The organism is Aeromonas ichthyocola (assembly GCF_046087985.1).
Classification (GTDB): Bacteria; Pseudomonadota; Gammaproteobacteria; order Enterobacterales; family Aeromonadaceae; genus Aeromonas; species Aeromonas rivipollensis.
In genome coordinates this window covers 57,672-169,277 of record NZ_JBJSWH010000007.1, presented here as the reverse complement: position 1 = coordinate 169,277, position 111,606 = coordinate 57,672, and the positions used below count along the sequence as shown (strand labels likewise).

Here is a 111,606-nt window from a genome sequence, read left to right as displayed (position 1 = left end):
CTGGCGGTGACCGACTGCGTCACCGAACTCCACAAAGAGAGCCCCATCTGATCAGGCCTGCCCGCTGAGGCTACTCCCGGGATACCGGCCTCCCCGAGGCCGCCTCTACCGGGTGTCAATTTGCCCTCCTTCCCCGCTACACTACTCCCAACCCCATCACCCACCCGAGGTTGGCATGATTGCACTCTCTCTCGCCGGGATCGCCCTGATCTCCCTGCTCGCCCAGTGGCTCGCCTGGTCACTGCGGGTCCCCGCCATCCTGTTCCTGCTGCTGAGCGGCCTCTTGCTTGGCCCGGTGACAGGCGTGCTCGACCCGGATCAACTGCTGGGGGAGCTGCTGTTTCCGCTGGTGTCGCTCTCGGTCGCCATCATCTTGTTTGAAGGGGCCCTGACCCTGCACCTGACCGAGCTCAAGGGGATAGGCAAGGTGGTGCGCAACCTCTGCTCCACCGGCATGCTGGTCAGCTTCGCCGTCATAGGCGCCGCCAGCTACTGGCTGCTGGGGCTGGACTGGCGGGTCGCCATGGTGCTCGGCGCCGTGCTGGTGGTGACAGGGCCGACCGTGGTCGCTCCCATGCTCAGCGTCATTCGGCCGGTGCGGGAGGTGGACAAGATCCTTCGCTGGGAGGGGATAGTCATCGACCCCATCGGCGCCCTGTTTGCGGTATTGGTGTTCGAGGCGGTGCGCCTCGGCAGCCAGGGGGATCTCATCGATCACACCCTGCTGGCCCTGGCCAAGACGGTGGGAGTGGGTTCGCTGATCGGGGTAGCGGCCGGCTGGATCACCACACTGATCATGCGCAAGGACTGGTTGCCGGTCAGCCTGCACAAGTTCGGGGTGCTGGCCCTGGTGCTGGTCACCTTCACCCTGTCGGACTGGCTCAGCCACGAGTCCGGGCTGCTGGCGGTGACGGTGTTCGGCATCTGGCTCGCCAATCAGGAGGGACTGGATCTGGAGGAGGTGCTGGCATTCAAGGAGGATTTGGCGGTCATCCTCATCTCTTCCCTCTTCATACTGCTGGCGGCCCGCCTCGATCTGGCCCAGCTCTGGCAGCTCGGCCCCATGGTGCTGGTACTGCTGTGCGTGGTTCAGTTCGTGGCCCGCCCGCTCTGCATCCTGGTCTCGACCCTGGGATCGGATCTCCCCTGGCGCGCCCGGGCCCTGCTCGCCTGGATAGCCCCCCGCGGCATAGTGGCGGCGGCGGTCAGCGCCTCTTTTGCCATCAGCATGCACGAAGCCGGCATTGAAGATGCCGACAAGCTGGTGCCCCTGGTGTTTGCCGTCATCATCTTCACAGTGGTGTTGCAGAGCCTGACGGCGACCCCATTGGCCAGGCTGCTCGGCATGCGCCAGCCCGCTCCCGACACCTGGCTGCTGATCGGCGCCAATTCGGTGGCCCGCGCCATAGGCCGGGCGCTGGCGGATCAGGGCATAGCGGTCCATCTCTCCGATCCGGCCTGGGAACATTGCAAGCTGGCCCGCATGAGCGGCCTGCCCTGCTACTTCGGCAATCCACAATCGGAACACGCCGAGCTGCACCTGCCTCTCACCAGCATACATACGGTGCTGGCCCTTTCCCCCAACCGTCACAACAACGCCCTGGGGGTGCTGCACTTTGCCCACCTGTACGGGGAAGAAAAGGTCCACTCCCTGCGCTCCAGCGAGCAGCACGGCAAGGCGAACCGGGAGAGCGCCACCTTCCGTGCACGCCAGGATCTGTTCGGGCCCGAGATGAATTTCGCCCGCCTGAGCGGCCTGCTGAGCCGGGGCGGCCAGATCAAGGCGACCCGCCTGAGCGAGGCCTTCGACTGGACCCAATATCAGGATGCCAATCCCGGCGCCATTCCCCTGTTCATCGTCGATGCCAGGGGAAAACCCCGGGTCGTCACAGGCCCGGTGGCGCCGCTGGCCGGGGAGCTGCTGATCGCCCTGCAGCCACCACGGGAGCCCCAGGCGGCCTGATGCGCCGCCATCTCCGGCGACCCGGGCCTGCGACCGCCGCGGGCGACTAGACTTGAGGGTAGCGCCATGAGTCACAGGAGGATGTCATGACAGTCAGCGAATTGCGTGCGCTTCACCAGCAGCACAGATTCAGGGAGGCGGAGATCATGCATGACATCATCTCCCCCGGCTGGGTAGTGGAGTTTCGGGGTCAGGACGGCCATCTCTACATGATGACGGACACCCTGGGTTGCCCGATGAGTTTCTCCTCGACCGAAGAGGCTCGCGACCATATCCACCTGGTAGCCGATTGCCCCATCCAGGTCGAGCACCTCTATCGCTTCTTCGAGCGTTGAGGCAGACACCAGCAAAAAAGGCTCCACAAGGAGCCTTTTCTCATTCCGGCTGCAGTGGCTCGGCTTCCTTGCCCTCCAGCCGCCTGACCGGCTTTTGCAGGATCAGGTTGGCCGGGTAGGTCACCAGATCGCCGTTGTCATCCCTCACCCGCAGGTAGAACAGGCCTATCTCGGTGATGACGCCGGTGACTGAGTCATCCTTGTCGAGGATGCGGATCCGGTCGCCGATCTTGTAGGGGAAGGCGAAGAAGATGGTGATGCTGGCGGTGATGTTGGAGAGGATCGACCATTGCGCCACCATGGCGACGCCGAGCACGGCAAAGAAGGAGGAGGCGAGTACCACCAGCCGGGAGAAGTCGAGCCCCCACACCCCTGCCAGGATCAGCAGGGTGGCGCAGCCGAGCAGGAAGTGGAACACATGCTCCACATAGAGCACCCGGTTTTCGCTCACCTGTCGGCTCTGTCCTAGCGCCATCAGGCTCTTGTGAATGAGGCCGCGGATCAGGGTGTGTCCCAGCAACAGCAGCAGGGTCACACCAAAGGATTCCCATGTCGTCATGCGCGCTCCTTACCACCAGCGTCGATATTTGAGCCAGACCGCCAGCCCGGTCGCCAGCCCCACCAGAGATCCGCAGAAGATCCAGAAGGCGGTCGGGCTCTCGGCCCCGGGGATGCCACCCAGGTTGATGCCAAACAGGCCGGTCAGGAAGCTGGCGGGCAGGAACATCAGCGCCATCACCGACATCTGGTAGGCACGGCGGTTGGTGGCCTCCGCCGTCAGGTTGTTGATCTCGTCCGCCAGCACGGCGGAGCGAGCCACCCCGGCGTCCAGATCGTCCAGCCAGCGGCGCAGTCGATCGGCGATGTCGAGCAGGCGCCGACGGTCATCCTCATCCAGCCAGGTGAGCTTCTCGTTGGCGAGGCGCGCCACCAGATCCCGCTGGGGAGAGAGGTAACGGCGGATCATGATGAGCTGCTTGCGGATCCGCGCCAGTCTGCCGTTGGCGGGCAGTTCACGCATCAGCACTATCTCTTCCAGCTCAAGGATCTGATCGTGCAGCTCCTCGACAAACTCCCCCGCCCTGTCGGTCAGGGCATCGCAGATCTCCACCAGCCAGTCGGCGGTAGAGATGGCGCCCCCCCCCAGCGCCAACTGCTGGAAGACATCTTTTTCCGACAGCAGGGAGCGACGGCGACTGCTGAGGATGAAATCCGGGGTGATGTAGATGCGCAGCGCCACCATCTCCTCGGGCCTGTGATCCTTGTTGTGATTGATGCCACGCAGGATCAGCAGCACAGTCTCCCCCATCCGCACCAGCTTGGGCCTGTTGCTCTGGCCGAGCAGGGATTCGCGCGCGGCGTCATTGAGCAAGGGGGTCTGCAACAGCCAGCGGGCCGCCTCCGGATTGCCGTAATCCAGATGCACCCAGCTGGGCTGGGCTGCCGGGATCTCGCTGCCTGTGGCAAGCGGGGTCATGCCCCCCTTGCCATCCAGGGTCAGACCATAAATTACGTCACTGGGCACCCGATCCATCTCGTCTCCTTCTCATTCATGCTCAGGCCCCAGCTTACACGAAAGCGGGAGCCGACTCAGCCCCGCACCGGGAAGGGTGCGCCTGTGCTACCATGCCCGCTCTCGTTTCATGCCCGTTTCAACTACAGGAAACCATGCCATGCCCATCTGGGTCGATGCCGATGCCTGCCCCATTCCGGTCAAGGAGATCCTCTACCGCGCCGCCCACCGCGCCCAGGTCGTCACCACGCTGGTGGCCAATCAGGGGCTGCGGGTTCCCCCCTCCCCCTTCATCAAGACCCAACAGGTGGAGAAGGGATTCGATGTGGCGGATCATGTCATTGCCCAGCAGGTTCAGCCCGGCGATCTGGTGATCACCGGCGACATACCTCTCGCCTCCTGGGTGATCGATGCTGGCGGCGAGGCGCTCAATCCCCGTGGCGAGATCTACACCCGCGAGACCATCCAGGCCCGGCTCGGCATGCGCAATTTCATGGAGGAGCTGCGCTCGGCCGGGGTTCAGACCGGCGGCCCGGCCCCCTTCAACGCCGCCGACAAGCAGAGCTTCGCCAATGCCCTCGACAAATGGCTGCTCAAAGGCAAGCTGACCTGAGTCATAACAACAGGGGCAAGGCTCATGACCTGGCTGATGATGAGCCCCCTGCCCCCAGATGGCTGATAGCTCACCGCTTGCCGGCCCATCTTTCCCCATCACCTGGCGCTATTCTTGACCCGCAGACGGCGCCCACCCACTCCCCGTGCCAGCCCCGCCCATAAGATCCATTCCGGATATAACTTTTTGTGTCGATTTCGTCAAAAAACCATATTTTTAATTCTATCACTATAGATTGAATTATCAGCGTCGCTATCCTAGACATATTAAAACATCACAAATAATATCTTTGTCATTATGAATGATGCCAATTAATCCATGTCTAAAAGGATGCTTTAAATAACTACCAAATATTGAATATGCCTGATCGATAAAAATAAAACCCAATCATAACAACACCTTTTGTGATTTCATTATCCATTAAACATTGAGGCGGCCATAGCTGCAGGATTCGCTGTTCCCATACAGAAGTACCGGGATGATCTTCACTTCATATTAAGCACAGGGATTGAAGGGGAATATCAATGAGCAAGCCAATGAATGTATTTCTTTCACTGTTTTTCACTCTTTTCTTATTTAGTTGCGGTGGGGGAGGTGGCGGAGGAGAGGATAACCCAACCAATCCGGCGCCCGTCACCAAGTCACTGACCCGAATCGACATATCAGCCGACACCGCGGGTAACAAGGCGCGGGCCGAAGCCAACCCCAGCACCCCGCTCGGAATCAGCACCCAATACCTGGCCATCGCGACCTACAGCGACAACAGCACGGTCGACATCACGGAGCAGGCAAGCTGGAGCAGCTCGGACACCAGTGTCGCGACCGTAGATGACAAGGGCCTGGTCACGCCCCTCAGGATGAGCGCCACGAAGATCACGGCAAGCTATCAGGGGATCACCAGCAACAGGTCTGAATTGACCATTACAGACGCCATCGCGACCAAGGTCACCATTATTCCCCCCACCGCCAGACTGGCCAAGGGACTGTCACTGCAACTGCAAGCCATCGCCACCTTATCCGATGATACGACCAGGGATGTCTCGACCCAGGCTACCTGGCTGACCAACGCCAGCGGCCTGATAAGATGCGCCGCCCTTTCTCCACACAGTAACCATCATGACCGCCCAAGGGCACCTGCTCTTCTCTGTTACCTGCGCCCTGCTCGCCCACAAACTCCAGCTCACCCCGGCACTGGCCGATGCCAGCCTGTGGCAGCCATCAAGACCATTCCTGCCGCCTTGGCCAGCGCGCTGCTGCCCGACCTCGATCATCCCAAATCGGTGCTGGGACAACGACTGCCGTGGATACTCGAAACCCCTGTCGCGACTGTGTGGCCATCGCGGCTTCACCCACAGTCTGCTAGCCACAGTGCCATCGCCATCTGGGGACTAAATGAGCGAGGCCGACGCCCAGCTCTGTGCCTGTCGGGGTCAAAGATGCGCTGATCGTCGGCTACCTCAGTCATCTGCTGGGACTGGCCTGAAGAAAGTGAAGGAAGAGATCGACGAATAGCGCCGTGACGGGCCGCGCTGGCGGCCCCTCCCATGGAGTCTTGCCATGACAACCTCATCTGAAGTGAAAGTGTGGGATCCCCTCATCCGGCTGTTTCACTGGGCTACCGTCACCCTCTGCCTGCTCAACTTCTTCGTGCTGGAAGAGGGGAGCAAGCCCCACCGCTATGTCGGCTCACCCTGGCCTTCCCTGCTGCTGGACTGAGCAGTCAGCTCAGCCAGCGGAGCCTACAGCTGGTACCAGGCGTCACGGCCAGTAGTGGAGCAGCAGTGATCCCGCCATCGCCACCGTCAGCCTGACCGGTCTGGTCACCGCTGTCGCCCCCGGCAGCGCCACCATCAACGGCATCCTGGACGGCCAGAGTGCAACCATCCAGGTCACCGTCACCAACGCCACCCTCAATGCCGGTGGACTCACCATCACGGTACCGCCCATGACACTGGCTGCCGGCCTCACCGGCCAGCTTGCCGCCAACGGGGCCTTCAGCGACGGCACGACAATCCATGTCACCGCCAGCGTCCAATGGAGCAGCGATAACCCTGCCGTTGCGAATGTCAGCCAGAGCGGGCTGGTTACCGCCGTCGCCCCGGGCATAGCCATCATCACGGGCACCCTGGATGGTCAGAGTGCAACCCTGCAGGTCACAGTTACCGATGCCACGCTCAACACCGGCAGCCTGACCATCACTGTGCCTCCATTGACTCTGGCTGCGGGCCTGACGGGTCAGTTGACCGCCAGCGGGACCTACAGCGACGGCACCACCAGAAACGTCACTGCCGATGTCAGCTGGGTGAGCGTTACCCCCTCCGTTGCCACCGTGGGTCTGCACACCGGACTGGTCACCGCCGTCATCTCGGGCACAGCCACCATCACCGGCACCCTGGACGGTCAGAGTGCGACCATCCTGGTCACCGTCACCAACGCCACCCTCAATACTGGCGGGCTCACCATCACAGTCCCCCCCATGACCCTGGCCGCCGGCTTGACGGGGCAACTGGCCGCCAGTGGCAGCTATAGCGATGGCAGCACCACTGATGTCACCACCGCTGTCAGTTGGTCCAGCAGTGACACCGCCGTTGCCACCGTAGGCCTGCATACCGGTCTGGTCACCGCCGTTGCTCCGGGCACCGCCATTCTCACCGGTATCCTGGACTCAGGATCACTGTTCCGCCACTGACTCTGGCTGCAGGCCTGACCGGACAGCTAGGCGCCAGCGGCAGTTACAGCGATGGCAGCACCCTCGATGTCACCACAGATGTCAGCTGGTCCAGCAGTGACACCGCCATTGCCACCGTAGGTCTGCATACGGGTCTGGTCACCGCCGTTGCCCCAGGCACTGCTATCCTCACCGGCACCCTGGACGGCCAAAGTGCCACCCTGCTGGTCACCGTCACCCAAGCCGTGCTCAACCCGAATGGCCTCACCATTACGGTGCCACCGCTGACCCTGGCCGCCGGTCTGACCGGCCAACTCGCCGCCACTGGCAGTTACAGTGATGGCACCAGCGTGGATGTCACGGCAGATGTCACTTGGACCAGCAACAATCCGATTGTCGCCGCCGTTGGCCTCAACACAGGCTTGGTGAACGCAGTACTACCGGGGACGGCCATCATCACTGCGACCCTGAATGGCCAAAGCACTACGCTGGTCGTGACTGTGTCCAATGCTGTTGTCACCAGCGTGATGATTGAACCCATCAGCTCGCTGGCAGCTGGCACGACGGCACAATTCAAGGCCACGGCGACACTCAGCAACCTGGCGACGCTGGATGTGACGGCTCAAGCCAACTGGCAGAGCAGTGACCCAGGGATCATCACAGTCACGTCGGCTGGCATGGCTACTGGGGTCGCACCAGGGAGTGCCACCGTCAGCGTCGACGTCCAGGGCTTTGTCGCCAGCCAGTCGGTGACCGTCAACAATGCGGTGTTGACCAGCCTGGTGGTCAGCTCCACCAGCGACCTTAATGTGCTGAACCTGGCAAGAACCATCACCTTCACTGCCACGGGGCACTATTCGGATGGCAGCACCCAGAATGTGACCAACAGCGTGATATGGCGCATGAACGGCGGTCTGCTGACACTGGGACTGGGCAACACCTACGTGCTGGTTGCGCTCATCGGCGACACCAACTTCCAGGCAGAATTGAATGGCGTCTCCAGCAACATCCTGATTTACCCAGGCCTGTTGTGACGAGACTGAATCTCTGGCAAACAAAAAGGGTCCCTCGGGACCCTTTTTACTGCCATATGGGTAATGGCTAGATCATCACACCGGCGATCACGGCGGAGAGCAGGCTCACCAAGGTGGAGCCGTACACCAGCTTCAGGCCGAAGCGGGAGACCATGTTGCCCTTCTCTTCGTTCAGTGCCTTCACCGCACCGGCGATGATGCCGATGGAGCTGAAGTTGGCGAACGACACCATGAAGATGGAGAGGATGCCGACGGTGCGGGGCGAGAGATCGGCGGCAATCTTGCCCAGATCCATCATGGCCACGAACTCGTTGGTCACCAGCTTGGTCGCCATGATGGAGCCGGCTTGCAGCGCCTCACCACCCGGGATGCCGAGGATCCAGGCGATCGGATAGAAGAGGTAGCCCATGACGTACTGGAAGTTGACGCCAAACGCCATCTCGAACAGGTAGTTGATCAGGGCGATCAGGGCGATGAAGCCCACCAGCATGGCGGCCACTATCACGGCAACGGAGAAACCGGCCATGATGTACTCCCCCAGCATCTCGAAGAAGTTCTCTTTCTTCGGGGTGTGGTGCTCGTCACCCTCGGCGATGGCCTTCAGGTCGGTGACCGAGTTGTCCGGCTCGTACGGGTTGATGAGCGACAGCACGATGAAGGTACTGAACATGTTCAGCACCAGCGCAGCCACCACGTAACGCGGTTCGATCAGCTGCATGTAGGCACCGACGATGGACATGGAGACGGTGGACATGGCCGTCGCCGCCAGGGTGTACATCTGCTTCTCGTTCAGATGCGGCAGGGTGTTTTTGAGCGCGATGAAGTTCTCGGACTGGCCGACGATCATGGAGCTGATGGCGTTGAAGGACTCCAGCTTGCCCATGCCGTTGATCTTGGCCAGCACTGTGCCTATGCCACGAATGACGATGGGCAGCAGACGGATGTACTGCAGTATGCCGATCAGCACAGAGATGAAAACGATGGGCATCAGCACCATCAGGAAGAAGGAGAAGGCCCCTTCGTTGACCAGGCCACCGAACACGAAGTCGGTCCCCTGCTTGGCAAACTCCATCAGCTTGGTGAAGCCGGCGGCGAAGCCACCCACGACTGCCAGGCCCACTTCGGAGTTCAGCATGAACCAGGCCAGCGCCAGTTCCACCACCAGCAGCTGCCCGATATAGCGCAGCTTGATCTGTTTCCAGTTGCGGCGGTTTGCCAGCAACGCCAACGCGAGGACCATCACGAGTCCAAGCACAAAGTGAACGTATTCCATACCTGTAGCACCTGAATGAATTGTTATTTTTGACCGGCGCCATCATAAAGAATCGTATATTTAAAAATCAGATAGCCATCACAATCTGGCTCAATAATATGTATGCGAGATAATACAAACGTTTTTAAATTAATTAACCATTAACGGTATATTAATCGCGCAACATCAAGTTGAAATCACCTTATAAAACATGTCGATAGGAATATTCTGATTGCGCGGACAACGCTAATGGATATTCCAGTATCATTTTCGCAACACTCCTTCCCATGCACGGTACCTATTTCAGCCTGGAAATTTAATCAACCAGAATAGAAAACGTTTACCCCTGATAAATAATTAGCGAACCACTGCAAACATTCACCAGGTGCCACCCCGGTTGCACCCCTCTGTCGCCATGGGAACAGATGAACCCGCCCTGAGGTTGCACCGGCTTAAGCGTTCAAAAATCCGCCACATCCGGTGCCACATTCTGGTATGATGCGCGGCCTTAGCGCTCGCGCATCCCCGTTTTCTCCGAAATAGAGTCCTTTTGTGAACAACAGCGAATTTAGCAGCCTCAATCTCTCCCCCGCCCTGCAAGAGAACCTCACCAGCCTGGGTTACCTGCAGATGACCCCGATCCAGGCCCAGAGCCTGCCCCTGGTACTCGAAGGCAAAGACCTGATCGCCAAGGCCAAAACCGGCAGCGGCAAGACTGCCGCCTTCGCCTTGGGCCTGCTCTCCCGCCTCAACGTCAACCGTGTCGACGTACAGGCCCTGGTGCTCTGTCCGACCCGCGAGCTGGCGGATCAGGTGGCTCAGGAGATCCGTCGTCTGGCCCGCGCCCTGCCGAACGTCAAGCTGGTGACCCTGTGTGGCGGCACCCCGACCGCGCCGCAATCAGCCACCCTGAGCTTCGGCGCCCACATCGCCGTCGGCACCCCGGGTCGTATTCTCAAGCACCTGGAGCAGGGTACCCTGGAGCTCTCCAGCCTGGAGACCCTGGTGCTCGATGAAGCGGATCGCATGCTGGACATGGGCTTTGGCGAAGACATCAACCGCGTCATCAGCTATGCCCCCGAGCGCCGCCAGACCCTGCTGTTCTCCGCCACTTATCCGGAGGGGATAGCCCAGATGAGCCGCGGCGTGCAGCGCAATCCGGTCGAGGTGAGTGTGGAGTCCCTGCACGAAGGCAGCGCCATCGAACAGAAGCTGTATGAAGTGCCGGCCGGTCAGCGCCTCGACGCCCTCACCTGGCTGCTCAGCCACTATCAACCGAGCTCCTGCGTGGTGTTCTGCAACACCAAGCGCGCCTGCAACGACGTGGCCGATCACCTGGCCGCCAAGGGCTTCTCGGCCCTGGCGCTGAACGGCGATCTGGAACAGCGGGAGCGGGATCAGGTGCTGGTCCGCTTTGCCAACGGCAGCGCCACCATACTGGTCGCGACCGACGTAGCGGCCCGGGGCCTCGACATCAAGGAGCTGGGCGCCGTCATCAACTTTGATCTGACCTATGACCCTGAAGTGCATGTGCACCGCATCGGTCGTACCGGTCGTGCCGGCCAGCAGGGCCTGGCCCTGAGCCTCTATCAGCCCAACGAAGCCCAGCGCGTCAACCTGATCGAGGAGTACCAGCAGGCGCCGATGCCGCTGGGGGATCTCGACACCATAGGCCGCGACATCAAGCCGATAGCACCGCAGATGGTGACCCTCTCCATCGATGCGGGTCGCAAGACCAAGGTGCGGGCCGGTGACATCCTGGGCGCCCTGACCGGCGAAGGTGGCATTGCTGGCGCCGATGTGGGCAAGATCCAGATCTCCGAGCAGTACTCCTACGTGGCGGTCAAGCGTCAGGTGGCAAGCGCCGCCCTCAAGCGGCTGCAGGAAGGCAAGATCAAGGGGCGCACCTACCGCGCCCGCAAACTGGGCTAAGGTTCTTCACAAGCCCTTAGCCAGACCACAGGCGCCTGACAGGCGCCTGTTTCATATATTTCGATGCCGCCATGCGGCAAGACAGGCACCATGACCCAAGCAATCCAAACCGACGTGAGCTGCCAGAACTGCGAAGCCTGCTGCTGCCGCCTCGAAGTGATGCTCTTTACCGATACCGGCGTGCCGGATCGCTATGTGCTCGATCGGGAAGGGGAAATCCCCGTGATGCGCCGGCTGGAAGATGGCTGGTGCGCGGCCCTGGACCGCAACACCATGATGTGCCGCATCTACGAGGTGCGGCCGCTGATCTGCCGCGAGTTCGAGATGGGTGAGCCCGACTGCGTCGACGAGCGGGACAAGTGGTTTATCAAGCTGAGTTGACCAAGGGGTAGCAAGCCGCGCTGGGCTGCCCTATCAACGATGTGCAACTTCTATGAGGTGCGGCCGCTGATCTGCCGTGAATTCGAGATGGGTGAGCCCGACTGCGTCGACGAGCGGGACAAGTGGTTTATCAAGCTGGAATGAGACGGGCAGACAAGACGGCCCCGGACTGCCGGGTCAACTCACCGATGTGACGTCGCCGCCGAGCTGCTCCCCCAACCAATGGATGGCCGCCGCCTCCTGCTCGAAGTAACCCACGGCCCTGAACGGCAGATCGCTGAAGACCTGATCCGCCAGATAGCGTTTGAACCCGCCCACCACCACGACAGCGAGAAAGGCGCAGCCATTGGCGGCGCACCAGCCAAACTGCCGACGAAAGCGCGCCAGCACCTCGGGACCGGCGGCCTCGAACTCGGTCGCCACCTCGACGATCCCCCAGGGTGCATCGCGCAATCCTGCGATCTGCTGGCTGAAGGCAGCCTCATAGGCCATGGCGCCCGCCAGATTGAAGGGGCCGCTCGGGCGGCAAATCAGCACCTGCCCCTGTCGCTGCATCTCGAAATGGCCGTGTGGTTGCAAATGCACGTCCCCCTCCTCCCCTGAATTTTTCGCCGCGCCGACGCCGCCTGATGTTGCAACAAGGTAAGGATTTATATGCAAAAAGTCCATCGAGCCCAGGCCATCACCGACAGACATCGACGCCAAATGGCACAGTTTCTGTGCGCAACGAAGTGAAGGCGGAGCCAGCATGTTCTGTTGCAGTTAATAAAACGTTGCTGCTATCATCCGCGCCAACCAAACATTCCACCAACTGAAACCTTTAGCCTGGGCGCAAGGATCAAAGATGAAGAATCAAGACGCAAGTTATTACCAAAGGATCTGGCGCTGGCATTTCTATGCCGGTCTCTTCGTCGCCCCCTTTCTGATCCTGCTTTCTCTCACCGGCATCCTGTACCTGTACAAGCCCCAGCTCGACAACCTGCTCTACCCCGAGTTGATGAAGGTGACCCCCGCCACCCAGGCCCTGAGCGCCGATCAACTGCTGGCCAAGGCGAAGATCGCCATGCCAGATGCCAGCCTGCGCAAATACCTGCCCCCCGTGGCCACCGACGCGAGCGCCCAGCTCATCGTCAACCAAGGTGAGCGCGAGCTGACCCTCTTCATGGATCCCGCCAGCGGCGCCCTGCTCGGTACCATGGACAACAAGTGGAACCTGCAGGCGGTGGCCCGTGCCCTGCATGCGGAGCTGCTGCTCGGCACCACAGGGGATCGGCTGATCGAACTGGCCGCCGGCTGGGGCATAGTGCTGCTCGTCAGCGGACTCTACCTGTGGTGGCCGCGCAAGGGACCCGGCGTAGGGGGCATCCTCTGGCCCAGAATGAACCAGCGCGGACGCCTCTGGTGGCGCGATCTGCACGCCGTGGTCGGCTTCTGGGGGGCGGGTTTCCTGCTGCTGCTGCTCTTGAGCGGCATGACCTGGACCGGCTTCTGGGGCGATCAGTTCACCAACGTCTGGAACCGTTTCCCGGCCGCCATGTGGAACGAGGTGCCCAAATCCGCCCCTCTCGCCCGCACCCTCAACCATGCCCATGAACAGACTGTGCCCTGGGCCGTCGAGAACACCCCCATGCCGAGCTCGCAGCCGGCGCCGGAAAGCCATGATCACAGCGCCATGAACCATGGCGGGGAACACGACGGCATGGTCATGGCCAGCCACCGCATCCCCCTGCAACGGGTAGTGGAGATCGCCACCGAGCGCGGGGTTCACCCGGGTTACAGCATCACGCCGCCGGTCGGTGACACAGGCGTCTATACCATAGCCCTGTTCGCCGACGACCCGCGCAACGACGCCACCCTGCACATAGATCAATACAGCGGCAAGGTGCTGGCCGACGTGCGCTGGCAGGATTACGGTCCGGTCGCCAAGACGGTGGAAACCGGCGTCATGCTGCACATGGGCAAGATCTACGGCTGGCCCCACCAGCTCGTCATGCTGATCATCTGCCTGATGGTGCTGGCAAGCTCGGTGAGCGGGCTCTGGATGTGGTGGAGCCGCCGCCCCAAGGGCCGGCTCGCCGCCCCGCCCCTGCCCGCCAAGTTGCCCCCCATGGGCGGCGCCATCGCAGTGCTGGTGCTGCTCGGGATCTGCTTCCCCCTGGTGGGCGCCTCCATGCTGGTCATCTGGCTGCTGGACTGCCTCTTCTTCTCCCGCCGGACCGCAGTGGCGCCAGCCAACTAAGGCCATTCGGCGTCGATAGCTGCAAACCATAAACAAGAAGGGCTCCTCATCAGGAGCCCTTCTTGTTTCATCCCGCCCTATTTCATGGCCTCGACCAGCGCGATGATCTTGCGCGCCTTCTCGAAGTGGTCGAGTTTCTGGGTCTGGATCCACCAGGTCGCCGCCTCCATCAGCAGCTCGGGATCGTCGTTCCTGTTGGCGAAAAAGGCATAGAAGGAGACGCCCACCCCCTCCCCCTTCTGGCCGATCTTCTGGTGGCAGACCCGGATGATCTTCTCTCTCAGAGATTCACGCATCTGTCGTTTTCCCTCCGGCCTGCGTCCGGGCAAAGCCCTCCCGCAGCGCCTCCAGGGGCAGGTAGCGACCGATCACCACCAGCCGCGAGCAGGGCACCTCGTCACCCCAGGGAGAGCCGTAATCGAACCCCGCCACCCTGTGCACCCCCTGCACTATCAGCCGGCGCGGCTCCCCGGCGATGGCCAGCACCCCCTTGTAGCGCAACATGTCGTTGCCATGCTGCTCTATGCACTGCTCCATGAAGGCCCCTATCTTCTTCAAGTCCAGCTCGCCCCCCTCGAACAGGTGGGCCGAGATGACATCCTGCCAGGAGCGGGGCCGAGCCGAGAGGGGCGCAAACGCCTCGACGCCCTGACCGCCCCCACGCACTATCTTGATGCCTTGGCTCAGGCTCAGCTCGTCGCTGAGGGCGAAGGCATCCAGATCGAGCCAGAGCCCGGCCGGGCACTCCCCCCGCACTATGTCGATGATCTGCGCCTTGGGGTTGATGCCCTGGACTCGCGCTATGGCCGCCTCCCGGGTCGCTCCGTCCACCCTATCCGTCTTGGTGAGCAGTATGCGGTCGGCAAAGCCGAGCTGGGCCGCCGCTACCGGATGCTCATCCAGTTGACGACCTATGTGTTCACAGTCGGCCAGGGTGATGACGGCATCGAGGCGCAGGGCATCCCGCAGCGTTTCTTCAACAAAGAAGGTCTGGATGATGGGGGCGGGATCGGCGAGCCCCGTGGTCTCGACGATCAGCCGCTCGAACTGCAACTCCCCCGCCGTCCGCCGGGCCAGCAGATCACTCAGGGCGGCCCGAAATTCACCCCGCACGCTGCAGCAGACGCAGCCGTTGCTGAGCTCCACCACGCTGACCCCCGAGCCTCCCTCCAGCAGGGCACCGTCGATATTGGCGGCGCCGAACTCGTTCTCGAGGATGGCCACGGAGGCATCGGCGTGGTGGCGCAGGAAGTGGTTGAGCAAGGTGGTCTTGCCGGCGCCGAGAAAACCGGTCAGCAGGGTGACCGCTACAGCCTGGGTCATGATGAAAGTCCTGTGGTGAGGGGATATATCTAGCCAGAGCCGAGAAAACCATTCAAGCAAGGGTGACCACTACCGCTTGCGTCATGATGGGCTCCGGTGATGGATGTATGAGGGGCCGTTGAGGTTTCATCGCGACAGCGCCGAAACCTCAACGTCTCCTAACAGCAGCGCCCGCCATTCTTGCCGCCGTAGCGGGCATCCTGGCGTTCGCGAAAGAACTCGTCGTGGCTCATGGGGGTCTGCTCCGGGTGGGTCAGCCGCATGTGCTGCACATAGTTGTCGTAGTCGGGTACGCCCACCATCAGCCTGGCGGTCTGCCCCAGATACTTGCCCGCCTTGGCCAGGGTATCAAACATGCTTGCTCCTTGTTCGCCGTCAGTGAGGAGCCGGCACCCTGGGGTGCCGGCCTGCTGACTTACTTGAGGCTGGGGGCCAGATCGCTGTCGTCGTCAGTATCGTCATCAGACTGGGGTCGGGTGGCACCCTGTTGCGCCGGCATCGGCTGATAGGGGGTCTCGTTGGCGGTCGGCTGCGGGTTCTGCAGCGCCTTGAGGGCCGTCTTCAGGGAGAAGCCGGCGAGCACCACCACCACCCCCATGAAGAAGATGGTCAGCCCCGCATCGAGGCGGTTGTTGAACACCAGCTGGGCCAGCTGGAACTCGGTGTACTGGGCCGGGATGGTGCCGCTGTCGATCATCCCCTGGAACTTGTTGGCTATGGCCAGGAAGCCGAGCTTGGGATTGTCGCTGAAGGTCTTCTCCCAACCCGCCGACAGGGTGCAGATGAGCAGCCAGCTGGTGGGCAGCAGGGCCACCCAGGCATAGGCCTGACGCTTCATCTTGAACAGCACCACGGCGCACAGCATCAGCGCCATGCCCGCCAGCATCTGGTTGGCGATACCGAACAGCGGCCACAGGGTGTTGATGCCGCCGAGCGGGTCCACCACCCCCTGATGGAGGAAGTAACCCCAGGCCAGCACGCACAAGGCGGTCGCCAGCAGGTTGGCAGGCAGGGAGTCGGTGCGTTTCAGGGAGGGGGAGATGACCCCCATCAGATCCTGCAGCATGAAGCGCGCGGCCCGGGTGCCGGCATCCACGGCGGTGAGGATGAAGAGCGCCTCGAACAGGATGGCGAAGTGGTACCAGAAGGCGACGTTCATCAGGCCGCCGAGGGCGCCGTGCAGTATGTAGGCCATGCCGACCGCCAGGGTCGGGGCACCGCCGGCACGGGAGATGATGCTCTGCTCACCCACCTCGCTGGCGATGCGGGTCAGGGTCTCCGGGGTGATCTGGAAGCCCCAGCTGCTCACCACGGCGGCGGCGGAGACCACCACGTCGGCGGTGCCCGCCGGTGCCAGCACCGCCAGGGGGCTGTTCATGGCGAAGTAGACGCCCGGATCGATGACGCAGGCGGAGACCAGCGCCATGATGGCGACGAAGGACTCCATCAACATGCCGCCATAACCGATGAAGCAGGCCTGGTTCTCGTTGGCCAGCATCTTGGGGGTGGTGCCGGAGGAGATGAGCGCATGGAAGCCGGAGACGGCGCCGCAGGCAATGGTGATAAACAGGAAGGGGAACAGATCCCCGGCCCAGACCGGGCCTGTCCCGTCCACGAACTGGGTCAGCGCCGGCATCTGCAGGGTCGGCTGGGTCACCAGTATGCCGATGGCCAGGCCTATGATGGTGCCTATCTTGAGGAAGGTGGAGAGGTAGTCACGGGGCGCCAGCAGCAGCCAGACCGGCAGCACAGAGGCGACGAAGCCATAGCCCACCAGCATCCAGGTCAGCTGCACCCCGTCGAAGTCGAAGTAGGGAGCCCAGGTCTGGCTCTCGGCCACCCAGCCACCGGAGACGATGGCGAAGATGAGGCACACCAGCCCTATGATGGAGACCTCACCGATGCGCCCCGGCCTCAGGTAGCGGGTGTAGATCCCCATGAAGATGGCGAGCGGTATGGTGAAGGCCACAGTGTAGGTGCCCCAGGGGCTGTGGGTGAGCGCCTTGACCACTATCATCGCCAGCACCGCCAGTATGATCACCATGATCATGAAGGTGGCGACCAGGGCGATGACCCCGGCGACCGGGCCCATCTCCGACTTGATCAGCTCGCCGAGGGAGCGACCATCGCGACGGGTGGAGACGAACAGCACCATGAAGTCCTGCACAGCCCCCGCCAGCACCACCCCGGCCAGCAGCCAGAGCATGCCGGGCAGGTAGCCCATCTGGGCCGCCAGCACGGGGCCGACCAGGGGACCGGCGCCGGCGATGGCGGCGAAGTGGTGGCCAAACAGCACCTTCTTGTCGGTCGGCACATAGTCCAGACCGTCGTTGTGGCGCACCGCCGGCGTCATGCGGCTGCTGTCGACCGCCAGCACCCGCTTGGCGATGAAGAGCCCGTAGTAGCGGTAGGCGATAAGATAAACGCACACAGCCGCGACCACTATCCAGAGCGCGTTGATCTGCTCGCCCCTGTTGAGGGCGATGTAACCGAGGGAGCTGGCGCCCAGCAGTGCCAGCAACCCCCATCCAAGATGTTTCCCTAACCTGTCCATAAGCCTGTCCCTGCCATTGGTTTTTTACATATGAAGCCCCATACGCTTACATCTCTATAGCAATCGACGCCGTGCCACAATCGAGGCCCGTCACAAGTCGGCGACCCGCTCCGAGAATTTCTCAATATTGCCAGCCGGATCACGGCCATCAGGCCTGTAGCAGGAGGGAAAAGCGCTGAAATGCTTGAAGAAAATGGCAAGGCACACCAACAGTAAGGGCCCCTTCAACGGGGCCCTTCTTGGTCTGACACATTACAAACAGCGCCAGTTCATGGCGGCACAGCGCTCAGGAGAGCGCCAGCCCGACCGAGAGCAGCAGGCTGAACAGGAAGGCGCTGATGGCGGTCTTCTTGAGGGCGCCGGTCAACACCTCGCCATCGAAGCTCTCGCGCAGGGTGCGGGCGGCATCGGTGAGGGGCTTGATGGCGGGCAGGAAGATCCAGGGCCAGACACTCGCGGGCTGGGTCAGCAGGAAGGCGATGGTGGCCAGCAGCGCCGCCCCCAGCAGCCCCCAGTGATAGGCGATGGCGCGGTTGCGGCCGAGCCGCACCGCCAGGGTGATCTTGCCGCTGGCGGCATCGCTCTCTATGTCCCGCACATTGTTGATGTTGAGCACGGCGGTGGCCAACAGGCCGCAGGCGGTGGCGGGCAGCAGCAGATCCCATTCCAGGGTATGGGTGAACAGGTAGTAGGAGCCGAGCACCCCCAGCAGGCCGAAGAACAGGAATACCGAGATGTCCCCGAAACCGCGATAGCCGTAAGGGGTCTTGCCCACCGTGTAGGTGATGGCCGCGACTATGGCCGCCCCCCCCAGCAGGATGAACGTCAGGATCTGCTGCCACTGCTCCCCGAAGGCGCAGACCAGCAGGGAGAGGCCACTCACCACGGCCGCCAGCGCGGTCAACCCCATGGCGATGCACATCTGATGGCGGGTGATGAGACCGGATACCACGGCACGCTGGGGCCCGATCCGCTCGCCGTTGTCGGCCCCGGAGACCGCATCACCATAGTCATTGGCCAGGTTGGAGAGGATCTGCAGCAGTATGGCGGTCAACAGGGAGAGGCCCATGATGGCGCCGTCGAAGGCCCCCCGGCTGGCTGCGAGCCCCGAGCCCAGCAAAATGGAGGAGCACGCCAGGGGCAGTGTTCGCAAACGCGCCGCCAGCAACCAAACAGAGAAGGTATTTGTCATATTGTGATGGCCAAACAATCAGATATTGATCGTGTTAAGGGTTATCGAACCGGATTTAGGTATACTTGGCTCCGTGGGGGCTGGGCTCCCTCGGGCAATTTACATGGAAGAATGGGCAGATAATATATAGGAAATCATCGCCCTTTGGCATCAACCTGCGCCATCCTCCCCCAGAGCGATTGCGACTATCCGGCTCAGACAAGACATCCATGTTGGCTCAGACCCATCTCAAGCAACAACTGGACGCCCTGCGTCACAGCAATGTCAGCGGCTTCGTGCGGTTGCGCGTGGCGGCCAACGTCGACCTCTTCCCGGGATGGCTGGCGGCGCAGACCCTGTATCCCCGCATCTATTGGCAGGCCCGTGGCCCCAGGAGCCCCGAGTACGTGGCCCTCGGCGCCATCCACGAGCTGACCCGGCCAGCGGATATCCAGCGGGTCTGCGATCTCGCCAACTCAAACAGTGAAGACAGCCCACGTTACTACGGCGGCCTGGCGTTCGATCCGGCCCAGCCCGGCTGGCAGGGATTCGGCCCCTGCCGCTTCGTGCTGCCGCGCATCGAGCTGGTGCGCCGGGGAGAGTGTGTCAGCCTCTGCCTCAACCTCTGGCTGACCGACGGCAATCTGGATGCCGAACTGCAGGCAGCCGAGGCCGCCCTCGACGCCCTGAAACCGGAAGCCCCCCTGCCCCCACTGCAAAAACGCCCCTGGCAGCGCCAGGATGTCCCGGGTCAGGCCCAGTGGCAAACCCTGGTAGAGCGGGTAACGGCGCCCGCCTTTCAGGCACACACCCCTAAGGTGGTACTTTCCCGGGAGAGCGTGCTGACCCGCCAGCATGGGGATGCCCCCCTCTGCCCCTGGTCCCTGCTCACCCAGTGGGCAAGTCACGCTCAGGAGTGCTTCCACTTCGGCTTCCAGTTCTCCCCCGAGCAGAGCTTCATCTCCTGCTCCCCCGAGCGGCTCTATCGCCGGGAGAGCGGCCACCTCTTCACCGAGGCGCTGGCAGGCACCATACGCCGCTCCGGTGACGAGGCGGCCGATGCGGCCCTGGCCGCCGAGCTGCTGGCCGACAGCAAGAACCGGCTGGAGAACCGGCTGGTGCACGCCGACATCCTGAGCCGCCTGGCCCCGCTCACCACGGACGCCACCCTGACCGAGCCGCGCATCCTCAAGCTGCGGCTGCTGCAACACCTCAAGTGCGACATAGAGGCCGAGCTCAAGCCCGGTGTGTGCGACTGGCAGTTGCTGGCTGCCCTGCACCCGACACCGGCGGTGGGCGGTGCCCCCCGCGAGGCGGCGCTGGCCTTTATCCGCGAGTTCGAGCCCCATGAACGCGGCTGGTACGCCGGTGCCTGCGGCATGCTGAGCCGGGAGACCTCTGAGTTCTCGGTCGCCATCCGCAGCGCCCGCATCACGACCCGGGGCATCAGCCTGTTTGCCGGTGCCGGCATAGTGGCCGGGTCAGAGCCTGCCGCCGAGTGGGCCGAGCTCGACAACAAGATCGCCAACGTGCTCTCCCTGCTGGGATAGCGTTTTTCATCGACCCACAGCGAGAGCCTTATGCCCGCCAGCCAATTGCCTGAGCACCGAGCGTTTGCCAGCCAGCATGCCACCTTCAACCACGTCTGGTCTTCCCTCTTGCTGGAAGAGCTCTATCGCCTCGGGGTGCGGGACATAGCGCTGGCCTCGGGCTCCCGCTCGGCGCCGCTCACCATGGCCGCCGCCGCCCATCCAGGCTTTCGCCGCCACCTCCACTTCGATGAGCGGGGTCTGGGCTTCATGGCGCTGGGGCTGGCCAAGGGGAGCGGCCGACCGGTGGCGGTGATCATGACCTCGGGCACTGCGGTGGCCAACCTCTGGCCCGCGGTGGCCGAGGCCCAGCTCACCGGGGTGCCCCTCATCATCCTCTCCGCCGACCGTCCCCCGGAGCTCATCGACAACGGCGCCAACCAGGCCATCGACCAGCAGGGGATCTTCGGTCGCTACCCCGTCTATCAGCAGAACCTGCCGAGCCCCACCCCCAGCATCCCGGCCGCCTTCGTGCTGAGTTCGGTGGATCAGGCCCTGGCCAAGCAGGCACTGACCCCGGGGCCTGTCCACTTCAACTGCATGTATCCCGAGCCCCTCTATCCCGGCGAGGCGTACCTGGACTTTTCCGACTACCTGGCCCCGCTCGGTGACTGGCTCCATTCAAACGAGCCCTGGAGCCCCTGGCAGCAGGGCGAGCAGCACTGCCCCCGCCAGCCCGACTGGGTCGCCTTGCAGGGCAAACGCGGCGTCATAGTCGCGGGCCGCATTCAGGATCCGGCCGAGGCGCAGAGGGTGGCCCAGCTGGCCGAGCGCCTCGGCTGGCCGCTGCTGGCGGACTTGCAGAGCCAGATCCGCTTCGACAGCCGCAACCTCATCCACATGGATCTCGCCCTGCAAAACAGCTGCTTCGTGACCGAGCTGGCCCGGGCCGAGGTGCTGCTGCAGTTCGGTGCCCGCCTCATCTCCAAGCGGCTCGGCCAGTTCATCAAGCAGCACCCCTGGCAGGATTACTGGCTGGTGGACCCGCAACCGGCCAGGCTGGATCCGGACTACCGGCTGCGTCGCCGCCTGGTGTGTACGCCCGGCGCCTTCGCCGCGGCCCATCCGGTGGACCACCGCCATCTGCCCTGGCACCGGCTGGCCGAGCTGCAGCAGGCCAGCCAGCAGATCGCCGCCGCCTGCGATCGCTTCTCAGAACTCGGGGTCTGCCACCGTCTGACCCAGCTCATCCAGGGCCAGCTGTTCGTCGGCAACAGCATGCCGGCCCGGTTGATGGACATGCTCGGCGAAACCGGCAAGGGCCCCAGTCGGCTGATGACCAACCGCGGCGCCTCCGGCATCGACGGCCTGATCGCCACGGCCTTCGGTTTCTCCCAATCGGTACAACCTGGGCAGCGATGAGCCCACCACCCTGCTGCTCGGCGATCTCAGCGCCCTGCACGATCTCAACAGCCTGGCCCTGCTCGGCAAGGGGAGCCGCCCCCTGGTGGTGATCCTGCTCAACAACGACGGTGGCAGCATCTTTCGCATGCTGCCGGTACCGACTAAAGATGCGTTGCTGGAGACCTACTACCGGCTGCCCCACGGCCTCACTTTTGAACATGCCGCCGCCATGTTTGGCCTCGCCTATCGCGCGCCGACCACCCTGGCCGAGTTCGAACGCAAGATTACCGCGCCGCCCTCCAACATGGCGTTACCTTGATTGAAATCAAGGTACCGAGCAGCAGGTGGCCGATGATCTCAAGGCGCTGGGGGCCGCCATCCGTGGCAAATAAAGATGCCCGAATGTGCCGCTGGTGCTGCTGCACGGCCTGCTGGCGATGCCAACGACTGGCAGCCGGTGATCGACCGGCTGCCTGGAATAGATTGCCACGCGCTGGACTTGCCGGGCCACGGCAGCAACAAGGGGCTGAGGGTGAGCGGCTTTGACGAGGCCCACGAGTGGCTCTGCGGCGAGCTGGCCGCGCGGGGTATAACGCGCTACCAACTGGCGGGCTACTCCCTGGGGGGGCGGCTCGCCCTCTATCACGCCAGCCAGTCCCCCGCCGGCTTGCAGGCGCTCTTGCTGGAGAACTGCCATCCGGGCCTGCCGGTGACCGAACGCGCCGCCCGCCTCGAACACGACGAGGGCTGGGCTCGGCGCTTCGAGCGCGAACCCCTGGCCCTAGTGCTGGCGGACTGGTACCGGCAGGGGGTGTTCGCCGATCTGGACGAGGAGGCCCGTGGCCGCCAAATGGCTAAACGCCTTGGCAACGAGGGCAGAGCCGTGGCGACCATGCTGCGCGCCACCTCCCTTGGCAAGCAGCCGGATCTCGCCCCCTGGCTAGGCATAACCCGGTTGCCGGTGCGCTGGATCTCCGGCAGCCGGGATCACAAATTCCATCGCCTGGCTTGCCAGCTGGTCAAGCAAGGCTGCAATATCAATCACTTGGCTCTGGATGGCGGGCACAACCTGCACGCTAGCCAGCCCGACACCTTTGCCCGGCTCCTGCGGGACTGGGTCAAGCAACCAGAAGAGAAGAGTCATGACTGACGCAATGACGGAAGCGCAACCCTATGCCCCCGTCGCCCCTGACAGGGTTGCCCGGCTGACCTCTACCACACCAGAAGGAAAACACCATGATTGAGGCAATGACGGAAGCGGAACTGTACGCTCCCATTGAGTGGCAGGATTGCTCCGCCGGTTACGAGGACATCCTCTATCACAAGTCCCAGGATGGCATTGCCAAGATCACCATCAACCGTCCCCAGGTGCGCAACGCCTTCCGCCCCCGCACCGTCAAAGAGATGCTGCAGGCCCTGGCCGATGCCCGTTACGACGACAAGGTGGGCACCATCATACTGACCGGCTTTGGCGAGAAGGCCTTCTGCGCCGGCGGTGACCAGAAGATCCGTGGCGACTACGGTGGATACCAGGACGACGAGGGGACCCATCACCTCAACGTACTAGACTTCCAGCGCGACATCCGCACCTGCCCCAAACCCGTGGTCGCCATGGTGGCCGGTTATGCGGTCGGTGGCGGCCATGTGCTGCACATGATGTGCGATCTGACCATAGCCGCCGACAACGCCCAGTTCGGCCAGACAGGTCCGAAAGTCGGCTCCTTCGACGGCGGCTGGGGCGCCTCCTACATGGCCCGCATCGTCGGCCAGAAGAAGGCCCGCGAGATCTGGTTCCTCTGCCGCATGTACGATGCGAGCCAAGCCCTCGACATGGGGCTGGTCAACACTGTGGTGCCCCTGGCCGAGCTGGAGCGGGAAACCGTGCGCTGGTGCCGGGAGATGCTGCAAAACAGCCCCATGGCGCTGCGCTGCCTGAAGGCCGCACTGAACGCCGACTGCGACGGCCAGGCCGGTTTGCAGGAGCTGGCGGGCAATGCCACCATGCTCTTCTACATGACCGAAGAGGGTCAGGAAGGGCGCAACGCCTTCAACGAGAAGCGCCGCCCCGACTTCTCCAAATACAAGCGGAACCCCTGATGACACTCGCCCTCTATCGCTACCAACTGCCCTTTACCCAACCCCTGACCTTTCACGGCAAGGTGGAGGTGGCGCGAGAGGGCCTCTTGGTGCGCATCAACGACGGCTGGGGGGAGATAGCCCCCCTGCCCGGTTTCTCCAGGGAGAGCCTGGCCGAGGCGCAAGCCGAGAGCCTGGCCTGCCTGGCGCAGCTGGCCCGGGGGCAGACCATAGCCCCCCGGCTACCCTCGGTGCAGTTCGGGCTCGACTGTGCCCGCCGTCACTGGCCACAGCAGAGCACCAGCCTGCCCGAACCCTATCCCCTCATTCAGGGCTCCCCTCAGGAGCTGCTCAAGAACTGGAAGCAGTGGCTGCACGAGACCCCCCTCAAGGCCAAGCTGAAGGTGGCCCGCTATCCCATGCGGGACGAGCTGGCGCTGATCCGCCTGTTGCTCGATCGGCGCCCCAATCTCAAGCTGGTGCTGGATGCCAACCAGGGCTGGACCCGCGAGGAGGCCTGGGCCTTCTGCGGTCACCTGGATCCGAACCGGATCGAATACCTGGAAGATCTCTGTGCCGACTTTGCCGACATCGCCTTCGTCGCCAACCGCACCGGCATGCCGGTGGCGCTGGATGAATTGCTGGCCCAGGGCAAACCCTGGGAACCCATACCCCAGTTGAAGGCCCTGGTGCTCAAGCCGACCCTGCTCGGTTCCCTGGCCAACAGCGAGGCCCTGGTGGCCCGCGCCCGCGAGCTTAAGCTGAAAGTCATCGTCTCCTCCTGTTTCGAGTCCGGTGTCGGTCTCGGTCAGCTCGCCCGCCTCGCGGGAGAGTGGGCGCCGGATCAGGCCCCAGGCCTCGACACCAGGCGCTGGCTGGCCAGGGATCTGCTGGACAAGCAGGGCCAACCCGACCCAAGCCTGATGACCCCTCTTTTTCACCGTGACTGAAGGGGCTCCCATGCCGCCCGTCCGTGCAGCTGACGCCTCACTGGAGGCCTGCCCGGTGCACCACTGGGCAAGAACGGCGCCCGAGCGCACCGCCATCCACGGTAACGGCTCCCTCAGCTACCGACAGCTGGATGCACGGCTCAACGGCCTGTGCCGCCAGCTGGCACAGGCGGGGCTGACTCCCGGGGACCGGCTGGTCGCCGTGGTGCGCGGCGCCCTGGAGGACGTGCTGCTGGCCTGGGCCTGCGTGCGCAGCGGCCTCGTCTTCTGCCCGCTCAATCCCGCCTTCCCCCTCCCCAGGCAAGCCGAACTGGCCGCACAGCTGGATGCCTGCGCCTTCTGGTCAGCGGGGGAGATTCCGGTGGGGAGCGGGTTGCCGTTGCGGCTCGACTTCAGGGGTGAACTGCCGGCAAGTGAAGAAGCCTGGCCACTTGAACCGGCCCAGCTCAACAACATGATCCTCACCTCGGGCTCCAGCGGCACACCCAAGGCCGTGGTACACCGCCTCGCCAACCACCTCGCCTCGGCCCGGGGCTCGGCCAGCCTGATCCCGCTCGATGCCGACTGCGGCTGGCTGCTCTCCCTGCCGCTGTTTCACGTGGGCGGCTACGCCATCCTGTTCCGGGTCTTCCTGGCGGGGGCCAGCCTGGTGCTGGACGATCGCACCCAGCCCCTCAAGGGGCGGCTGGAGGATCAGCCCATCACCCACCTCTCGCTGGTACCGACCCAGCTCTGGCGCCTGCTGGCGCAAGGCTTCGACCCTGCCCACACCCGCTTGCGCGAGCTGCTGCTCGGGGGGGCCGCCATCCCTGAGCCCCTGGTCAATCACCTCAAGGCCCTGGGGTTCACCCCCAAGTCGAGCTATGGCCTCTCCGAGATGGGCAGCCAGGTCTGCACCGGCCTGCCTGCCGGTGCCGGGGTGGTGGGCAGACCTCTACCCGGGCGGGAGGTCTGCATACGCCAGGGGGAGATCTGCGTGCGCGGCGACACCCTGTTTGCCGGCTATTTCCAGGCCGGGGAGCTGGTGTTGCCGCTGGATGAGGAGGGCTGGTTCCACACCCGGGACAAGGGTCATTTCACCCCGGACGGCGAGCTGGTGGTGGAGGGGCGGCTCGACAACCTCTTCATCTCGGGAGGGGAGAACATCCAGCCCGAGACCATAGAGCAGCGGCTGGTGGATCACCCCGCCGTGGCCCAGGCCCTGGTGGTCCCCATCCCCAGCGCGCAGTGGGGTCAGCGCCCCGCCGCCTTCATCGACTGGCTGGCAGAGCCAGTGCCCCACGCCGAGCTGGCCGCCTGGATCAGGCAGGCGTTGCCTGGCTTTATGGTGCCGGACCGCTGGCTGCCCTGGCCGGATCTCGGCGGCAGCCTGAAACCCTCCCGCACCCTGCTCGCCCGGAGCCTGCAAGCCTCGGACTGAGAGCGCCCCCCATATGAGACGCAGTCCTTGCTATCAATACAGCCCCTTTTGGGGCTGTTTTTATGTTACTTCCTCCCGAATAGATGATTCCTCGGCGCCATCTGGCGCGTTGATATTCTTTTGGAGCCTAATACCCTGTCTGGTCCCCACGCCACTCCATCCACCAAAGGGATCATGATGAATCACCTCTCTACCCGGCTGCTGCTCCTGGCAGCCCCCGGCCTGCTCGCCACCTCGGCGCTGGCCGCCTACTCCCCCGACTGGCAAGAGTACCAGCTCAAGGACCAATCGAGCCGCCAGCTGGGGGATAGCCTCACCGAAGTGACCTATGAGCTGAGCGCCCGCAATGGCGATGCCCCCTATCAGCAACTGCGGGTCTATCGCCGTTTCGACTGGCGCGGTGCCAATCTGGCGGCCCTGGCCGAGCAGCAGTGCGGCGAGCCGCAGCTCAAGGTCGAGCAGGGCTGGCAGATCCGCTACCTCAGTTGTGAAGAGGTGGTGCCGGCCAGCAAGGCCATCCCGGCCAGCAGTTATGACTATGGCTACGGCCTGAAACAGGGCCGCTGGGAGCCGCTGGCAGGCACCCCGACCGCACCGCGCCAGGATGCCCTGCCGCTCCCCGAGCGCATCGTCCTGGGTCACAGCGAGCAGGAGCTGGATCGCTGCGAGCTCAACGCCCAGGGGCGCTGCGCCGAGCAGCTTTGGCAGTACCAGCCCCAAGACTGGCAACAGCTTAGCGTGCTGGAGGAGACCCCCAACGAGCGGGACGGCCGCCTCGAGCAGATCTTCTTCCGCCTGCAACCCGTGCCAGGCAGTCAGGCCGCCAGCCAGGTCCGCGAGCTGCACGTCTGGCGCCAGTACAGCTGGCAGCTGGACGAGAGCAAGGCCCAGCAGGAGTGCGATGAACCCCAGACCCGTCAGGAAGGGGACAAGACCATCAGCTACCGGGTGTGCCGTCAGACCCTGCCCGCCGGCAGCGAGGTGCAGGTGATGCTGAAAGACAGCGGCTATCAATACCCGGTCGGTGGCAGCGAATGGCAGACCCTGCCGGAAACAACCGAGTGGCAGGAGAGCCGGGTGCTCAATCGTCCCATAGTGCTGGCCAGCAAGGAGGAGCAGCTCGACTGCCGCCGCGCCGATGGTCGCGCCTGCTCCGAGCCGGAGCAACCGGGCACCGAACTGCTGGATGCCGACGCCGCCAGGATAGTGCAGGACGCCAGCGGTCAGCCCGCTCCCGTCTGGCAGGAGAACTATGGCCACGATGACACCAAGCTGCTGGCGGTGTCACGGGGCATCCAGAGTCTGCTGGCGGCCAATCAGCCCGCCCATCCGGCCATGAAGCTGCTGCTGGAATACGTGCGCGCCCACAACTATCACAACTACGGCAAGCACAAGGAAGATGGCCCGGCCGCCGCCGAGGCGCTGGCCGAGGCCTTGACCGCGCTCGGCGCCCATCCGCTGCTCTATCCGGAGCAGGCCAGCGATGAGGTGGGAGCCGTCATGGGAGCCTGGAGCATCGCCCTGCACGGCCAGTTCAAGAGCCCGGCGGTACAGAGCCGTTTTGGCACCCTGCTCGGCCAGTTCAACCAGATGCTGGCCTACAGCACCCGCCACGCCAGCGAGATCAATGGTCAGCATACCTGGGCAACGGGCCTGTTCGATCTGCTCAACTTCCTCGACTTCGCCAGCGACCATAGCGATGCCTTCGCCGCCGATTTCCGCCAGCAGGATGGCGAGCTGCGCAAACAGCTGCACGCCCTCGGCATGAGCGAGCTGTCGCTGTGGCAAGGACGGGATGGCAAGGATCTGTTCCTGCTCAACAACGTGCTGGATGCCTATACCCGCCTCTACCGGATCGCCCGTTATACCCGCCCGGACGAGAGCGAAGGCTATCGCACCCTGCTGGACGATTCAGTCATCGACCTCATCCGTCATCACGGCCTGATCCCGGGTGGCCAGCAGAGCCAGGATCTGTTGGAAGAGATGTCACTGACCCTCTCCACCTACTACCTGACCTACACGGATCGCACCGGCGAGGCCTGCATCAGCGGTGACTTTGCCGGTCTCTGCACCCCGATCCGGCTGGAAGACGTGCTGCCGTTCGAGCACACCTGCTCGCCGACCCTACGCCTGCGGGCCCAGGAGCTGAGCCAGGATCAGGCCGACGGCATCTGCCGCGAGCTAGGGGCCGAGGAGCAGCAGTTCCATCAGCAGATGGAAACCGGCTGGCAGCCGGTGGCGGACGATCTCAACGAGGCACTGGAGCTGGTGATCTTCGACTCCTCCGCCGACTGGAAACGCTACGGCAGCGCCCTGTTTGGTGGCGTCTCCACCGACAACGGCGGCATCTACATCGAAGGGGATCCGGCCCGCCCCGGCAATCAGGCCCGCTTCTTCGCCTATGAGGCCGAGTGGAAGCGCCCAGCCTTCCAGGTGTGGAACCTGCGCCACGAGTACGTTCACTACCTGGATGGTCGCTTCAACCAGTACGGCAGCTTCGGCCACTACCCGCTCAATCGCACCACCTGGTGGTCGGAAGGGCTGGCGGAGTTCATCGCCCACGGTCAGTGCTTCGCCCGTGGCCTTGACAACGTGGCCGGTCGCCCGGCGGCCGAGCGACCAGCCCTGGCCGACATACTGCACCTGGATTACGACAAGGGTGGCGAGATGGTCTACTCCTGGTCCTATACGGTGCATCGCTTCCTCAGCGAGACAGGGCGCGGCGCCAGCTGGCTGGCCATGGCCCAGGCCCTGCGCAACCCGGACCAACAGCAGGCGATGAGCGACTTCGAGGCCGAGCTGGACGCGCTTATCGCAAGCGACAGCGAGGCCTACCAGAGCTGGCTGAGCCGCGATCTGCTGCCCTGGTGGGACGCCAACAAGGAGTCTGACGAGTGCAAGGCGAACGACTCAGCCCACTGAGAGTGAGGCGTGAATGAGACGGGGCGGCCATGGCCGCCCTTGTTTATGGCGCCCCTTGATGGACTCAATATAGCGCCACGCTCTGCGACAGCCTGTGCCCGAGTGACGCCATGGCGGCGCATCAAACCTGACGCGCCAGGGCAAGTTGTAATAGAATGGCCCCCTGTCATCTCTTACTTCAGACCCGAACCGCACCGCGCATGAAGAAGTTTGCCAAGATCCTGCTCGCCTGCCTCTGCCTGTTGCTGGCCTCAGTCGCCGCGCTGCTGGGCTACAGCGAGTGGACCGTCTCCGACGCCCGTCACTACACCTACGACGACGTCGATGCGGTGCCCTACAACAGGGTCGCCCTGGTGCTCGGCACCTCCAAGTACCTGATCGGGGGCAGCCCGAACCACTACTTCAAGTACAGGATCAAGGCCGCCGCCGAGCTCTACAACAACGGCAAGGTGGACTACATCCTGGTCTCCGGTGACAACGCCACCGTCCAGTACAACGAGCCGCGCCAGATGCGGCGGGCCCTGATCCAGGCGGGCATCCCCGCCAGCGCCATCTACAGCGACTACGCGGGCTTTCGCACTCTGGACTCCATAGTGCGGGCCAAGGAGGTGTTCGGGCAGGCCCGCTTCACCGTGGTCTCCCAGGCCTTCCACAACGAGCGCGCCATCTTCATCGCCCGCCACTTCGGCATCGAAGCCGTCGGCTTCAACGCCCTGGATCCCAGCGCCTATCAGGGCATCAAGACCCGGGTACGCGAGGTGTTCGCCCGCCTGATGGGGCTGCTCGATCTCTACGTGCTGGACAAGGGGCCCAAGTTCCTCGGCGAGCCCATCGTCATCGGCGGCCCTGTCCCCTGCCAGGCCCTGAGCACCATAGGGGCCAGCCAGCCCTGCCTGCCCATGGCACCAGCCACCAGGCCAACACCAGCCCCTGCCGTCAGTGCGGCCAAGGCGACCAGTGCAGCCGTCTCGACCACGCCAGCACAGGTACCGAGTGATGCCGTCAGCGCATCGGCATCGACCAGTGCAGCCGTCTCGACCACGCCAGCACAGGCACCGAGTGGTGCCGCCAGTACATCGGCATCGACCAGCGCGGCCGCGCCCTGAGCAGAGCATAAAAAGAGACCCGCCTGATGGCGGGTCTCTTTTTATGAGGGAAGAAAAGGAGAGGGCTCAGGCCAGCGCCTGCCGGTAGCGGCGGGCTACCTCGGCCCAGTCGATCACCTGGTAAAACGCGGCTATGTAGTCGGGACGCTTGTTCTGGTACTTGAGGTAGTAGGCGTGCTCCCACACGTCCAGCCCCAGGACAGGCACCAGCCCCTCCATCAGGGGACTGTCCTGGTTGGCGCTGCTCACCACCTGCAGGCGGCCCGCCTTGTCCACCACCAGCCAGGCCCAGCCGCTGCCAAACCGGCTCAGCGCCGCCTGGGTGAAAGCCTGCTTGAAGGCATCCAGCCCCCCCAGATCCCGGACAATCGCCTCGGCCAGCTCACCGGTCGGCTCACCGCCCCCTTGCGGGCTCATCACCTGCCAGAACAGGCTGTGGTTGGCATGACCGCCGCCATGGTTGCGCACCGCCCCCTGCACCTTGGCCGGCAGGCTGTCGAAACGGGCGAGCAGCTCGTCCACCGGCAGGGCCGCCAACTCGGGGAGCTCGGCCAGGGCGGCGTTGAGGTTGGTGATGTAGGTCTGGTGGTGGCGGCTGTGGTGGATCTCCATGGTCAGCGCGTCTATGTGGGGCTCCAGCGCGTCATAGGCATAGGCGAGGGCAGGCAAGGTATGGCTCATGGTCGTTCTCTCTCTTGTTGGGCTCAATGCAATTGATGGGCGGGCTCGGTCTGGCACTGACATTGACCGAGGCAGCGCAAGATGCCGTCGTGATGACCGTGCTTGCGCACGAAGGCGAGCAGCTCGGTGTGGGTGCCACGGCTATGGCGCAGGGCCGCCGCCCGCAGGGGATCCGGGCTTGCGGGAGACTGGCTGGTGGCGAGCAGGCAGTCGTGGACATGGCACAACATGTCGGCGGCCCTGTCCGGCAGCGTCATGGCCACCAGCAGATCCGCCAGGTTGTGGTGGGCCACCACCAGGGCTGCCACGGCTTCGTCCGCATCCGGCCAGCAGGGGAACTGCTGACGGGCCAGCCACAGGGCCTGCTGGTAATAGTCGAGCGCCCTGGCGTGCTCACCCGCGTCGAAGTGGCGATTGCCACTCAGGGTCTGCGCCTTCCAGTGCGCCATGCTGCTGTCCCCGTCGGTGGCACCGACCCATCCCTTAACCCAGGTTACCGTCATGACTCAGACACTCAAATGATAATAATTATCATTTAACTTATTTGATGGGCGGACACAAGGAATAGTTGGCGCGGCCCCTTTTTGCCCATATGGGTAGGGTTTTTCTGCAATCCCCGGTTTAGTGATCCCATCCACAGATACATTTGAGTTCAGCTACCATGCTGCTGCTACTGGCATGAGGCCGGTGGCTGCCGGAGCGCAGCCGGTTTTCACAAGGATGGTGAAGATGAAAAGATGGCTATTGGTGCTCTTGTGCGCCCTGCCCATGCTGGGTCAGGGGGCCGGCTATACCCAGACCCGCTACCCCATAGTGCTGGTGCACGGACTGTTCGGCTTCGACAGGTTGCTCGGGGTCGACTATTTCTACGGCATTCCCCAGGCCCTGACCCGGGACGGCGCCCGCGTCTACGTGGCGCAGGTCTCCGCCACCCAGAGTTCGGAGCTGCGCGGCGAGCAGTTGCTCAAACAGGTACAGCAGGTGCTCGCCATCACGGGGGCCGACAAGGTGAACCTCATAGGTCACTCCCACGGCGGCCCCACCATCCGCTATGTGGCCTCGGTTGCCCCCGAGCTGGTCGCCTCCGCCACCAGCGTGGGGGGCGTCAACCAGGGCTCCGAGATCGCCGATCTGGTGCGCGCCAGGGTGGCGCCGGGCTCGGTGGCCGAGCAGTTGGCGGTGGCCGCCGCCTCGGCGCTCTCCGGGGTCATCTCGCTGCTCTCCGGCGGCAGTGACCTGCCCCAGGATCCCCTCGCCTCCCTCGATGCCTTGACCCGCGCCGGGGCCCAACGCTTCAACCAGCGCTATCCGGAAGGGCTGCCCAGCCAGCACTGTGGCGAGGGGTCGCTGCTGGCCGACAATGGCGTCTACTACTTCTCCTGGAGCGGGCGCGGCAACATGACCAACATACTGGATCCCGTGGATCCGGCGCTGGCCCTGACCGGCAGCTTCTTTCACGAGCCCAATGACGGCCTGGTCGGGGTCTGCAGCAGCCACCTCGGCAAGGTGATAGGCACGGCTTACCGGATGAACCACCTGGACGAGGTGAACCAGTCGTTCGGCATCCACCATCTGTTCGACACGGATCCCGTCACCCTCTATCGTCAGCACGCCAACCGCTTGCAGAGGCTGGGGCTATGAGGACGGATCCTGCTGATCGCCCTCTCCCTGGGTGCGGCCCTGCTGGGGGCACTCCTGCTCTGGCCCGAGCCAACCCCTGATCTGGCGGCAGCCCCGGAGCGGGGAGCCCTGCGCCACCAGCTGGCCCAGCGGCTGGAGCAGGGCGAGACGGACGAAGAGGACGCCATGCTGGCCCGCTACCGCCAGTTTCTGCGGGCGGAAGGGAGCCTGACGGTGCCGACGGATCCGGGCCTGGCCAGCCTGCAACTGCTGTTTGACGAGCGTGAGCGGCTGCGCCGGCAACACTTCAGCCCCGCCGAGCAGGCGTCGCTCTTTGCCGAAGAGAGGCTGATGGAGCAGTGGACCCTGAGGCGCAAGGCGCTGGCAGAGGCCGACGCCGCCGACAGGGTGATGCTGGGGGAGGAGCTGGCGCTCTGGCTGGCGGAGCAGCCTCAGTGGTTCAGGGAGGCGGAGGCCAACGGCCGTCTGCTCGGCGATCTGCAGCGCCTGGAGCGAGTCTCTCCCGCCGAGCGGGACGCCGTCCTGCTGGAGCAGCTGGGACCTGAGGCGGTGGATCGGCTACGCCAGCTGGCGCAGAGCCAGCAAGGGTTCGATCAGCAGCTGGCGGGCTATCTGGCGGAGCTCGAGCCCCTGCTCCCCCTGGAGCGGGCCGAGCAGCAGCAGGCGATCCTGGCGCGCTGGTTCGAGCCCGGACAGTGGCGGCGGGTGGAGGCGCTGACCCGGCTGAGGCTCGGGGAGCGGCCATAAGTAGCGAGGGGGCCCTGCGATGGCCCCCTCGTCGATGCTCTTATTGCGGCTTGTTGGCTCCTGGCAATGGCTGCCAGGTGAGGCGGGTCACCTGGGTGCCCTGTACCTCGCAGGTGAGGCAGAGATCCTGCCACCCCTTCTCCTGACGCAGGGAGACCTCCCCCTTCATGCCCTCTGGGCTGGTCTTGAGCTTCGCCTGCTCGAAGGTCACCTTGTCGCCCTTGGCGAGCGCCATCAGCTTGCCGTTGCAGAGCCACCGGGTCAGCTCGACCCCCTTCAGCTTGACGCCGCCTTCGCCGGCCTGCTGCTCCGCCTGACTCGGCACGAACAGCGCGCTCAGCTCAGCCGCCCGCCGGGTGAGCCAGGCCTCCCGCTGCTGCATGCTCATCTTGCTGACGAACTCTGCCGGCTGCCCCTTCTCGTCCAGCCACTGGGTCAGCTTGCCCTTGTCATCGAAGGCGAACTGGGCGGCGGGCTCCTTCACCCCGAACAGCTTGCCCCCCTTGAAGTAGTAGCGGCTCTCCCCCTCCTGCTTGCCCTGCTCGTTCAGTATGGGCACGGCTATGATGACGGGAACCCCGTCGATCCAGGCCTTGATGTCCACACCGTCATGGCTGAACAGCCGGGTGTCGAGGCCATAGTCGGCCCCCTTCTCCATCAGGGTGAACTGCTCGGCCAGGGTGGTGGCCAGAGAAGGCAGGGAGCAGAGTCCCAGTCCCAAGCCGAGGCTCAGGGCGATCGCTGTCTTGCGCATAAGTGTCCTGTGATGGCCAAAAGGCCAGGTTAACTCTCTACCAGCCAGGCCCTCAGCCCCTCCCGGTGCGCGTCACTCAGGGGGATGGACTGACGGGTCTGGTAGTCAAAATGGATCAGGGTCGTCTCGGCGGTCACCGCCAGCTCGCCCCCCTGCCAGGCCTCCTGCCAGAGGGTGAAGGAGCTGGTGCCGATGCGCCGCACCCCCGTCTTGATCAATACCTGCTGGCCATAGAACAGCTCCCGTTTGAACTGCACCGTATAGCCCGCGATGATCAGATGCCAGTTGTGCACATCCAGCTCGGGAGAGAAGAGGCGGAACAGGGGATCACGGGCCGATTCAAACCAGACCGCCGGCACCGTATTGTTGATGTGGCCGAGGGCGTCCGTCTCTTGAAAACGGGGTTGGATCTGCATTTCCAGCATAGGTTTAGACTCCTTGTCGTGGGACCGCGCACAGGCTAGCGCGCCAACCCTTATGACTCAAGCGTCCCGGCATCCGGGTGGGAGCCGCCTCCGCTTTCCGGCGCCGCCATCCCCTGTTCGGGTTTGAGCCAGGCGCTGCGAAAATCGAACCAGCCGAGTGCCGTCATCCGCACCCCATGCACGCCGACCCGGCTCTCCAGCTCCAGCCAGTGGTGAAACAGGGGCACGAACCAGCCCTGGCGCTGCACCTCGGCCAGCAAGGCGCGCGGGCCAGGCTCGGCGCCGCTGGCGCGCCACTGCGTCAATCCCTGCCACAGGGCCTGCTGACCCCCCCATACCCGGCGCAGCAAGGGGGTGCCCTGCAACCAGGCGTAGGGGGCAAAGGCGTGTTCATGCTCCAGGTTCAGGGTGCCGAGCCAGAGATCCACGTCTTCATCGGCGCCGCTCACCCAGCGGCCGTAATCCAGGGTGCGCACCTCGAGCCGGATCCCCTGCTCTGCCAGCAGGCTGGCCATGGCATTGGCGCACTCGTTGAACTCCAGGTGCTGGTTGAAACAGGCCAGCACCAGCCGGGTCGGCAGCAGCGCCGGTTTAGGCTCCTCGGCGGGCAAGGCCTCACGCCAGTGGGGCAGCAGGCCGAGGGCACTGGTCCAGCCCCGCTGCAACTCGGGGGCGACCCGCCCCATCAGGGCTATTGGGTTGAGCAGCCGGGTCAGCCACTGGCGCAAGGCGGGATCCTGCAGCAGGGGAGATCTGTCGTCCTGCAGCAGGAAGTAGCAGCCGGATTCGAGCTCGGACTCGCCGCGCATGGTGCCGAGCTCGGGACTGTCGCGCCCCAGCTGCAGGTGGCTCTCCAGCCGCTCCGCCAGCTCCGGCAGCATCCAGATGTCGATCTCGTCGAGCAGGGCCCGCAGGCCGAAGTAGTCGTCGAAGGCCTCGAGGCACAGCTGCAGGGGATCGTTGGCGGTGACTCTGTAGGGGCCTGTGCCCACGGGTTGCAGAGCAAAGCCCGCCTCCCCCTTGAGCTCGCGGGGCAAGATGGCCGCCACCGGCTCCGCCAGCAGGTGCAGCAGCAGGGGATCCGGGCTGTCGAGGTGCAGATCCAGGGTGCGCGGCCAGCAGCTCTCCAGCCGGGCGAGGTGAGCAAACAGCGGACGATCCCGCAAGGCCAGCAGGCTCTCCATCACATCCTCCACTGTCAGCTCGCGGCCGTGGTGAAAGCGCACCGCCGGGCGCAGATAGAAGCGCCAGTGGCAGGGGCCCAGACACTCCCAGTGGTGGGCCAAGTCCCCCTCGATTTCCCCATTTTCCTCATTTCGCCGGGTGAGGCCGTTGAAGATCTGGCGGCTCAGGTGAATTTCGGAGCGGCGCAGGGGATCCGTGGGCAGCAGGCGGGGCAGCGGCCGGTAATAGGGCACCCGCAGGATCTGGCGCCCCTCCCGGGTGGCCTGACCGAGCTGCTCGATGAGCAGCGGGGTGAGCAAGTCCAGCCGCCCCTCCGCCAGCCGCACCGCCTGGGCGAGCTGCCCCTGGCTCAGCAGATCCCGCAGCCGGCGGCGAGTCAGGCTCTCCTGGTTGTCCAGCAGTATGAGCCGGGAGCGTCGCCCCCGTCCCGCCTCGGCCGACCAGCTGAGCCAGCCCTGATCCTGCATGCGGCGCAGCAGCAGGCGGGCGTTGCGCGGGGTGCAGCAGAGCAAGTCCGCCACCTCGGCGAGGCTGGCCTCCCGCTCATCGCAGCCAAGCTGCTGGGCGAGCCGTTGAAATTGCTGGTAGAGGCGGCGGCTGGGCATAAAAGAGGAAATCCTTGTCAGTCAAGTCGTCAGTTTTTACTTCCTCATTTTAGCTCAATACTGTTGGCGAACGTGAGCACCACAGCACAGGAGCACCATCATGAGCCAGACCAACCCCCATGCACCGAACCGGATCCAGCAAGGAATGCGCCGCTACTTCCGCCGGATCCTGCCCCGCCCGCTGACCCTGATCGAGGATCCCATGCATCAGCTCAACCGTCTGATGCAGTGGGACATGCACCAGATAGACGACAGGGAGTATCGCCGTCGCCTCTGATTGGGTCAGGACTCCGGGCAGGGAAGGGCGCCGCAGGATCACTGCAAGCCTCTATGCTTTGCCGGATTGGGTGGTTTACATCGGCGCAGGGCCTGCTAGATTGGACGTCTATCCATCCATAATGGCGACGACGTCCAACAAGGAGTGTGTGATGAAAGATGCGACCCTGGCCCTGCACCACGGCTTTTCCCACGATCCCGCCACCAAGGCGGTGGCCGTGCCCATCTACCAGACGGTGGCCTACGAGTTCGACAGCGCCCAGCACGGGGCGGATCTGTTCAACCTGGCGGTGCCTGGCAACATCTACACCCGCATCATGAACCCCACCAACGACGTGCTGGAACAGCGGATGGCTGCCCTCGAGGGGGGCATAGCCGGTCTGGTGGTCTCGGCGGGGTCCGCCGCCATCACCTACGCCATCCAGGCGCTGACCGCCGCCGGCGACAACATTGTCTCCACCCCACAGCTCTACGGCGGCACCTACACCCTGTTCGCCCACATGCTGCCGAGTTTCGGGGTCGAGGTGCGCTTCGCCAAAGATGACAGCGCCGAGGCCATCGCCGCCCTCATCGACGACAAGACCAAGGCGGTCTACTGCGAGAGCATAGGCAACCCGGCGGGCAACATAGTCGATCTGGCGGCGTTTGCCAGGGTGGCCCACGCCCGCGGCGTGCCGCTCATCGTCGACAACACTGTCGCCACCCCTGTGCTGTGCAAACCCATAGAACACGGCGCCGACATAGTGGTGCACAGCCTCACCAAGTACGTGGGTGGCCACGGCAACTCGCTGGGGGGTGTCATCGTCGACTCGGGCAAGTTCCCCTGGGCGGATAACGCCGAACGCTTCCCCCAGCTCACCCAGCCGGAGCCCTCCTACCACGGGGTTGTCTATACCGACGCCTTCGGGCCTGCGGCCTTCATAGGCCGGGTACGCACAGTGCCCCTGCGCAACACGGGCGCGGCCCTGGCCCCCATGAACGCCTTCCTGCTGCTGCAGGGGCTGGAGACCCTGAGCCTGCGCATGGAGCGCCACGTGGACAACGCCCTGCGGGTCGCCCACCACCTCAAGCATCACCCCAAGGTGGCCTGGGTCAGCTACGCCGGTCTGCCGGGTCACCCCCACTATCCGTTGGCGGAGAAGTACATGGGCGGCCGCCCCTCGGCCATCCTCTCCTTCGGCCTGAAGGAAGGGTATGAGGCGGGCGTGCGCTTCTACGATGCGCTCAAGATCTTCAAGCGGCTGGTCAACATAGGGGATGCCAAGTCCCTGGCCTGCCACCCCGCCTCCACCACCCATCGCCAGCTGAGTGACGCCGAGCAGGCCAGGGCAGGGGTCAAGCCGGAGATGATCCGGCTGTCGGTGGGGATCGAGGCGATCGAAGACATTCTGGCGGATCTGGATCAGGCGCTGGAGGCCTGAGTCAGCACAGAGCGGGCATCTGCCCGCTCTTTTTTGTCTGCCGGTGAACCAGTCACCACGCCAGCGCGTATCAGCCGCTTCCGCCACCCATCGAGGTTCCCATGATAGTCCTGCACCACCTGAACAAGTCCCGCTCCCAACGCATCATCTGGCTGCTCGAAGAGCTGGGCCTGCCCTACCAGATCAAGGCCTACCAGCGCGATGCCACCAGCTTCCTGGCGCCCCCCGAGCTCAAGGCCATCCACCCCCTCGGCAAGTCACCCGTCATCGAGTTCGACGGCCGCGTATTGGCCGAATCCGGCGCCATCACCGAGTACCTGATAGCCCGTCACGCCCCGGAGCGACTGGCGCCAGCCACCGACAGCCCCGACTACCCCGAGTACCTGCAATGGATCCACTTCGCCGAGAGCTCCGGCATCTTGCCGCTGCTGCTGGACATGTTCGTGCGCAAGGACGGCAGCCCAATGCGCTTCCTGCCGGGCTACGCCCAGGCGGAGTGCGCCAAGGTGCTGGGCTATCTCAACGAGGTGCTGGCCAGCCGCCACTATCTGGTGGGGGATCGCCTCTCCGGCGCCGACATCATGAACTCCTTCCTGGTGGATCTGCTGGCACAAAGCGGCCAGCTGGCCCAGTTCCCGCACCTTAAGAGCTACTGGGAACGCCTCAATACCCATCCGGCCCGCCAGAAGGCGGCAGCCCTGGAGCGCGAGCTGGATCTGGGGGCCTGATCGACTGCCCCTGCCCTGGAATACAAAACGCCCCGACAATCGGGGCGTTTTCTTTTCAGCTCGGGAAGGATCAGAGGGCGTGGGAAAGGATCCGCGCCACCTTGTCCGGATCTATGTCCTGCTGCTCCCCCAGCGCGGTCAGGCCGAAGCGCTTGAGGTTAGAGCAGATGGCGGGGATGCAGCTCTCGTTCAGGCCGTAGTCGGCAAGGCGGGTGCCCACCCCCATCTGCTGGAAGAACTGCTCGGTGCGGATGATGGCCTCCTCGATGCGCAGCGCCTTGTCCTCCCTGCGAGAATGCCAGACCCGCTCGGCGAACTGGGCCAGCTTCTCCTGCTTCTGGGCCGCCTGCTCCCGCAGCAGGGAGGGCAGCACCACCGCCAGGCTCTGGGCATGATCCAGCCCGTGCAGGGCGGTAAGCTGGTGACCTATGGCATGGGTGGACCAGTCCTGGGGCACGCCGCGCCCGATGAGGCCGTTGAGGGCCAGGCTGGCGGCCCACATCAGGTTGGCCCGCACCTGGTAGTTGGTGGGCTCCGTCAGCGCCCGCGGGCCGTTGTCCACCAGCACCTGCAGCAGGCCCTCCGCCAGCCGGTCCTGCACATCCCCTCCCACCGGGAAGGTGAGGTACTGCTCCAGGATATGGACGAAGGCATCCACCACGCCGTTGCCCACCTGGCGCACCGGCAGGCTGTAGGTGGTGGTGGGATCCAGCACCGCAAAGCGGGGCAGCACCAGCGGATTGTAGAAGGAGAGCTTGGCCTCCCCCCGGCTCACCACGGCGGCGGGATTGCTCTCAGAGCCGGTGGCAGGCAGGGTCAGCACGCAGCCCAGCGGCAACGCTGCTTTGATGGGCGCCTTGTCCAGCAAGATGTCCCAGGGATCCTCCCCCTCGAAGCAGGCCGCGGCGGCCACGAACTTGGTACCATCCACCACGGATCCGCCGCCGACCGCCAGCAGGAAGTCGATGCTCTCGCGCTTGACCAGATCCACCGCCTCCATCAGCTGATCGTACTGGGGGTTGGCGCCTATGCCGGGAAACTCCAGCCACTCCCTGCCCGCCAGCGCCTGGGTCAACTGCTCATAGACGCCGTTCTGCTTGATGCTGCCGCCGCCGTAGAGCACCAGCAGGCGGCTGCCCGCCGGTATCAGCTCCGGCAGCGTGGCTATCTGGCCCTCCCCGAAACAGACGCGGGTGGAATTGGCATATTGGAAGTTGTACACGGCAGAGCCCTCGGTTGAATGCATGCAGGGGGATTGTGCGCCAGCCATCCCATCAGGTCAAAAAACGGGAGCGAGCCATCAAAATGGCGATCTCCCCTTTGGCATCATGGTACTCAGGCATGACTTTTCCATGGTGTCACTGGAGCAGTCCCCTGCTCCCTCATGGCGCCGCGCCATGCCGTCATCCCATTGGGTCAAAAACGGGAGCGAGCCATCAAAATGGTGATGCGCTCTCTTTGACATGATGGTACTCAGGTGTGACTTTGCTATGGTGTCACTGGAGCAGGGGGAACACTCCCCGCTCCGTCATGGCGCCGCGCCATGTCGTCATCCTGACGCCTCTCGCGGGGTTCTGTTTTCCAGTCATAGGGTCTCAATCATGAAACTGAAGCACGCATGGATCGCAGGAGTGCTCACTCTCTGTGTCAATCCCCTGATACAGGCCGCCGAAGTGACCGCCAATGTGGCCGTCACCCCGGGCCAGGCCAGCCTGGCAGAAGAGGTGAAAGCCGAGGCGACCGTCACCGCCATCGATCTCGCGACCCGCAAGATCAGCCTGAAGAATGCCGAAGGCCAGACCTTCGATCTGGTCGCCGGGGAAGAGGTGACCAACCTCCAGAACCTCAAGGTGGGGGACGTGGTGGCGCTGCGCTACCTGCAACTGCTGGATCTCGAGCTGCTCAAGGGCACAGCCGGCGTGAGAAAACGGGTGGTGGAGGTCGAAGGGAGCAAGGCGGCCGCCGGCGAGCAGCCGGGCGCCGGGGCTGGCATGCAGGTCACCATCTATGCCGACGTCATCGACGTCGACAAGGCGCAGCAGACCATCAGGGTCAAGGGTGTGGACGATACCCTCACCCTCAAGGTGAAGGATCCTGCCCAGTTCGCCCTGATCGCCAAGGGTGATCAGATCAAGGCCGTCCAGACCACGGCCATCGCCATAGGGATAGTGCCCAAACAGCCCTGAGGCACACCGTCTGCGGCAGGGAGGGCGCTGGCGCTCCCTGCTTCATCCTTCGCATCCGGGGCAAAATCTTGCCCAGTTGACACCAAAGATTGCCGTTCGAGTCGTTGGTATCAGGCCTGGGCGCTCTGCCCGCTCGACGACTTGCCGGTAAGCCTGTCCATGGCCGCCTTGAGCATGGCATCACGCTGCTCGGTCAGGGCCCGGGTCTGGGTCTCACGCTCTTCGGCCGAGAGCGCCTTGTTGTCGGCCACCCCCTCGATCTGGCTCTCGAGATCGTCAAATTTTTTGCGATCGAAGCCGAGTGCCTTGTCCACCAGCTGCTGTACCACCGTATTGTTGGCGCTCCCGGCCAGGGAGGCGCTCTTGCCGCTTCTGGCCAGATGCTCGTAAGTCAGTACCTGTTGCGCCTTGCCGGTCAGCACCTGGCTGGAGAGGCTGACCTGCTGATCCCAGCTCCCCTGCTGGCTGTCATCGCCACTGAGGGTGGCCAGGGCACGGCTGTGGGACGCACTCTGGGCGAGTTGCTGACCATAAGGTTTGATGTCCATGAAGGCTCCAAGCTGCTGCCGGCCAGGCCGGCGTCCGGGGGAGAGACTCCCCGCCAATAACCATGACCAGCAAGTTGCAGGCCAACTTGACCACTGGGTGGCAGCGACCTGGGATAGCGGGTGAATGACGCCAGATGACGCGGCGGGCAGGCGGGAAAAACGACAGGGCAGCAGCGAGAAGAGGCCCCCAGGGGTGCCTCTTCTCATCCCGGCGAGACGGGGTTCAGCGACGGCTGATCTGCAGCGGGCCGAAAGTCTGGGCCACCGGCATGATCTCTATGCTGTTGATGTTGACGTGGGCGGGCTGCTGGCTGACCCAGAGCACCGTATTGGCGATGTCCTCCGGCTGGATGGCCTGCACCCCCTGATAGACGGTCGCCGCCTTGGCGTCGTCACCGTGGAAGCGCACGTTGGAGAACTCGGTCCCGCCGCACAGGCCAGGCTCCAGGTTGGTGACGCGGATGGCGGTGCCCGCCAGATCGGCCCGCAGGTTCAGGCTGAACTGCTTCACGAACGCCTTGGTGGCGCCGTAGACGTTGCCGCCCGGATAGGGGTAGGTGCCTGCGATGGAGCCGATGTTGACCACGTGGCCGCGATTGCGCGCCACCATGCCCGGCAGCAGCAGGCGGGTGAGCAGGGTCAGGCCGCTGATGTTGGTGGCTATCATCTGCTCCCAGTCTTCCAGATCCGCCTTGTGGGCGGGCTCAAGCCCGAGCGCCAGCCCGGCGTTGTTGACCAGCAGATCCACCTCCTGCCAGGCGGCCGGCAGCCCCTCGATGGCGGCGCGGGTGGCCGCCTTGTCCTGCACGTCGAACGCCAGCGGCAGGAACTGCTCGCCCAGCTCGCCGGCCAGGGCAGCCAGCCGATCGGCGCGGCGACCGGTGCCTATCACCCTGTAACCAGCCTGCACCAGCTGACGGCTGATGGCCTCACCAAACCCGGACGAGGCGCCCGTTACCATTGCGATCATCTGAACCTCCATTGTTATTTATCTGGTTGAAACAAAAAGAATTCACTCATTATCCAGCTCGCGCCCCGTCACCTTGCGCCAGAGGAAGACCGACAGGTGCAGCAGCAGCAGGCCGCAGCCCCCCAGGGCAAACAGCAGGCCGGTGAGGGCATTGACCGAGGTGTCGGCGCCACACCACCACCAGACCAGCCAGCCCACGGCCCCGATGACGAGGGTCTGGATGGCGCAAACCGGGCAACGCCCGAGTTTGGCCTTGATGGCCGTTGCCAGGCAGTCGTCACAGCCCATGACTGCCCCTCGATGTCGAGACAGCACGGCTCATGCCGCTCCCTGCTCATCGGATCGCAGTGGCAGCACCAGCCGGTGCGCATGCTGACCCGGCCCGTAGTAGTCCGGCAGCCTGAGCCTTGGGCGAAACCCCAGCCTGTGGTAGAGGGTCTGGGCCTCGGGGTTGGCGTCGGCCACCTCGAGCCGGATGGCACCCCAGCCCGCCTCCCGGCCCTCCCGGATCACCTGCTCCAGCAGGCGCCGGGCCCAGCCCTGGCGGCGCACCGTCCAGCGAATGGCGAGGGTCTGGATGATGAGCCTGTCCCAGCCCCTGTGCTCCAGCACGCTGAGGTAGCCCATCAACTGCGCCTTCTCATCTTGCAGCAGCAGGGTGCGCCCCTTGGCATGGCTGAGCAGGTAGTGCCAGCGGCTGCGGCCGAAGGCAACTTCGGGGGGGAAACAGTAGCGTTCCAGCTTCACGATGGCGCCCAAATCATCGGTTCGGGCCGCGCGCACGGTCAACACGGGGAGTCCTTGTTCGGTTATTTATCCTCAGCACCAGAAATGCGACTTGTATCACAAGTTACCAAGGCAGAATATTAGGCACTGTAACCTCTTGTTTCCCCTCGCGCCATTGCCGTGCTTGTCGGTGCATCGAAGCCCACTGGGGATCCTGCCTTTTCGGGCAGTCCTTTCTGTGGAGCCGAAAATATGAGTACCTATGTCATCGTCGAGGAGCTGGGCGACTGGCCCTGCCATGCCGATTATCTGCTGACCGCCCGCACCTATCTGCAACACGGCGTGCCGACCACGGGCGGCCGCCCCCGCATCATCAACCTCTGTCGCAGCCTGGAACACCTGAGCGCGGGCTACTACTGCTCACTGCTGGCCCAGGCCCGCAGTCACCACTGCCTGCCGGGACTGCAGGCCATCAGCCGGCTGCAACCCCAGCAGCCACCGGCCAAGCTGTGGCGCAAGCTGCAGGGCTGGCTGACCCGCCAAAGCGAGGACAGGATCCGGGTGCGCGCCATCTTCGGCCAGTGCGAGCAGAGCGAGCTAGGGGGGCTGGCCCGCTACTACTACGGCCTGAGCCAGCTGCCGTTGCAGGAGCTGACCCTCAAGCGAGGTCGTCACGGCTGGTCGGTGCGCCAGCAGCAGAGCCTCTCCCCCCTGGAGTTAAGCCAGAGCGAGCGAGAGCTGATGCTGCAACACGCCCAGGCCCTGGTCGGCACCGGGGGCGAGGAGCAGACGGCGCCGCTCTATCAGCTCGCCATCCTGATGGATCAGAGCGATGGCCGCGCCAGCAGCGATGCCCTTGCGATAGAGCGCTTCATTCAGGCCGCCGCCGCCCAAGGGATCCAGGCCGAGATATTGGCGCCCTCCGCCATAGAGCGGCTGCCGGAGTTCGACACCCTCTGGCTGCGGGCCGAGACCGCGGTCGGCCACTACACCTTCGAGTTCGCCCGCCGCGCCGAGCAGCTCAAGATGCCGGTGATCGACAGCTCCCGCGCCATCCTCGCCTGCAGCAACAAGCTCTACCTCTACGAGCTGATGGTGCGCAGCGGCGTGCCCATGCCGCCGACCATGGTGGTGACCCGCCGCGGCCGCCACCAGGTGGACGAGCTGGTGCAGCGGCTCGGCCTGCCGCTGATGGTGAAGGTGCCCGACGGTGCCCAGGGCCGGGATCTGGCCATGGCGAGCGACGAGACCCAGCTCGCCCGCCTGATGGACGAGGGGCTGGGCCGCTCCGCCCTGCTGCTGGTGCAGAGCCGGATCCCCGCCGAATTCGACTGGCGCATCGGCTTTCTCGACGGCTCGCCGCTGTTCGCCTGTCGCCGCTACCGGCCCGAGCCGGGCAATCGCATCCGCCGCCGCAAGCACCCCCTCGACCTGAGCCGGATCGAGGCGCTGCCGCTGACCGAGGTGCCGGAGCGGGTGTTGCAGACCGCCCGCCGCGCCGTGCACCAGCTCGGCAACGGCCTGTTCGGGGTGGATCTGCGCCAGCAGGGCCAGGGCTGCGTGCTGCTGGAAATCATCGACAATCCCTGGATACGTGGCGATATTGAAGACAGAGAGGCCAAAGATCTCTACGAGCGCCTGGCCAGGGCCTTCCGACAACGGCTGGAGAACCGGGGGCAGAGCGCGGCAGGATAACAAGCAGGATCGGCAGAGGTGGGTATGATGACAACGCAGTGGTGGGACATAGCGCCCCTTGGCTGGAACAACATTCTGGCCTGTCTGGTGTGCGGCGGTCTGGTCGGGCTGGAGCGTCAGTTGCACGGCAAGCCGGTCGGCATTCGCACCTCCTCCCTCATAGTGCTCGGCACTTACTGCTTTCTCGCCATCGGCGCCGCCGTCAGCCCGCAGTCTGCGGATCAGGCGCGGGTGCTGGGCCAGCTCATCACCGGCATCGGCTTCCTCGGCGCCGGGGTCATGATGACCCGGGATGGACAGGTGCTGGGGGTGACCTCGGCCGCCACCATCTGGATGCTGGCCGCCCTCGGCGCCCTGATCGGCATGGGAATGCTGCACCAGGCCGTGCTGCTCACCGGCGTGACCCTGGGGATCCTGGTGGGGGTTCACTACCTTGAGACCAGCTTCAAGAGCCTGCGCCGCGGGGTGCACAACCGGCTCGAGCACTGGCGCAGCGGCAACGAGCGCGGCGCGCCGGCCAGCCCCCGTCAGGAGGAGCTCGGCAGCGGCCTCGAGAAGTGACCCTGTCGCCAGCTGGCAACAAAAAGGGCTCCCCGCGGGAGCCCTTTTGCTGTCTGCCGTCTTATTGCAGCAGCAGGAAGCGGCCACTGAGGGGCGGCAGATCCACCGTCAGGCTGCTGCCACCCAGCGCCAGGCTCTCGCCGCTCTGCAGGTCCACCAGGGCACTGCCACTGCGCAGTTTGCCGACCGGCAGGGCATAGCTTTGAGGCGTGGTGGAGAGGTTGAGCAGGTAGACAATCTGCTCGGCCGCCGTCTGCTTGATGTCGCCATAGACGCTGCCATCGGCCACCAGCTTGACTCGCTCCCCCTGATAGAGAGCGGGATGGGCTGCGCGCAGGGCCAACAGCTGGCTGAGCCACTGCTTGAGCTCGGCCTGCTCGCCGCTCGGGGTGAAGCCGGTGACACCGGGCACCTTGCCGTCGCTGCGGGCCACGTGATCGTCGCACAGCCCCTGCGCGGCACAGTCGCCGCTCACCTGCTTGGCAAAACCCGGCACCTCGTCGCCAAACTCCTCGCCGTAATAGAGGGTGATGGGGCCGGAGCGGGCAGCCAGGAAGCTGAAGGCTGCCTTGTGGCGCTGCCAGTAGTCCGCATGATTGAAGTTGCCACGCTCCAGCAGATCGCCGAAGCGCACCAGATCGTGGTTGCCCAGCATCAGGTTCGGCATGGCGTGATTGGGGTAGTTCTCTACCTTGTTCCAGCTGGCATCGAGCACGCTGGCACCCTGCCCGCCCTTGCCGGACTCCTCCACCGCCAGCGCCTGCACCAGGCCGTAGCGCAGCGGGAAGTCGAACGCCGAGGAGAGCGCCGGGTTGTCGCTGCTGCCATAAGCCTGGGCCCGGATCTCGTCAGCTCCCTTCCACACCTCCCCGACCAGGTAGCCGAGCGTGCCCCACTGCTGGCCGGCAGCCTTGCGCGCCGCGCTGGCCTGCTCCACCTCGGTGCGAATGGCGCGCCAGTCATCCAGCCCCAGCTGATAGGCCTGATCGAGGCGCCAGCCGTCGATGCCGTACTGCTGGACCCAGTAGCGGGCCACCTCCTTGAAGTAGGCGAGGCTCTCGGGCTGGCCGTAATCCACCAGCTGGCCCGGATAACCGGCGCCGCCGCTGGTGAGGGCAGGCAGACGGCCCTCGGGGGAGGGCTTGCTCACCCCCACCTTGTTGACATGGCCGAAGACGCCGTCGAGGAAGACATAGAGGCCGCGCTGGTGGGCCGCATCCACCAGTTTTTTCAACTGGGCGTTGCTGCCGAAATTGGGGTCCACGTTGAAGAAGTCGCAGGCGAAATAGCCGGTGGCATCCAGCCTGTCGTCCCCGGCCTGACCGGCGCAGGAGTCGAACACAGGGGTGAGCCAGATGGCGTTGACGTTGAGGCTCTTGATGTGGTCCAGGCTGTCGATGATCCCTTGCAGATCGCCGTTGTGCCTGGAGGGGCCGTAGCCGACGCCGTAATTGGCACTGCCGTCGCCATCGACGAAGGACTCCACCATCACCTGATAGGTTCTCAGGTTGCAGGCGGGCTGATCATCGCCATGGCAGGCGCGACTGTCCGAGGTGGGGGGCGGATTGACCACGGGGGGCTGGGTCTCGCCGCTGGATCCCCCGCCGCCGCTGCCGCACGCTGTCAGTAACAAGGCGGCCCCGATCAGGCCGCCATGGCGCAACCTTCCTTGTTTCATTGTTATCTTCCCGCTGTGGTGGTGCTGGCGCAAAATGCGCCACCCTGAGGCCATGATAACGGCCTCGCCAGAGCGGGTCTGTGACTGAAAACGTTACCTGGCTCAACGAGTTAGCCCGTCACTCTCAGCCCGGATTGCGATCCGGGAAGGCCTCGCGCTCGTCGATGGGGGCAATCAGGTGATAGACCTCCTGGGCCGACAGGGTGCAGCCCGAGGGCCACTCCAGCTGGTGGCGGCGATTGATGAAGACCCGGGCGCAGCGCCGCTCCGAGTCCAGCACCGCGAACAGGGGCTGGCTGCGCCAGGGGGTCAGGTCCAGCACCCCGGTGGTGCCGTCAGAAAGCACCACGAACAGGCACCAGCCGTGCACATACTCCACATCGATAAAGACCGGCATCCCTTCGGCTCCGATTGAGAAAATCCGGCGCCATTATAGGCAAGCCCCTCGCCGCACTTTGCAGTGGGGATCACACAACGCCCAGTCATTTATGCTGTCTTTTGGCTCCTCCGGGAGCCCTCATTAAAAAATCAATGTTATCAATAGCGTCCAATCTCTCCCTGCGCCGCAACCTTTCCCCGCCCCCATGGTCATATCCCTGCAATATAAAAAAAGCTGTCCTCGGATGGGCATCAAAAAACAGGCTTTATCAGGAAAAACAATGACAAAAATAAGACATTGGCTGGGTCCATTTTGGCCCATCGCCATTTTTTCGGTGATCGCGCTCATCGCCCTCTCCGCCAGCCGGGGCAGGCCTGGGGCTCTGGCAACAGGAGCGGGTCGACGCCGTCGCCAGTTGGTCAGAAATGCTGCTGCAGGGATTGCGCGTCGACTTCGCCACCCTCTGCTGGCTGTGGGGCGTGCCCGCCGTCTTCACCCTGCTGCTGGCCGGCCCCCATGCCCTGGGCCGCGCCTGGTTGCCACTCATCCGGGTCTGGCTGACTCTGGGGCTCTGGCTGATGCTCTTCCTCGAGATCTCCACCCCCGCCTTCGTCACCGAATACGGGGTTCGTCCCAACCGCCTCTATATCGAATACCTCATCTACCCGAAGGAGGTGCTCGCCATGCTGTGGGCGGGCCGCAAGGGCGAACTGCTGCTGGCCCTGGTGTTCAGCCTGCTGACCCTGGGGGGCGGCTGGTGGCTGAGCGGGCGCCTGATGCGGCACCTGAGCTTCCCGCGCTGGCATCTGCGCCCGGCCTTCGCCCTGCTGATCCTGGCCATCGGCTTCCTCGGTGCCCGCTCCAGCCTGGGGCACAGGGCCCTGAACCCGGCCATGGTGGCGTTCGCCAGCGATCCCCTGGTCAACGCCCTGACGGTCAACTCCGCCTACTCCCTCTTCTTCGCCATCAAGCAGATGAGCAACGAGGAGAGTGCCGGCGAATTCTACGGGGAACTGCCCAGAGAGCGGATCCTGGAACTGGTGCGCGAGGAGAGCGGCCGCCCCGGCCAGGACTTCAACTCCGAGACACAACCCAGCCAGACCTTCAACGAAGCCAGCCATAGCGGCAAGCCGAAGAACCTGGTGATCCTGCTGCAGGAGAGTCTCGGTGCCCAGTTTGTCGGCTCCCTCGGAGGCCTGCCCCTGACCCCCAACATAGATGCGCTGTCCCGGGAGGGATGGGCGTTCGAGCAGCTCTACGCCACCGGCACCCGCTCGGTGCGTGGCATAGAGGCGGTGCTGACCGGCTTCACCCCGACCCCGGCCCAGGCCGTGGTCAAACTCGGCAAGAGCCAGACCAACTTCTTCACCATCGCGGATCTGCTCAAGCAGCGGGGCTATGACACCAGCTTCATCTACGGCGGCGAGAGCCACTTCGACAACATGCGCAGCTTCTTCCTCGGCAATGGCTTCACCACCATAGTCGAGCAGAAGGACTTCAAGAACCCTGTGTTCGAGGGCTCATGGGGTGCCTCGGATGAAGATCTCATGGCCAAGGCCAACGACACCTTCGAGGCACTCCACAAGCAGGGCAAGCCCTTCTTCAGCCTGGTATTCAGCTCCAGCAACCACGATCCCTTCGAGTTCCCGGACAACCGCATCTCCCTCTACGAGCAGCCCAAGGCGACCCGCAACAACGCCGCCAAATATGCTGATTACGCCGTCGGCGAGTTCTTCAGGAAGGCCAAGGCATCGGACTACTGGAAGGACACCCTGTTCCTGGTCATCGCCGATCACGACAGCCGGGTCGGCGGCGCCAGCCTGGTGCCCATCCCCCGCTTCCATATCCCTGGAGTCATAGTGGGAGAGGGCATAGCGCCGAAACAGGATAGGCGCATCGTCAGCCAGATAGACATGGCGCCCACCCTGCTCTCCCTGATGGGCATAAGTGCCGACTACCCCATGCTGGGCAAGGATCTGACCCGGATGCCGGCGGACTGGCCGGGGCGCGCCATCATGCAGTACGACAAGAACTTCGCCCTGATGCGGGGCAAGGATGTGGTGATACTGCAACCTGAGCGGGCGGCGGAAGGCTTCGTCTATGACGATGCCAGCGAGACCCTCACCCCGGCCCCGCAACCGGACGCCATGAAGGATGCCGCGCTGGGCCTGGTGCTCTGGGGCAACCTGGCCTACCAGCAGGGACTCTACCAGACGGCGCCGGACGACAGGCTCGTCCTCAACTGAAGGGATGCAGAAACGAAAAAACCGCCAACTGGCGGTTTTTTTGCGGCTTCCCTGACGCTCAGGGGTGAGTGAAGCAGGGCAGGGAGCGGCTGAACCTGTGCTCGAACACCAGGGAGGTCTCGAGGTGCACCACCTCTTCCCGGGAGGTGAAGTGATCGAACACGAAATTGCGCAGGTGCTCGGTGTCGGCGACGCAGAGGTGCACCAGGAAATCATCCTTGCCACCCATGTGAAACAGGCTGATCACCTCGGGCAACGCCAGTATGGCATCGCGAAACGCATCTATGATCTGCCGGCTGTGGCGCGCCAGCTGCAGGGAGACCATGGCCTGGATATGGCCGCCCAGGGCCTGATAATCCACTTCGCAGTGAGCGCCCTTCAGCACCCCGTCCTGTTGCAGCTTGCGCACCCGCTCCAGGCAGGTGGAGGGAGCCACCCCGACCAGGGCCGCCAAATCCTTGTTGGTCATGCCCGCATCGCGAAACAGATGGGCCAGGATGTCCAAGTCCAGTTGATCCAGGTTTCTCATCTCTACTCCTTCCATCGCTCAATTTTTTTAGACTCTGCCCGTAAACCGGGCCGAACACAACGCAGATTGACATCGCACCCGCGCCCTCTATGCTGTGCCGCACTCAAACAGGGGGCCAACAAGTTCGTTTGACACCCTCTCAGCACCGACAAGGATCCTCATGCTCAGTGCCCACCCCTTCTGGAGCCTGGAGGTTCAGCGCCTCGACGGTCAGCTGTTGCTCACCCCCTGCCCCGGCAACCAGCAGGTTGCCATGCCCCTCGCCCTGGCCCAGTTGCAGCTGGCCGGTGCCAGCGGTGTGCTCACGCTGATGACGGAGGATGAGCTGGCCGCACGCGGCGCAGGGTCCCTCGGCTCACTGGTCAGGGCCAGGGGCATGGCCTGGTTCCACCTGCCCATAGCGGACGATGAGGCCCCCGATGAAGCCTTCGAGCAAGCCTGGCCCCCCGTGCTGCCGCAACTGCTCTCCCTGCTGAGCGAGGGCAGGCACCTGGCCATGCACTGTCACGGAGGGAGCGGCCGCACCGGGCTGGTGGCGGCCCTGCTGCTGATGACCCTGGGCCAGCCCCAGCCGGAGGCCATGGCCGCCATCCGGGCCAGGCGACCCGGCGCCTTTACCCTGGCCTGCCACCGTCACTGGCTCGACACCCGGGGGCGACGGCTGGCCGGGGCAGACTGAGGGGTCCCCTGATCCTTGAGCTGCTGATAAGTGAATACCTTGCCGAGCCCGAGTCACCTAGCCCTTGGGTTGCTCGTAGGTGAACACCTTGCCGATGTCCTCCAGCCGATAGCTGGTGAGCTGGTAGACGTAGTAGTTGAGCCAGTTGGAAAACAGCAGGTGGCCGTGGCTGCGCCAGGTGGCGCGCGGAGTCTGGCCGGGATTGTCGTCCGGGTAGTAGTTGACCGGGATGACAGGGGTGAGCCCGGCAGCCAGATCCCGTTGATACTCCCCGTCCAGGGTCAGGGCATCGTATTCGGGATGGCCAGTGACGAACACCTGGCGGCAATCCTTGGTCGCCGCCAGATAGACCCCCGCCTCCTCCGACTCGGCGAAGATCTGCAGATCGGTGTGGGCGCGGATGAGGTCACCGTCGAAGGCCGCATAGCGGGAGTGCGGCGCGACGAACTCGTCATCGAAACCGCGCAGCAGCGGCTCGTGCTCGTCGAGGCGGTGGTGGCGATAGACCCCGGACAGCTTCTCGCCGTGGGTCTGTTTCTCCATGCCGTAGAGCGCCTTGAGCGCCGCCTGCACCGCCCAGCAGAGGAACAGGGTCGAGGTCACATGCTGATGGGACCACTCGATGATCTCGACGATGCGCGGCCAGTAGACCACCTCCTCGAACTCCACCAGCCCGAGCGGCGCCCCGGTGATGATCATGCCGTCGTAGTTGTTGCCACGCACCTGCTCGAAGTCGTGATAGAAGTTCTCCAGGTGCGCCTGGGGCGTGTTCTTAGACTCCCGATCGTCTATGCGCAGCAGATCCACGTCCACCTGCAAGGGCGAGTTGGAGAGCATCCGCATCAGCTGGATCTCGGTCTCTATCTTCTTGGGCATCAGGTTGAGGATGAGCACCCGCAGCGGACGGATGTTCTGGGTGACGGCCCGGGATTCCGTCATCACGAAGATGTTCTCCTGCCCCAGCACTTCGGCGGCGGGCAACTGGTCCGGGATCTTGATCGGCATGCTGACTCCCTGTACTGCATCGGTAAATATGTCTGGACATCTAGAAGCCTATAATAAAGCGCCCATCCTGTCATCAGATACCTTTTGTATTCACCCCTGCCTTTGACTAGCATACGGCTCTGTGTGTCTCTCGTGTCCAACCCCATGACAGGAATCAAGATCTCGGTAGACCGGCTGCAAGTCGGCAATTACGTCTCCCTGCCACTGGGATGGCGTGAGCACCCCTTCCTGTTCTCCAGCTTCAAACTCAAGAGTGAAGAGGAGATAGAGCTCATTCGCCGGCTCGGCCTCAAGCTGGTCACCATCATTCCCGACAAGAGCGACGCCCCTCCCAAGCCCCTCGATCAGGTGCAGCCCGCACCGGATGGCACTGGCGATCTCGTCGACCGCCAGCAGGAGATGCAGCAGGAGAAGACCAGGCGCATCGAGCAGTTGCAGCGCTATCGTCGGGATCTGCAGCAGTGCGAGAAGCATTTCCAGCAATCCCTGGCCCAGGTGCGCAACCTGATGGGCAAGATCCAGTCCCGCCCCCTCAACGCCATCAATGAGGCCCAGGAGCTGATCAACGCCATGACGGAGCAGCTGCTGTCGGTGGACGAGATGGTGCTGCACCTGGTCTCCGACAGCGCGGATGGCAACAGCCTCCAGTTCCACTCCCTCAACGTCAGCGTGCTCAGCATGCTGCTGGCCAGGGAGTGCAAGTTGCCGGCCGAGGCTATTCGCCAGGTCGGCATGGGAGCCCTGTTCCACGACATCGGCAAGCTGAAGATTCCGAGCCAGATCCTGCGCAAGACAAGCCCCCTGACCAAACCGGAGCAGAACCTGATGGCCCAGCACCCGCGCTATGGCCTGGAGCTGCTGAGCCTGGCCAGTGGCTTCCCGGAGCCGGCGAAGCGCATAGTGCAGTACCATCACGAATACCTGGACGGCAGCGGACCCCAGGGGCTCAGGGGGGATCAGCTCGACCCCCTGACCCAGATAGTGTCCCTCATCAACGAGTACGACAACCTCTGCCATCTGCAGGCCAAGGTGCCCTACTCGGCCCTCGGCAACCTCTACAAGCAGCGCAAGGCCCAGTTCAACACCGACCACCTCGGCATGCTGATCCGCCTGATGGGCATCTACCCGCCCGGCAGCGTGGTGCAGCTCTCCAACGGCCAGGTCGGGCTGGTGATGTCGGTCAACGCCTCCCGCCTGCTCTACCCCGCCGTGCTGGTGTACGATCCCCGCATCCCGCGCCAGGAGGCGGCCATCATAGATCTCGAGCAGGCCGAGCTGACGATTGCCAAGGTGATCCACCCCAAGCGACTGCCCCCGGCGGTGTTCGAGTACCTCAACCCGCGCACCCGGATCAGCTACTACTTCGAGCACAACAAGCCCTGATCGGGATCCACCATCCAAGGAGTCTGCATGCGTATCGAGATCATCAGCACGGGGGACGAGATAGTGACCGGCCTGGTGGTGGACACCAACGCCGCCTGGCTCAGCGCCCTGCTGCTGGAGCAGGGCTGGCAGGTGCGCCGCCGCCTCACTGTGGGCGACAACCTCGCCGATCTGAAGGCCGCCTTGCAGGAAAGTGCCAGCCGGGCCGAGGTGGTGCTGGTGTGCGGGGGCCTGGGCCCCACCGCGGATGATCTCACCGCCCAGGCGGCGGCAGAGGCCTTCGACCAGCCGCTCACCCTGTTCCCCGACTGGCTCGCCACCATGGCCGAGCGCTACGCCAGCCGGGGCCGCACCATGGCCCAGAGCAACAGCAAGCAGGCCTGGCTGCCCCGGGGCTGCGAGATCCTCGACAACCCGGTCGGCACCGCCTGCGGCTTCCTGGTCAGCCACGGCCAGAGCCGGCTCTTCTTCACCCCGGGCGTGCCGTTCGAGTTCAAGCAGATGGTGCGCGAGCAAATCCTGCCGCGCCTCAAGGCGCTGGCGGGGGAAGATACGGACACAGAGCTGCGCCGCTTCTATACCTTCGGCATCTCGGAATCCGCCCTCTCGGACAAGCTGGATGCGGCGCCCTGGCCCGCCGGCATCGAACTCGGCTACCGCTCCTCCATGCCCCTCATCGAGCTGAAACTCATCGGCCATGGGGCCAGCGAAGCCGACATGGCCGCCGCCGAGGCGCGCCTGCTCGGGGCGATCCGCCCTGGCTGGTAGGGCGGGGCGATGAGGAGCCGGCGCAGCAGATCCTGGCGCTGCTGGGGGCAAACCGCTGACGCTGCTGGAAGGGGAGAGCCGGGGCGCCCTGCTGGCCATGTGCCACCCCCATCCGGCCCTGACGGCCAGCTTCAGCCACAGCCCTGGCCCACGAGCTGGCGCAGCTGGCGGCGCCCGCAGCGGGCCTGCAGCCTGACCATAGGCCGCGCAGGGCCCGGAGGGCGTGCCGCTGCTGCTCTGCGCCGATGGGCAGCAGATCGGCCAGACAAGGTCAAGGTCAGCCACCCGGACCCGACAGCGGCCGCCGCAACAACCAGATCCTCGCCTTCGCCGCCCTCGACATGCTGCGCCGCCACCTGCAGGGCTTGCCGGTGCTCGGCGACTACCTCACCCTGGCCAGAACCGCCAGCCGCATCTGATAACCGGGCTAGAAGGCGCCCCCCCCACCCCGATGTTCCCATGCACCCGACCGGGGTGGTGATCCCGGCGAGCGCCAGGGTCAGGTCATGGTGAGGATCACCCCGAGCAGGCCGGGCACTATGTTGACCGCCGAACGGCGCGCCGGGTTGAAGTTCCCTTGAGTAGGCCAGGCCGTTTCGAATCGGCGAGCGGCGAAAGCGCCGGCGCCAGGGCCAGAGCAGGGGTCTGCCCGCTGAGCGGTGTGGCGGGCAGCACCAGCACCCCGCAGCAGGTGGCCTGCTGCACCCCGACGTAGCCGATGTGCACCACCTGGCTCGCCTTCACCGCCTCCACCAGCAGGGCACGCTGACCATCACCCCCCACCGGGATCTGGCGCAAGGGGCCTGGTGCTTGAGCCTGTCCCGTGCCAGCTGCCTGCCTGCGAGCCCCCATATCCCCAGGCCGTACCGCTGCGATTCTTTCTGAGTGAGAGCAGGCTTTGGCCCTCGGCTCAGCTGACGCGATGGCCAAACAGGCGCCGGGCAGGCCTGCTGCAACCAGGCGGCCGCCAGCTCCTTGTCCACCAGCACCCGCAAGCGCTGGCCGAGCTGGGCGGCGGAGGGCAGCTGCACTGCCGACCGAGCAGGGACTGGGGGTGATCCATGATGGCGAGCTGATGGCAGCAGGGCGCTGGCCAGGGCCATGGGCACTATGTGCCACAGGCTGCCTTCTGCCAGGGCAGGAGTGAGTTCGACCTTGTGGGCAAGCAGGGCGCAGGTAACGGAAAACAGCAGGTGGCCTTGGGCGGTCATGGGGCTCGTTCGGTTGGGCAAGAGGGCAGTAGGGTCGGCAGCGACCCGCATCAACGCCTCGGGGCGGCGGCATGGCGGCCAGCACGGCACCCACCGCGACCCGATTGAAAATCCCTTGAAGCGCCACCTCGCCGGCCAGCAAGGCGGCCTGCGCTGGCAAGGTGAATGTCGCGCTGGGCGCGGGCCTTGCCACCCTGAACTTGATGCCCATCGGGGGCAGGAATCGGTGAAATAGTCAGCAGATACCGCCAAACACACCTCATTTGACACTCCACAAGCGACCGCGCCGTCGCCACCGGCCTCTCTCCCCGTCACAGAGTATTTCCTCAACCCGGCTCACCCATTTACACTCGGCTCGTTGACCCGGACGGCGAAATGTCAGAATACTGCGGTTCTTGGCCGCCCTGGCGGCATTCGCATTTTTAACAAAATGCCGATTAACTGACAGGGGGCCGTTCCAATTGGGATGCGGACGAAGGAAGGAGATCCGGGTGTTAAGCAAAGAGTGGTTACTGCTGTCAGCCGATATGGAATACGCCTGCCTGCGCATTACCCCGGGCTGACCAACCCCGTCCGGAGCAACATGTCCAGGCCCTGCTGCTGGCTCTCCAACTGCCGCCGCTATCAGCCGTTGACGAGGGGATCAAGCAGGCCATCAGCCTGCTCAACACCCTGCTCACCAACCCGACGCCCCCTCCCGGCACCCTCCCGTGCCCATAGCCCAGCGGCAGGATGCCCGGCTCCTCGTGCTGGTCGACAAGGATCAGATGAGCGCCAGCGCCCAAATCACCGCCGACTGGGGCGGCAGCCCCCTGACCCTGGCGCAGTTGCAGGAGGCAGTGGCGGCGAGCCCAATCAAGCAGGGGGTGAGCGAGCGGCTGCTCGCCGCCGCCATCAAGGCAGCCAGCGAGGCGGCTCCCGGCGCCCAGCTCAAGCTGCCGTAATCGCCAAGGGCAAGGCGGCCAGACATGGCCAGGATACCCGGCTGGAGCGGCTGGTGGAGACGGCGGCGGAGCGGATCCTCAAGCCCCAGGAGGTGGACCACGGCAAGGTAGACATGCGCGATCTCGGCACCCTGCTCACCGTCAAGGCGGGCGCCCCCCTGATGCGGCGCCACCCCGCCACCCAGGGTATAGACGGCTTCACGGTGACGGGCCAGGTGCTGCCGGCCCGTTCCGGCAAGGAGAGCGCCATGACGGCGGGAGAAGGAACCTGTTTCTCCCCCGAGGATCCGGATCTGCTGCTGGCGACCCGTGCCGGGCTACCTTGCCAGGAGCGGGCCGGCATGAGGGTGGACGAGGTGCTGAACGTCAAGCAGGTCGACATCCGCCACGGTCACGTCATGTTCGAGGGCTCCCTGCTGGTCACCGGGGACGTCATGCCCGGCATGCGGATCAAGACCAGCGGCGATGTGGTGATAGGGGGCTTCGTCGAGGGGGGCTATATCGAATCCGGCGGCACCATCACGGTGCGCAACGGCATCATAGGGCGCAAGCTGGAGGGGGACCAGTACCTCTGCCACCTCAACGCCGGGGGCGAGATCCACGCCAGCTATGCCCAGTACGCCAGGCTGGAGGCCGATGGCGACATCCATATCCAGAGCCAGCTCAGCCACAGCTATTGCCGCAGCGGCCAGGACATCAGGGTCGGGGACAGCGCCATGCGCAAGGGCCACCTCATCGGCGGCATCAACATCGCCAACCGCCTCATCATGGCGCCCGTGCTCGGGGCCTCGGCGGCGAACCGGACCCGGCTGCAGATCCTCGGTGGCTACTTCAGCCACAAGGAGCAGGAGCAGGCCCTGCGTCAACGCAAGCAGGCCTGCCGGGAGCAGCTCGACAAGCTGCAGGATCTCATCCTGCGGCTGCTGCAACTGCCCGGCGACAAGCGCAATCCCGAGACCCTGAAGAAGATCAAGGAGCTGCGCACCCGTCAGCTGGACGAGAGCAAGTCCCTTGACGAACAGCTTGCCGAGGCGCAGCGCGAGCTGCAGGCCCTGATGGCCAACATGGACATCATCGCCACCCAGCGCCTCTTCCCCGGCGTCGAGGTGGAGATGGCCCATCACCACAACAGGGTCGACATAGAACACGGCCCCATCCACTTCGCCATCCGGGAAGATCAACTGCAACTGACCCCTTACGAGGGCCAGCACTGAGAGGCGCCATGGCCCCTCTTAAGCGATGGCGGCGTGATCCCGACGGCGATTTTCGCTACACTCGGCCTCCCCTTGGCCCCATAGGGCGGGCCGGCCAGACTCAGGTAGTGAGAAGATGTACAAGCTGATCGCATTGGATATGGATGGCACCCTGCTGAACCCGCACGGTCAAATAACCCCCCGCACCCATGCCGCCATCGCGGCCGCCCGCGCCCAGGGCGTGACTGTGGTGCTGACCTCGGGTCGCCCGCTGGAAGGCATGACCCCTTATCTGGCCGAACTCGGCCTCACCGGTCAGGATGACTACGTCATCTGCTACAACGGCGCCCTGGTGCAGCAGGTTGCGGATCAACGCATACTGCGCAGCCAGCTGCTGACCGGCAGCGACGCCAGCGCCATCGCCCATCTCGCCTCTGAGCTGGGGGTCAACGTCCACGGCTTCTCCGTCCGCCAGGGCCTCATCAGCCCCAGGGTCAGCACCTACACAGAGCACGAGTCCCAACTGATCAAGATGCCGATCAACCTGGTGGACTTCGCCACCCTGCCGGCTGACGAGCAGATCATGAAGGTGATGATGATAGACCCCGAGCCCCAGCTCTCCCGCGCCATCGCCCAGTTGCCCGCCGAGCTCTATGAGCGCTACACGGTGGTGCGCAGCTCCCCCTACTTCCTCGAGTTCATGAACAAGCGAAGCAACAAGGGCACCGGCGTGGCCGCCCTGGCGGAGCATCTGGGCCTCACCGCCCACCAGGTGATCGCGGTGGGCGATGCGGGCAACGACCGCCACATGATCGAATATGCCGGACTCGGGGTCGCCATGGGCAACGCCACCGACGAGATCAAGACGCTGGCGCAGCACACCACGGCCCGCAACGACGAGGACGGCGTGGCCAGGGTGATAGAGCAGTTCATCCTCAATGCCTGAATCGACGAGGGGCCTGCGGGCCCCTTCTGCTATCCGGCCATCAGGGCCGGATGTTTAATATATCCACCACGCCTTTCCCCTAAATGCCCGCCAACTGCCGCTCAAGCCCCTGACGCAGGGACTCAAGCTGGCTCAGCCGCCACGAGATTTAACATTAACGCATCATTTCGTTTGACATATTGAACGGCCTTGGCAGACTGGGATCGGGATCCAGGCTGTCATCGCCCAGGCTGACCGACGATTCTGGCACTGTGGCACGACCCTGATCCCATGACCATGCCTTGAGGCATGCCCTTGCGGGAGTGACGCGGCAAGGGCCTTCCCAAGGCGCAGGATGAGACCGCCAAGGATAGTCAAGGTGACCTATGCCCAACCCCAGTTCCCATTCCAAACCCGTCGTGTTGATGACCATGGGGGCCCAGGCCCGCAGCGGCCACGCCTACCAGGTAATGACCCACAAATACATCACCCCCCTGGTGGAGCTCAGCGGCTGCGTACCCCTGCTGGTTCCCACCTGCTGCGGGACAGCTGATCTGGAGCAGTATCTGGATCTCGTCGATGGGGTCTACCTGAGCGGGGCCGGATCCAACATAGATCCCGCCCTCTACGGCCAGGAGAACCTGACCCCGGAGAAGGCCCAGGACAGGGACAGGGATCTGTTCGACATAGCCCTGGTGCGCGCCGCCCTCGATCGGGGACTGCCCCTGCTCGGCATCTGCCGCGGCATGCAGGAGATCAACGTGGCGCTGGGCGGGGATATTCATCAGAAGGTCTATTGCGAGCCCGGCTATGCGGATCACAGGGAGGATGCGGACGATCCGGTGGAGGAACAGTATGGCCACAGCCACCAGGTGAGCCTGGTGCCCGGCAGCTGGTTTGCCGACCTGATGGGGGAGGCGCAGATCCCGGTCAACTCCCTGCACGGCCAGGGGATCAAGACGCTGGCCAAGGGGCTGGTCCCGCTAGCCCATGCCGAGGATGGCTTGATCGAGGCGATCCACGCCCCTGCCCTCTCCCCCTTCCTGCTGGCGGTGCAGTGGCACCCGGAGTGGAAGGCGAAAGAGAACCCCCACTCCATCAAGCTGTTTAGCGCCTTCGGCGACGCCTGTCGCCAGTATCGGCAGCGGGCGGGCTAGTCGCCGAACCCCTTGCCCTTCAACTTGGGCAGGGCACCGCGATCCGGGCGCAAGGTGTGACAGACATCCAGCGCCGCTGGCCCATGTCTAGGGTGGCTTGATCGAGGCTATTCATGCCACGCTCCCACCCTCTTTCTCCTGGCGGTGCAGTGGCGCCCTGAGTGAAAGGCGAAAGAGAACACCCACTCCATCAGGCTGTTTCGCGCCTTCGGCGACGCCTGTCGCCAGTATCGGCAGCGGGCGGGCTAGTCGCCGAATCCCTTGCCTTTCAACTTGGGCAGGGCCCCGCGATCCGGGCGCAGGGTACGGCAGACATCCAGCCCCTTGAGGCCTCGCTGGACATGGTCAGGGGCCTGCCCCAGCACCATGCCGTTGCCGCGATAGAGCCGTGCCTCTTCCAGCTCGAACAGCTCGCCGCCGATCAGCAGCTGTTCGCGGCCATCGACCACCTTGCCCCGCTTCAGGGGCAGGGTCATGTCCACCAGTATCTCGCCGGTGGCGCACCCTTCACGCCAGCGGGCCTGATCCGAAAAGGGCGAAATGGCGATATCCCGCCAGGATCCATCCCGAAACTCCATCCGGTAGTGGTCGCTAAACAGATCGCAGCCCGCCAGCACCATGGGGATGGCCAACCAGATGACACTCTTCATTCCACTCACGCCCAGCACTCCCTTGTCAGTCCGCGCCAAGGATAAATAAATGGCCTCGCCTGCGCATCTCTTTCTCTGCCCCTCAAGAGGGATCAGAGCAGCAGCCCGGCCAGCTCGTCGAGGGAGGCCAGCTCCACATCCGGCAGCAACCGCAACGACTGCCAGGGCAGTTGGCGCTCGTTGAGCCAGGCGGCTCGAAAGCCGTGCAACCTGGCCCCCAGCACGTCCGTCTCGGGATGATCCCCCACGTGGAGTATCTGGCCGGGGGCGAGCCCGAGGGCGCTGCGGGTCTGCTCAAACATATCCGGCGCCGGCTTCATCCTGGCGCCCGCCCCCGCCTTGCAGACCAGCGTGAAGTAGCCCAGCCCCGCCTGCGCCAGATCCAGATTGCCGTTGGTGATGACCACCAGCGGGTAGCGTTCCGCCAGCCTGGCCAGCAGGTGATGGGTCGCTTCGCTCACCTCGATCTTCGAGCGCTCGGCCAGAAAGGCGGCAAACACCTGCTCTGCCTCGCGCTCCGGCCTGCGGCGGCCATCCCCCCTCGACCATGGCGGCGCGGATGGTCTGCTGGCGCGCCAGACTGACATCGTGGCGCAGCTCGGGCGGGCCAGCAGCAGGTTGCGCTTGAGCTCGAGCCAGCGTGGCTTGTCCAGCATGGCGGTGGCCAGGTATTCGCTGCGCAGGTGGCTCAGCATCCACTGCTCGGCCCGCGCTATGGCGGGGCCGTTGTCATAGAGGGTGTCGTCAAGATCAAACGAGATGGCGGCAACCGGCTGCCAGCGGCGATAGAAGTGCATGGACTCTCCTCTGCAACGGGGCTCAGGCCCGTTATTCATCTTCCGGGGTAGCGGGATCCCGTTTGGCCCTGGGGTGGGCGCTGTCATACACCTTGGCCAGATGCTGGAAGTCGAGGTGGGTATAGATCTGGGTGGTGGAGAGATCGGCGTGACCCAGCAGCTCCTGCACCGCCCGCAGATCGCCGGAGGACTCCAGCATGTGGGTGGCGAAGCTGTGGCGCAGCTTGTGGGGATGGACGTGGGCATTGAGGGCCTGCTTGTTGCCCCAGCCGTCGAGCCGCTCCTGTACCGAGCGGGCCGACAGCCGCTGCCGGCGCTTGGAGACGAACAGCGCCTCCCCCTCTTCCCCCGCCAGCAAGGGCCGCACCTTGAGCCACTTCTGCAGCCACTCCACCGCCATCCTGCCCATGGGCAGCACCCGCTCTCGCGACCCCTTGCCGGTAACCCTGAGCTGGCGCTCATCGAGCTTCACGTCCGCGAGGTTGAGCCCCACCAGCTCGGCGAGGCGCAGCCCGGAGGAGTACATCAGCTCCATGATGGCGCGATCCCGCACCGCCAGCGGATCCTGCTCGTCGGTAATGTTGAGCAGCTGGTACATCTCGTCCACGTCGAGGTTTTTGGGCAGCGGCCGCCCCTGCTTGGGGGTCACTATGCCGCGGGCCGGGTTGGCAGGGAGCCGCCCCTGGCGCACCTGCCAGTCGCAGAAGCTGCGCAGGGCAGAGACCTTGGTGGCGAGCGATCGGGGGGCCAGGCCGGCCTTGTGCATCCGGGTCACCAGGCTGCGCACCTGGCTTGCCTCGAGCCGGGCCCAGTCATCGACCCCCAGCCTGACCAGCTCGGCGGCCATGGCCTCCAGATGGGCCTGATAGTTGCTGCGGGTATGAGGGCTGAGCTGGCGCTCGACCCTCAGGTATTCGATAAAGGCGGTGAGTTCCCCCGCCAGGGCGGGAGGCAGGGGGGCGGCGGGGAGGGGTGCCTTAGCCACGAACCAGCTCGGGCAGACGCAGTTGCAGCAGACGCCCCAGCTGACCCAGCAGCAGGGTGTCGTTGTGGGGGGTGAAGTGGCTGGGATCCGAGCTGGCGAAGGCCAGCACGCCGAGATCCCCGAGCCGCATCAGGGCCACGGAGTTGACCAGCACGTCGCTGCCAAACAGCGCCTGCTTCTCGCTCTGGTTGAGCCGGCCGAAGTAGTAATCCGTCCCGGGCAGCCGCTGGCCCAGCAGCTGGTCGAGCTGCTTGCCGTCCGCAAGGAAACGCTGCTCGGGGCCGCTCAGCGGGAATTTCTTCGGGCTGAGCCAGAGCCGCAGGCCGGTCAGTCGCAGCCGCTGCACGAAGGCCTTGCCCATCACGGCGCTCAGCTCGAACAGGGTCTGGCAGCCATACAGCTCGCCATAGAGATCCGCATAGACCCGAAAGATCCGCTCGTTCTCGCTGGCGATCCCCATCAGTTCGGTGATCTCCTGCTCCAGCTGCTCGATGCGCTCGCGCTGTCTGTCCAGCTGGCGCTCCACTAGGGAGATGGTGCCCTTGTGCTCATGGGGAATGCGGATCCTGTCCAGCATGGCCCCGTGGCGCTGGAAAAACTCGGGGTAACGGGCCAGGTACTCCAGCACTGTGGCTTCGTCCATCAGTGATTCCTGCCGTTTGAGTTCGCTCATAACTTGGTTGATCCATCCGAAAAAGGGGCACAGGGCCCCGACATTACCGTTTGGCTGCGCGGAGGACGTCCCCGCTCGATGCCTATAACTCTATCTGGCCATCAAAAACATGCTCGGCCGGGCCCGTCATGTAGACCGGCTGCCCCGGCCCCTTCCAGGCGATGGTCAGCTTGCCCCCCGGCAGGGTGACGGTGACCCGCTCCCTGAGCTTGCCCTGGCTGATGCCGAGCACCACGGCCGCACAGGCGCCGGTGCCGCAGGCCAGGGTCTCCCCCACCCCGCGCTCGAACACCCGCAACTTGATCTCGCTGGCACTGACCATCTCCATGAAGCCGACGTTGACCCGCTCGGGGAAACGCTCGTGGCGCTCCATGATGGGGCCCAGGGTCTCCACAGGGGCATCGGCCACTGAGGGCACCTCGATGACGCAGTGGGGATTGCCCATGGAGACGGCACCGCACATCACAGTGTGATCCTGTGCCCGCAGCAGGTAGGTCTTCTCCGCCTTCTGGGCGCGAAACGGGATCTTGCCCGGCTCGAACTGGGGCACCCCCATGTTGACCGTGACCTGGTTCTCCCCCTCCAGCTGCAGGGTGATGCGGCCACGGGCCGTGCTGACCGCGATGCGATCCCGGTTGATCAGCCCCTTGAGCCGCACGAAACGGGCGAAACAGCGGGCACCGTTGCCGCACTGCTCCACCTCGCTGCCATCGGCATTGAAGATGCGGTAGTGGAAGTCGAGCTCGGGATCATAGGGCGGCTCCACCAGCAGCAGCTGATCGAAGCCGATGCCAAAGTGGCGATCCGCCAGCTTCTTGATGACGTCGTTGCTGAAAAACACCTTCTGGGTGACGCCGTCCACCACCATGAAGTCGTTGCCCAGGCCATGCATCTTGGAAAACTCAATCAACATCTTTTTTCCCTGCGCCGTTCAGGCCGTAACGAAAGTCGCCAACCACCCTGAAGTCGTTGTCCAACCCCCCATGCATCCTGGAAAACTCAATCAACATCGCGCGTTCCTGTCTCACCGTTTATCACGCTCTCACCTGGAGGAACGCTGAAAATCCATATAGCTCAAGGCAGCAGGTGCTCGCCTCGCCAGAGGTCGGCGAGCTGCTCCCGCTCACGAATGAGGTGGGCCTGGTCACCGTCCACCAGCACCTCGGCCGCACGGGGACGGGTGTTGTAGTTGGACGACATGGTAAAGCCGTAGGCGCCAGCGGAACGCACCGCCAGTAGTGAGCCCTCGGCAATCGCCAGGGTACGCTCCTTGCCGAGGAAGTCACCGGTTTCACACACGGGGCCGACCACGTCGTACAGCGCCTTCTCGTGGGTCGTACGGCTGTCCACCTCTATGATGTTCATCCAGGCGCCGTAGAGGGAGGGGCGCAGCAGATCGTTCATGCCGGCGTCGATCAGCGCGAAGTTGCGGGTCTCGCCGGGTTTGAGGAACTCGACCCGGGTCAACAGTACGCCGGCGTTGGCGACTATGGCACGGCCCGGCTCGAACAGCAGGGTCAGATCCCGGCCCGCCAGCTTCTGCTTGAGCGCCTCGGCATACTCGGTCGGATGTGGCGGCTGCTCGGCGCCATAGTTGACCCCCAGGCCCCCGCCCACGTCCAGGTGATGGATATGGATGCCTTCGGCCGCCAGCTCGTCGATCAGCTTAAGCAGCTTGTCCGCCGCCTCCATAAAGGGATTCAATTCAGTGAGTTGAGAGCCGATGTGGCAATCCACCCCCTTGATCTCGATGTGGGCCATGGCCGCCGCCTTGCGGTAGATGGCGGGCGCCTGCTCGATGGGGATGCCGAACTTGTTCTGCTTGAGGCCGGTGGAGATATAAGGGTGAGTGCCGGCGTCTATGTCGGGATTGACCCGCACCGAGACGCGCGCCTTCTTGCCCATGCTGCCAGCGACCCGGTTCAGGCGCTCCAGCTCGGCTTCCGACTCCAGGTTGAAGCAGAGGATCTCTTTCTCCAGCGCGAGGCGCATCTCGGCCTCGCTCTTGGCGACGCCGGAGAAGACCACCTTGGCCGGATCTCCCCCCGCCGCCAGCACCCTGGACAGCTCCCCGCCGGAGACGATGTCAAAACCCGAGCCCAGGCGGGCAAGCAGGTTGAGCAGCGCCAGGTTGGAGTTGGCCTTGACCGCGTAGCAGATCAGATGGGGAATGTCCCCCGCCGCCTGATCGAAGGCGTGCCAGTGGCGCTCCAGGGTGGCGCGGGAGTAGACATACAGCGGGGTACCGTACTGGTCGGCGAGCTGTTGCAGGGGAAGCTGCTCGGCCTGAAGCTGGCCGTCGGCGTCGTAGTTAAAGTGATCCAAGGGGGCGGTTCCTTCCTAGATTATTGCGGCGCGGCCTCGGAGGCCGGTGTGGCGGTCGCAGGCGAGGCGGCTTGCGGTGTACTCTCTGTCTTGGGCTGTGCCGGTGCTTGCTCAGTGGCGGCGGGCTGCTCGGCCGGTGGCATGTAGAGTGGCCCCGTCAGGCCGCAGGCGGCCAACCCGAACGACAGCGACGCGGCAAACAGGCACTTGGTGAACTGGGTAATCATAATGGTTCGCTGCGAAAAAATTTTTGGCCCTCTATAATCGCACTCACATTGTTAAAAGCAACAGGATAAACCGATGAAGGATCACGAGTATCACGCCCTGACCGACGCCTTTTTCCAGTATGTGGAAGACGTTATCGACGAGGGGTATCCGGATATCGACTGCGAGCGAGCAGGCGGTGTGCTGACCTTAAGCTTCGAGAACAAGACCAAGGTCATCATCAACAAGCAGGAGCCCCTGCACCAGATCTGGGTGGCCACCCGGGAGAACGGCTTCCACTTCGAGCTGCGCGGTGACAGCTGGATCGACAACCGCTTCGGCGACGAGCTCAAGGCCCTGCTGACCCGAGCCTGCACCACCCAGGCGGGCGAGCCCGTCCAGTTCCCATGATGGCAGAGTCTCCCATGATGGATCTGCATCCCCAGGGCGCCCGTCATGCGGTGATCTGGCTGCACGGGCTGGGGGATTCCGGCGCCGGGCTCGCGCCCCTGGTCGATGCCCTGGCGCTGCCCGCCACCCTGCCGGTCCGTCACCTGCTGCCCGATGCACCTGAGCGGCCCATCACCATCAACATGGGCTACAAGATGCGCGGCTGGTACGACATCAAGAGCTTCGACGACCCGGCGGACCGCGCCGTGGAGTCCCATGTGCGCGAGTCCGCCGATCGTATCGCCGCCCTGCTGGATCGGCTGGTGGCCGAGGGCTTCGCCCCGGGCAACATAGTGCTGGCCGGCTTCTCCCAGGGGGGCGTCATCGCCTCCTTCACCGCCCTGCGCTATCAAGCAAAGCTGGCGGGCCTGCTCTGCATGTCCACCTATCTGGCGGCGCCCGAGCAACTGGTCGAGGAGATGAGCGAGGACGCCCGCGCCCTGCCCATCTGCTACATGCACGGCATCTATGATGACGTGGTGAGCCTCTCCATGGGCTGGGATGCCAAGAACCGGCTGGAGGCGGCGGGCCTCAGCCTGGAGTGGCACGAATACCCCATGCGCCACGAGATCTGCCGACCCCAGCTCGCCGACATCCGCCACTGGCTGCTGGCGCGCCTCGGCGCCTGATGTAGCACCACAGATACGACAACGGCCTGCATCATGCAGGCCGTTTGCTTTCATCCCGTTGGCGATGTGCCCGGCACATCACCCCGCTTCCATCACCCTACTTCCCGCGCCGCCCCCGGATTGTCCCGCTGCGGATTCTGGCTACGGTAGGGGATCACCTCCAGCTTGTCACCCATCTGCACGATTTCATAATACTGGGGCAGGTTGAAGTTGCTGAACTGGCCCGCATCGCTGAAACGCTCGTGGCCCGAGGTATAGAAGCGGTTCACCCCCTGCACCAGCTCATCCTTGTTGCCGGCGAAGTGCTGGTAGATCTCCACCCGGTTCGCCTCGTCCAGGATATAGATGTTGGTGCCCGCATCCCGGGTATCGAAGAAGAACTGCACCAGCCCTTCGCTCGCGTAGGTGTCGACTATGCCGGGCAGGTGCTGGCTGTGGGTCTTGTCGAGCCGCAGCGGCAGGTGATCCAGCTTGTTGTGAGAGATGTGGCGGTAGAAGTCGATGGCGTTTTCCAGCTTCTTCACCGAGACCCCGCGCCGCTCGAAGAAGATACCGTACTTCTCCCGGCCAAGGGCCAGCGTCTTGACCAGCTGCTGCTTGTCCCGGGCCAGACGCAGCTCTATGCACTCGGCCACCAGCTGCTGGAAGCGGGTGCGCACCAGGGAGCGGAAGTGCTGGCTGTAACAGAACACCTCTATCATCTCGGGGGCGGCGGCATCCTGGTGCATCTTGCCAAGTATGGTGGTGAGGGCATCGACCACAGCCTCCTCCCCCTGGAAGTGCAAGGTGCGGATCTCGCTCCAGGAGTTGCGATAGACCAGATCCACGGATCCCACCAGACACTCCTGGTTGCGACCGAAGGAGAAGACGTCCGCGGCATTGGCGTCGAACTCGATCACCTGCCCCACCCAGTGGCTGGACGGGTCCGTCTCCAGGTTGAGGAAGATGGAGAGCTGGTGGATCTCGCAGGGGCGGCTCAGGGCCAGGTTGGTGGCGCGAGGGTACTTGACCGGGAAGGTCCCAGAGAGATCGCGACAGAACTGGTGCAGGTTGTCGATGTGCAGATCCGAGCCCTGATTGAACAGGTGCACCCTGGACTGGGGCGTCAGCAGGCCGTTGAAGTAGGCCCAGGCCACCAGCTTGCTGATGTAGCCGTTATATTCGAGCGGCGCCCGACCTATGATGTCGGCGGGCTCCAGTGAGTGCTTGTAGAGATACCAGCCGGCGCGATTCAAGCGGCCATGGGGCACCTGCACCAGGCTGAGATCCGGCTCGCCGAGATCCGGCGCTATCTTGAGGTTGATCCGCTGCACCTTGCCCGGCAGGCTCTCGAAGGCGGCATAGAGCTTGCGCGACAGTATGCCGATGTCTTCCGGGTTGATGGACTCGCTGATGTTGTTGCGGCGGGCGAACTGGATGAGGTTGCGGTAGCTCTGCATCAGGGCCTCCAGCAACTCGGCGTAGGCCACCTTGACGTCCTCGACCTTCCACTCCTGGCGATGATCCAGGTGATGCAGCCGCTCCGGGCTCCAGCCCCAGTAAGCCACCAGCTGGGCCATCTGCTCCCGGCGCCAGTCCGGGGAGTGCTCCTCCTTCGGGTGGCTCAGACCGTCACACACCTTGAGATAGAAGCAGCGGCGCACCAGATCCAGGCGCTGCATGTCGCCGATGGATTTCAGGTAGTTGGTCACCTTGTCCAGCATCAGGCAGTAGTTGTCGAGCCGGTAGTGCATCCCCTCGTTGTGCTGGAACCAGTCGCGGCTGGTCACCGACAGCAGCCGGGTGTTGGGATACTCGTGGGAGTAGGCCTCCATCAGCACCGACTTGAGCACAGCCTTGTAGGGAGAATCTATGCCCTTGTAGAGCTGCCACAGGGCGGAGCCGAAGTACTCCTCGGCGGGAATGCGGTCAAAGCCCCCCAGATCGAGCCAGTCATCCTGACTCAGCTTGCCGTGGGCAAAGAGGCCGTTGACGTAGTCGTCGTAGTGGTCGTCATACTCGGCAGGCACCAGATACCAGAGCAGCCGCTTGCCCGCGATGTGCATGGCGCTGCGGTAGAACTCGTCGAGCAGCAGCAGGTGCTGGGCACTGCCGCAGCTCTCCCCCTGCATCTGGGCATCGTTGCGCTGGCGGAACTTGTCTTCGGGGATCAGGAAGAAGTTGAGATCGACCCCGCGCTGCTCGGCCCAGAGGGAGAGGTGCTGGCACTTCTGCTCCAGCAGGGCGAGGCGCTCCTGGGACAAGCCGGCCACGTGACAGACCCAGATGTCGAGATCCGAGTGGCAGCACTGACCGATGGAGGAGGTGCTGCCCATGGAGTAGAGGCCCTGGATCGACTTGTCGTGGGTGCTGAGGCCCCCCTGACAGTTGGCGTTCTGACACAGATCCTGGATGAAGGCTTGTTGAGCCTCGTTGGCGACGAAACTCCAGATACCATGAGGCACGTCCCCTGCCACATACCCGGGCAGAAGGGGATGATTGAAGTGCAGCATGACAGGCAGCAGTTGGAAGACCTGCTGCCCATAGCGACTCATGAGATCCAACGCTCGTTGCGTCTTGAGACGATTCAGCTCGTCGTAGCGCGCCACCAGCGTGTCGAGTTTTACCAGCAATGCCCTACCTATGGGGAAGAGAAATGACGCACCAAAACGGGGAGACGTCAAAAAAGTGTGATCATGTTAACAATGCAAACAGCAGTGGTAAACAAGCCCGCACACAATCACCGGATTATTTCTGGCACGCCCCGTAACGGTATCAGTGGAAAGCAATAAAAAATAATATTTTCAATTAGTTGCCATCATATAATGAGCGAATGAAAATTAATTTCAGCGACCCTTTTTGAGCTTGGCCCCGCTTTTGCCGGCTGCGCCATGAAAGCCCCTGCAAAGGGTGGTAAGATCGTTTTCCTCACTAAAGATGAAACAACTGATTGATATGGCAGCCCGAACCCTGAGAATTGCCACTCGCAAGAGCCCACTGGCCCTGTGGCAGGCCAACTTTGTAAAAGATCGGCTGGAAGCCCTCTATCCCGATCTGCGAGTCGAACTTGTCCCCATGAGCACCCAGGGTGACAAGATCCTGGACACGCCGCTGGCCAAGGTCGGCGGCAAGGGACTCTTCGTCAAGGAGCTGGAGACTGCCATGCTGGAAGGGCGGGCCGACATCGCCGTCCACTCCATGAAGGACGTGCCGGTGGAGTTCCCGGAAGGGCTGGGCCTGCACACCATCTGCGAGCGCGAAGACCCGCGCGATGCCTTCGTCTCCAACCGTTTCCAGCAGATCGACGATCTGCCCCAGGGAGCCGTGGTCGGCACCTCCAGCCTGCGCCGCCAGTGCCAGCTGCGGGCCGCCCGCCCAGATCTGGTGATCCGCGACCTGCGCGGCAACGTCAACACTCGCCTCGCCAAGCTGGATGCCGGTGAATACGACGCCATCATACTCGCCGCCGCCGGCCTGAAACGGCTGGAGATGGCCCATCGCATCACCGCCTTCATCGAGCCGGAGCAGAGCCTGCCCGCCAACGGTCAGGGGGCGGTCGGTATCGAGTGCCGCCAGGACGACCACGAGCTGCACGCCCTGCTGGCACCCCTGGAGCACGCCGAGACCCGGATCCGGGTGCTGACAGAGCGCGCCATGAACCGCGCCCTGCAAGGGGGTTGTCAGGTGCCTATCGGTGCCTATGCCCTGGTGCAGGGGGACGAGGTCTGGCTGCGCGGCCTGGTGGGTAGCCCGGATGGCACCCAGGTGATCCGGGACGAGATCCGCGGCCCCCTGGCGGACGGCGAGGCGCTGGGCCACGCCCTGGCCCAGCGCCTGCTGGCCGCCGGTGCCGACGCAATTCTGGCCGAGGTCTACCGGGCATGAGTGCGGGCCTGGCCGGGTCCTGGTCACCACCCCGGAGCGCCACCTGATGGTCCCCCTGGTGGTGCGCCCGGCCGCCCAGGCCGCCCTGCTGGTGCAGCTGCTGCGCCAGCAGGGCCATGCACCGCTGTGCTGCCCGCTGCTGGAAACCCGGCCGGGCAGTGAACTCCCCCGCCTGCCCGAACTACTGCCCCAAACGGACATCGTCATCGCCGTCAGTGCCCATGCCGTTAAATTTGCTCATCATTTTCTGTTGCAAACTGGTCTGACCTGGCCACATATTGACTACTTTGCGGTCGGTCAGGCCAGCGCGGATGCCTTCAGCGAAGTCGGTATAGAGGCGAGCTGCCCTGACGATCCACGTAGCGAAGGGCTGCTGGCCCTGCCCGCCCTGCAACAGGTGAGCGGCAAGCGGGTGCTGATCCTGCGCGGCAACGACGGGCGGGATCTCATCGCCCGGACGCTGGCCTCACGCGGCGCACTGGTGCACTATTGTGCCACCTATGAGCGCCACTACCCCGAGCTCGACGGGGACGCATTGACCCGCCACTGGCAGGCAGCCGGCCTCGACAGCCTGCTCATCACCAGTGGTGAACTCCTGCAGCGGTTGCTGGCACTGGTGCCCGGCCCGCAGCGACCCTGGCTTTATGACCGCCTGCTGGTGGTGCCCAGTCCCCGGGTGGCCGAGATGGCCGAGGGAGCTGGTTTTACCCGTATCGTGATTGCCCAAGGTGCATCCAACCAGGCTCTGGTGGCCGCCCTGGAACTGAGGAAGATGGAATGACTGAACAGCAAGAAGTCCAGCCGAGTGCTGCGGCCCCCGCGGCCGACAACAACAAGCCCGAGCACAAGGCCGTCGGCAACAAGAAGGGCGGCGCCGGCGTCGTCCTCGGTGGCGTTGCCATACTGCTGGCCCTGGGGCTGACCGGCGGCCTCTATCTGCACGGCCACCAGAATGCCGTCGCCCAGCAGGCCGAACTCGGCGCCCTCAAGCTGCAACTGGCCGAGGCCATGGGCAAGCTGGATCAGAACAACAGCAAGGATGCCGAACAGTTCAGCGCCCTCGGCAAGAGCCAGCAACAGCAGCAGGAGGCGCTGGACGCCCTGCAGCACAAGGTGCTGGATCTCGACGACAAGCGCCCCAACGACTGGATGCTGGCCGAATCCGAATATCTGGTGCGCATGGCGGGCCGCAAGCTGTGGCTCGAGCATGATATCGTTTCCGCCATCACCCTGCTCGGCAACGCCGACGAGCGGATCAAGGCGCTCAACGATCCCAGCCTGATGCCCATTCGCAAGGCACTGGCGGAAGACATAGCCCAGCTCAAGGGGATGCCGCGGGTCGATCGCGAGGGGCTGACCCTGAAGCTGGCTGCGCTGTCGGACCAGATAGAGCTGCTGCCCCTCTCCACCGTGAGCATGCCGGAAGCAAAGGCCGAGCCGGATCAGGCAGTCAGTGCCAATCCGGACGAGTGGGAGAGCAATCTCAAGAAAAACTGGGTCAAGTTCACCGAGAACTTCATCACCATACGTCGCCGCGACGGGGCCGTGGAGGCCCTGCTCTCACCCCAGCAGGAGATCTTCCTGCGCGAGAACCTCAAGACCAAGCTGTTGCAGGCCCAGCTCGCCGTCTATCGCGAGCAGCAGGCGCTCTATACCGACAGCCTGGAGAAGGCCCAGCGCTGGCTGACCCAGTACTTCGACACCGACAACAGCGCCACCCAATACATGCAGTCCGAGCTCGACAAGCTCAAAGGCGAGCAGATCCAGTTTGACTACCCGGATCAGTTCAAGACCCAGTCCATGCTGGAACAGGTGCTGACCGAGCGCCTGCAACGCATCCTGGCCGGCAACTGAGGAGGAGACCATGATTCGTCTGATCGTCGTGGTGGCCGTGATGGTCGCAGGGCTGATCTTTGGCCCGCAAGCCTCCGGTAACAAGGGCTATGTACTGATTGCCCTTGGCAATTACACCATCGAATCCTCCGTCACCAGCGCGGTGATCCTGGCCGTGCTGTTCTACGGTGCCCTGCTGCTCATCGAGTGGCTGCTGGGCCGGGTCTTCGGCCTGCGCCGCAAGACCCAGGGCTGGTTCGGCTCGCGCCGTCGCCGCAAGGCAAACCTGCAAACCGTGACTGCCACCCTGGCCATGGCCGAGGGGCACTACAACCAGGCCGAGAAGCTGCTGATCAAGGGGGCCGACAACAGCGACACCCCGCTGCTCAACTACCTGAGTGCCGCCAAGGTGGCCCAGGCCAGGGGCGATGATGTGCGCCGGGATCACTACCTGCAAAAAGCGCAGGAGGAGAACCCCAAGGCCGAGCTGGCATTGACCCTGATCCAGACCCAGCTGCAGATAGAGCAGGGCCAGTACGACAGCGCCCTCGGCCGGCTCGAATCCGTCTACGCCCTGCATCCGCGCCACCCCATGGTGCTGGATCAACTGCGCCAGGTCTATCTGGCCCGGGAGGACTGGGCGGCCCTGATCGATCTGGCCCCGGCCCTGCACAAGGTGGGCAAGCTGACCCCGAAGCAGGAAGAAGATCTGCTGCAACAGGCCTGGAGTGGTCGTCTGCAACAGGCGGCAAGCAGCCCTCGAAACCCTGCGCCGGTGTGGCAGGACGCTGCCCCGCAAGCTGCGCCTCAGGAGCCGGAACTGCTGGCCTGCTACGGCGATTGCTGCGCCAGCTCGGTGCCGACAGCGAGGCGGCCGACCTCTGGCTGGAGGCGCTGCGCAAGCAGCCGGTGCCACAGCTGCTGGCCCGCCTGCCCAAGCTCAAACTCGACAACTACCAGCCGCTACTGGCACTGCTGCAAAAGCAGCAGGGGCAACCGGGCGTCGATACGGCGCTGGCCCAACTCTATCTGCTGGCTGGCCAGCTGGACGATGCCCAGAAGCTGCTGGAGCAGGAAGTGGCGTCAGGCGCCGGAGCGCCGCCGCCTACCATGCCCTTGGCCAGCTGATGGACAAGCGCCGCCTCACCAACAAGGCCAACGAGTACTATCGTCAGGCGCTGGTGCTGGCCGGGATCTGATCCCGGCGAAACAGAAACGCGAGAGGCCGCATGATGCGGCCTCTTTTTTATGCTCGATCCAGTGATCTGTTCAGGTCGCGTCAACCGGTCAGCCGCTCCAGCTCACCGATCAGCCAAATGGCCTCGGCACGGTGGCTGCCGCACACATCCATCATGGGGCGAAAGCCACCACATACCGCTGGCCGCTCCGGCTGGCCGAAGATCTTGCAGCCAAGCACGCCATCAAGCTGGACACAGGGGATACCCGCCGGCTTGCCATCTGGCATACCGGGAATGGCACTGCTGATACTGGGGGCGATGCAACAGGCAGCGCAGCCGCTACGACACTCCATACATGCACTCCTGTGCATGGCGAAGCAGTCTATCAAAGGGCCCCGATTCCCCTTAGCCTTATCGGTCCTGCACAAACGTAGCTGGCGCACAACAAAAAGCCCGACCGCACGGGCGATCGGGCTTTGAGGCAAAACAGCCGGTTCAGCGCAACATCATCACATGATGATATCGCGTACCACGCTGTCCTTGCGATCCAGGAAGTGGATCGACTTGATGCGGCGGATGGTACGTGACTTGCCGCGGATCAGCAGGGTCTCCGTGGTCGCCATGACGCCATTGCTGGTGATGCCTTCCAGCAGATCACCCTTGGTGATGCCGGTGGCGGAGAAGATGACGTTGTCATTCTTGGCCAGATCTTCCAGCTTCAGCACCTTGGTCACATCGATGCCCAGCTCCTGGCAGCGGGCTATTTCCTGCTCGCCCAGGGCACGCACCTCGGGGCTGTCCCCCTTGACCTGATGACGGGGCACCAGGCGCGCCTGCATGTCGCCATCCAGGGCGCGGATCACCGCCGCCGAGATGACCCCTTCCGGGGCGCCGCCGATGCCATAGAGCATGTCCACTTCGCTGTCCGGCAGGCAGGTGAGGATGGAGGCAGCCACGTCCCCGTCGGGGATGGCGAACACCCGCACGCCCAGCCCCTGCATCTCCTTGATCGCCTTGTCATGACGCGGCTTGGCCAGGGTGATGACTGTCAGGCGGGAGAGGGGCTTGCCGAGCGCCTTGGCCACGGCCTTGAGGTTCAGCTCCAGGGCCTGATCGAGATCGATGGCGCCCTTGGCACCCGGACCCACGATCAGCTTCTCCATGTACATGTCGGGGGCCTTGAGGAAGGAGCCCTTGTCGCCGACAGCCAGCACGGCCAGGGCATTGGACTGCCCCATGGCGGTCATGCGGGTGCCCTCTATGGGGTCGACCGCGATGTCCACGGCGTCGCCCTGACCCGTGCCCACCTTCTCGCCTATGTAGAGCATGGGGGCTTCGTCGATCTCGCCCTCGCCTATCACAATCTCGCCATCAATCTGGATCTGATTGAGGATGTGACGCATGGCCGCAACGGCCGCGCCATCGGCGATATTCTTGTCACCACGTCCGAGCCACTTGTAGCCAGCCAGTGCAGCCGCTTCCGTCACTCGGGAAAATTCGATTGCCAGTTCACGTCTCATCGCATATCCAACCTTAGGAGCTCGAAAACGGGCGGCATTCTACCACAAGGGCAAACCTTTGCGCGCAAAAGTGGCGGCTCGCCACATAAATCGCGGTTTTCATCCCGCTGACATGAAACCGCCACGCTTTGTTCACACCCCGGTCACCCCGCTGTCATCTGCCCCTCCTAGCATGGCCCCGTCTTTTAAAACAGAAGCTTGCAACACAAGGGATCATGATGAAAAAGCTGACAGTAGTAGCATTGGCTCTCACCGCCGCCTTCCAGGCTCAAGCCGTCGAAGTCTATAAAAATGACTCCACTCTGCTCGATCTCTATGGCCGCATCTACGCCGGCCAGTTCTTCGGTGAGAAGAAGGAGCTGGATGCCAATGGTGACATCAAGAACGAATACAGCGACAAGCAGGGCGCCAACCAGTTTGTCCGCCTGGGCGCCAAGGTAGAGAGCGAGATCAATCCGGGTCTCAAGGCCCTGGCCCAGTATGAATTGCAGATCTACGTCAATGACAGCGAGAAGACCGTCAGCGAGAACTCCGACAACATGCGCACCCGCCTGGCCTTCGCCGGTGTGGGCGCCGACTGGGGCAATGTCACCTTCGGTCGCCAGAAGGGCGCCCCCGGCCTGCTGGCCGACTGGACTGACGTCTCCCTCTCCGACGGCTACGGCAACGACGCCCTCGGCGCCAAGACAGACACCTTCGCCACCAACCGTGCCGGCTCTGTGCTGAAATACTCAGGCCTGTTCAACGGCTTCCAGGTCGATACCAGCTACAAGTTCGACGGCGGTGACACCGAAGAGACCACCAGCAAGGACAGCGATGCCGCCTACGGCGCCGCCCTGGCCTACACCTTCCCGTTCAACCTGGCCCTGGGTACCGCCTACAACGTGGGTATCCGCGACAAGAGCGGTGAAGAGGATGCCAAGCTGTGGCTGATCTCCGCCAAGTACGACAACAAGGCCGTCTATGCCGCCCTGAGCTACGCCGACGGCAGCGACTTCCTGGCCACCGGCAAGGATCACACCGGCTGGGAAGGGGCCCTGGGTTACAACTTCGAGAGCGGCTTCGGCCTGATGGCCCTGTGGAACAAGCAGAAGGTGGAGCAGAGCGGCAAGAGCGATTACGACTCCATCGACTACTACACCCTGGGTGCCCAGTACAAGTTCAACAAGAACCTGAGGGTCATCGGCGAGTACCGCATCAACAACCTGGACAGCAATGACAGCGGCAAGCTGAACACCAAGGATGACTTCCAGCTGGCGGCCCGTTACGACTTCTAACTCAGGCCCCAGACAAAACGGCGCGCAGATCCCTCTGCGCGCCGTTTTTCATTCTCCCCTCCCACCTTGGGGCTGAGCCACAGAGGCTAGAGCTTCTTCTGCCAGAACAGGGCCCGGCCCACTTGCGGGTTCAGCTCATAGCCCTCGAAACCGCTGGCCTTGTAGGCGGCCTGCGCCACCTTGTTGCCCTCCAGCACCTCCAGGGTCAGCTTGCAGCAGTCGAGCTCCCGGGCGAGCTGCTCCACCCCGGCCAGCAACGCCTTGCCGATGCCGCGGCCGCGATGGGCCGGGTGCACCGCCAGATCGTGGATATTGAGCAGGGGTCGGCCGGCGAAGGTCGAGAACCCCTCGAAGCAGGTGGCCACCCCGACCGGCTGGTCATCCACCCAGGCCAGCAGCACATGGGCACCACTTCTCGCCGCCAGGGCCTGCGCCAGATTGGCCTTCACCTCGTCGGCGAGGGGGCTGCCCCCGCCCATCTCGTCCCTGGCGTATGCGTCGAGCAGCGCCACCAGCGCCTCGCCATGGTGTCGGTTATGAAGATCCGCCCTGATGATCTCTGCCATGTCCCTCTCCCTTCCTGTTCAATCCGTGATGCGCCATGGCGCGTTCTGGCCATGGTAACCCCGCCGCTCACCCATCTCCAAACCGGGGCATGAACCCGGCCGGTGCCGTCTGACTGCGCCCATTTCCATCGATGTAGTTTTCTTACATCTTTCCCTTGCAAGGCAAATGAAAATCAATATCATTAGCGCCCTCTCGAAACGAGAGACACCAATAACTACAAATAAATCAATAAGTTCAGGCCAACAGGTCGATAAGAGTCACACCCAGATGCATAACCCCAACTCCCCGCGCGCCCTGCTGGGCGTCGCCTTGCTGGCCTTCTGTGCCAGCCCCCGCGCCGAAGACGAGACCCTGACCGTGGTCGGCAAACGCAGCCAGCACGAAGAAGTGGCCACCGCGACCCGCACCGCCACCCCGGCCAAGCTGGTGCCCCAGACCATAGAGAGCGTCAAGGCCAGCGAGCTGACCGCCTACGGCCAGCCCACCCTGAGCGAGGCCCTGACCGGCATCCCCGGGGTCAACGCCAGCGGCGACACCCGCTTCGACGGCGTCAATATCCGTGGCTTCAACGCCAGCAACGACTTCTACCTCGACGGCCTGCGGGACGACATGCAGTACACCCGGGATCTCGGCAACATAGAGCGGGTCGAGGTGCTCAAGGGGCCGGCCGCCGTGCTCTACGGCCGTGGCAGCACAGGGGGCATCATCAACAGGGTCAGCAAGACGCCCCAGCGCGGGCAGGCGTCCAGCGTCAGCGCCCGGGTCGGCAGCTTCGACAGCCGGCGGCTGGCCGCCGACCTCAACGCCGAGGCGGGCGAGCGGGTGCAACTGCGCCTCAACCTGGCCCAGGAGGACAAGGAGAGTTTTCGTGACGACGTGACCAGCAAGCGTACCCTGCTGGCCCCCGCCGTGAACTGGGAGATAAGCGACAGCCTGAACTGGCTGGTGCAGTACGAGCGCAACGAGCACGACCGCACCCCGGATCGCGGCATTCCCGGGGTCGATGGCCGTCCCGCCGACGTCCCCATAGAGAGCGTCTACAGCGACACCAGTCGGGACTTCATCGACGATCTGGCCCAGTCCACCCGATCCCGCTTCAGCTGGGACATCAACGATCAGTGGCAGTTGCGCCAGCAGCTCGGCTACACCAGCCTCGACAGCCAGTTCGACAACACCTATGTCACCGCGGTCAAGGGTGACAAGGTGACCCGTGCCCGCTGGCAGCAGGATCTCAAGGCCAACAGCCTCACCAGCAACACCGAGGCCGAGGGCCAGCTGCAGACAGGCCCCGTCGCCCATCGCCTGCTGGTGGGGTTGGAGCAGGGCTGGCAGGAGCGCACCCCCAAGCTCTACCAGAACGCCACCCCTATTCCCCCGGGGGATCTGTACGATCCCGGCTCACTGCCGAGCTACAACGGCACCATGAAGCTCTCCAGCGACGCCAGGCACAGGGTGCGCGGGGTCGGCCTCTATCTGCAGGATCAGCTCAGCCTGGGTGACTGGCACCTGCTCGGCGGCCTGCGCCGGGACGCGTTCACCGTCACCAGCCGCCGCAACGATCTCGACAAGGAGGAGACCCTCTCGGTCACCAGCCTGAGCCCGCGCCTCGGCCTGGTGTGGAACCCCATAGAGGAACATGCCTTCTATACCTCCTACAGCAAGACCTTCACCCCTGTGGGCGGGGAGCTGATCGGCATCACCCCGGGAGACAAGAACAACAAGCTGGATCCCCAGCACACCCGGCTCTACGAGGGGGGCGTGAAGAGCGACTGGCTGAACGGTCGCCTGGCCACCACCCTCTCCCTCTACCGGCTGGAGATGTACAACAAGCGCAGCAAGGATCCGCTGGATCCTACCAAGGTGATCCTCACCGGCCTGCAACGCACCGACGGCATAGAGCTGAGCGCCCGCGCCCAGCTGACCGACGCCTTCTACCTGCACGGCGGCATCGCCATCCAGGATGCGGAGCAGGTCAAGGCGGACGCGGATCTGCAGGGCAAGCGGCCGAGCAACGTCTCCCGCGAGAACGGCCAGCTGTTCGCCGGCTACCAGAACGGCCAGCAGGGCTGGTATGGGGAAACCGGGGTGACGGCGGTGGGGGATCGCTTCGCCGACAACGCCAACACCACCACGCTGCCCGGCTACGCCCGCTATGACGCCCGCGCCGGCTACCGTTGGTCCCAGTGGGATGCCCAGCTCAGCGTGGAGAACCTGACCGACCACGACTACTTCGTCAGCGCCACCAGCGCGGCCCAGATCATGCCGGGCAGCCCCCGTCAGCTGAATCTCACCGCCGCCTACCGCTTCTGATCCCCCTTGTCCACAACCCCACTGGCCAGCCTCTGCTGGCCAGTTTTTTATGACGCGCCACCATGAAGAAACCCAAGAGACTCCCCCTTCACAACAACAAGTGGGTGCGCCGCATCCACGCCTGGGCGGGCTTTGCCACCCTCACCCTGATGCTGCTCTACGGCCTGACCGGCCTCTGGCTCCAGCACAGGGCCGTGCTGCCTCTGCCCGGCCCCCACACCGAAAAGTCGAGCGAGGAGATAACGCTGGCCGCGCCGCTGGCGAGCCCGGACGCCCTGAAAGCCCTGCTGCAACAGCACTACCCTGAGGGCTTGGAGGAGGGGCGGCTCAGCATCACCCCGGCCCGGACCCTGCCCACCCCCACAGGCCCCCTCACCCTGCCGGCACGCTGGGAGCTGCGCGGCGTTACCCTGAGCCAGAGCCTGGCCGCCAGCTATGTGGAAGGCACCCTGCTGGTGCAGACCGAGCTGCAACGGGCCAACGTCGCCGCCAGCCTCAACCGGCTGCATCGCGGCATGGGTACCGGCCTGGCCTGGCAGCTGTTTGGCGATCTGGCGGCGCTGGCCATGCTGCTGCTGGCCCTCACCAGTTTGCTGATGTGGAACAAGCTGCACGGCCCTGCCGGCCGTGGCATAGCCCTGCTGCTGACGGGCGCCGTCGCGACTGCGCTGGTCGCCCTGCTCTAGGGCTTTTACCGACACCAAAACGGGATCCGCCTCCCACCCGGGGTAACCCTGCCCTCCCCCAGGGTAACAAAGGGTAACCGGCCACCGATGGGGGTCACAGTTGGCGACCCCCTGACTGGAAGGGGCATGTGTCCGGCTGCTAGGGTGCCGGGTTTCAGCCGTCGGAAACCATAATGCGCATCTCCAGCATCGAGTGCGGGCGAGTCCTGGCCATCCTGGCCGTGATGACCATTCACCTCTCCCCCTTCAGCAATCCGTTCGATCCCACACTGTGGAATGACTCCCTCTATTTCTGGCTGGGGGGCGCCATCAACCAGCTCTGCCGCTTCGCGGTGCCGCTCTTCTTCCTGTGCGCCGGCTACTTCCTGCAACCCGCCCTGGCCGCAGGCAAGCCTATGGCGGTGGCGCTGCGCTACTGCCGCCCCCTGCTGGGGCTCTGGCTGGCCTGGAGCCTGCTCTATCTGCTGGTGCCCTTCAACCCGGTCGCGGCCATGGCGGAAGGCTATCTGCCCGCCATGGCGGGCCAGTGGCAGATGCAGCTGGGGGATCCCCTCAACGCCTGGTGGGTGGGCGGTATGATCCACCTCTGGTTCCTGCCCGCCCTGATGCTGGCCGTCCTGCTGCTGGCCCTCTGCTGGCAGGTCAGTCTGCCCCGACTGGCCCTGGTGGCGGGCGCCCTGCTCTACGGGCTTGCCCTGATCGGCGGCTCCTATGGCTCGCTGCTAGGGGGTGAGTGGGCCCTGCTGACCCGCAACGGCCCCTTCTTCTCGCTGCTGTTCGTGGCCCTTGGCGCCGAGCTGCGCCTGCGTGGCTGGCAACCCGATGCCCGGCGCAGCGCCCTGCTGATGGTGGCGGGTATGGGTCTCTATGCCCTGGAGGCCGCGGGCCTGCTGCGTTTCGCCGCCGTGCCCCTCAACCGTCATGACTTCCTGCTGGGCTCCCTGCCCTGGGCACTCGGCCTGTTTGGCCTGCTGCTGGCAAACCCAAACTGGGGCAAGGGCAGCTGGCTGGAACGCCAGGCCCCCAAAGTGTTGGGTCTCTACTGCCTGCATATGATGCTGGTGGTCTGGCTGATGATCTTCGGCCCCCAGGGCAAGCTGCTGTGGTGGGAGCTGGTCAAGGTGCCGGTGCTGCTGGTGCTCTCCCTGCTCGCCTGCCGGCTGCTGGCGACGAACCGGATCAGTGGCTGGCTGCTGCGGGCTCGCTGAGGGGGTTAGCGCTGGCCGCTGCGGATCCGCCCTCCCCGGCCAGCAGGTCGGTGTAGGCCAGGATGCACGAGCAGCGAGTGCTCGCCATGGGCGCCAGCGCGGTGCAGTTCAAGGTATTCGACGTCAACGAGCCCCTGAGCCGCATCACCTTCGGCATCCCATAAACCGGCCCGGAAAGCGGGCTCAGAACCTCAGGGTCAAGCCGATATTGGCCTGCCACTGGGTGAGCAGATCCCCCCGCACCCGGAAGGCGCAGACCTCGGGGTTGCAGAGAAAGGCGCTGTCGTCATTGAGCAGGGAGCCGTAGCCGCGCACCTCGGCCCGCAGCGCCAGATGTTCCCCCAGGCGCGGCTGCACCCCGAGCGCCAGGGACATGGAGGGGGCCGTCTCGCTGTCATAGGCATCGAAGCGGGTCACCCCGATCCCGGCACCTATATAGGGCGCCATCAGGTTGTCCGAGAGGGTGAGGGCACCGGCGAAGTGCAGGGTATCCACCGTCAGCCTGTCAGGCTGATCCGGGGAGATGGGGGTGGACTGATGGCTGTAGAGCAGCTCCACCATGCCGGGATCATCCACCTCCCGGCTGATGAAGAGGCCCCAGTTGCCCGAGCTCTCCCCTTGCAACGAGTCAATGCCGGTCGAGTGCGGCGTGGGGGCGGGTTCATCCATGGCCTCGAAGTCGATGGAGGAGCTGTAACCCAGGAAAGGGGTCAGTTGCCAGCCCGAGGTGGCGGGCTCGGCCGCCCAGCCCGTCAGCGGCAAGCACAGTCCCAGCAGCATCATGGTCGCTCGCGTCACGCTCTTCTCCCCGGTTGGCATGGATTGCGTCAAAAGCATATCAGAGCCTGTTCCATCCGACCCTTGACGGGGGCTGTATCGCCCCATTTTGGCGACCCGCCCCCCTTCCCTGCCCTCGATTTCCATCAAAGCTTGCGCAGGCTCACATTATTCATCTGGGATTAACCTCTGCCACGTAAGCTGGCGGCGCCACAGCGGTGGCGTTAACAGGACGAGGATCTCAGGAATGGTTGCCGCGCAACTCAACGACCCACAAAGCACGCTCTCCGATACCCTGCGGGCCACCGCCCACGCCATCGAGGAGAGCCACATCAGCCTCAGGGAGATGCTGGCCCTGGTGGGCGAGCAGGGCATGCTGCTGTTTTGCGTGCTGCTCACAGTCCCCTTCCTGTTGCCTGTCTCCATTCCCGGCGTCAGCACGCCCTTTGGGCTCTTGATCCTCTTTATCGGCATCGGCATCACCCTCAACCGGGTGCCCTGGCTGCCCGCCGTCCTGATGGAGCGCCGCTTCGCCGCCGAGCACCTCAAACCGGCCCTGCACAAGGGAGCCGATCTGCTGGCCCGCATCGATCGTCTCATCCGGCCGCGCCTGCTGATCCTGACCGGCAGCTCCGCCATCAATCGCTGCAACGGCCTGCTGATCATGCTGGCGGCCCTGCTGCTGATGCTGCCGCTCGGCGCCATTCCCTTCACCAACGCCATGCCCGCCTGGGCCATACTGCTGCTGTCCATCGGCATGCTGCAACGGGACGGCCTCTTCGTCGCCCTCGGCTACGCCCTGGTCAGCGCCACCCTGGTCTGGTTCAGCGTGCTGGCCATAGGTCTGCTGATGGCGGGCCAGAACATCTCGACCCTGTTTGGCTAAGGCTCGGCAGACAAGCGCCAAGGCGACACTTTGGCCAAGGCCGGGTAGCGACGGATAACAACGAGGGCGACACAGGGTCGCCCTCCTTCGTTGCAAGCCAGGGCACTGTTCAGGGATCCCCGTCGTGGGCCACCTGGTTGCGCCCGCCCCGCTTGGCCCGATAAAGCCACTCGTCCGCCCGGGCCAGCACGGCGCTGAGCTCCTCCCCCGGCCGGATCAAGGTGGTGCCCAGACTGACTGTGACGGGGGCCGGATCCGGCGCCATGGCCGCCACAGCGGCGCGGATCCGCTCCGCCACCTTCAGTAATATCCCCTCGTCTATCTGCGGCAGCAGGATCAGAAACTCCTCGCCGCCGCTGCGCACGAACAAATCCTCCCCCCGCAGCTGGGCAGAGACGCAGTCGCAGACGCGGCACAGCACCCTGTCCCCGGTCTGGTGACCGTAGCGATCGTTGATCTGCTTGAAGTGATCGAGATCCAGCATGATGAGGCCGGTGAGCGGCTGGCCCTGCACCCTCTGGTGATATTGATCGAAGAAGAAGTGACGATTGTAGAGGCCGGTCAGCTGATCCGTCTCGCCGAGCCGCTTGAGCCGCTGTTGCAGCTCGTGCTGGCGGGTGATGTTGCGGGTCATCCAGGCCACCGCCCGCTTGCCGTCGTAGAGGGAGGGCAGCGGCGCTATCTTGCCCTCGAAGCGCTGCATCCCCTGGGGACCCGCCTCGGCATCTATGCCCTCCACCTCGGCGGGGGAGAGATCGTACTCCACCACCTGCACCTGGCCGCTGGCCAGGGCGCGCGCCACCTGCTCCATCACCCAGAACGCCTTGTCTGCTGGCAGCACATCGAACAACCGCTTGCCAATCAGAGGGTTGCCATCCTGATATGACTGCTGCTCCACCCCGCCTATGTACTCGATGTAGTGACCATCTTCACTGAGGATGAAGACGGGGTCGGGCAACTGGGTCATCACTTCATAGAGTTGTGCCACTGAGAGAGCCATAGGTGCTCCTTTTTATCTGCGGGGAGGGCCCTGTGTCGTCTGTTATACACGACCCGTTCAGTATCGCATACGGCCAGAATGCCGTGGCAGACCGCCGCCAGCCTTGACCTGGTGGATGCCGTTTGGATATTAATGGGATTTGCCTGCCCCAGGAGGCCCCTAGATGAAACTGACCCCACCCCTGCCCCCGATTGAGCGGGATCTCGACGCCCTGCGTATCGGCCTGTCGGGCTACAACCAGGCTATTGCCGGCAGCCATCTGCGCGAGCAGGTAGCCAGCTTTATCAAGGATGAACAGGGAGAGGTACTTGGCGGCATACTCGCCGATATCAAGTGGGGCTGGCTGCACATCGACTGGCTCTGGATAGACGAGCGCATTCGCAAGGAGGGCTGGGGCGGCCGCCTGCTCGCCAGCATGGAGCAGTATGCCGGGAGCAAGGGCATCATCAATGTCCACCTGGAAACCACCAGCTTCCAGGCGCTGCCCTTCTACCAGAAGCAGGGCTACACCGTCTTCGGCGAGCTGCCGGACATGCCGCCCGGGCATATCACCTACTTCCTGAAGAAGCGGCGGGACTAGGGCACTAGGGGGACGCCGAGCATCAAGGGGCGCGCCTTGCCCTCCCCCAGCCCCTCGGTGCCTTGATACGAAAACGCCATCGAAAGAGGCTCGATGGCGTTTTCGGTGGCCGGGATGGCGGGATCAGCGGCTGGCGGAGCGGCTCCCGCTCCAGAGCAGCTCGCCGCTCTTCAGATCCATCAGGCTCATGGCGAGGCGGTAGCGGCTCCCCTCGGAGAGAAGATCCCCGTAGAGCATGTAACCGGCCCCGGTCTGGCGACCCAGACGCACCAAAGAGGCGGGGTTCATGCCCCCTTGCTGGTACTCGAGCTGACCCGTGATGGCCGCCACCTGGCCGGGATCGGCGAAGCGAAAGCCGCTGTTTGCCTGAATGCGCTGGCTCATGGCCACCGCCATGGGCTGGGTACTGAAGGGCTCACCAGTGCCGTTCTGGGGCGCCATCAGCAGCAGCACAGGACTGCCATCCTGGCTCAACGCCTGCACCTCGGGGGCCTTCAGAAAGGCATCCGCCATGGCGAGCGCCAGCCCGGTCGGGGCCACGGGTTCGGGCGCAGGCACAGGCTCTGCCTTGTCGGGCTCGGCCACAGGTTTCTGTGGCTGGCTCACCGGTTTGTCCGGCTCGCCGACCGGCGCCGGGGTGCTTCCATAGGGATTGACTGCACAGCCGCCCAGCAAGAGGGCACCCACCATCAACAAGGAACGCAGCTTCATCTTTTCTCTCCACCAGAAGTCCGCAGGACGGACTTCGCCAAAAGCCCGTGGGGGCGGAGCACCAGCCCCGCATCCCTCCCATGCTAGAGACAAACCGGCCTCGGGTCGATGCGCACATGGGCCGGGGGCGACAAAGGCTGGCGAACCGGGGTGTACAAAAAGGTGGCAAGGGTCCTTCCGGTTCCGTTAGGGTAGCTTGAGCCCAGACCCCAGAGGAGCACCCCATGCACGGACCCGACCCCGCCAACCCCCACCCCATGAAGGGCTTTCCCCAGGTATGCTTTATCAAGAACACCATCAAGGGGCCCAATATCGAGGTGGGCGACTACAGCTACTACGACGACCCGGAGGATTCCGCAGGCTTTGAGCGCAACGTCCTCTACCACTTCCCCTTCATCGGCGACAAGCTGATCATCGGCAAGTTCTGCGCCATCGCCCGCGGGGTCAAGTTCATCATGAACGGCGCCAACCACCAGAGCTCCGGCTTCTCCACCTACCCCTTCTTTATCTTCGGCAATGGCTGGGAGAGCGCCGCCCCCGCTCCGGGCAGCCTCCCCTACAAGGGGGATACCCTCATCGGCAACGACGTCTGGATAGGCTATGACGCCCTGATCATGCCGGGCGTCAAGGTCGGCAACGGCGCCATCATCGCCGCCCGCTCCGTGGTCACAGGCGACGTACCCGACTACGCCGTTGTCGGCGGCAACCCCGCCAAAGTGATCCGCTACCGCTTCGATGACGACACCATCACCCGTCTCAACAATCTAGCCTGGTGGAACTGGCCGGTGGAGCAGATCAGCCGCAACCTGCCGCTTATCAGCGGCGACGAGATAGCCGCGCTGGAAGGGGCAACCCGATAGGCACAACTAACACCGAGCAGGAAGCCAGATGCAATTAACCGACCCACAACCTCCGCAAGCCGATGACTTTGAGGCCCTGCGCACCGGCCTCAACTGTTTCAATGAGGCCGTAACGGGCCAACTGCTCCGCGAGCGGATTTCCAGCTTTATCAAAAATGAAGATGGGTGGTGCAGGGCGGTATTCTGGGGGAAATACAATGGGGCTGACGTCATATCAGGGTGCTCTGAACCGATTAATCCCTGTACAAAAAAGCAATATAATTGTGTCAAGCTGTTAAATAATAAAATTAAAAACTCTCTATAGTTATCAAAGAACGAACAACATGGGATTTTGGATGCAGGAAAAAACATCTATGAAACATAGCAATATTTTTATCAAAGAACATTCGTAACTCGCCGTACGAGCATTGGTTGTTTATAGTAAATCGTCATACAATTGAAGTTGAAGAGCAACATTACCCTCTGTCTCAGAAACTTAACTACACACTATCAATCAGAACATAAACGCTATTAAGGACACTTGCTACGCCATGATAAAAAATGAACATGAATTTGAAGTTTCCAGCTTAACTGAATATGTACAATTAATGGAAAACTTTGGCAATTTAAATGAGTTATGGTTTCGTGGTGTATCAAACCATACTTTTAAACCTGTTCCTGGAATAATATGGAGAAATTTACATGATGATGAAGCATCGCTTGAACACAGATTTCTAGTTTCGTATAAATCCTATCTGGATGGTTATCCATTAAATGAATGGGAAACATATACATTAATGCAACATCATGGCTTACCAACACGCATGTTAGATTGGTCTGAGTCTGCCTTAGTCGCATTATATTTTGCTCTATCTTCAGACTTAGAGTCTGAAAATATAGGCGCAGTATGGTGCATCAGCCCTTATGAATTAAATGAAATTACTATTGGTATTAACCGAGTTTACTGCCCTGCGGAAATAAGATCGAAAAGGGTTGGAAGTGTGAACATAGATGATTACTTGCCACCTAATTTGAAACCTCAGACTTCAAGCCTACCAAAAAAACCTATTGCAATTAACGCGAGCCAGTCCAACAAACGCGTGTCGTCTCAAAAAGGATGCTTTACTGTTCATGGCTCTGAGAATGATAGCATTGACATGATAATGGATGATTCAAATAGCTTTCGACTAATAAGAATTAATGTCAAAGGCCGAGATGAAAAGCTTAAAATGTTATCAAATCTTTCCAAACTTGGCATAGATGAAGAATTCATTTATCAAGACTTGGATTCTTTATGCACAAGAATAAAAAGAGAGGTTGGGTGTGACTAACTACTGCAATGCCGTAGGGTATAATGAAGGAAGTGAATTGCACCTCTATATTAGGCCTCCAATACCGATAAGCAGTGCAATGCGCTCCGCTTATTGCACCATAGGGCTGACTTTGAAGTTATGGCGGGCACGGTATTGTTCCCCCTCTTATTCGCTGAGGCGAGCCCGCTTGCCCAGACCGCGAGACAGGATGTCGAGCGAGCGACGCCGGGCCATGGACGGCCCGTCGCCGCGTGCCGTCGGACAAGCGGGTGAGCCGAAGGCACCCGACGCAGTCGGGCGAATAAGCGGGGGTGGCCTTTCTTTTGGTGACTTTTCTTTGGCCACGCAAAGAAAAGTTACTCGCCCAAGCCCGAAGGGCGGGCGAAACCCCTTCGAGGCCAGCGGCCTCGCGTCCTGCTCGGCACAGCCGAGCCATCCATCAGACACACCACAAAGCGGACGATTACGCCTGACGGCTAATCGACCCTACGATTGTACGGAGCAGCCGTGCCTGCTTGCCACAGGCACGGAGTCTGGCTGGACGCCCGGATGCCACCGACAAAGGGGGCCCTGGCCGCCCCTATCGGCCCAAAAACGCCTCCCAGTCCTTGAACACCGGCTGCAACCCCGCCTGCCGCACGGCATCGGCCACCTCGCCCACAGAGCGATCGTCGTGGATGGCGAACTGCTCCAGCTCCTCTTTGTCCCCTTCCGCATAGCCGCCGGGCTGGGTGCGGGATTCCGCCGACATCTGGGTGATGCCAAGGCGCAGGGCGCCGTTGCGAAACGCCGGGGACTCCCGGGTGGAGAGCGACAACTCCAGGGTCGGCGAGAAGAGGCGCCAGGCGCAGATAAGCTGCACCAGCTGACGGTCCGACATGGTCACCTCGGGCTCCAGCCCCCCGGTGCAGGGGCGCAGGCGCGGGAAGGAGAGCGAATAGCGGCTCTGCCAGTGGTGACGCTCAAGCCAGCTCAGGTGCTCGGCGACAAAATAGCTGTCGGCGCGCCAGTCCGGCGACAGGCCGATCAGCGCGCCGAGGCCAATTTTGTCAACCCCGGCGCGCCCCAGCCGGTCCGGGGTGGCGAGGCGCCACGCGATATCCTGTTTGTTGCCGCGCAGGTGATGGCGGGCGTAGGCGGGGGCGTGATAGGTCTCCTGGTAGACCATGACCGCATCCAGCCCCAGGGTCTTGAGCTCGGCGTATTCGGCTTGCGACAGGGGCTGCACCTCCATCGCCAGGGTGCTGAAGTGGCGGCGGATCCGCGGCAGCTGCTCGCGAAAGTAGTCCATGCCCACCTTGGTCTCGTGCTCGCCGGTCACCAGCAGCACACTGTCGAAGCCGCGTGCCTTGAGGGCCAGGCACTCGCGCTCGATTTCCTCGCTATTCAGGGTCTTGCGCTTCAAGCGGTTGCTCATGGAGAAACCGCAATAGGAGCAGTCGTTGGCACAGAGGTTCGACAGATAGAGGGGGACATAGAAGCCCACCGTATTGCCGAAACGCTGGCGGGTGAGGCGCTCCGCCAGCTCCGCCATCCGGTGCAGGAAGGGCTCGGCGGCAGGGGAGATAAGCGCCATAAAGTCCTGCAGGGTGCGCCGTGGACTGGCCAGCGCCCGCTCGACGTCCAGGGCCGTCTTGGCGCGGATCTGCATGCCTACGTCGTCCCAGTCGAGCTCGCGCCAGCGGTCGGCAAAATCCAACCCCCTCCCGGCCTCCCCCTTGGGAGGGGGAGGAGCGCAGGGCTCGCCCCATTCAAGAGCCGAGTCAGCCTCGCCCCTCACCCCCAGCCCCTCTCCCTTATTTTGTGAAGAGTCGAGAGGGGGGCACAGTGCGGCAGAATCGGGGGACGCGTCGAAAGAGGGCATTGCCATTGGCTCTCGCCCTAAGCCCGTATCATGACTCATAACGCCCCCAGAAAATCGGTCAGGGGGCTGGAGGCCTGGGCCTGGCTGCCGCGCGCCCCGAGGCCCGCCTCATAGGCGCTGCGACCGGCCTCGCAGGCGAGCGCAAAGGCGCGGCCCATGGCGACAGGATCGCCGCTCACGGCAATGGCCGTGTTCACCAGCACGGCGTCGGCGCCGAGCTCGAAGGCCGCTGCCGCGTGGCTCGGCGCCCCGATCCCTGCGTCCACCACCACGGGCACATTGGCCTGCTCGACGATGATGGAGAGGAATTCCCGGGTCACCAGCCCCTGATTGGAGCCAATGGGGGCGCCGAGCGGCATGACGGCGGCGCAGCCCACCTCTTCGAGCCGCTTGCAGAGCACGGGATCGGCGCCGCAGTAGGGCAGCACCACGAAGCCCTCCTTCACCAGCTGTTCGGCGGCCTTGAGGGTCTCTATGGGATCGGGCAGCAGGTACTTGGGATCGGGGTGGATCTCGAGCTTGAGCCAGTTGGTCCCCAGCGCCTCCCGGGCCAGGTGGGCGGCAAACACCGCCTCGGCGGCCGTCTTGGCGCCCGAGGTGTTGGGCAGCAGCTTGACCCCGAGGGCCAGCAGCGGAGTGAGGATGTCGTCGTGGCGCTTGCCAGGCTCCAGGCGCTTGATGGCCATGGTGACGAGCTGGGAGCCGCTCGCCGCTATGGCGGCCGCCATCAGCTCGGGGTGGGCAAACTTGCCGGTGCCGGTAAAGAGGCGCGATGAGAAGGTGTGGTTCGCAATGGTCAGCATCTCAGCCTCCGGCGATGGCAGTGAAAAGGTGGATCTCGTCCCCGTCATTGAGGCGGGTCTCTGGCCAGCGGCTGCGGGGCAGCACGGCGCCATTGAGGGCCACCGCCACCCCCTGGGGGGCAATCTCCTGCGCCGCCAGCAGCTCGGTCAGGCGCTGGCCGGTGGGCAGCGTCAGTTCGATATCGTTCAATCGAATATTCATTGATCATCCTTATGGCTGCCACACACCGGGCAGTCGGGGTCGGCAGGCAGGCGCAGCGTCTGCCACTCGTGGGCCAGGGCATCGAAGCGGCGCAATGTGCCCGCCACCGGGCTGGGGCGCCCGAGCAGCAGTTTCAGTGCCTCCAGCGCCTGCAGGGAGCCCATCACGCCCACCAGGGGGCCGGTGACGCCGCTGCTCTGGCAGCTCTCCTTGATCTCGGTATCCGCCGGGTAGAGGCAGGCGTAGCAGGCATGTTCCGGCGCGCTTCGCACCATCAGTTGCCCTTGCCAGCCGACGGCGGCGGCGGAGATCCAGGGTTTCCCCTGGGCCACGCAGGCGGCGTTGATGGTGTGGCGGCTGGCCAGGTTGTCGCAGCAGTCGACAACCAGATCCACCTCGGCCACGAAGGCTGGCAGGCTATGGGCGTCGAGACGCTGGTTGATGGCGATCAGCTCGACGTGGGGGTTGTGGGCCGCCAACCGTTCCCGGGCCAGCTCCGCCTTGGAGCGGCGCAGCCCCTCCCCATCGAACAGGATCTGGCGCGGCAGGTTGCTGGAATCCACCACGTCGCCGTCGGCCAGCCACAGGGTGCCGACCCCGGCCCCAGCGAGATAGAGGGCGAGCGGCGAGCCGAGGCCACCCAGACCGACGATCAGCACCGACTTGGCTTTCAGCCGCGCCTGCCCCTCCTCCCCTATCTCGGCCAGCATCAGTTGCCTGCCGTATCTCAGATACTCTTCGTCACGAAGAGACGCCTCGTCAGAGCGCATGTGCCACCTCCTGCACCGCTATGGCGGAGCGCGCCGGATCCCCGGCCCCCACGGCGGCCAGCAATCGGGCCGTGGCCCCCTGCCAGTCGTCGCTCCTTGTGATGGCGGAGACCAGGGCGATACTGCCTACCCCGCTCTCCTTCACCGCAGCCACACGATCCTCGCCTATGCCGCCGATGGCGACAGTGGGCCAGTCCTGCATCAGGGCGCGGTAGTGGTGCAGCCGCACCAGCCCCTGGGGGCGGGACGGCATCTGCTTGGTGTTGGTGGGGAAGATATGACCCAGGGCTATATAGGAAGGCGCCAGCTCCCGGGCCCGCATCAGCTCGAAGTAGCCGTGGGTGGAGATGCCAAGACGCAGGCCGGCGGCCTGAATGGCGGCGAGATCGGCTGATCCCATATCCTCCTGCCCCAGATGCACCCCATAGGCACCGGCCGCTATGGCCTGCTGCCAATGGTCGTTGATAAAGAGCCGCGCCCCGAAGCGGCGACCCAGGGCCACCGCCTCGGTAATTGCCGGTACCACCTGAGCGGCGGGCAGGTTCTTGATGCGCAGCTGCAGGGTCTTGACCCCGGCTTCCAGCAGACGCTTGAGCCACTTGACCGAATCCACCACAGGATAGAGACCCAGATGCTGTTCGGTCGCGGCAAAGGGGCCCCCGGGCAGGTGGGCCTCGCTGGCAGGATAGAGACCAAAGCGGCGATCCAGGCTTGATCCCGCCAGCACTGCCCGGGGGAAGTGAGCGAGATCCACCGGCCAGCCGAGATGGGCTATGGGGCCGGGGCCTGCCCCCACCCCCTGCGCCCCTGCCAGCCCTTGCTGCAGATAGGCACGCGCCAGGGTGATGGCGTCCTCCACCGGATAATCCAGCGCCTGGACCGCTGCGATGGCGCTGGCGTAACAGCAGCCGGTGCCATGGCCGTGGCGGGTATCGAGGCGCGGCGCCGCGAGCCAGAACTCGCGGCTCTCGTCCTGGTAGTAGTCCAGACAGAGATCCCTGCTCCACTCAAGATGCCCCCCCTTGACCAGCACGGCGCGGGCGCCAAGCTCGCGCAGTCGCGCCGCCCCCGCCCGCACCAGCGCCGGGCTGGTCGCCGGAATGCCGGTCAATGCCTCGAGCTCGGGGCCGTTGGGGGTAATGAGGGAGAGGCGGGGCAGCAGGTGCTCGCGCACCGCCGCCAGCATGTTGGGCTCCGCCATGGGGGTGCCGCTGCTGGCGATGGCCACGGGGTCATAGACCACGAAGGGGGCGGCGATCACCTCCAACCGACGTGCCAGCACCTCCACATGGAGCCGGGTCGGCAGCAGACCGATCTTGACGGCGGCCGGGGGAAGATCGACGCCGAGGGCGTCGATCTGGGCGCAGAAGCTCTGCATCAGCACGGGATCCACCATCTTCACCGCCACCGAGTTCTGGGCCGTGATGGCGGAGATGACTGAGCAACCGTGCACGCCGAGGGCGTGCAAGGTGTGCAGATCGGCCTGGATGCCGGCACCGCCCCCCGAGTCCGAACCCGCTATGGTCCAGACGATGGGCTTGGTGCTCATGCTTCTTCCCGCTCCTCTTTGAGGGCCGCCGCCTGATGATAGAGCTCGCCCCCCTTCTCCTTGAAGGTCTCGGCCATACGGTTCATACCGCTTTCCACCTCGGCCACCACTCGCTCCTGCTGGCCATCCATGCCCACCAGCTTGATCTCCACCGCCTCCAGTTTGGCGGCATTCAGTTCGGCGGTGTAGGCACGCACGTCCTGGGTGATCTTCATGGAGCAGAACTTGGGGCCGCACATGGAGCAGAAGTGGGCCACCTTGCCGGACTCCTGGGGCAGGGTCTCATCGTGATAGGCACGGGCTGTTTCGGGATCCAGCGCCAGATTGAACTGATCCTCCCAGCGGAACTCGAAGCGCGCCTTGGACATGGCGTTGTCGCGGATCTGGGCGCCCGGATGCCCCTTGGCAAGATCGGCGGCATGGGCGGCGATCTTGTAGGTGATGAGGCCCTGTTTGACGTCCTCCTTGTTCGGCAGCCCCAGGTGCTCCTTGGGGGTGACGTAGCAGAGCATGGCGCAGCCATACCAGCCGATCATGGCGGCGCCTATGCCGGAGGTGAAGTGATCGTAGCCTGGGGCTATGTCGGTGGTGAGCGGGCCCAGGGTATAGAAGGGTGCCTCGTGGCAGTGTTCCAGCTGCTCCGTCATGTTGCGCTCTATCATGTGCATGGGCACATGGCCCGGCCCCTCTATCATCACCTGGACGTCGTACTCCCAGGCGATTTTGGTGAGCTCCCCCAGGGTGTGCAGCTCGGCGAACTGGGCCTCGTCGTTGGCGTCATAGACGGAGCCCGGACGCAGACCGTCTCCGAGTGACAAGGCCACGTCATAGGCGGCACAGATCTCGCAGATCTCGCGGAAATGCTGGTAGAGGAAGTTCTCCTTGTGGTGGGAGAGGCACCACTTGGCCATGATGCTGCCGCCACGGGAGACGATGCCGGTGAGGCGCTTGGCTGTCATGGGCACGTAGCGCAGCAAGACGCCGGCGTGGATGGTGAAGTAGTCCACCCCCTGTTCGGCCTGCTCCAGCAGGGTGTCGCGGAACAGCTCCCAGGTGAGATCCTCGGCGATGCCGTTGGTCTTCTCCAGCGCCTGATAGATGGGCACAGTGCCGATGGGCACAGGACTGTTGCGCAGTATCCACTCCCGGGTCTCGTGGATGTAGCGGCCGGTGGAGAGATCCATGACGGTGTCGGCGCCCCAACGGGTGGACCAGACCAGCTTCTCCACCTCCTCCTCGATGCTGGAGGTGACCGCCGAGTTGCCTATGTTGGCGTTGATCTTCACCAGGAAGTTGCGGCCGATGATCATGGGCTCGGCTTCCGGGTGGTTGATGTTGCTGGGGATGATGGCGCGGCCGGCGGCCACCTCATCGCGCACGAATTCTGGGGTGATGTTTTCCGGCAGGCGGGCGCCGAAGCCCTGACCCGGATGCTGGCGCAGCAGCAGCTCGGAGCGCACCCGCTCGCGGCCCATGTTCTCGCGAATGGCGATGAACTCCATCTCCGGGGTGACCATCCCCTGACGGGCATAGTGCAGCTGGGTCACCCGGCGGCCCGGCTTGGCGCGGCGCGGCTTGGGCAGATGCTATCGAAGCGCAGGTGATCCAGCCCCTCGTCGGCCAGCCGCTCCTGAGTGAAGGTGGAGCTGAGCCCCGGCAGCTCGTCGGTATCATCCCGCTCCAGCACCCAGTTCTCCCGCAGGCGCGGCAGGCCGCGGCGCACGTCGATGGCGACCCCCTCCTCCCCGTAACGGCCAGAGGTGTCGTAGACCGGCACCGGCTCGTTGGGCTCGAACTGGGGCTCTTCTTTGGTGCCGCCGACGAAGGTGTCGGCCAGGGCAATTTCCCGCAGGGGAACCCGGATATCGGGGCGGGAGCCTTCGATAAAGATGCGGCGGGAGTTGGGATGAGCCATCCCCTTGAGGCTGTCGATAAAGGCCTGGGCGCTGGAGCGCTGCTCGCGGCGGCTGGATTTGGCGGTATCAGATACGGAAGTAGACATAGCAAAACTCACATTAACTGGTTGAAGTTATGGGTGTTTGCTTGTCTGGAGTTCGAGGAGAAGATGAACTTGCGGCGGGGTGTTTATCTCGGGAGGGAGTGCGCGCGCGGGATGGATTCCGCTCTGCTGTTCTGCCACTTCCCGCTCTCCACGCTGTGGACAAGGCGCCCCACGTGCTGGACAACCGGACGGGACAGACTCCCTCCTGTCGCCCTGACTTGCCATCAGGGTTATCCCTTCGATGAGCGGAAGAGGCTTGTTCCTCCCCCCGGCGCGGTAACCCGCAAGTTACCCTTGTTCCCTTCGCAGGTTTAACCTGATCAGGTTCCACGGATCCCGAATTAACGGTCTCAGCTTCGCGTCGTTCGACGGTCAGCACTCCGACAAGATGGCGCCAGTATATATGGGGAAATGGAAAGCTTAAGCTTTTAACAAGACCGACCAGTGCAAACAACAACCGGGCCATCCCGGTTTCAACCATGAATTTTTCGCTAACAATGAGCCACGAGCCATTCCAAACAAAGGACTGGTTGCGCACGGCTTGAGTGGCTGTATGACGCCAAGCTGTTCTGTTGCCGGCAAATGGCTCTCGGCACTGAAATCACCTGTAACGGTGGAAGGGCAAGCAGTGGCCAGGTTATTGGCAGAACAGGCAGACCGTTCTGCTGAAAGGGGCCTGCAATCCCACCAGTTAGTTGAAAATGATATCCATGGTAGCGGATACTGTTGGCCTTTCCTTGTTGGCAAGGGCCTCGACCTGTCCAGATCCATACCAGTAAGATTAAAAATATCGCCTTCACCATCATCGGCAAGAGGTAGCTACGCCAAACCTGTAACAGCCTATCTTCATGACTGGCACGGGTCATGGGGCAGCCAATGGGCTCGATATCGCCGGCACTGGCTCTCGAGCAACAGAATCCAGTCACCGCCTCGCTCAGGCCATAGGTTTTTGGACCAGTTATCGTAGCGCAGGGTCGTCATAACATTGATGTCGCTGTGACCATCCACCACATTCAATTCACGGATTCACATCGCCAGCTTGAAACTGTCAGGATCCAGGTTGTAGGCAAAATTGCTCACCTTGATGGAGGTCTTGTCACCACATAGCGATAACCATGCTCGCACTTGTCGCCACGGAACGGGCCGATCGGCAAAGGTGTGCACATCCGATTCTCAGGATGGGTATACCCAGGCATAGCCGAGATAGGAAGCCCTTCATAACTGGTTGGTTTGATGAAATTCGCACTGTCATGTACCAGCCGCCTTGAACTCGTATCACCATCTGGTATCCAGGAGATGTTGGACTTGTCGAGGGGTCGGATAGCACCGCACCGGCAGGCTGGAGTGAGGCCCCATAATGACCCAGCCGTTGGGGCGCGCTTCCACTGCCCCATCATGCCGAGCTTTTGACGCTCTGCGCCTCTCGGTCGTCGCCACAGACCTCTTGCTGAAAACAGGCGAAGCTGGTCTGGGAGGCCCAGCTCGCCTGTGCTCGCAGGCCGGATATGATGACAAGCCAGTTTTTTAGTTTCTCCAACCAGCGGCCACTGAAACTTTTATATTGGTGTGTCATGACAGTATCAGTCGCTCAGATCCCATGTAGGTGCCCACACTTCAATATTCAGAATTAATCGGAAAGATATATTCAGCATGGTGGCCTTGAGCATCGTACTTCAGGGTCACCACCACCTGCTGGGGCAAAATTAGCAGTATTGATATTATGAAATTATACGGCCGTGATGGTCTTGACCAGGCTTTAGGATCTCTCGGTGACCTGACCATGGCTCTGCACCAGTTGAGCTACGAGGTTGGAGAGGGTAAAAATTCTGATGAGAACCCCTCATCGGCGAGGCGCTTCTGGGTGATGGGAGAACATCGAGATCTCTGTGTTCCCCGCAACGATATCCGGAGCAGCCGCCCAGAATTAACGGTCCCGTTATCAGCCAGCCAAATGGCGCCAGCATGTGAGGCTCATTTTTCAGCTCGACCATAATCTTTCCCGACAATGGATGCAGTTCATTAACACAAGGATGATGTTTATGATGACTATGAATGGGCGAGATAACTTGAATGGCTGGTAGCAGCAGTAAAACACTGGACAAGCCGCCATTGAACATCGACCTCATCACCCGCCTGGATATCGATTGGGTTGGATACAAGCAAAATAAAAAACCGGTGAGTTGGGATAACGAAGAGGGTAATCACGCCAAGCAGTGCCCTGTTTGATTGGAACTACCTATCAAACAACAGCCTATATGACACTACAAATAATATAATCCAAATTCCAATATTTGGTCTTTATAGTGCCCCATGCGGCTTAACACCAGTTTATCGATAACAGCACCTACTCATTCAAGAAAACGGTCACAACGGCAGCCTATGTAGACAACACAGGCATTTATGACAACGTTGGTGTTAACATCAAGGCCCGCCCACTTGACCTAGCTACAGTTATTTTTATCAGGGTAGACAGGTTCAGCCGCCTGCACCTGAGACTGGCAGCACAAAGAGCAAAGCTCAAAAAACAGATGAAGACGCCAAAAACGCCAGATTGTGAAAGAGCACAAGAAGGCAAGATAATCAAAGAATGGGACGGTAAATATTCTCTGAATATATGCTGCAGGAGGGGGATGACCCCAGCAATTTTGTCAGGGATGGCATACTGGTTCCATATGATTGTTACCTTGTGTAGAAAATATCCTTTTTCATTTGCTGGTATGGACTCCGACAAAACCTGACACAAATAGGGCAAATAAACCAAAGGCGGAAAAACATCCATGACAAACTTCAAAATAATGGTGATACAGGAAAGACCTCGCCACCAGTGAGACCGCCATTTTTATTCGACACCCAGAGCAAGACGGCTCATAAATATTGTGACAGTCATTATTTAATGGCTGCCAGGCGTACTTTCTCATCAACTATGCGGCGGCTGAAACCAACCCGCGTATTCAGGGGATTAATAAGGATAAACAGAAACTGTTCGAGTTTACCTATCCAAGGACACCCTGATCACTTCAATCCCTGCAATACCTCTCGAGAACATCCACTTCAAAGAACGGATCATGACGCTACCTCTCTGCATTACCGGCATGGGGGACCAGAATCGGCGGGCCCGTCTCGTCACGGGTCACCCAGCGCACGCCCCGGTTGAGTGGCGGGGCTGCCGTTGAGCCAGGGTTGCCAGCGTGAATGTTATTGCCAGATCATCGAAGGCATGACCCGTCACGGCGAGCAAGGTGCCCCGCTGCCAGGGCTGATTGGCCAGCGGAGCTCTGGCGGCCAGAAGGCGATATGTTCGGTGGCACGCCATCGGCCACCAGCAGGGCGAGCTTCATGCCGGGTTTGAGGTCTGGAAACCCGCACCCCGGCCAGTGCGGCGCTGCCGAGCTCGAGCTCGGCCCCCTGAAATTGCAGGCGGATGCCGTCGTTGTGCTCCAGCTCCACCAGCCAGAGTTCGGGCTCGTCGGCAAGGGCGTGAAAGGAGAGCAGCAGGAACAATGCGGTTCTGGTCATAGCAAGCAGGCCCATGGTCAACCCAGCGAGGAGGTTTAACTATGGGCCTGGACGGGCAATTTTTCCGGTCGACTGGTGTGGCGGCTCAGTCGTCCTCCCGGCAGCGGCTCAGACGCATGCCGTCGAAGCGGCACTCCAGCTCCAGCCAGCGCCCCTCGAAGGGGGCCAGGCTGTCGTCCGAGGTGACATAGCCCCAGATCCGCCCCTGCGCCACAGGCCCTTCCAGCTCCATCTCATGCTTTTCTTCCAGCGGCTCCACCTCGCGGACCAGCCGTCTATCTCCCTCTATCACCCCTTCCAGATCGACCCAGGTGCCACCGAGATCGTCTTCGTCCAGACCGTCCTTGAAGCGGGTCTGCTCATCGATCACGAAGGGAATGCCGTTGACCATCAACTGGCCCAGTTGCCAGCTGGTGCGGCCGGTCAGCTTGAACTCGGCCGCCTGCACCAGACCAAAGGGCAATAAAATCAATAGCCAGAGGGCGCAGAGAGACTTCTTCATCGGGGATCCTCGGGGTTACACTGGCACACAGGATGTCTCATCCGGTGTGAAATGGCCGTGAAATCTCGGCCCAAACCAGGAGATCAGAGCATGAAAATACTGGTGGTGGAAGACAGTCCCCAGGTGGCTGAGACCGTCATGGATTATCTGGTGCTGGCCGGGCACAGGGTGGACTGCGCCTATCACGGCCAGGCCGCCCTGCAGTTGCTGGCGGAGCAGCGCTTCGACGTCATCATCATGGACGTCATGATGCCGCGCCTCGACGGCCTGCGCACCGTCGAGCGGCTGCGCTCGGACGGCATCGCCACCCCAGTGCTCTTTCTCACCGCCCGCGACAGCCTGGACGACAAGCTGGCAGGTTTCAAGGCGGGGGGCGACGACTACCTGGTCAAGCCGTTCGCCATGGAGGAGCTGGAGGTGCGGTTGCAGGCCCTGGCCCTTCGCGGCCCCCGCAGCGACATGGGGGCACTGGCATTTGGCGAGCTGGAGGTGGATCCCGGCGCGGGTCGCGCCACCCGCGCCGGGGTGGAGCTCAAGCTCGGCAAGATCCCCTTCCAGATCCTCACCCTGCTGGTCAGGCGTGCCCCCCAGCTGGTGACGCGCCAGGAGGTGCTCGACACCGTCTGGGGGGATGAAGAGCCCGACTCTGACGCCCTGCGCAGCCACATCTACGCCCTGCGCAACGCCCTGGACAAGCCCTTCCCCAGCCCCATGCTGGAGACAGTGCACGGCCAGGGTTACCGGCTGGTCAAACCATGAGCCTCCCGGCCTCCCCGAGCCAGCCAGCCTTGAACCTGCCGAGCCTGCGCAAGCGCCTGATCCTGGCGCTGGGCGGGGCCGGCTTGCTGCTGCTGCTGATCCTGAGCCTGCTGATGGTGGTGGCCGAGAACAAGATGGAGGAGCTCAGCCTGCGCCACTGGCTGGAGGCCGAGGTCACCCGCTACAACGATGACTGGCTGCGGCTCGGCCAGGCGGCACCCGCCCCCAGCCCGCGCCAGTTCTCCAGCTACTGGACGGAGGCGGGACGCCTGCCCGTCTGGCTCAAACCCTACCAGACCCCCGGTTTCTTCGAGCACCAGCTGGGGGAGGAGGACAAACACTTCCTGGTGCGCGCTCACCCCTCGGGCCAGGGCCTGCTCTATCTGGTGTTCAACGACGACGCCGACGACTACCTGGATCCTTACGAAGACAGGCTGCACCTGGTCACCCGGCTGATCGGGCTGGCCCTGTTGCTCGGCTGCATAGCGTTCGGCATCTGGCTGGTGCGCCACATCACCCGCCCTCTGGACAGGCTGCGCCAGCGCGTCGCCCACCTCACCCCGGATCAGGTCGACTTCGTGCCGGACGCCCCCTGGCAGGAGCTGCGGGAGATCGAGCTGGCGCTGCTGGCGGGCAAGCACGAGGTGGCCGCCGTGTTTGCCCGGGAACAGGAGTTCAGCCGCTTCGCCAGCCATGAGCTGCGCACCCCCAACATGGTGATCCAGGGCTCAGCCGCCCTGCTCGGCAAGGTGAGCGACCTGCCCGCCCCCGCCGCCCGGGCCGCCAGCCGCATTCGGGCCGCCAGCGACGAGATGGCCCTGCTCACCGAGACCTTCCTGCTGCTGGGCCGCAAGGAGGCGGTCGAGCGCCCCCCGCAATTGGTGGCACCGCTGATCCAGCGGGAGCTGGCGCGCCTAGCCCCCCTGCTGCAGCGCGAAAGCCTGGACATACGCCTCAATCTGGACGAGCAGAGCGAGGTGCAGGCCCCTCTCTCCCTGCTCGCCATCGCCCTGGGCAACCTGCTGAAGAATGCCCTGAGCTACGCCGAGGGTCATATCGAGATCGCGCTTCAGGGGCAGGTGCTCACCATCAGCAATCCCACCGCGGCGGCGCCGGATCAGATCCTGGGCTACGGCTGCGGCCTCACCATCATACAGCGCATCTGCGAGAAGCTGGGCTGGCAGATAGAGACCCGGCTGGAGGATGGTGTTTTCAGCGCCAGGCTGGCGATGAACGCCCTCGACCTCACGCAGGCATAGTTCCCCCCTCATCCCCGACCCTTCTCCCGCGCGGGGAGAAGGGAGACAACAGGCACTCCCCGGCAAGCCCACAAGCCAGATAACAACAAGGCGCCCGAGGGCGCCTTGTTTGCAGAGGACGGGAGGGCGGCTTATTCCGCCGGCTTGTGCTTGCGACTCGCCTTGAGCTCCAGAAAATCGATGATCTTGCCCGCCACATCCTTGCCGGAGGCGGCTTCGACCCCCTGCAGACCGGGGGAGGAGTTCACCTCCAATACCAGGGGGCCGCGGGCACTGCGCAAGATATCCACCCCGGCCACGTCCAGCCCCATGATCTTGGCGGCCTGCACCGCTGTCGCCCGCTCTTCCGGGGTGATCTTGATGGCCGACGCCTCGCCGCCACGGTGCAGGTTGGAGCGAAACTCCCCCGGCTGGGCCTGACGACGCATGGCCGCCACCACCTTGCCACCCACCACCACGCAGCGAATGTCGGCGCCGTTGGCCTCGCGGATGTACTCCTGCACCAGTATGTTGTTGTTGGTCTGGATGAAGGCCTCGATCACGCTCTCCGCCGCCTTCTGGGTCTCGCACAGCACCACGCCTATCCCCTGGGTCCCCTCCAGCAGCTTCACCACCAGCGGCGCCCCGCCGACCATGGTGATGAGGTCGGGCACGTCGTGGGTGCTGTGGGCATAGCCGGTGATGGGCAGGCCTATGCCGTGGCGGGAGAGCAGCTGCATGGCACGCAGCTTGTCCCGGGAGCGACTGATGGCCACCGAGCTGTTGAGGGCCATAGTATTCATCATCTCGAACTGGCGCAGCACGGCGGTGCCATAGAAGGTGATGCTGGCACCGATGCGCGGGATCACGGCGTCATAGCTCTCCAGTTCCCGTCCTTCGTAGTGGATGGAGGGGCTGTGGGAGGCGATGTTCATGTAGCAGCGCAGGGTGTCGAGCACCTCGACCTGATGCCCGCGCGCCTGCGCCACCTCGACCAGACGGCGGGTGGAGTAGTTGTTGGGCTCGCGGGATAAAATGGCAATATTCATGGAAATGACAGACCTGATAATCGGACTGGAGAGTATAAGGTGCCATGAACGACTGGCAACGCCAATCCTTTCCCCTCACCATTCGGCGTTCTGCAAGAACCGCTGAATACCAGATTCAATGAGGACCACGCAATGCCTGCTGCAGGCTCAGCAGCAGCGCCACCTCCTGCAACCGGCGCGCCGTGGTCCCGGCCCAGCCGCCCACCGGCACAGGCGCCAGCAGGGTTTGGGCTATGCAGTCGCGATAGAGGGGCCCCTCATGTTGCCAGCCCCGCATACCATCGACGCCGTGAAAATGTAGCCACTCCAGATTGCCGCTGCGAAGCAGCTCGATGCGCCGCCCATCCTTGAGATGCAGGCATAACCCCTTCTTCTCGACCCCGGCTCCTGCGTACTTGTCGAGCCAGAGCCTCAGGGGTACCCCGGCCGCCTCGCCGCGCAGGCAGGCGCGCCCCTCGGCGGTTTCGAGATCACCACTGGGGATGGGCTGGCCCAGCCTGTCGGCCACCCCGTCAACCACCAGCGTCAAGCTGTCATCCCCGCCGAGGGCCACCAGCAGCTCGCGGATCATCGCCAGCAGATGGGTGCCGATGTCGAGGATCACCCCGTCGGGATGACGCAGGACCCGCCGATCCGGCTCGCCGGTGGCGAAGTTGAGGGCATAGGGGTGCCCCTGCTCGTCAAGGCCGCAGGGTTCCAGCAGGAAGCCCTCCACCGAGGCCACGTCGGCCAGGGTGACCGGCGAAATGGGGCCGGTCTGCCCGGCTTGCGGCCACCAATCATCCCCCAGCCCGCCGCTGAGCAGCCGCTGGACGGCGTTGCGGGCCATCCAGTGATCCAGCGCCAGCACCCGGGGGGCGACCTCGGGATCCGCCAGCAGGGCCTGCAGGCGAGCTTGCTGGGCCAGGGTAGCTACCACAGGCTTCTCCAGGGCGGCCAGAATCAGTGCAGGTTCGGCCCCAGCCAGCGCTCGGCCTCCACCAGCGTCATGCCTTTGCGCTGGGCATAGTCTTCCACCTGATCGGGCTGGATCTGCGCCACCGCGAAATACTTGCTCTCGGGGTGGGAGAAGTACCAGCCGGACACTGCCGCCCCCGGCCACATGGCGTAGGACTCGGTGAGCTTCATGCCGATGGCCTGCTCCACACCCAGCAGTTCCCAGATGCTGCCCTTCTCGGTGTGCTCCGGGCAGGCGGGGTAGCCGGGCGCCGGGCGGATGCCCTGATAGTTCTCGCGAATAAGCTCCTCGTTGGAGAGCGCTTCGTCGGGGACATAGCCCCAGTGCACTTTGCGCACCTGCTCGTGCAGGTACTCGGCGAAGGCCTCGGCGAGACGGTCGCACACCGCCTGGATCAGGATGGCGTTGTAGTCGTCGTGATCCGCCTTGTAGGCTTGCGCTATGGCCTCCTCGCCGATGCCACCGGTCACCGCGAAGGCGCCGATCCAGTCCGGCTTGCCGCTCTCCTTGGGGGCCACATAGTCCGCCAGACAGTAGTTCGGGAAGCCCTGCTTCTCGCTCTGCTGGCGCAGGTGGTGCAGCACCTTGATGACCTCGGTGCGGGACTCGTCGCTGTAGACTTCTATGCTGTCGCCGACCCCGTTGGCCGGGAACAAGCCGATGATGCCGGCGCAGCGCACGCTCTGATCTTTCTCCAACTGATCCAGCATGGCGTTGGCATCGGCAAACAGCTTGGTCGCCTCCTCACCTATGATCTCGTCTTCCAGGATGCGCGGATACTTGCCTGCCAGCTCCCAGCTCAGGAAGAACGGCGTCCAGTCGATGTAGGGGCGCAGCACAGAGACGGGCACATCCTCGAAGGTCTGCACGCCCAACTCGCGGGGCTTGGGCGGCTCATAACCGACCCAGTCCAGTTGCTGGCGGTTGGCGCGGGCGTGGGCCAGGGAAACCGGCTTGGATCTAGGCTGCTTGCGGGCATGCTGATCCCGCGCTATCTCGTACTCCTTGTCGATGCGGGCGACGAAGGCGGGCTTGAGCTCGGGGTTCAGCAGGCTCTGGGCCACCCCGACCGCGCGGGAGGCGTTCGACACATAGACCACGGGTTCGGAGTAGTTCTGCTCTATCTTCACCGCGGTGTGGGCCTTGGAGGTGGTGGCGCCGCCGATCAGCAGCGGCAGCTTGAAGCCCTGGCGCTCCATCTCTTTCGCCACGTGCACCATCTCGTCCAGCGACGGGGTGATCAGGCCCGACAGACCTATGATGTCGGCCCCCACTTCCCGCGCCGTCTTGAGGATGGTCTCGCAGGAGACCATGACTCCGAGATCGACGATCTCGTAGTTGTTGCACTGCAGCACCACGCCGACGATGTTCTTGCCGATGTCGTGCACATCCCCCTTGACGGTGGCCATCACTATCTTGCCGTTGCTGGAGCCGCCGGACTTCTCCGCCTCTATGTAGGGTTGCAGGTAGGCGACCGCCCGCTTCATCACCCGCGCCGACTTCACCACCTGGGGCAGGAACATCTTGCCGGCGCCGAACAGGTCGCCCACCACGTTCATGCCGTCCATCAGCGGCCCTTCGATCACGTGCAGCGGCTTCTCGGCCCCTGCCCGCGCCTCTTCGGTGTCCTCTTCGATGAAGTCGGTGATCCCTTTGACCAGGGCATGCTCCAGCCGCTTGCCCACAGGCCAGCTGCGCCACTCCTGATCCCGGGGATCTTCGGCCTGGGCGCCGGCGCCGCGATACTTCTCGGCGATGGCCAGCAGATCCTCGGTGGCGCTGTCACTCAAGTTGAGCACCACGGCCTCGACCTTGGCCTTCAGCTCCGCCGGTATGTCTTCGTAGATGGCGAGCTGACCGGCGTTGACTATCCCCATGTCCATGCCGCTGCGGATGGCGTGGTAGAGGAAAACTGCGTGAATCGCTTCCCGCACCGGCTCGTTGCCCCGGAAGGAGAAGGAGACGTTGGAGACGCCGCCGGAGATCATGGCGTGGGGCAGGTGCTCCTTGATGTCCTTCACCGCCTCGATGAAGTCCACCGCGTAGTTGTTGTGCTCGTCGATGCCGGTCGCCACCGCGAAGATGTTGGGGTCGAAGATGATGTCTTCCGGCGGGAAGCCGACCCTGTCCACCAGGATCCGATAGGCGCGCTGGCAGATCTCGAACTTGCGGGCACGGGTATCGGCCTGGCCCACCTCGTCGAACGCCATCACAATGACGGCGGCGCCATAGCGGCGCAGCAGCTTGGCCTGTTCGATGAACTTGGCCTCCCCTTCCTTCATGGAGATGGAGTTGACCACAGGCTTGCCCTGCACGCACTTGAGACCCGCCTCCAGCACCTCCCACTTGGAGGAGTCGATCATCACGGGCACCCGGGCGATGTCCGGCTCGCCGGCGATGAGGTTCAAGAAGCGCACCATGGCCGCCTCGGCGTCCAGCATCCCCTCGTCCATGTTGATGTCGATGATCTGGGCGCCGCTCTCCACCTGCTGCTTGGCCACATCCAGGGCCTCGTCATAGAGCCCCTCCTTGATCAGCCGCTTGAACTTGGCGGAGCCGGTGACGTTGGTGCGCTCCCCCACGTTCACGAACATGGACTCCGCCGTGATGATGAGGGGCTCGAGGCCGGACAGCCGGCAGGCGACCGGCAGCTCGGGCAGCGCGCGGGGCTTGATACCCGCCACAGCGTCCGCCATGGCACGAATATGGGTCGGGGTGGTACCGCAGCAGCCCCCCACCAGGTTGAGGAAGCCGCTTTGGGCCCACTCGCGGATATGCTCCGCCATCTCACCCGCGTCGAGATCGTACTCGCCGAAGGCGTTGGGCAGGCCGGCGTTGGGGTGGGCGCTCACAAAGGTCTCGCTGATGCGCGACAGCTCCTCCACGTACTGGCGCAGCTCGTCCGGGCCCAGCGCACAGTTGAGGCCGAACGACACGGGTTTGACGTGACGCAGGGAGTGATAGAAGGCTTCCGTGGTCTGGCCGGAGAGGGTGCGGCCCGAGGCATCCGTGATGGTGCCGGAGATCATCACCGGCAGGCTGTAGCCCAGCTCCTCGAACACCAGATCCACCGCGAAGGCGGCCGCCTTGGCGTTGAGGGTATCGAAGATGGTCTCAATCAGGATGATGTCGGCGCCCCCCTCGATCAGGGCATGGGTGGATTCGGTGTAGGCGGCCACCAGCTGGTCATAGGTGACGTTGCGCTTGCCGGGATCGTTCACGTCCGGCGAGATGGAGCAGGTGCGGTTGGTGGGGCCCAGGACGCCTGCGACGAAACGCGGCCTGGCGGGATCCTTGGCCGTCCATTCGTCCGCCACGGCGCGGGCCAGACGGGCCGCCTCGCGGTTGATCTCGGCGGAGAAGGCTTCCATCTCGTAATCGGCCATGGCGATGCGAGTGGCGTTGAAGGTGTTGGTCTCGAGGATGTCGGCCCCGGCGGCGCAATATTGATCGTGGATCTCGCGGATCACCGACGGCCGGGTCAGCACCAGCAGATCGTTGTTGCCCTTGATGTCGGTATGCCAGTCGGCGAAGCGCTCGCCGCGGTAATCCGATTCACCGAGCCTGTAACCCTGGATCATGGTGCCCATGGCACCGTCGATGATCAGGATCCGCTCCTTGAGACAGGCTTCCAGTTTCTTTGTTACGTCCGACTTCTTGCTCGACTCTATGCTCGACACCGCTTCTACCCCTTACATCCATGCAACTGCGTGAGCTCCATCCTAGCAGCAAAAAAATCAAATGGAAATCTAGCCGTCTATCTGTCCGAAATCTCGAGCATATACTCACAAATGGGTAATGAGTAAGATGTGGCCCGAGAGTACCCTATGCCCGTCCTCAACGGGGATACGTGCTTGCTGTTTACTAAAGAGAAAAATAACTATGAGCGTCTACTACACACTCTGTTTCTTGGCAGCCTTGGCGATCTTCATCGCCTTTGCCAACCAGTATGTCGTGAAGATCCAGACCACCATCGCCATCACAGCCGGATCCATGCTGATCTCCGCCCTGATGGTGCTGTTTGGTAAGTTGGGTTGGTTCAATCTGGAACCTCTGGCCGTCGAGACCATGGAAAGCATCGACTTCCAGAACTTCCTGCTGAAGGGGATCCTCGGATTCCTGCTGTTTGCCGGCGGTCTCGGCATCAATCTGAAGGCATTGCGCAGCCAGAAGTGGGAGATCACCATTCTCTCCATAGCGGCGACCCTGCTCTCCACCTTCATCATCGGCTATGGCTTCTGGTTCATCGCCAAGCTGCTGGGCTGGGAGCTGCCGCTGGTCTATTGCATGCTGTTCGGTGCCCTGATCTCCCCCACAGACCCCATTGCCGTGCTCGCCATCGTCAAGAAGATGAAGGCGCCGCCCCAGATCGCCATCCAGATCGAAGGGGAGTCCCTGTTCAACGACGGGGTCGGCCTGGTGATCTTCGCCACCGTCTTTGCCGTGGCCTTTGGCGGTGTCGAGCCCACCTTCACCAGCGTGGCCGGCCTGTTCCTGCATGAAGCCCTCGGCGGCATCTTGTTCGGCGCCGTGCTGGGCCTCATCGCCCACGTGATGATCAGCGCCACAGACGACGGCTCCCTGGAGCTGCTGCTGACCCTCTGCATCCCGACCGCGGGCTTCGCCTTTGCCAACATGATAGGCGTCTCCGGCGCCCTGGCCATGGTGGTCACCGGCATCATGATAGGCAACTGGACCCGCCAGTCCGGCTTCTCCGAGCAGAGCCGCCACCATCTGGATCACTTCTGGGAGTTGATGGATCAGTTCCTCAACGCCCTGCTGTTCCTGCTGATCGGCCTGGCCCTGGTGCTGCTGGATCTGGCCTGGCAAGACTGGATCCTGCTGGTCATAGCAGTGCCGCTCTGCCTGGCCGCCCGCTTCATCAGCGTCTCCCTGCCCTATGTGGCCTTCCGCAAGTTCCGCAGTTACAACCGCTTCTCGGTACGCATCCTCACCTGGGGCGGCCTGCGGGGCGGTCTGGCCATGGCCATGGCACTGGCGCTGCCCTCGGGCGTCATGGTGCTACCGGAGCACGGCGTCGATCTGCGGGAGGTGATCCTGGTGATGACCTACTCTGTGGTGATGTTCTCCATAGTGGTACAGGGCATGACCATCACCCCCATGATCACCGCCGCCAAGAAGGCCAGCGGCGACTATTGAGTCAGTCGCAGGCAGTGACTGGCAACAGCAAAAGGGCTCCCTCGGGAGCCCTTTTCGTTGGCGGCGTGGCAGAGAAAAATGCGCCACCGTCACGACATCACACAATTAGTGTTTGCTTTTTATTCATTTCGAGGAGAGAATGCGCGCCGGCTAGTTAATCAGCCCTGTTTATGTTCGCAATGCTTCAACGTTAGATGAATCCTGCCAGTACCCACATAACCTTCCTCTGATTTACTCGCCTTGAGAACCGTCAGGCTGTCTGCCTGCGTTGCCCGGCTCTCACGGTGCAGACCCGATCTGCCCACCCAATTTGAACTATGCATCCGCATATTCCTTGATAGTGCAGACGCCCGTGATTCGGGCTGGGTATTCCTGCGCGGATTCTGACCGCGTCTATTGACCTAACATTTGCCAAACAAGGAGCAACTATTTAATTTATATAGAGAAATACCATGATGAAAGCCGTACAGACACACAAACCCCTGCGTCGCAGCAAACCCATCAACCTGCCCGTGCAAGAGCATGACTATGATGCGTTTCTGATCCAGTTCAGCACCCGCTCCAGCGGTGGCTTCGCCATCTCCTGTGATGGTATCCCTGGCGAGTTCTCCATCGAAGAGCTCAACTGATCCTGCCCACCGGCAGCCTCAGATGCAGACAGGCCGCAACTCACGGCGGCCCCCTTGTCTCCCTCGCCTCCAGCCTTGTGATCCCCTCTTCTGATTGACGGCCCTGCCATCCCTCAGACAGTGCAGGCCTGGGTATCGGCCGCTTCCAGCAACAGACACTCGTCGGCATCCTCGCTCAGCCTGACCAGACGGCTGCGCACCAGACCCAGCTTGCCCAGCAGCGCCACAGATCGCTCGTTGCCAGGGGTGACGATGGCGATGACCCGCTCGATGCCGAGCCGCTCCCGCCCATCCTGTAAAGCCGCCCGCGCCGCCTCTATGCCGTAACCCTGACCGCGATAGGCTGGCAGGAAGGCGTAGCCTATGTCTTCGCACGGCAGGGTATCGCGCTTGATGAGCCCGCAGATGCCGATCCTGGCCTCGTCTTCCCGTCGCATCACCAGATAGAGACCATGCCCATGACGGGCGTAGCTGACCGCAGGCCCCTGTTGTATGTACTCTTCGGCGTCACTCAGGGTGCGCACCCCGCGATCGCCTATGTAGCGGTGGAAGTCGCCGTCGTTGAGCAACTCGAGAATAAAGGGGGCATCAGCAGTGGTTAATTCGCGCAGGGCGAGGCGCTCGGAGAGGATCATGGCAAAGGCTCGTGTGATGGGAACAACAGCCATCAAGACTGCCCCCATGACGGGCGCTTGGCAAGATCCCCGGCCAAAAGGAGGCCGTCATAGACCGCAAGCCGGCCGACCGCAGCCGACATTTAGTCCCTGCCACATGAGTCGCGCGGCGGTTCCGGCTATACTGCCCGCCCTATCCCACAGAACAACAAGCAGGACATTCCCCATGACGGACACCACCGAATTCTTTGACGAACAGACGCTGCTGGAGATGGTTGAAAACCAGCTCGCCGACGGCCATCCCCTGCAGGTGAAAGCCACCCTGATGCGGCTGGTGATGAAGGGCACCCCGCGGGACGAGGCGCTGCAATACATCGCCTGCGCCCTGGGTGCCGAGCTGATGGCCATGGAGGCGGATCAGGGCCCCTTCAACCTGACCCGCTACGCCGAGTTTCTCGACAGCCTGCCCGAGATGCCCTGGGCCGAATAACGCCCCTCATCAGGCAAGGCGGACGACCAGCCATTATCATTACTGCCACCACCAATGACGGGAGTAGGCAGATATGCGCTGGCAAAATCGCCGTGAGAGCAGCAATGTGGAGGACAGGCGCCAGGAAGGCGGTGGCAGCGGGAGCGGCGGCCTGCCCATAGGTGGCAAGGGGCGCCTCATCCTGATCGTGGTGGTCATGGTGGCGGGTTACTACGGCGTGGATCTCAGCCCCTTGCTCGACGAGCCGTCCCAGCAGAGCCAGGCGCCGCGCCAGAATGTGTCAGAGCCGGCCAGCGATCCCCTGGCCAGATTCACCTCAGTGATGCTCGCCTCCACCGAAGATACCTGGGGCGCGATCTTCTCCCAAAGCGGCAGCCAGTATCAGCCTCCCAGGCTGGTGCTCTATCGCGGCGCCACCCAGACCGGCTGCGGCCAGGGCCAGTCTGTCATGGGCCCCTTCTACTGCCCGGCGGACAGCACTGTCTACATAGATCTCTCCTTCTATCAGGACATGCGCGACAAGCTGGGGGCCGATGGCGACTTCGCCCAGGGCTATGTGGTCGCCCACGAGGTGGGCCACCACGTGCAGCACCTGCTAGGCATCTCGACCAAGGTGCGCCAGCAACAGCAAGGGCTGAGCCAGGCCGCGCAGAACAAGTTGTCGGTCAAACTCGAGCTGCAGGCCGACTGCTTCGCCGGGGTCTGGGGCTACCATATGGAGCGGGAGCAGGTGCTGGAGCACGGCGATCTGGAGGAGGCGCTCAACGCCGCCCAGGCCATAGGTGACGACCGCCTGCAGCAGCGGGGTCAGGGCCGGGTGGTGCCGGACAGCTTCACCCACGGCAGCTCGGCCCAGCGCCTCGCCTGGTTCAAGAAGGGCTTCGACAGCGGCAAGCCCGCCAGCTGCGACACCTTCGCCGCCCTCTGGAGCCGGGCCAGACGACAAGGCCGGATCCCCAGGGATCCGGCCTTGTTGCATTCAGCAGACGGGAGATGGGTCTGCCGCCCTCCCGGGCAACTAGCCCTCAGGGGGCCTCGCCTGGCAGCAGATCGGTAAAGACGAAGCCGTCCCGCACCACTGTCTCCCCCACCCGGATGGCCAGGGGCCGCTGGAACATGGGGCCATCAAAGGCCAGGGTGTGGAACTCGCCGTTCTCGCCGCAGGGGTCCACCCCGGCGGGCAGGGCCGCCAGCAGGGTCTCATCGAACTCGTGCCCACCCAGGCTGGCATCCAGCTTGCCGGGATCCAGGGTGCAGATCCTGGCCTTGAGGCCGGCGGCCATCATCTGCTGCGCCAGCTCCCTCGTGTCGCTGCCCCCAGAGCGGGAACAGCGGCGCTATGCCCGTGCCCGCCAGCTGTTTCTCCCTATAGGCGCGCACATCCTCGAGGAAGAGATCCCCGAATGCCATGTGGCGGATACCCATGGCCAGCACATCCTCGATGAAGCCGGTCATGACCCGGCCATAGTCCTCGTTGCTGCAGGGCCAGGGCAGATCGATGCAGTGCAGTGGCAGACCCACGCACGCGGCCTGCTCCGTCAGCAACTGCTTGCGCACCCCGTGCATGGCCACCCGCTCGAACGCCTGATTCAGGGTGGTGAAGAGCCCCACCACCTCGATCGCCGGATCCTGGCGCAAACGATGCAGGGCCCAGGCGCTGTCTTTTCCGCTGCTCCAGGAGAGCAGTACCTTTTTCTTCGTCATGACCTCTCCAATCCCTTGCCGCAAGGTGCTGCAAGACAGTGTTGCGAATTGTGCGATTTACTTCCTGGGATACAAAAGCATACCCTCGTGGGTGAGCGTATCCCCGCAGAGCATGGGGGAGAATAACTAAAAAAACGATGGGAAACATAAGGATATGACTAAAGTCAGCACACATCATGACCACAATCGCCCCCTCAACCGACAGGATTACAAGACCTTAAGCCTGGCGGCGCTGGGCGGCGCCCTCGAATTCTACGACTTCATCATCTTCGTCTTCTTCGCCGTGGTGATAGGCGAGCTCTTCTTCCCGGCCGACATTCCCGAGTGGCTGCGCCAGTTCCAGACCTTCGGCATCTTCGCCGCCGGTTACCTGGCCCGCCCGCTGGGGGGCATCATCATGGCCCACTTCGGCGATCTCATCGGCCGCAAGCGCATGTTCACCCTCAGCATCATCTTGATGGCGCTGCCGACCCTGCTGATCGGCCTGCTGCCCACCTATGCCACCCTCGGCATCGCCGCCCCGCTGCTGTTGCTGCTGCTGCGGATCCTGCAAGGGGCCGCCATCGGGGGTGAGGTCCCGGGGGCCTGGGTCTTCGTGGCCGAACACGTGCCCGCCCGCCGGGTCGGCGTCGCCTGCGGCACCCTCACCGCAGGGCTGACCGCCGGCATACTGCTCGGCTCTCTGGTGGCCACCGCCATCAACCGCGGCATGAGCCCGGTGGAGGTGAGCGAGTGGGGCTGGCGTCTGGCCTTCGTGCTCGGCGGTGTGTTCGGCATAGTCGCCATGTACCTGCGCCGCTGGCTGCACGAGACCCCGGTCTTCGCCGAGATGCAGGCCAACAAGGCCCTGGCCGAGGAGCTGCCCCTCAAGACGGTGCTCCGTGAACACAAGGGCAGCGTCATC

At 63.6% G+C, this 111,606-nt stretch carries 101 protein-coding genes, 12 pseudogenes and 1 riboswitch (2 of these 114 running past the window's edge); of the genes and pseudogenes, 60 read left to right on the top strand and 53 right to left on the bottom strand.

Annotated elements, in window-relative coordinates; genetic code table 11:
• The 3 genes from ACF2JD_RS19795 to ACF2JD_RS19785 form a co-directional block, all read left to right on the top strand.
• Positions 1-51, top strand: the end of a protein-coding gene (locus ACF2JD_RS19795; protein ID WP_440988034.1) for an MltR family transcriptional regulator. The gene continues 471 nt to the left of window position 1, outside the view; only the last 51 of its 522 coding nucleotides appear in the window; its start codon lies beyond the left edge, outside the window; it ends in the stop codon at positions 49-51.
• Positions 52-175: 124 nt separating this feature from the next.
• Entirely contained in the window at positions 176-1,963 is a 1,788-nt protein-coding gene (locus ACF2JD_RS19790; protein WP_106885099.1) for a cation:proton antiporter, read from the top strand.
• Between the two features lie 86 nt (positions 1,964-2,049).
• A complete protein-coding gene (locus ACF2JD_RS19785; protein WP_025325558.1) occupies positions 2,050-2,298 on the top strand; it encodes a hypothetical protein in 249 nt (82 codons plus the stop codon).
• A gap of 40 nt (positions 2,299-2,338) precedes the next feature.
• Here ACF2JD_RS19785 and ACF2JD_RS19780 read toward each other — a convergent pair whose 3' ends face one another.
• Positions 2,339-2,857 (bottom strand): mechanosensitive ion channel domain-containing protein, encoded by a 519-nt coding sequence (locus ACF2JD_RS19780; protein ID WP_139744098.1) that lies wholly within the window; start codon positions 2,855-2,857, stop codon positions 2,339-2,341.
• Between the two features lie 9 nt (positions 2,858-2,866).
• A complete protein-coding gene (zntB, locus tag ACF2JD_RS19775; RefSeq protein WP_106885101.1) occupies positions 2,867-3,832 on the bottom strand; it encodes a zinc transporter ZntB in 966 nt (321 codons plus the stop codon).
• 139 nt (positions 3,833-3,971) lie between these two features.
• Here zntB and ACF2JD_RS19770 point away from each other — a divergent pair, with 139 nt between their 5' ends.
• From ACF2JD_RS19770 to ACF2JD_RS19745, 6 genes and pseudogenes are all read left to right on the top strand, one after another.
• Complete coding sequence (locus ACF2JD_RS19770; RefSeq protein WP_440988033.1) at positions 3,972-4,424, top strand: YaiI/YqxD family protein; 453 nt, start codon at positions 3,972-3,974, stop codon at positions 4,422-4,424.
• A 524-nt stretch (positions 4,425-4,948) separates the two neighbouring features.
• Positions 4,949-5,869: an Ig-like domain-containing protein gene (locus ACF2JD_RS19765; RefSeq protein ID WP_440988032.1), complete on the top strand. Its 921-nt coding sequence runs from the start codon at positions 4,949-4,951 to the stop codon at positions 5,867-5,869.
• A gap of 112 nt (positions 5,870-5,981) precedes the next feature.
• Positions 5,982-6,110: pseudogene (locus ACF2JD_RS19760) on the top strand (cytochrome b/b6 domain-containing protein); the annotation flags it as partial.
• 259 nt (positions 6,111-6,369) lie between these two features.
• Positions 6,370-7,113, top strand: a complete 744-nt coding sequence (locus tag ACF2JD_RS19755) for an Ig-like domain-containing protein (protein WP_440988031.1) — start codon at positions 6,370-6,372, stop codon at positions 7,111-7,113.
• Positions 7,095-7,247 (top strand): annotated as a pseudogene (locus ACF2JD_RS19750) (hypothetical protein); the annotation flags it as partial. The gene ACF2JD_RS19755 and the pseudogene ACF2JD_RS19750, both read left to right, overlap by 19 nt.
• 90 nt (positions 7,248-7,337) lie before the next feature.
• Positions 7,338-8,126: an Ig-like domain-containing protein gene (locus ACF2JD_RS19745; RefSeq protein WP_440988030.1), complete on the top strand. Its 789-nt coding sequence runs from the start codon at positions 7,338-7,340 to the stop codon at positions 8,124-8,126.
• 67 nt (positions 8,127-8,193) lie between these two features.
• On the opposite strand, the gene ACF2JD_RS19740 is transcribed toward ACF2JD_RS19745, so the two are convergent.
• Entirely contained in the window at positions 8,194-9,399 is a 1,206-nt protein-coding gene (locus ACF2JD_RS19740; protein ID WP_111910686.1) for a NupC/NupG family nucleoside CNT transporter, read from the bottom strand.
• 531 nt (positions 9,400-9,930) lie between these two features.
• Between ACF2JD_RS19740 and dbpA the strand changes: the two genes are divergently transcribed.
• Both dbpA and ACF2JD_RS19730 read left to right on the top strand, forming a co-directional pair.
• Positions 9,931-11,310, top strand: a complete 1,380-nt coding sequence (gene dbpA, locus ACF2JD_RS19735) for an ATP-dependent RNA helicase DbpA (protein WP_440988029.1) — start codon at positions 9,931-9,933, stop codon at positions 11,308-11,310.
• Between the two features lie 90 nt (positions 11,311-11,400).
• On the top strand, positions 11,401-11,691 hold the full coding sequence (locus ACF2JD_RS19730; RefSeq protein WP_139744102.1) for a YkgJ family cysteine cluster protein: 291 nt from the start codon (positions 11,401-11,403) through the stop codon (positions 11,689-11,691).
• A gap of 177 nt (positions 11,692-11,868) precedes the next feature.
• Here ACF2JD_RS19730 and ACF2JD_RS19725 read toward each other — a convergent pair whose 3' ends face one another.
• Positions 11,869-12,276, bottom strand: coding sequence for a hypothetical protein (locus ACF2JD_RS19725; RefSeq protein ID WP_440988028.1), 408 nt, complete (start codon positions 12,274-12,276; stop codon positions 11,869-11,871).
• Positions 12,277-12,535: 259 nt separating this feature from the next.
• Between ACF2JD_RS19725 and ACF2JD_RS19720 the strand changes: the two genes are divergently transcribed.
• Positions 12,536-13,930, top strand: a complete 1,395-nt coding sequence (locus ACF2JD_RS19720; RefSeq protein WP_440988027.1) for a PepSY domain-containing protein — start codon at positions 12,536-12,538, stop codon at positions 13,928-13,930.
• Positions 13,931-14,007: 77 nt separating this feature from the next.
• Here ACF2JD_RS19720 and ACF2JD_RS19715 read toward each other — a convergent pair whose 3' ends face one another.
• The 5 genes from ACF2JD_RS19715 to ACF2JD_RS19695 all read right to left on the bottom strand — a co-directional run bounded on the left by ACF2JD_RS19715 (position 14,008) and on the right by ACF2JD_RS19695 (position 18,999).
• Positions 14,008-14,226 carry a DUF6500 family protein gene (locus tag ACF2JD_RS19715; RefSeq protein ID WP_408817775.1) on the bottom strand — a complete coding sequence of 73 codons (219 nt, stop codon included), beginning with the start codon at positions 14,224-14,226 and terminating at the stop codon, positions 14,008-14,010.
• On the bottom strand, positions 14,219-15,253 hold the full coding sequence (locus ACF2JD_RS19710; protein ID WP_440988026.1) for a GTP-binding protein: 1,035 nt from the start codon (positions 15,251-15,253) through the stop codon (positions 14,219-14,221). The genes ACF2JD_RS19715 and ACF2JD_RS19710 overlap by 8 nt, the downstream gene beginning before the upstream one ends.
• Before the next feature lie 158 nt (positions 15,254-15,411).
• On the bottom strand, positions 15,412-15,609 hold the full coding sequence (locus ACF2JD_RS19705; RefSeq protein WP_025325546.1) for a YbdD/YjiX family protein: 198 nt from the start codon (positions 15,607-15,609) through the stop codon (positions 15,412-15,414).
• A gap of 59 nt (positions 15,610-15,668) precedes the next feature.
• Positions 15,669-17,807: a pyruvate/proton symporter CstA gene (gene cstA, locus ACF2JD_RS19700; RefSeq protein WP_440988025.1), complete on the bottom strand. Its 2,139-nt coding sequence runs from the start codon at positions 17,805-17,807 to the stop codon at positions 15,669-15,671.
• Positions 17,808-18,093: 286 nt separating this feature from the next.
• Entirely contained in the window at positions 18,094-18,999 is a 906-nt protein-coding gene (locus tag ACF2JD_RS19695) for a 1,4-dihydroxy-2-naphthoate polyprenyltransferase (protein ID WP_440988024.1), read from the bottom strand.
• Positions 19,000-19,208: 209 nt separating this feature from the next.
• On the opposite strand from ACF2JD_RS19695, the gene ACF2JD_RS19690 reads away from it, so the two are divergent.
• From ACF2JD_RS19690 to ACF2JD_RS19655, 8 genes and pseudogenes are all read left to right on the top strand, one after another.
• Positions 19,209-20,528 carry an isochorismate synthase gene (locus tag ACF2JD_RS19690; protein WP_440988023.1) on the top strand — a complete coding sequence of 440 codons (1,320 nt, stop codon included), beginning with the start codon at positions 19,209-19,211 and terminating at the stop codon, positions 20,526-20,528.
• A gap of 30 nt (positions 20,529-20,558) precedes the next feature.
• Positions 20,559-22,303: pseudogene (gene menD, locus ACF2JD_RS19685) on the top strand (2-succinyl-5-enolpyruvyl-6-hydroxy-3-cyclohexene-1-carboxylic-acid synthase).
• Positions 22,263-23,061 (top strand): annotated as a pseudogene (gene menH, locus ACF2JD_RS19680) (2-succinyl-6-hydroxy-2,4-cyclohexadiene-1-carboxylate synthase). Before menD ends, menH begins: the two co-directional pseudogenes overlap by 41 nt.
• 86 nt (positions 23,062-23,147) lie before the next feature.
• The gene (gene menB, locus ACF2JD_RS19675; protein WP_440988022.1) at positions 23,148-24,008 is read left to right on the top strand and encodes a 1,4-dihydroxy-2-naphthoyl-CoA synthase; all 861 of its coding nucleotides are present in this window, start codon (positions 23,148-23,150) and stop codon (positions 24,006-24,008) included.
• Positions 24,008-24,937: an o-succinylbenzoate synthase gene (menC, locus tag ACF2JD_RS19670; RefSeq protein WP_106885114.1), complete on the top strand. Its 930-nt coding sequence runs from the start codon at positions 24,008-24,010 to the stop codon at positions 24,935-24,937. Before menB ends, menC begins: the two co-directional genes overlap by 1 nt.
• A gap of 10 nt (positions 24,938-24,947) precedes the next feature.
• On the top strand, positions 24,948-26,357 hold the full coding sequence (locus tag ACF2JD_RS19665; protein WP_440988021.1) for an AMP-binding protein: 1,410 nt from the start codon (positions 24,948-24,950) through the stop codon (positions 26,355-26,357).
• 177 nt (positions 26,358-26,534) lie between these two features.
• Positions 26,535-29,279 (top strand): collagenase, encoded by a 2,745-nt coding sequence (locus tag ACF2JD_RS19660; RefSeq protein ID WP_440988020.1) that lies wholly within the window; start codon positions 26,535-26,537, stop codon positions 29,277-29,279.
• A gap of 155 nt (positions 29,280-29,434) precedes the next feature.
• Positions 29,435-30,385: an ElyC/SanA/YdcF family protein gene (locus ACF2JD_RS19655; protein WP_440988019.1), complete on the top strand. Its 951-nt coding sequence runs from the start codon at positions 29,435-29,437 to the stop codon at positions 30,383-30,385.
• A 66-nt stretch (positions 30,386-30,451) separates the two neighbouring features.
• Here ACF2JD_RS19655 and ACF2JD_RS19650 read toward each other — a convergent pair whose 3' ends face one another.
• On the bottom strand, positions 30,452-31,066 hold the full coding sequence (locus ACF2JD_RS19650) for a superoxide dismutase (RefSeq protein WP_411669857.1): 615 nt from the start codon (positions 31,064-31,066) through the stop codon (positions 30,452-30,454).
• A 23-nt stretch (positions 31,067-31,089) separates the two neighbouring features.
• Positions 31,090-31,515 (bottom strand): hypothetical protein, encoded by a 426-nt coding sequence (locus ACF2JD_RS19645; protein ID WP_408818194.1) that lies wholly within the window; start codon positions 31,513-31,515, stop codon positions 31,090-31,092.
• Positions 31,516-31,795: 280 nt separating this feature from the next.
• Here ACF2JD_RS19645 and ACF2JD_RS19640 point away from each other — a divergent pair, with 280 nt between their 5' ends.
• Positions 31,796-32,707: an alpha/beta fold hydrolase gene (locus ACF2JD_RS19640; RefSeq protein WP_440988018.1), complete on the top strand. Its 912-nt coding sequence runs from the start codon at positions 31,796-31,798 to the stop codon at positions 32,705-32,707.
• Positions 32,708-32,713: 6 nt separating this feature from the next.
• Positions 32,714-33,454 carry a lipase secretion chaperone gene (locus tag ACF2JD_RS19635; protein WP_440988080.1) on the top strand — a complete coding sequence of 247 codons (741 nt, stop codon included), beginning with the start codon at positions 32,714-32,716 and terminating at the stop codon, positions 33,452-33,454.
• Between the two features lie 40 nt (positions 33,455-33,494).
• On the opposite strand, the gene ACF2JD_RS19630 is transcribed toward ACF2JD_RS19635, so the two are convergent.
• Genes ACF2JD_RS19630 through sgrR form a run of 3 tightly spaced genes read right to left on the bottom strand, consistent with a single transcriptional unit; the run spans position 33,495 to position 36,423 of the window.
• Positions 33,495-34,208: a hypothetical protein gene (locus ACF2JD_RS19630; RefSeq protein WP_440988017.1), complete on the bottom strand. Its 714-nt coding sequence runs from the start codon at positions 34,206-34,208 to the stop codon at positions 33,495-33,497.
• A gap of 29 nt (positions 34,209-34,237) precedes the next feature.
• Positions 34,238-34,633, bottom strand: a complete 396-nt coding sequence (locus tag ACF2JD_RS19625; protein WP_234678240.1) for an acyl-CoA thioesterase — start codon at positions 34,631-34,633, stop codon at positions 34,238-34,240.
• 50 nt (positions 34,634-34,683) lie between these two features.
• Positions 34,684-36,423, bottom strand: a complete 1,740-nt coding sequence (gene sgrR, locus ACF2JD_RS19620) for an HTH-type transcriptional regulator SgrR (protein ID WP_440988016.1) — start codon at positions 36,421-36,423, stop codon at positions 34,684-34,686.
• A 100-nt stretch (positions 36,424-36,523) separates the two neighbouring features.
• Between sgrR and ACF2JD_RS19615 the strand changes: the two genes are divergently transcribed.
• The 3 genes from ACF2JD_RS19615 (at position 36,524) to ACF2JD_RS19605 (ending at position 38,848) form a co-directional block, all read left to right on the top strand.
• Complete coding sequence (locus ACF2JD_RS19615; RefSeq protein WP_005329369.1) at positions 36,524-36,700, top strand: hypothetical protein; 177 nt, start codon at positions 36,524-36,526, stop codon at positions 36,698-36,700.
• 151 nt (positions 36,701-36,851) lie between these two features.
• Positions 36,852-38,120: an O-acetylhomoserine aminocarboxypropyltransferase/cysteine synthase family protein gene (locus ACF2JD_RS19610; protein WP_139744123.1), complete on the top strand. Its 1,269-nt coding sequence runs from the start codon at positions 36,852-36,854 to the stop codon at positions 38,118-38,120.
• A 101-nt stretch (positions 38,121-38,221) separates the two neighbouring features.
• Positions 38,222-38,848 (top strand): glutathione S-transferase N-terminal domain-containing protein, encoded by a 627-nt coding sequence (locus tag ACF2JD_RS19605; protein ID WP_440988015.1) that lies wholly within the window; start codon positions 38,222-38,224, stop codon positions 38,846-38,848.
• A 70-nt stretch (positions 38,849-38,918) separates the two neighbouring features.
• On the opposite strand, the gene ACF2JD_RS19600 is transcribed toward ACF2JD_RS19605, so the two are convergent.
• Positions 38,919-40,094, bottom strand: a complete 1,176-nt coding sequence (locus ACF2JD_RS19600; RefSeq protein WP_440988014.1) for an iron-containing alcohol dehydrogenase — start codon at positions 40,092-40,094, stop codon at positions 38,919-38,921.
• A gap of 385 nt (positions 40,095-40,479) precedes the next feature.
• Here ACF2JD_RS19600 and ACF2JD_RS19595 point away from each other — a divergent pair, with 385 nt between their 5' ends.
• Positions 40,480-41,034 (top strand): hypothetical protein, encoded by a 555-nt coding sequence (locus tag ACF2JD_RS19595; RefSeq protein WP_440988013.1) that lies wholly within the window; start codon positions 40,480-40,482, stop codon positions 41,032-41,034.
• Between the two features lie 110 nt (positions 41,035-41,144).
• On the opposite strand, the gene ACF2JD_RS19590 is transcribed toward ACF2JD_RS19595, so the two are convergent.
• The 4 genes from ACF2JD_RS19590 to ACF2JD_RS19575 all read right to left on the bottom strand — a co-directional run bounded on the left by ACF2JD_RS19590 (position 41,145) and on the right by ACF2JD_RS19575 (position 43,344).
• Entirely contained in the window at positions 41,145-41,582 is a 438-nt protein-coding gene (locus tag ACF2JD_RS19590; protein ID WP_440988012.1) for a hypothetical protein, read from the bottom strand.
• A gap of 223 nt (positions 41,583-41,805) precedes the next feature.
• Entirely contained in the window at positions 41,806-42,552 is a 747-nt protein-coding gene (locus tag ACF2JD_RS19585; RefSeq protein WP_413836697.1) for an SDR family oxidoreductase, read from the bottom strand.
• Positions 42,553-42,594: 42 nt separating this feature from the next.
• Positions 42,595-42,840, bottom strand: a complete 246-nt coding sequence (locus tag ACF2JD_RS19580) for a DUF3624 family protein (RefSeq protein WP_440988079.1) — start codon at positions 42,838-42,840, stop codon at positions 42,595-42,597.
• A gap of 30 nt (positions 42,841-42,870) precedes the next feature.
• Positions 42,871-43,344 (bottom strand): GNAT family N-acetyltransferase, encoded by a 474-nt coding sequence (locus ACF2JD_RS19575; RefSeq protein ID WP_111910706.1) that lies wholly within the window; start codon positions 43,342-43,344, stop codon positions 42,871-42,873.
• Between the two features lie 186 nt (positions 43,345-43,530).
• Between ACF2JD_RS19575 and ACF2JD_RS19570 the strand changes: the two genes are divergently transcribed.
• Both ACF2JD_RS19570 and ACF2JD_RS19565 read left to right on the top strand, forming a co-directional pair.
• The gene (locus ACF2JD_RS19570) at positions 43,531-44,973 is read left to right on the top strand and encodes a RimK family protein (RefSeq protein WP_440988011.1); all 1,443 of its coding nucleotides are present in this window, start codon (positions 43,531-43,533) and stop codon (positions 44,971-44,973) included.
• Positions 44,974-44,997: 24 nt separating this feature from the next.
• Entirely contained in the window at positions 44,998-45,534 is a 537-nt protein-coding gene (locus ACF2JD_RS19565) for an MgtC/SapB family protein (protein ID WP_392415983.1), read from the top strand.
• Positions 45,535-45,595: 61 nt separating this feature from the next.
• Here the strand turns inward: ACF2JD_RS19565 and ACF2JD_RS19560 are convergent, their stop codons facing one another.
• The 3 genes from ACF2JD_RS19560 to ACF2JD_RS19550 all read right to left on the bottom strand — a co-directional run bounded on the left by ACF2JD_RS19560 (position 45,596) and on the right by ACF2JD_RS19550 (position 47,939).
• Positions 45,596-47,212 (bottom strand): alpha-amylase family glycosyl hydrolase, encoded by a 1,617-nt coding sequence (locus ACF2JD_RS19560; protein ID WP_440988010.1) that lies wholly within the window; start codon positions 47,210-47,212, stop codon positions 45,596-45,598.
• Positions 47,213-47,336: 124 nt separating this feature from the next.
• Entirely contained in the window at positions 47,337-47,609 is a 273-nt protein-coding gene (locus tag ACF2JD_RS19555) for a DUF2442 domain-containing protein (protein WP_440988009.1), read from the bottom strand.
• Between the two features lie 123 nt (positions 47,610-47,732).
• Positions 47,733-47,939: a hypothetical protein gene (locus ACF2JD_RS19550; protein ID WP_440988083.1), complete on the bottom strand. Its 207-nt coding sequence runs from the start codon at positions 47,937-47,939 to the stop codon at positions 47,733-47,735.
• Here ACF2JD_RS19550 and ACF2JD_RS19545 point away from each other — a divergent pair.
• Positions 47,872-49,837, top strand: a pseudogene (locus ACF2JD_RS19545) (LTA synthase family protein). The gene ACF2JD_RS19550 and the pseudogene ACF2JD_RS19545 overlap by 68 nt on opposite strands.
• Before the next feature lie 58 nt (positions 49,838-49,895).
• Here the strand turns inward: ACF2JD_RS19545 and ACF2JD_RS19540 are convergent.
• On the bottom strand, positions 49,896-50,366 hold the full coding sequence (locus tag ACF2JD_RS19540; protein ID WP_025325515.1) for an Lrp/AsnC family transcriptional regulator: 471 nt from the start codon (positions 50,364-50,366) through the stop codon (positions 49,896-49,898).
• A gap of 160 nt (positions 50,367-50,526) precedes the next feature.
• Between ACF2JD_RS19540 and ACF2JD_RS19535 the strand changes: the two genes are divergently transcribed.
• Positions 50,527-51,045 carry a phosphatase domain-containing protein gene (locus tag ACF2JD_RS19535; RefSeq protein ID WP_440988008.1) on the top strand — a complete coding sequence of 173 codons (519 nt, stop codon included), beginning with the start codon at positions 50,527-50,529 and terminating at the stop codon, positions 51,043-51,045.
• Between the two features lie 57 nt (positions 51,046-51,102).
• Here the strand turns inward: ACF2JD_RS19535 and metA are convergent, their stop codons facing one another.
• Positions 51,103-52,050, bottom strand: coding sequence for a homoserine O-acetyltransferase MetA (gene metA / locus ACF2JD_RS19530; RefSeq protein ID WP_111910712.1), 948 nt, complete (start codon positions 52,048-52,050; stop codon positions 51,103-51,105).
• Positions 52,051-52,194: 144 nt separating this feature from the next.
• On the opposite strand from metA, the gene ACF2JD_RS19525 reads away from it, so the two are divergent.
• The gene (locus tag ACF2JD_RS19525; RefSeq protein WP_440988007.1) at positions 52,195-53,433 is read left to right on the top strand and encodes a DUF3391 domain-containing protein; all 1,239 of its coding nucleotides are present in this window, start codon (positions 52,195-52,197) and stop codon (positions 53,431-53,433) included.
• A 27-nt stretch (positions 53,434-53,460) separates the two neighbouring features.
• A pseudogene (locus ACF2JD_RS19520) lies at positions 53,461-54,620 on the top strand (competence/damage-inducible protein A).
• Positions 54,621-54,738: 118 nt separating this feature from the next.
• Here ACF2JD_RS19520 and ACF2JD_RS19515 read toward each other — a convergent pair.
• Both ACF2JD_RS19515 and ACF2JD_RS19510 read right to left on the bottom strand, forming a co-directional pair.
• Positions 54,739-54,999: a hypothetical protein gene (locus ACF2JD_RS19515; RefSeq protein WP_440988006.1), complete on the bottom strand. Its 261-nt coding sequence runs from the start codon at positions 54,997-54,999 to the stop codon at positions 54,739-54,741.
• Between the two features lie 107 nt (positions 55,000-55,106).
• A pseudogene (locus tag ACF2JD_RS19510) lies at positions 55,107-55,220 on the bottom strand (ABC transporter ATP-binding protein); the annotation flags it as partial.
• 902 nt (positions 55,221-56,122) lie between these two features.
• Here ACF2JD_RS19510 and ACF2JD_RS19505 point away from each other — a divergent pair.
• The 4 genes from ACF2JD_RS19505 to ACF2JD_RS19490 all read left to right on the top strand — a co-directional run bounded on the left by ACF2JD_RS19505 (position 56,123) and on the right by ACF2JD_RS19490 (position 59,631).
• The gene (locus tag ACF2JD_RS19505; protein WP_440988078.1) at positions 56,123-56,356 is read left to right on the top strand and encodes a flagellar assembly protein A; all 234 of its coding nucleotides are present in this window, start codon (positions 56,123-56,125) and stop codon (positions 56,354-56,356) included.
• On the top strand, positions 56,356-57,570 hold the full coding sequence (locus ACF2JD_RS19500; protein ID WP_440988077.1) for a FapA family protein: 1,215 nt from the start codon (positions 56,356-56,358) through the stop codon (positions 57,568-57,570). Before ACF2JD_RS19505 ends, ACF2JD_RS19500 begins: the two co-directional genes overlap by 1 nt.
• Before the next feature lie 115 nt (positions 57,571-57,685).
• Positions 57,686-58,495 (top strand): sugar-phosphatase, encoded by an 810-nt coding sequence (gene yidA, locus ACF2JD_RS19495; protein ID WP_234676105.1) that lies wholly within the window; start codon positions 57,686-57,688, stop codon positions 58,493-58,495.
• Between the two features lie 365 nt (positions 58,496-58,860).
• On the top strand, positions 58,861-59,631 hold the full coding sequence (locus ACF2JD_RS19490; RefSeq protein WP_247627362.1) for a gamma-glutamyl-gamma-aminobutyrate hydrolase family protein: 771 nt from the start codon (positions 58,861-58,863) through the stop codon (positions 59,629-59,631).
• 245 nt (positions 59,632-59,876) lie between these two features.
• Here the strand turns inward: ACF2JD_RS19490 and ACF2JD_RS19485 are convergent, their stop codons facing one another.
• The 7 genes from ACF2JD_RS19485 to lptM all read right to left on the bottom strand — a co-directional run bounded on the left by ACF2JD_RS19485 (position 59,877) and on the right by lptM (position 65,288).
• Entirely contained in the window at positions 59,877-60,281 is a 405-nt protein-coding gene (locus tag ACF2JD_RS19485) for a hypothetical protein (protein WP_106885141.1), read from the bottom strand.
• Positions 60,282-60,373: 92 nt separating this feature from the next.
• Complete coding sequence (locus ACF2JD_RS19480; protein WP_440988005.1) at positions 60,374-61,078, bottom strand: HAD-IA family hydrolase; 705 nt, start codon at positions 61,076-61,078, stop codon at positions 60,374-60,376.
• A gap of 31 nt (positions 61,079-61,109) precedes the next feature.
• Complete coding sequence (gene xerC, locus ACF2JD_RS19475; protein WP_163135820.1) at positions 61,110-62,063, bottom strand: tyrosine recombinase XerC; 954 nt, start codon at positions 62,061-62,063, stop codon at positions 61,110-61,112.
• Positions 62,056-62,736: a DUF484 family protein gene (locus ACF2JD_RS19470; RefSeq protein ID WP_290070157.1), complete on the bottom strand. Its 681-nt coding sequence runs from the start codon at positions 62,734-62,736 to the stop codon at positions 62,056-62,058. Before ACF2JD_RS19470 ends, xerC begins: the two co-directional genes overlap by 8 nt.
• Positions 62,737-62,818: 82 nt before the next feature.
• On the bottom strand, positions 62,819-63,649 hold the full coding sequence (gene dapF / locus ACF2JD_RS19465; protein WP_106885144.1) for a diaminopimelate epimerase: 831 nt from the start codon (positions 63,647-63,649) through the stop codon (positions 62,819-62,821).
• A gap of 161 nt (positions 63,650-63,810) precedes the next feature.
• Complete coding sequence (gene lysA, locus ACF2JD_RS19460) at positions 63,811-65,061, bottom strand: diaminopimelate decarboxylase (RefSeq protein ID WP_042649014.1); 1,251 nt, start codon at positions 65,059-65,061, stop codon at positions 63,811-63,813.
• A 20-nt stretch (positions 65,062-65,081) separates the two neighbouring features.
• Complete coding sequence (gene lptM, locus ACF2JD_RS19455) at positions 65,082-65,288, bottom strand: LPS translocon maturation chaperone LptM (RefSeq protein WP_139746205.1); 207 nt, start codon at positions 65,286-65,288, stop codon at positions 65,082-65,084.
• A gap of 73 nt (positions 65,289-65,361) precedes the next feature.
• On the opposite strand from lptM, the gene cyaY reads away from it, so the two are divergent.
• Together cyaY and ACF2JD_RS19445 are read left to right on the top strand one after the other, a co-directional pair.
• Positions 65,362-65,676 carry an iron donor protein CyaY gene (cyaY, locus tag ACF2JD_RS19450; protein WP_106885146.1) on the top strand — a complete coding sequence of 105 codons (315 nt, stop codon included), beginning with the start codon at positions 65,362-65,364 and terminating at the stop codon, positions 65,674-65,676.
• 14 nt (positions 65,677-65,690) lie between these two features.
• Positions 65,691-66,344 carry an alpha/beta fold hydrolase gene (locus ACF2JD_RS19445; RefSeq protein WP_440988004.1) on the top strand — a complete coding sequence of 218 codons (654 nt, stop codon included), beginning with the start codon at positions 65,691-65,693 and terminating at the stop codon, positions 66,342-66,344.
• A 92-nt stretch (positions 66,345-66,436) separates the two neighbouring features.
• Here the strand turns inward: ACF2JD_RS19445 and ACF2JD_RS19440 are convergent, their stop codons facing one another.
• Positions 66,437-68,956, bottom strand: a complete 2,520-nt coding sequence (locus tag ACF2JD_RS19440; RefSeq protein WP_106885148.1) for a class I adenylate cyclase — start codon at positions 68,954-68,956, stop codon at positions 66,437-66,439.
• A gap of 322 nt (positions 68,957-69,278) precedes the next feature.
• Between ACF2JD_RS19440 and hemC the strand changes: the two genes are divergently transcribed.
• The 4 genes and pseudogenes from hemC to ACF2JD_RS19420 all read left to right on the top strand — a co-directional run bounded on the left by hemC (position 69,279) and on the right by ACF2JD_RS19420 (position 73,240).
• Entirely contained in the window at positions 69,279-70,208 is a 930-nt protein-coding gene (gene hemC / locus ACF2JD_RS19435; protein ID WP_440988003.1) for a hydroxymethylbilane synthase, read from the top strand.
• A 46-nt stretch (positions 70,209-70,254) separates the two neighbouring features.
• Positions 70,255-70,989 carry a uroporphyrinogen-III synthase gene (locus tag ACF2JD_RS19430; protein WP_111910807.1) on the top strand — a complete coding sequence of 245 codons (735 nt, stop codon included), beginning with the start codon at positions 70,255-70,257 and terminating at the stop codon, positions 70,987-70,989.
• On the top strand, positions 70,986-72,062 hold the full coding sequence (locus tag ACF2JD_RS19425; RefSeq protein WP_440988002.1) for a uroporphyrinogen-III C-methyltransferase: 1,077 nt from the start codon (positions 70,986-70,988) through the stop codon (positions 72,060-72,062). The genes ACF2JD_RS19430 and ACF2JD_RS19425 overlap by 4 nt, the downstream gene beginning before the upstream one ends.
• A 10-nt stretch (positions 72,063-72,072) precedes the next feature.
• Positions 72,073-73,240 (top strand): annotated as a pseudogene (locus ACF2JD_RS19420) (heme biosynthesis HemY N-terminal domain-containing protein).
• 80 nt (positions 73,241-73,320) lie between these two features.
• Here the strand turns inward: ACF2JD_RS19420 and ACF2JD_RS19415 are convergent.
• Both ACF2JD_RS19415 and glpX read right to left on the bottom strand, forming a co-directional pair.
• Entirely contained in the window at positions 73,321-73,572 is a 252-nt protein-coding gene (locus ACF2JD_RS19415) for a YkgJ family cysteine cluster protein (protein WP_101346102.1), read from the bottom strand.
• Between the two features lie 156 nt (positions 73,573-73,728).
• Positions 73,729-74,739 (bottom strand): class II fructose-bisphosphatase, encoded by a 1,011-nt coding sequence (glpX, locus tag ACF2JD_RS19410; RefSeq protein WP_440988001.1) that lies wholly within the window; start codon positions 74,737-74,739, stop codon positions 73,729-73,731.
• Positions 74,740-74,957: 218 nt separating this feature from the next.
• Here glpX and ACF2JD_RS19405 point away from each other — a divergent pair, with 218 nt between their 5' ends.
• On the top strand, positions 74,958-76,016 hold the full coding sequence (locus ACF2JD_RS19405) for a porin (RefSeq protein WP_163155402.1): 1,059 nt from the start codon (positions 74,958-74,960) through the stop codon (positions 76,014-76,016).
• An 86-nt stretch (positions 76,017-76,102) separates the two neighbouring features.
• On the opposite strand, the gene ACF2JD_RS19400 is transcribed toward ACF2JD_RS19405, so the two are convergent.
• A complete protein-coding gene (locus tag ACF2JD_RS19400; protein WP_440988000.1) occupies positions 76,103-76,582 on the bottom strand; it encodes a GNAT family N-acetyltransferase in 480 nt (159 codons plus the stop codon).
• Between the two features lie 268 nt (positions 76,583-76,850).
• Here ACF2JD_RS19400 and ACF2JD_RS19395 point away from each other — a divergent pair, with 268 nt between their 5' ends.
• From ACF2JD_RS19395 to ACF2JD_RS19380, 4 genes and pseudogenes are all read left to right on the top strand, one after another.
• Complete coding sequence (locus ACF2JD_RS19395; protein WP_440987999.1) at positions 76,851-78,893, top strand: TonB-dependent siderophore receptor; 2,043 nt, start codon at positions 76,851-76,853, stop codon at positions 78,891-78,893.
• Between the two features lie 62 nt (positions 78,894-78,955).
• On the top strand, positions 78,956-79,579 hold the full coding sequence (locus tag ACF2JD_RS19390) for a PepSY-associated TM helix domain-containing protein (RefSeq protein ID WP_408847185.1): 624 nt from the start codon (positions 78,956-78,958) through the stop codon (positions 79,577-79,579).
• A 173-nt stretch (positions 79,580-79,752) separates the two neighbouring features.
• Complete coding sequence (locus ACF2JD_RS19385; protein ID WP_440987998.1) at positions 79,753-80,787, top strand: acyltransferase family protein; 1,035 nt, start codon at positions 79,753-79,755, stop codon at positions 80,785-80,787.
• A gap of 56 nt (positions 80,788-80,843) precedes the next feature.
• Positions 80,844-80,951, top strand: a pseudogene (locus ACF2JD_RS19380) (YdhR family protein); the annotation flags it as partial.
• Between the two features lie 19 nt (positions 80,952-80,970).
• Here the strand turns inward: ACF2JD_RS19380 and ACF2JD_RS19375 are convergent.
• Entirely contained in the window at positions 80,971-81,567 is a 597-nt protein-coding gene (locus tag ACF2JD_RS19375) for an outer membrane beta-barrel protein (protein ID WP_440988076.1), read from the bottom strand.
• 244 nt (positions 81,568-81,811) lie between these two features.
• On the opposite strand from ACF2JD_RS19375, the gene ACF2JD_RS19370 reads away from it, so the two are divergent.
• Positions 81,812-82,450 (top strand): exopolysaccharide biosynthesis protein, encoded by a 639-nt coding sequence (locus ACF2JD_RS19370; protein ID WP_234571262.1) that lies wholly within the window; start codon positions 81,812-81,814, stop codon positions 82,448-82,450.
• Positions 82,451-82,559: 109 nt separating this feature from the next.
• Here the strand turns inward: ACF2JD_RS19370 and ACF2JD_RS19365 are convergent, their stop codons facing one another.
• Positions 82,560-83,450: a diguanylate cyclase gene (locus tag ACF2JD_RS19365; protein ID WP_440987997.1), complete on the bottom strand. Its 891-nt coding sequence runs from the start codon at positions 83,448-83,450 to the stop codon at positions 82,560-82,562.
• A 163-nt stretch (positions 83,451-83,613) separates the two neighbouring features.
• Here ACF2JD_RS19365 and ACF2JD_RS19360 point away from each other — a divergent pair, with 163 nt between their 5' ends.
• A complete protein-coding gene (locus tag ACF2JD_RS19360; RefSeq protein ID WP_440987996.1) occupies positions 83,614-84,030 on the top strand; it encodes a GNAT family N-acetyltransferase in 417 nt (138 codons plus the stop codon).
• A 123-nt stretch (positions 84,031-84,153) separates the two neighbouring features.
• Here ACF2JD_RS19360 and ACF2JD_RS19355 read toward each other — a convergent pair whose 3' ends face one another.
• Positions 84,154-84,741 carry a penicillin-binding protein activator LpoB gene (locus ACF2JD_RS19355; protein WP_171276978.1) on the bottom strand — a complete coding sequence of 196 codons (588 nt, stop codon included), beginning with the start codon at positions 84,739-84,741 and terminating at the stop codon, positions 84,154-84,156.
• Between the two features lie 224 nt (positions 84,742-84,965).
• On the opposite strand from ACF2JD_RS19355, the gene ACF2JD_RS19350 reads away from it, so the two are divergent.
• The 3 genes from ACF2JD_RS19350 to ACF2JD_RS19340 all read left to right on the top strand — a co-directional run bounded on the left by ACF2JD_RS19350 (position 84,966) and on the right by ACF2JD_RS19340 (position 86,911).
• The gene (locus ACF2JD_RS19350; RefSeq protein WP_440987995.1) at positions 84,966-85,601 is read left to right on the top strand and encodes a Vat family streptogramin A O-acetyltransferase; all 636 of its coding nucleotides are present in this window, start codon (positions 84,966-84,968) and stop codon (positions 85,599-85,601) included.
• 28 nt (positions 85,602-85,629) lie between these two features.
• A complete protein-coding gene (locus ACF2JD_RS19345) occupies positions 85,630-85,905 on the top strand; it encodes a hypothetical protein (protein ID WP_440987994.1) in 276 nt (91 codons plus the stop codon).
• Between the two features lie 226 nt (positions 85,906-86,131).
• Positions 86,132-86,911 carry an FRG domain-containing protein gene (locus ACF2JD_RS19340; RefSeq protein WP_440987993.1) on the top strand — a complete coding sequence of 260 codons (780 nt, stop codon included), beginning with the start codon at positions 86,132-86,134 and terminating at the stop codon, positions 86,909-86,911.
• 562 nt (positions 86,912-87,473) lie between these two features.
• On the opposite strand, the gene thiH is transcribed toward ACF2JD_RS19340, so the two are convergent.
• The 6 genes and pseudogenes from thiH to thiC all read right to left on the bottom strand — a co-directional run bounded on the left by thiH (position 87,474) and on the right by thiC (position 94,083).
• A complete protein-coding gene (gene thiH, locus ACF2JD_RS19335) occupies positions 87,474-88,757 on the bottom strand; it encodes a 2-iminoacetate synthase ThiH (protein ID WP_440988075.1) in 1,284 nt (427 codons plus the stop codon).
• A gap of 35 nt (positions 88,758-88,792) precedes the next feature.
• Positions 88,793-89,560, bottom strand: coding sequence for a thiazole synthase (locus ACF2JD_RS19330; RefSeq protein WP_440987992.1), 768 nt, complete (start codon positions 89,558-89,560; stop codon positions 88,793-88,795).
• Between the two features lies 1 nt (position 89,561).
• Complete coding sequence (gene thiS / locus ACF2JD_RS19325; protein WP_111910739.1) at positions 89,562-89,762, bottom strand: sulfur carrier protein ThiS; 201 nt, start codon at positions 89,760-89,762, stop codon at positions 89,562-89,564.
• Positions 89,759-90,532: a ThiF family adenylyltransferase gene (locus ACF2JD_RS19320; protein ID WP_440987991.1), complete on the bottom strand. Its 774-nt coding sequence runs from the start codon at positions 90,530-90,532 to the stop codon at positions 89,759-89,761. Before ACF2JD_RS19320 ends, thiS begins: the two co-directional genes overlap by 4 nt.
• The gene (thiE, locus tag ACF2JD_RS19315) at positions 90,522-92,081 is read right to left on the bottom strand and encodes a thiamine phosphate synthase (RefSeq protein ID WP_440987990.1); all 1,560 of its coding nucleotides are present in this window, start codon (positions 92,079-92,081) and stop codon (positions 90,522-90,524) included. Before thiE ends, ACF2JD_RS19320 begins: the two co-directional genes overlap by 11 nt.
• A pseudogene (gene thiC, locus ACF2JD_RS19310) lies at positions 92,078-94,083 on the bottom strand (phosphomethylpyrimidine synthase ThiC). The gene thiE and the pseudogene thiC overlap by 4 nt, the downstream one beginning before the upstream one ends.
• A 281-nt stretch (positions 94,084-94,364) precedes the next feature.
• A riboswitch (TPP riboswitch) is annotated at positions 94,365-94,476 on the bottom strand.
• Between the two features lie 1,677 nt (positions 94,477-96,153).
• On the opposite strand from thiC, the gene ACF2JD_RS19305 reads away from it, so the two are divergent.
• Complete coding sequence (locus ACF2JD_RS19305; protein WP_440987989.1) at positions 96,154-96,309, top strand: hypothetical protein; 156 nt, start codon at positions 96,154-96,156, stop codon at positions 96,307-96,309.
• 999 nt (positions 96,310-97,308) lie between these two features.
• On the opposite strand, the gene ACF2JD_RS19300 is transcribed toward ACF2JD_RS19305, so the two are convergent.
• A complete protein-coding gene (locus tag ACF2JD_RS19300; protein ID WP_440987988.1) occupies positions 97,309-97,599 on the bottom strand; it encodes a hypothetical protein in 291 nt (96 codons plus the stop codon).
• An 85-nt stretch (positions 97,600-97,684) separates the two neighbouring features.
• The gene (locus ACF2JD_RS19295; RefSeq protein ID WP_205642637.1) at positions 97,685-98,101 is read right to left on the bottom strand and encodes a hypothetical protein; all 417 of its coding nucleotides are present in this window, start codon (positions 98,099-98,101) and stop codon (positions 97,685-97,687) included.
• Positions 98,102-98,191: 90 nt separating this feature from the next.
• Here ACF2JD_RS19295 and ACF2JD_RS19290 point away from each other — a divergent pair, with 90 nt between their 5' ends.
• Complete coding sequence (locus ACF2JD_RS19290; protein ID WP_440987987.1) at positions 98,192-98,860, top strand: response regulator; 669 nt, start codon at positions 98,192-98,194, stop codon at positions 98,858-98,860.
• A 29-nt stretch (positions 98,861-98,889) separates the two neighbouring features.
• Positions 98,890-100,119 (top strand): histidine kinase dimerization/phospho-acceptor domain-containing protein, encoded by a 1,230-nt coding sequence (locus ACF2JD_RS19285; protein WP_440988074.1) that lies wholly within the window; start codon positions 98,890-98,892, stop codon positions 100,117-100,119.
• A 131-nt stretch (positions 100,120-100,250) separates the two neighbouring features.
• On the opposite strand, the gene rimK is transcribed toward ACF2JD_RS19285, so the two are convergent.
• From rimK to metH, 3 genes are all read right to left on the bottom strand, one after another.
• Positions 100,251-101,147: a 30S ribosomal protein S6--L-glutamate ligase gene (gene rimK / locus ACF2JD_RS19280; RefSeq protein WP_025325466.1), complete on the bottom strand. Its 897-nt coding sequence runs from the start codon at positions 101,145-101,147 to the stop codon at positions 100,251-100,253.
• A gap of 115 nt (positions 101,148-101,262) precedes the next feature.
• Positions 101,263-102,066 (bottom strand): oxidoreductase, encoded by an 804-nt coding sequence (locus ACF2JD_RS19275; RefSeq protein WP_440987986.1) that lies wholly within the window; start codon positions 102,064-102,066, stop codon positions 101,263-101,265.
• 23 nt (positions 102,067-102,089) lie between these two features.
• Positions 102,090-105,785, bottom strand: coding sequence for a methionine synthase (metH, locus tag ACF2JD_RS19270; RefSeq protein WP_440987985.1), 3,696 nt, complete (start codon positions 105,783-105,785; stop codon positions 102,090-102,092).
• 202 nt (positions 105,786-105,987) lie between these two features.
• On the opposite strand from metH, the gene ACF2JD_RS19265 reads away from it, so the two are divergent.
• Both ACF2JD_RS19265 and ACF2JD_RS19260 read left to right on the top strand, forming a co-directional pair.
• Complete coding sequence (locus ACF2JD_RS19265) at positions 105,988-107,265, top strand: cation:proton antiporter (RefSeq protein WP_106885175.1); 1,278 nt, start codon at positions 105,988-105,990, stop codon at positions 107,263-107,265.
• A gap of 452 nt (positions 107,266-107,717) precedes the next feature.
• A complete protein-coding gene (locus ACF2JD_RS19260; RefSeq protein ID WP_005326732.1) occupies positions 107,718-107,894 on the top strand; it encodes a hypothetical protein in 177 nt (58 codons plus the stop codon).
• 113 nt (positions 107,895-108,007) lie between these two features.
• On the opposite strand, the gene ACF2JD_RS19255 is transcribed toward ACF2JD_RS19260, so the two are convergent.
• Complete coding sequence (locus ACF2JD_RS19255; protein WP_106885176.1) at positions 108,008-108,529, bottom strand: GNAT family N-acetyltransferase; 522 nt, start codon at positions 108,527-108,529, stop codon at positions 108,008-108,010.
• A gap of 205 nt (positions 108,530-108,734) precedes the next feature.
• On the opposite strand from ACF2JD_RS19255, the gene ACF2JD_RS19250 reads away from it, so the two are divergent.
• Both ACF2JD_RS19250 and ypfJ read left to right on the top strand, forming a co-directional pair.
• The gene (locus tag ACF2JD_RS19250) at positions 108,735-108,998 is read left to right on the top strand and encodes a hypothetical protein (protein ID WP_111910749.1); all 264 of its coding nucleotides are present in this window, start codon (positions 108,735-108,737) and stop codon (positions 108,996-108,998) included.
• A gap of 73 nt (positions 108,999-109,071) precedes the next feature.
• Positions 109,072-109,920 (top strand): annotated as a pseudogene (gene ypfJ, locus ACF2JD_RS19245) (KPN_02809 family neutral zinc metallopeptidase); the annotation flags it as partial.
• A 103-nt stretch (positions 109,921-110,023) separates the two neighbouring features.
• Here ypfJ and ACF2JD_RS19240 read toward each other — a convergent pair.
• Positions 110,024-110,702 (bottom strand): annotated as a pseudogene (locus ACF2JD_RS19240) (Dph6-related ATP pyrophosphatase).
• Between the two features lie 154 nt (positions 110,703-110,856).
• Here ACF2JD_RS19240 and ACF2JD_RS19235 point away from each other — a divergent pair.
• Positions 110,857-111,606 carry the 5' portion of an MFS transporter gene (locus ACF2JD_RS19235; protein WP_440987984.1) on the top strand. It continues 567 nt past the right edge of the window, so only the first 750 of its 1,317 coding nucleotides appear in the window; it begins with the start codon at positions 110,857-110,859; its stop codon lies off the right edge, out of view.

Excerpts from the sequence above, each read along its gene's own strand:
- ACF2JD_RS19535 (WP_440988008.1), top strand. The coding sequence starts at position 50,527 with ATGCTCAGTGCCCACCCCTTCTGGAGCCTGGAGGTTCAGCGCCTCGAC.
- ACF2JD_RS19290 (WP_440987987.1), top strand. The coding sequence starts at position 98,192 with ATGAAAATACTGGTGGTGGAAGACAGTCCCCAGGTGGCTGAGACCGTC.
- ACF2JD_RS19365 (WP_440987997.1), bottom strand. The coding sequence starts at position 83,450 with ATGGCTCTCTCAGTGGCACAACTCTATGAAGTGATGACCCAGTTGCCC.
- ACF2JD_RS19445 (WP_440988004.1), top strand. The coding sequence starts at position 65,691 with ATGATGGATCTGCATCCCCAGGGCGCCCGTCATGCGGTGATCTGGCTG.
- ACF2JD_RS19580 (WP_440988079.1), bottom strand. The coding sequence starts at position 42,840 with ATGGGCTGTGACGACTGCCTGGCAACGGCCATCAAGGCCAAACTCGGG.
- hemC (WP_440988003.1), top strand. The coding sequence starts at position 69,279 with ATGGCAGCCCGAACCCTGAGAATTGCCACTCGCAAGAGCCCACTGGCC.
- ACF2JD_RS19645 (WP_408818194.1), bottom strand. The coding sequence starts at position 31,515 with ATGGCGCACTGGAAGGCGCAGACCCTGAGTGGCAATCGCCACTTCGAC.
- ACF2JD_RS19255 (WP_106885176.1), bottom strand. The coding sequence starts at position 108,529 with ATGATCCTCTCCGAGCGCCTCGCCCTGCGCGAATTAACCACTGCTGAT.
- ACF2JD_RS19715 (WP_408817775.1), bottom strand. The coding sequence starts at position 14,226 with ATGCGTGAATCTCTGAGAGAGAAGATCATCCGGGTCTGCCACCAGAAG.
- ACF2JD_RS19250 (WP_111910749.1), top strand. The coding sequence starts at position 108,735 with ATGACGGACACCACCGAATTCTTTGACGAACAGACGCTGCTGGAGATG.
- thiS (WP_111910739.1), bottom strand. The coding sequence starts at position 89,762 with ATGAATATTCGATTGAACGATATCGAACTGACGCTGCCCACCGGCCAG.
- ACF2JD_RS19390 (WP_408847185.1), top strand. The coding sequence starts at position 78,956 with ATGAAGAAACCCAAGAGACTCCCCCTTCACAACAACAAGTGGGTGCGC.
- ACF2JD_RS19655 (WP_440988019.1), top strand. The coding sequence starts at position 29,435 with ATGGCCCCCTGTCATCTCTTACTTCAGACCCGAACCGCACCGCGCATG.
- ACF2JD_RS19780 (WP_139744098.1), bottom strand. The coding sequence starts at position 2,857 with ATGACGACATGGGAATCCTTTGGTGTGACCCTGCTGCTGTTGCTGGGA.
- ACF2JD_RS19345 (WP_440987994.1), top strand. The coding sequence starts at position 85,630 with ATGCAATTAACCGACCCACAACCTCCGCAAGCCGATGACTTTGAGGCC.
- metA (WP_111910712.1), bottom strand. The coding sequence starts at position 52,050 with ATGCCGATCAAGATCCCGGACCAGTTGCCCGCCGCCGAAGTGCTGGGG.
- ACF2JD_RS19385 (WP_440987998.1), top strand. The coding sequence starts at position 79,753 with ATGCGCATCTCCAGCATCGAGTGCGGGCGAGTCCTGGCCATCCTGGCC.
- sgrR (WP_440988016.1), bottom strand. The coding sequence starts at position 36,423 with ATGCCCAGCCGCCGCCTCTACCAGCAATTTCAACGGCTCGCCCAGCAG.
- ACF2JD_RS19350 (WP_440987995.1), top strand. The coding sequence starts at position 84,966 with ATGCACGGACCCGACCCCGCCAACCCCCACCCCATGAAGGGCTTTCCC.
- ACF2JD_RS19295 (WP_205642637.1), bottom strand. The coding sequence starts at position 98,101 with ATGAAGAAGTCTCTCTGCGCCCTCTGGCTATTGATTTTATTGCCCTTT.
- ACF2JD_RS19330 (WP_440987992.1), bottom strand. The coding sequence starts at position 89,560 with ATGCTGACCATTGCGAACCACACCTTCTCATCGCGCCTCTTTACCGGC.
- ACF2JD_RS19480 (WP_440988005.1), bottom strand. The coding sequence starts at position 61,078 with ATGCACTTCTATCGCCGCTGGCAGCCGGTTGCCGCCATCTCGTTTGAT.
- ACF2JD_RS19425 (WP_440988002.1), top strand. The coding sequence starts at position 70,986 with ATGACTGAACAGCAAGAAGTCCAGCCGAGTGCTGCGGCCCCCGCGGCC.
- ACF2JD_RS19570 (WP_440988011.1), top strand. The coding sequence starts at position 43,531 with ATGAGTACCTATGTCATCGTCGAGGAGCTGGGCGACTGGCCCTGCCAT.
- ACF2JD_RS19375 (WP_440988076.1), bottom strand. The coding sequence starts at position 81,567 with ATGCTGCTGGGACTGTGCTTGCCGCTGACGGGCTGGGCGGCCGAGCCC.
- cstA (WP_440988025.1), bottom strand. The coding sequence starts at position 17,807 with ATGGACAGGTTAGGGAAACATCTTGGATGGGGGTTGCTGGCACTGCTG.
- ACF2JD_RS19525 (WP_440988007.1), top strand. The coding sequence starts at position 52,195 with ATGACAGGAATCAAGATCTCGGTAGACCGGCTGCAAGTCGGCAATTAC.
- ACF2JD_RS19790 (WP_106885099.1), top strand. The coding sequence starts at position 176 with ATGATTGCACTCTCTCTCGCCGGGATCGCCCTGATCTCCCTGCTCGCC.
- ACF2JD_RS19395 (WP_440987999.1), top strand. The coding sequence starts at position 76,851 with ATGCATAACCCCAACTCCCCGCGCGCCCTGCTGGGCGTCGCCTTGCTG.
- glpX (WP_440988001.1), bottom strand. The coding sequence starts at position 74,739 with ATGAGACGTGAACTGGCAATCGAATTTTCCCGAGTGACGGAAGCGGCT.
- ACF2JD_RS19625 (WP_234678240.1), bottom strand. The coding sequence starts at position 34,633 with ATGCTGGAAATGCAGATCCAACCCCGTTTTCAAGAGACGGACGCCCTC.
- ACF2JD_RS19730 (WP_139744102.1), top strand. The coding sequence starts at position 11,401 with ATGACCCAAGCAATCCAAACCGACGTGAGCTGCCAGAACTGCGAAGCC.
- thiE (WP_440987990.1), bottom strand. The coding sequence starts at position 92,081 with ATGAGCACCAAGCCCATCGTCTGGACCATAGCGGGTTCGGACTCGGGG.
- ACF2JD_RS19665 (WP_440988021.1), top strand. The coding sequence starts at position 24,948 with ATGCCGCCCGTCCGTGCAGCTGACGCCTCACTGGAGGCCTGCCCGGTG.
- ACF2JD_RS19600 (WP_440988014.1), bottom strand. The coding sequence starts at position 40,094 with ATGCATTCAACCGAGGGCTCTGCCGTGTACAACTTCCAATATGCCAAT.
- ACF2JD_RS19690 (WP_440988023.1), top strand. The coding sequence starts at position 19,209 with ATGTTGGCTCAGACCCATCTCAAGCAACAACTGGACGCCCTGCGTCAC.
- ACF2JD_RS19405 (WP_163155402.1), top strand. The coding sequence starts at position 74,958 with ATGAAAAAGCTGACAGTAGTAGCATTGGCTCTCACCGCCGCCTTCCAG.
- dapF (WP_106885144.1), bottom strand. The coding sequence starts at position 63,649 with ATGTTGATTGAGTTTTCCAAGATGCATGGCCTGGGCAACGACTTCATG.
- ACF2JD_RS19650 (WP_411669857.1), bottom strand. The coding sequence starts at position 31,066 with ATGAGCCATACCTTGCCTGCCCTCGCCTATGCCTATGACGCGCTGGAG.
- ACF2JD_RS19785 (WP_025325558.1), top strand. The coding sequence starts at position 2,050 with ATGACAGTCAGCGAATTGCGTGCGCTTCACCAGCAGCACAGATTCAGG.
- ACF2JD_RS19415 (WP_101346102.1), bottom strand. The coding sequence starts at position 73,572 with ATGGAGTGTCGTAGCGGCTGCGCTGCCTGTTGCATCGCCCCCAGTATC.
- ACF2JD_RS19590 (WP_440988012.1), bottom strand. The coding sequence starts at position 41,582 with ATGGACATCAAACCTTATGGTCAGCAACTCGCCCAGAGTGCGTCCCAC.
- ACF2JD_RS19470 (WP_290070157.1), bottom strand. The coding sequence starts at position 62,736 with ATGAGCGAACTCAAACGGCAGGAATCACTGATGGACGAAGCCACAGTG.
- cyaY (WP_106885146.1), top strand. The coding sequence starts at position 65,362 with ATGAAGGATCACGAGTATCACGCCCTGACCGACGCCTTTTTCCAGTAT.
- menC (WP_106885114.1), top strand. The coding sequence starts at position 24,008 with ATGACACTCGCCCTCTATCGCTACCAACTGCCCTTTACCCAACCCCTG.
- ACF2JD_RS19300 (WP_440987988.1), bottom strand. The coding sequence starts at position 97,599 with ATGACCAGAACCGCATTGTTCCTGCTGCTCTCCTTTCACGCCCTTGCC.
- menB (WP_440988022.1), top strand. The coding sequence starts at position 23,148 with ATGATTGAGGCAATGACGGAAGCGGAACTGTACGCTCCCATTGAGTGG.
- ACF2JD_RS19485 (WP_106885141.1), bottom strand. The coding sequence starts at position 60,281 with ATGAAGAGTGTCATCTGGTTGGCCATCCCCATGGTGCTGGCGGGCTGC.
- ACF2JD_RS19605 (WP_440988015.1), top strand. The coding sequence starts at position 38,222 with ATGATAGTCCTGCACCACCTGAACAAGTCCCGCTCCCAACGCATCATC.
- ACF2JD_RS19660 (WP_440988020.1), top strand. The coding sequence starts at position 26,535 with ATGAATCACCTCTCTACCCGGCTGCTGCTCCTGGCAGCCCCCGGCCTG.
- ACF2JD_RS19400 (WP_440988000.1), bottom strand. The coding sequence starts at position 76,582 with ATGGCAGAGATCATCAGGGCGGATCTTCATAACCGACACCATGGCGAG.
- ACF2JD_RS19490 (WP_247627362.1), top strand. The coding sequence starts at position 58,861 with ATGCCCAACCCCAGTTCCCATTCCAAACCCGTCGTGTTGATGACCATG.
- lptM (WP_139746205.1), bottom strand. The coding sequence starts at position 65,288 with ATGATTACCCAGTTCACCAAGTGCCTGTTTGCCGCGTCGCTGTCGTTC.
- ACF2JD_RS19630 (WP_440988017.1), bottom strand. The coding sequence starts at position 34,208 with ATGCGCAAGACAGCGATCGCCCTGAGCCTCGGCTTGGGACTGGGACTC.
- ACF2JD_RS19710 (WP_440988026.1), bottom strand. The coding sequence starts at position 15,253 with ATGACCCAGGCTGTAGCGGTCACCCTGCTGACCGGTTTTCTCGGCGCC.
- ACF2JD_RS19340 (WP_440987993.1), top strand. The coding sequence starts at position 86,132 with ATGATAAAAAATGAACATGAATTTGAAGTTTCCAGCTTAACTGAATAT.
- rimK (WP_025325466.1), bottom strand. The coding sequence starts at position 101,147 with ATGAATATTGCCATTTTATCCCGCGAGCCCAACAACTACTCCACCCGC.
- ACF2JD_RS19550 (WP_440988083.1), bottom strand. The coding sequence starts at position 47,939 with ATGAGCGCGATCACCGAAAAAATGGCGATGGGCCAAAATGGACCCAGC.
- ACF2JD_RS19770 (WP_440988033.1), top strand. The coding sequence starts at position 3,972 with ATGCCCATCTGGGTCGATGCCGATGCCTGCCCCATTCCGGTCAAGGAG.
- thiH (WP_440988075.1), bottom strand. The coding sequence starts at position 88,757 with ATGCCCTCTTTCGACGCGTCCCCCGATTCTGCCGCACTGTGCCCCCCT.
- ACF2JD_RS19260 (WP_005326732.1), top strand. The coding sequence starts at position 107,718 with ATGATGAAAGCCGTACAGACACACAAACCCCTGCGTCGCAGCAAACCC.
- ACF2JD_RS19640 (WP_440988018.1), top strand. The coding sequence starts at position 31,796 with ATGAAAAGATGGCTATTGGTGCTCTTGTGCGCCCTGCCCATGCTGGGT.
- ACF2JD_RS19370 (WP_234571262.1), top strand. The coding sequence starts at position 81,812 with ATGGTTGCCGCGCAACTCAACGACCCACAAAGCACGCTCTCCGATACC.
- ACF2JD_RS19740 (WP_111910686.1), bottom strand. The coding sequence starts at position 9,399 with ATGGAATACGTTCACTTTGTGCTTGGACTCGTGATGGTCCTCGCGTTG.
- ACF2JD_RS19720 (WP_440988027.1), top strand. The coding sequence starts at position 12,536 with ATGAAGAATCAAGACGCAAGTTATTACCAAAGGATCTGGCGCTGGCAT.
- ACF2JD_RS19320 (WP_440987991.1), bottom strand. The coding sequence starts at position 90,532 with ATGCGCTCTGACGAGGCGTCTCTTCGTGACGAAGAGTATCTGAGATAC.
- ACF2JD_RS19705 (WP_025325546.1), bottom strand. The coding sequence starts at position 15,609 with ATGTTTGATACCCTGGCCAAGGCGGGCAAGTATCTGGGGCAGACCGCC.
- ACF2JD_RS19265 (WP_106885175.1), top strand. The coding sequence starts at position 105,988 with ATGAGCGTCTACTACACACTCTGTTTCTTGGCAGCCTTGGCGATCTTC.
- ACF2JD_RS19355 (WP_171276978.1), bottom strand. The coding sequence starts at position 84,741 with ATGAAGCTGCGTTCCTTGTTGATGGTGGGTGCCCTCTTGCTGGGCGGC.
- ACF2JD_RS19755 (WP_440988031.1), top strand. The coding sequence starts at position 6,370 with ATGACACTGGCTGCCGGCCTCACCGGCCAGCTTGCCGCCAACGGGGCC.
- ACF2JD_RS19615 (WP_005329369.1), top strand. The coding sequence starts at position 36,524 with ATGAGCCAGACCAACCCCCATGCACCGAACCGGATCCAGCAAGGAATG.
- ACF2JD_RS19540 (WP_025325515.1), bottom strand. The coding sequence starts at position 50,366 with ATGAGAAACCTGGATCAACTGGACTTGGACATCCTGGCCCATCTGTTT.
- ACF2JD_RS19305 (WP_440987989.1), top strand. The coding sequence starts at position 96,154 with ATGGCTGGTAGCAGCAGTAAAACACTGGACAAGCCGCCATTGAACATC.
- ACF2JD_RS19695 (WP_440988024.1), bottom strand. The coding sequence starts at position 18,999 with ATGACAAATACCTTCTCTGTTTGGTTGCTGGCGGCGCGTTTGCGAACA.
- ACF2JD_RS19555 (WP_440988009.1), bottom strand. The coding sequence starts at position 47,609 with ATGCCGGTCTTTATCGATGTGGAGTATGTGCACGGCTGGTGCCTGTTC.
- ACF2JD_RS19765 (WP_440988032.1), top strand. The coding sequence starts at position 4,949 with ATGAGCAAGCCAATGAATGTATTTCTTTCACTGTTTTTCACTCTTTTC.
- ACF2JD_RS19585 (WP_413836697.1), bottom strand. The coding sequence starts at position 42,552 with ATGATCGCAATGGTAACGGGCGCCTCGTCCGGGTTTGGTGAGGCCATC.
- ACF2JD_RS19430 (WP_111910807.1), top strand. The coding sequence starts at position 70,255 with ATGGTCCCCCTGGTGGTGCGCCCGGCCGCCCAGGCCGCCCTGCTGGTG.
- ACF2JD_RS19565 (WP_392415983.1), top strand. The coding sequence starts at position 44,998 with ATGATGACAACGCAGTGGTGGGACATAGCGCCCCTTGGCTGGAACAAC.
- yidA (WP_234676105.1), top strand. The coding sequence starts at position 57,686 with ATGTACAAGCTGATCGCATTGGATATGGATGGCACCCTGCTGAACCCG.
- ACF2JD_RS19560 (WP_440988010.1), bottom strand. The coding sequence starts at position 47,212 with ATGAAACAAGGAAGGTTGCGCCATGGCGGCCTGATCGGGGCCGCCTTG.
- zntB (WP_106885101.1), bottom strand. The coding sequence starts at position 3,832 with ATGGATCGGGTGCCCAGTGACGTAATTTATGGTCTGACCCTGGATGGC.
- ACF2JD_RS19360 (WP_440987996.1), top strand. The coding sequence starts at position 83,614 with ATGAAACTGACCCCACCCCTGCCCCCGATTGAGCGGGATCTCGACGCC.
- ACF2JD_RS19610 (WP_139744123.1), top strand. The coding sequence starts at position 36,852 with ATGAAAGATGCGACCCTGGCCCTGCACCACGGCTTTTCCCACGATCCC.